Source organism: Microbulbifer sp. JSM ZJ756, from assembly GCF_044383805.1.
Taxonomy (GTDB): Bacteria; Pseudomonadota; Gammaproteobacteria; order Pseudomonadales; family Cellvibrionaceae; genus Microbulbifer; species Microbulbifer zhoushanensis.
This window is the reverse complement of the sequence record NZ_JBISER010000002.1, coordinates 1-115343: the sequence shown is the minus strand read 5'-3', so window position 1 is coordinate 115343 and position 115343 is coordinate 1. Positions and strand designations below refer to the sequence as shown.

The following is a 115343-nucleotide window of genomic DNA, read 5'->3' as shown; positions in this document are numbered from 1 at the left end:
GTCGGGCGCATATCGGCCAGCTGGGTCAGGTCAATTTTCGGTGGCGAAATCGTATCCAGGGACGGCAGCCCCCGCGGCGGCGCCACGCCATCGACCAGGGGAACCTCGTAGGCCTCCGAGGCCAGGTAAGACTGTACTTCCCGGGTCAGCAGGTAGCGGATGAAATTGATCGGCAGGTCCCCTTCGCTCAACGCCATGATCCCGGAGGCATTGACCAGGCAGCCGGCATCATTGCGGGTAAACGCCAGGTCGACATTGGCATCGGGCTTGCCGGATTTCAGTCGCAGGGTGTAATAGTGGTTGGCGAACCCCAGGTCCACCTCGCCCCGCTCGACCGCCATGACCACGCCCAGTTCTCCGGCGTAGCCCTTTGCGCGCTTGCTGACACTACGCAACCAGTCGGCGGTAGCCCTTTCCCCTTCCAGCAGGCGCATGGCGGTCACGAACGACTGGAAAGAGGCATAGGCGGGCGCCCAGCCAATGGAAAGGTCGCTGTCTGCCAGCGCCATGATACTGTCGGGAATCTGCCCGGGGCTGAGTCGCCCGGTGTTATACGGGAGGGTACGAATACGACCGGTGACCGGCGCCCACTGCGGATACTGGAACCCGGCTTTCAGTTGCCCGGTCAGGTCCGCTGGCAGTGTCCGCGCCAGGCCAGCCTCCGTCACCAGGCCGATCGCACCGGAATCCACCGCCCAGAAAATATCGGCCCGGCGCACCCCGGCTTTGGCCTCCGCCACGATCGAGTTGGCCAGGGCCGCGGTGGAGCCCCGTCGCACCTTCAGGTCCAGCCCGGGGTTACGCTTGCGGATGGCATCGAGGACGTTCTCGTAGAGCCCCCCCTCACCGCGGCCCAGGTAGAGGGTAATATCCCCTTCCAGCGGCGGCAGCTGGTCCACGGAGACTCCACCATTCGCCTCGGCACTGGCCGCCAGGGGCAAGGTACCGAGCGCGCCGGCCGCGGCCAGGCTCTGTAAAAAGGTTCTGCGCTGCACTTGGTGTCCTTACTGCCTCAGAAGACATCCTTGCGATTGTTTTCGGCTTTTACCAGCAGGGCCTTGGCCCTGTCCAGCTTGGCCTGCATGGCTTCAACTACCTTGCGCACGTCATCGACAGAGGCCTGCGCTTCCAGTGCCTTGGGCAGGGTCACGTTGAAGTCTTTTTCCAGGTCCTCGACCAGGTCGGCGTCCTGTTCGATCAGGGCTCCCTCAACGCCCTCGAAACGCTGCAGGTAGGTATCGTGGACGATCGTGGTTGCGGCCTCCGGGAGCTGCTCGGCGTACTTGGCCACCACACGGTCCAGGCGATGCTTGATGTCTTCCAACGTTTCCGGCGCGGTGGTTGGCTCAGCTGCGGTGGTCTGTACTTTTGCCAGCAAGCCTTTCTGCTGGTACTGGGCCGCCAGCTTCACAGCACCCAGCGCCTGCCACAAAGCCCGGTCCAGCTTCGCCTGCTCCTCGCGCACTTTGGCTATCGATGCGCCGTTATCAATCGCCTGTTTGACGCCGAAAATTCCCTGCCAGATTTTGGCATAAACAGGCACATAGTGGGTTTCAATAGCCGCGTGGAAATCCACTTCCTCCCAGTACTCGATCATCGAGTCCGAGTGCGCGGCCTCCTTCCCCTGCTTCTCATAGGTATCGACGACGCCCCCGAACTTGCCCACCAGCCAGCTCACTTCTTCGGTGTACTGGTCCAGGTGTTCTTTCAGGTTGTTGACGTGCGCCCCGATCTCACCGTTGGCGGATGCCTGGCTGGTGGCCAGCATGGTCAAAAAGGCCAGTGCCAGGCCCAGTCCACGATACTTCCGCACTCCAGATAAAGGCTGCATAGAAACTCCCAATTTCCAGTTTTCCACTCTGTGACTCTCAGGAAATGATACTCATTATCAAAGAAGAGATAAAGCACCATTACACAACGCGCGCCGGCCATGTGGCAGCTTGCCCAGCGACTCCAGAGGCTCAGGTGGCACCACTTCCGGTATGCCGCCCACATTGCGGTAAGGTTTCATTCCGCCGCCTGTCGCTCCCGTCAGATGCAGGCTGGCCAGGAGGGGGATCCCGGGACTCAGTGCCCACCCGGACCGATCCGGTTTGCACCCGCCCCCCCTGCGATGCTCTCATTGGGTCTCCGATAAGAACGGCGGTCAGATCTTGAGGGGCCTGCCCGCAGCCCGGAGGCGACAGCCTTCCGCCGGGACGGGCACGGCGCCGCCCAGAACCTGCCCCGTGAACCAACACTCTGCAACAGGAGCTTTTTTCATGCGCCTATTCCAGCAATCTCTCATCGCGGCAACCGCCTTGTTCATCGCCGGCAGCGCATTCGCCGATTGCGATAAACCCCAGTTGCCGGAAATCCCCGATGGCAGCACAGCCAGCCAGGAATCCATGCTGCAGGGCCAGAAGGCGGTCAAGCAGTACCTGCAGGAGGGCGATGCGTACCTGAAATGCCTGGAGCAGGAAAACAAGGCGGCGCTGGCCACAGCGAAAGAATCCGGGGTCGAACCGGACAGCGAGGCAGCCCGGCAGCTACAAGCCGAGAGCGAAGCGCGGGTTCAGGAGCACAATGCCACCGTGGACGCCATGCACAATGTCGGCAACCAGTTCAACCAGGCAGTGAAAAGCTTTAAAGCAGCCAACCAGTAGGATCCGCGGCTCTACAGAAGAAGGGAGGGGAGCAGGAACGAGACCGAGCGGCCTGCCCGCCCTCACCTGACGGCAAGCTGGGCCAGAGTGGCAGCGGTCACCCGCGACCAGAGGATAATGAGGCCGGCGAAAGATCGCCGGCCCTGTCCAGGCTGACCGGGTTATTCCCACTCGATGGTCGCGGGCGGCTTGCTGGACACGTCGTACACCACCCGCGAGATATGTTCGATCTCGTTGATGATGCGGTTGGACACCTTCTCGATCAGCTCGTAAGGCAGGTGCGCCCAGCGCGCAGTCATGAAATCGATGGTCTCGACGGCGCGCAGTGCCACCACATATTCGTAGCGGCGACCATCGCCCACCACTCCCACCGACTTGACCGGCAGGAACACGACAAAGGCCTGGCTGGTCTTGTGGTACCAGTCCGCGTTGCGCAGCTCCTCGATAAAGATGGCGTCAGCTTCACGCAGGATCTCCGCGTATTCCTTTTTGACTTCACCGAGGATACGCACTCCCAAGCCCGGTCCCGGGAAGGGGTGGCGATAGACCATATCGTACGGCAGGCCCAGCTCCAGGCCGATCTTGCGCACTTCATCCTTGAACAGCTCGCGCAGGGGCTCCACCAGCTCCATTTTCATTTCTTCCGGCAGGCCGCCCACATTGTGGTGTGACTTGATCACGTGTGCCTTGCCGGTCTTGGCGGCGGCGGATTCAATCACGTCCGGGTAGATGGTGCCCTGGGCCAGGAAATTCACGTCCTTCAGCCTGGCCGCCTCCTGGTCGAACACTTCGATAAAGGTGTTGCCGATTATCTTGCGCTTCACCTCGGGATCGTCCTCGCCCGCCAGGCGCGACAGGAACATATCCTCGGCGTCGGCGCGGATCACTTTGACGCCCATATTGTCGGCGAACATTTCCATTACCTGGTCGCCCTCCTGCTTGCGCAGCAGGCCGTTGTCCACGAACACACAGGTAAGCTGGTCACCGATCGCCTTGTGCAGCAGTGCCGCCACCACCGAGCTGTCGACACCACCGGAGAGGCCCAGCAGCACCTTGCCCTTGCCTACCTGGGCACGCACCTTCTCAATCGAGTCCTCGATGATATTGGCCGGAGTCCAGAGCTTTTCGCAGCCACACAGCTCCATCACGAAGTGCTCATAGATCCGCATGCCCTGCAGGGTATGGGTCACTTCCGGGTGGAACTGGACACCAAAGAAGTTCTTCTCCGGGTGGTACATGCCGGCAATCGGGCAGGAACCGGTGGAAGCCATCAGCTCGAACCCCTCGGGCATCTCCACCACCTTGTCGCCATGGCTCATCCACACGTCCAGCAGTGCGTGGCCGTCGCCGTCGAGGTGATCCTTGATGCCGTCGAGCAGGGCGGAGCTGCCCTCCACTTTCACCTGCGCATAACCGAATTCGCGGATATCGCTGCCCTGCACGGCACCGCCCAGCTGGTGGGCCATGGTCTGCATGCCGTAACAGATACCCAGTACCGGCACGCCCAGCTCGAACACCACTTGCGGCGCGCGGGGCGAGCCGGCCTCCGGCACGGATTCCGGGCCGCCGGCGAGGATGATGCCCTGCGGGTTGTAGTCGCGGATCTCTTCCTCGGTCATATCGAAGGCGCGGATTTCCGAGAAGACGCCCAGCTCACGCACACGGCGGGCGATCAGCTGGGTGTACTGGGAACCGAAGTCGAGAATCAGGATTCGGCTGGCGTGGATATCTTGGGACATGGCTTACTCGATTGTTGCGGGGCGGTGGCCCAGAAACTGCGAACGGACCACTTGTTCCCAAGGGTCCGCTCGCCATCAAACATGATAGTTGGTCAATTCAAAGCGCTATTAACGACCACCGACGGGATAGTTGGGCGCTTCTTTGGTGATCTGCACGTCGTGTACATGGGACTCGCCCATGCCCGCCGCGGTCACCCGCACGAATTCGGGACGGGTGCGCATGGTCTCTATATCCACACTGCCGGTATAGCCCATGGCAGAGCGCAGTCCGCCCATCATCTGGTGCACGATTACGGACAGCGGCCCCTTGTAGGGAACCCGGCCCTCGATACCCTCCGGCACCAGTTTCTCGGCGCCCTTGCTGGCATCCTGGAAGTAGCGGTCAGAGGAACCCTGGGTGCGGGACATGGCACCCATGGAGCCCATGCCGCGGTAGGACTTGTAGGTGCGCCCCTGGAAGAGTTCAACCTCGCCGGGCGCCTCCTCGGTACCGGCCAGCATGGAGCCCATCATCACCGAGTGGGCACCGGCAACGATGGCCTTGGAGATATCACCGGAGAAGCGGATACCGCCGTCAGCGATCAGTGGCACCTCGGTGCCCTCGAGCGCCTTGGCCACCTCGGCAATCGCGGTAATCTGCGGCACGCCGATACCGGTGACAATGCGGGTAGTACAGATGGAACCGGGGCCGATGCCCACCTTGACCGCATCGGCACCGGCCTCCGCCAGTGCCCTGGCGGCCTCGGCCGAGGCGATATTGCCGCCGATGACATCCACCTGCGGGTGCATCTCCTTGATGCGGCGCACGCGATCGATCACGTTGCGGGAATGCCCGTGGGCGGTATCCACCACCAGCACGTCCACCCCGGCCTCCACCAGCGCGGCGACACGGTCGTCGGTATCCGGGCTGGTACCCACTGAGGCACCGACACGCAGGCGGCCATCGGCATCCTTACAGGAGTTGGGATACTGCTCGGCCTTGTTGAAATCCTTGACGGTAATCAGGCCGCGCAGCTCGAAATCGTTGTTGACCACCAGCACCTTCTCGATGCGGTGCTTGTGCAGCAGCTCCTGCACCTTGCCCGGGGCAGCGCCTTCGGGAACGGTCACCAGGCGCTCGCTGGGGGTCATGATGCTGGCGACAGTGGCATCCAGGTCAGTCTGGAAACGCACGTCCCGACTGGTGACAATGCCCACCAGGTTGCCCTTCTCCATCACCGGCACGCCGGAGATGTTGTGGTGGGTGGTCAGCGCGATCAGCTCGCGCACGGTGGCACTGGACTCGATAGTGATCGGGTCCTTGACCACGCCGGCCTCGAACTTCTTGACCGCGCGCACTGCCAGCGCCTGGTCCTCGATGGACATACTTTTATGGATGATACCAATGCCCCCTTCCTGGGCCAGGGCAATCGCCAGGCGCGATTCCGTGACCGTATCCATCGCCGCGGAGACCAGCGGGATGTTCAGGGAGATATTGCGGGACAGTTTGGTCTTAAGAGAAACGTCCTTGGCAGTGACCTCGGAATAGCCGGGCACAAGTAGGACGTCGTCAAAAGTGAGAGCTTCGCGCGCGATGCGCAGACCAGAATCAGACATGGACACTCAAACCTCGAGATAGCGGGATTGGGTATCGGCGCGATTATAGCGGCAAGATCGCTCACGTCAAAAGACAATTTGCTTTTTTTGGCAAATACCTTTACCTGCCACCAGCTTACTGCAATATTGGCCCGCCCCGAGGACTTTGGCGAGATTTTCATGCTCACAGGCAACCCCCCCACCCCATCCGGCAACCGCCCCAACCGCAGTGTCCTGACAGTCAGCGACCTCAACCGGGAGGTAAAACACCTGCTGGAGAGCAGCATACCGCTGCTGTGGGTCAGTGGTGAGATCTCCAATTTCGCCGCCCCGAGCTCCGGGCACTGGTACTTCACCCTCAAGGATGCCCGCGCCCAGGTGCGCTGCGCCATGTTCCGCGGTCGCAACCGGGCGGTGCGCTTCCGGCCGGAAAACGGGCGCGAGGTCCTGCTGCGGGTGCGGGTCGGCCTCTACGAGGGCCGCGGCGAGTACCAGCTGGTCGTTGAGCATATGGAGGAGGCCGGACTGGGTGCCCTGATGCGCCAGCTGGAGGAACTGAAGGCACGCCTGCAGGCCGAGGGCCTGTTTGCCCCGGAGCGCAAGAAACCCCTGCCCCTCCTGCCCGGGCGTATCGGCATTGTCACTTCCCCTACCGGTGCCGCCGTGCGCGACATGATCCACGTGCTCGGCCGGCGCCACCCGGCGGCGGAGATCGGCTTGTGGCCGGTCCAGGTGCAGGGCCGCGAGGCCGCCGGCCAGATTGCCGATGCTATTGCCCGGGCCGGTCACTCGGGCAGGCACGACCTGCTGATCGTGGGACGCGGCGGCGGCTCCATCGAGGACCTGTGGCCATTCAATGAGGAGATCGTTGCCCGCGCCATCGCCGCCTGCCCGATCCCGGTCATCTCCGCCGTCGGCCACGAGACCGACACCACCGTCTCCGACCTGGTTGCCGACCTGCGCGCCCCAACCCCTTCTGCGGCGGCGGAGATCGCCAGTGCCAATGCAGTGGAGATGTGGCAGGGATTGGTCGCGCTCCGCCAGCGCCTGCTGCGAGCCACGCAGATACAGCTGCGCCACCTGCAACAGCGCGTGGAGGCCACCCGCAATCGCATCCGCCACCCGCGCGAACAACTGCAGAATCGCGCCCAGCGACTGGATCACCTGGAACTGCGCCTGCAGGGCGCAGTGCGCCAGCACCTGCACAACCGGCACCGTGAGTTGCAGCTGGCCTCACGGGCGTTCGCACACTATCACCCTGAGCGTGCGCTGGAGCATCGCCGCCAGCTCACCGACACGGCGGCGGAGCGACTGCGCAAGGCCATGCAGGCCCTGCTGCAAAAGCGCGGGGAGCGACTGGCGCACAGCGGCCAGCTGCTGCACAACGTCAGCCCGCTGGCCGTGCTGCAACGCGGCTACGCCATTGTGCGCGACGAGCAGGGCCAGGTGCAGAAGAGCACCCGCACCCTGTCGCCGGGCCAGCGTGTACACACGCGCCTGGCGGAGGGCGAGTTCACCGCCACTGTCGACGAAATCCTCTGACTCTCCGGCTTCCCCAATTTCCCCCCATGCGCCCGAGCCCGGGCGCCCGCCGGTCGCGGTGAAGGAGACCAGGCCGACCCTACCATTTCCGCCAGTGCAAGCTGCCGGAGCAGAACCATGCCAATGGATACCCCCCAGCCGTGGCTCGATTGGCACATTGGGCCCCGTGGCCCAGTGCCTGTTGATGGTGCCGTTTCCGGGCGCCTGCAACGGGCTGCAGCAGACAACGCAACGGCCCCGCGATCGCAGGGAGCGAGTGGAAAATGTCTCGTGCTGGCTACGACCCTAAACTTGGGCCAGTGAAGTCTATCGGAGTCCGCGATGGTGACTGAGAAGGCTAAATCACAGTGCTCGTTGCGTTACTGGGCCATTCTCCTGGCCGCCCTGTTCGCATGCCTGGCCCTCACCGCTTGCGAGGAGCGCCAGGAGTCCCCCGCCAGGAGCGACCGGGCGGCCCCCATCAGCGAGAGACCCGGGCTGGCACCGGCCGACAGCGGGGCCGCACCGAAACAAAAAAAGGAAACCCGGGAAGCCGAGCGAGTCAACCAGCCGGAGTACATTGAAACCGGCGACCTGCAGGCGCTGAGGAAGCGCGGCATTATCCGTTTTGTCAGCCTCACCGGGGACAACCAGAGCTACCTGCCCCGCAAGGCCATTGTCACCCAGACCCACCGCCAGCTCGCCAACCAGCTGGCCGAGCGAATGAAACTGCAGGCCCGCTGGCTTATTGCGGAGACCCCCCAGCAGGCCATGGAGATGGTCAGTGATGGCCGGGCCGACCTGGCCGTCGATAATTTCACTGACAACGAGGCCAGAAGGGAAATCGTCAGTTTTACCCAACCTCTGGCGCAGGCCTCTGACGTCCTGGTAAGCGGTGTCAACGGGCCGGATATCAGCGACATCAAAAACCTGCGCGGGGCGGAACTGATAGTCCTCGCGGGCAGCACCTACGCCGACCGGGCTTACCAGCTGGCGGAGGAACATCCGGATGCCAATCTCCATGTGCGGGAGGTTTACCTGAACGACGAGCGGGATACGCTGTTTGATATGGTCAGCAAGGTCGACAACGCGGTGACCATCCTGCACAGGACCATTGCCGAGGATACACTGCAGTACCGCGATGACCTGAAGATCGGCGCATCCGTCGGCGAGCCAGAGGATATCGCCTGGGCCATGCGCAAGGACGCCAAGCGCCTGAAAACCCGGGTCAACAATTACCTGACTCGTACGCTGGTCACCGAGATCCCGGAGCGTACCTCCCACTGGTTTGCCATCAAGCAGTCGCGGGTTTTGCGTTTCGCCACCTACAACGGCCCCATCAGTTACTACCTGTGGAAAGGGGTACTGCGGGGATTCGACTATGAAATGGCGAAGGCCTTTGCCGACAAGCACGACCTGCAGCTGAAGATTGTTGTGGTCCCCGATGAAGAGGACCTGGTGGAATGGGTGGCCGATGGCCGGGCTGATATCGCCGGCGCCTCCACAACCATCACCCGGGAGCGTATCGCCAAGGGCGTGGAGTTCAGCGTGCCTTTCCTGGAGACCCCACAGAATGTCATCAGCAATAACAGTCGCCCGCCGATCAAGACACTCGGCGACCTCGCCGGGCGGACCCTGACACTGCGTGCCTACTCGGCCTTTATTGGGACCGCCAGGACCCTGCAGGAAAACGGCATCGATGTGGAGGTCGAGGTAGCTCCACCGGAAATGTCGTTTGCCACCATCCTGAACAAGGTCGCGGAAGGCGAGTTCGATGCAACCATCGAGGACACCTATATTGCCGACATCCAGGCAGCCCTGCGCCCGAACCTGGTAATTGGCCTGCAGGTCAGTGACCCCCTGCCCCAGGGCTGGATGGTCAAGCAGGGCAACAAGGACCTGCTGAAACAGGTTAACCGCTTTATGAAAAAATTTAGTGGCAGCGACGAATACAAAAGAATGTTTGCGGCCTACTTCAAGCCCAATAAAAACCTGGTGCAGAAGATCAGTGCCCGGGTAGTCCCCGGGGAGGACCTGTCACCCTATGACAAGCTGGTAAAAAAATCCGCCCTCGATCACGACTTCGACTGGCGCCTGGTCACCGCGCAGATGTGGCAGGAGAGCAACTTCAACCCCAAGGCCGTTTCCCCGGTCGGGGCCCAGGGCCTGCTGCAGGTGATGCCGCGCACCGGCGAAGATATGGGTTACCCGCCGCCGCTGTTTGAACCGGACCGCAACCTGCAGGCCGGCGTCAAATATATGGAATGGATCCGCAACCGATTCAAGGATCCCCTGCCCACGGATGAGAAGCTGTGGTTTTCCCTCGCCTCCTACAATGCGGGCCTCGGCCATGTGCTGGACGCCCAGAAGCTGGCCGAGGAACTGGGGCTGGATCCGGAAAAGTGGTTTGACAACGTGGAAGTGGCAATGCTCAAGCTGGAGGAGCCACGCTATTTTGAGAAAGCCCGCTACGGTTATGCGCGTGGCTCCGAGCCGGTTGCCTATGTGCGCAAAATCAGCAGGCTTTACAAGGCCTACACGGGCGTGGCTACCGGCGATGTCGCCAGCCGGGGCAGTTCCGGCGGGGCAACCGCGCCGTCATTTACAGCTCCAGCACAATTTTGCCGATATGCTTGCTCGACTCCATCAGGTTGTGTGCCCGGGCCGCATCCTCCAATGCGAAAGTTGCCTCAACCACTGGGCGCACCTTGCCCGCATGGATCAGCGGCCATACCGTTTTTTCCAGGGCACGGGCAATGGCAGCCTTCGTTTCCGCTGAACGGGGCCGCAGGGTGGAGCCGGTGAGGACCAGGCGCTTTGCCGCCACCGGCCACAGGTTGAGCTTCACTTCGGCGCCCTGCAGGAAGGCGATATTGACAATACGGCCGTCGGGCGCTGCCAGGCGAATATTGCGGTTTACATAGTCCCCGCCCACCATATCGAGGATCACATCAGCGCCGTAGCCATCGGTGAGTTCGCGGACGACCTCTACAAAATCTTCCTCGCGGTAATTGATACACCGCTCGGCACCGAGTTTTTCACAGACGTTGCATTTTTCCGCCGAGCCGGCGGTGGCAAAGACGCGCGCGCCCAGGTTGCTGGCAAGCTGGATGGCGGTGGTACCTATGCCCGATGAACCCCCATGCACCAGCAGTACCTCGCCGGCCTGCAGGCCGCCGCGGTCAAACACATTGCTCCAGACGGTAAAAAAAGTCTCGGGCAACGCTGCCGCCTCGGTCATCGACAACGACTCTGGCACCGGCAGGCACTGCCCCGCCGGGGCCACTGCGTATTCAGCATACCCGCCACCGTTGGTGAGTGCACAGACCCGGTCACCCGGCTGCCAGCGCGACACACCACTGCCCACAGCCACCACTTCACCCGCCACCTCCAGGCCCAGGACCGGCGAGGCGCCGGGCGGGGGTGGGTAGAGCCCCTGGCGTTGCGCCACATCGGGCCGGTTGACGCCCGCTGCCACCACCCGGATCAACACCTCGCCCGCGCCGGCTTCCGGCCGCTCCCCTTGCGCCAGCTGCATCACTTCGGGATCACCGGTTTCGGGCAGATCGATATAGCGCATCAGGACCTCTGTCTTCCTTATGTTTCTGGTGGCGATGACGGTAACAACAATACACCGACAAAAAAGCCCGGCAAGGTGCCGGGCTTTCAGTTTATGCCATCCGGGGCGGATGGGTGAAGTTACAGGTCGTAGGTCAACTCCACGCCCATCACACGGCCCTTGTTCAGCGGGGTAAAGCTGGCACCCGGTCCGCCCAGGTTGATGGGCAGCTGGGTATTGTTACCCTCGGTGACCTCGTCGAGCATATTCTTGCCGAAGAATGCCAGGCGGTAGTTACCGCTATCCGGGGTGTAGCCGAAGCTGAAGTCCAGCATATCCGCAGCCGACAGCATGCCCAGGTTATTGTCGGTGTAGGGCGCTTCATCGCGGTGGTTGAAGTTGACTCGCGAGGTCAGCGTGCCGGCAGCCCCCAGGTCCAGGTCGTGGACCAGGCCAATACCGTAGGTCCAGGGTGCCAGGCGCGGAATATCCAGCCCCAGGTCCACATTGTTCACCTGGCCGTCACCACTGATATCGCCGCGGACACTGTCGTAATCACCATCCACGTAACCGACATTGAAGGTAAACAGCAGCGTATCAGTCGCCGCCGCCATCGCCTCCAGTTCGGCACCGCGAATGGTGGCATCAGCAGTATTGCGGATAATCTGCACCACACCCACGACCGGGTTGCTCAGGTTTTCTTCCCGTTGCATCTCATCGATGGTGTTGTGGAACAGGGCCATATTGGTGCGCAGGCGACCATCGAACCACTCGGCCTTGCCGCCGATTTCGAAGCTGGTCTGCTCTTCCTGGTCCGTGGGCCCCGGAAGTTCCCCTGGCCCGGTGTTACGCATGTTGTAACCACCGCTGCGGAATCCCTTGGTCCAGAAGCTGTAAATCTGCGCATCGTCCGACAGGTTCCACTGCAGGCCCACTTTCGGGGTAAAGGCATCCCAGCTTTCCGAATCCTCGAAATCGTAGGCGACACAACCGTCGAGGCTACAGAGATCCACGGGAATGGTTGCGATCTTCGCGTCCTTGTCCTCGGTCGAGTAGCGTCCACCAAGGGTCAGGACCCAGGACTCGTTCAGGTCAACATCCGCCTGGGCAAAGATACCCAGGGCTTCGTGGTCCTGGATACCGCCGCCGGTCCAGTCGAAGCCGCCGGACCCCGGAGGTCCGGAAAGGGGCAGCAGTCGGTTTTCGTAGTACTCCAGGTCCTGGTTGAACCAGTACAGGCCGGTGGTCAGGGAGGTTGCACCGAAACGGCCGGCATAGCGCAGTTCGTTACTCAGCTGGCTCTGGTCGACACGGGTGTTGGCGTGGAAGGCGGTAATCGGCAGGGAGTCGATATCGCCGGTGCCGTTGGCATCGTATTCGCGCCAGGCAAGGATATTGGTGATGGTGCCGTTACCGAACGCCACATCCTGGTTGAACTCGGTGATCACATGGCTCCACTCATCCTCCTGGAAGCCCTCCTCGTTCTGCGCCACTTCAAAGGAGTCATCACTGTTGTCCCAGCCGGATACATCCACGCCGAACAGCGGGTAGAGCGGGAAATTGGTTGCCAGTGCACCCCGGTTTTGCGCCACTACGCCGTCGGAATCCATCTTGCCGTGCTCCATACGCACCAGCAACTCGGCAGTTTCCGAAATATCGACACTGAAGCTCGGGCGGATAAACCAGCTGTCCGAGGCACCGGCACTGTCATTGCCGGTGTAGACATTTTCGAACCAGCCCTGGTCATTGTTGTAGTAGGCGGTAAAGCGGCCGTTGACCGTCTCGGAAATTGCACCATTCACAGTGGCTGCGGCAATGGTGTCCAGGTTGTCGGTGGTGGACAACTTGAACTTGCTGGAAAATTCTTCGGTGGGACGAGCTGTGCGGATCACCACCGCACCACCGGTCACGTTGCGGCCAAACAACAGGCCCTGGGGACCGCGCAGCACCTCGATGCCCTCGAGGTCAAACATATCGGTCACGACGCCCGCGTTCACCCCCATGTACATCCCGTCGACAAAGACACCGACCGTGGGATCGATGGAGGGAATCGAGCTGTTGACACCCAGCCCGCGCACCGTGAAGTTGGCAGTATTCTTGACCGTGCCCACATCATCCAGCTGGACGTTGGGCATTTTAAAAGACAGGCTCTGCAGGTCCTTGGTCTGCAAGGCCTCCAGCTGGTCGCCGGAATAGGCTGTCGCAGCCACCGGCACTTCCTGCAGGCGCTCGGCCTCGGCACGCTTGCGGGCAGTGACCTGGACCTCTTCCATGATGGTGCCTACTGCACCCTCCGCAGCGTGCGCGGACATACCGCTGGCAAACCACAGGGTGGCTACCGAGCATGCGCTAACGAGTGCGGATACATTCCTCGAATTGAACTGACGTCCCATTTTCTCTCTCCATTGCAATACTTATTTTTATCGCCACAACGGATGCACTGCGACCGTACTGCATGCCTCCTTTATTGTTATTGTTCGGAGAACTCGACCAGTGACCGCATATTGTTTTAACCGCACGCCAGGACAACAACGTACGATGACAAAAGCTTACAACCAGTCATTCGGATGAGAAAGCAATTTTGTCCAGAAATCACGGCGATTTAACGCAATAAGTCCTGTCTGCATGGAATGGGAGCTTGCCCGGCTGCAACGGGCCAATCGGGCATCAGGATGGTGAATAACGCCTATTTGCGAGAGCTATGATGAGCGGGGTTTCTGGGCGCTCTTGGTGCACAAGTGGAGCCGTTACGGGCCCTGACCGGACCAACCGGTCAACCCTCTTAACGAGCCAGTTCACCTTTGACTGGTAGGTGGTAATCGGCCGGTTATCCGCCGGCTTCCTCCCGGCTTTTGCGCCAGTTGATTACATAACTGCGGCTGAGGCGGTCGTGCAGGAGATTGCCGTTCAGGAAGCAGTTCACCAGCCAGGCGAGCCAGTACAGGGGCACAGTCAGGGAGAAGCTCAGGACCCGCCAGAGCCCGTGGCCATAGCCCATACGCCGGAACTGCCGGTTGGTGACGCGATAGCCCAGCAGAAACTTGCCGGGTGTAGCCTGCCAGCGGGAACTTTCGGCCAGCCAGGCCAGCACCAGGTAACCCGCGACCGAAACCAGCAACGCCACGCTGCTGGCCTCCCCTTCGCTGGCACCATTCTTGATCAGGACGGCAGAAGTAATAATGCCTAGCGCAACATAGACCAGGAAAACATCCAGCAATACAGCAAAAGCCCGCGCGAGCAGGCTGCCAAAATAATATTCGGGGAAGCGTTCCTCCTCCGGGGTCGCCCGCTCCAGCACCAGCTTGCGCCCGCCCCGCAATCCCCGCTGGGGATCACCGGCCACGGTCTCTTCCCCATCGAGCCGGGGCAGTACCGCGTTCAACAATTCGGCATCAAACTGTTCCTGCAGGCCGGCGGGATCCTCGGACCAGGCGAACAGGGAATCGCAATACCGGAGTACCCCGCTGGCGATTTCGGGTTTGTCCGTATACCACTGCTGCGAGCCGGCAACGGCCACCGAGTACCGGGCAACACGCTGGAAAACCCCCAGGCCCAGGTTCCAGTTATATTCCTCTTCCAGGATAAACGGGCTGTCGGCCAGGAACTGCCAGCTGGCCCTGGCGTTGATGCGCGCGGGATCGGCCAGTACCGCGTCAACCTGCGCGAGCACCCGGTGAAATTCATCGATACGGGCATTGCGCCGCTGTTCCGCTTCCTGTTCGTCAACGGATGGCGACAATCCTGCCGCAGGAACCGGCTCTTCCTGAGCTGATGCCGCTTCAGGCTGCTGATGCGATGCCTGCTGTTCTGTCCCAGCGTGATTCCCTGGCTCGGCAGCGGCCGGCACCGGAGCGGAATTTATTCCGGAACCAGTCGACTCGGCCAGCGGCTCCAGTGGAGCGGAAACTTCAGGCTGCGTTTCCGCAGCCACTTCGCCAGGGCCGCTGCCGTCAGAGGCATCAGTCTGGCTTTGTTCGGCGGCAAGTCTCAGTGCCTGCTTGTAGGCTGCGTGCAGCCGCTGGAACTCGTCGGGTTTTTCGTCCGGGCGGGTTTGCTTGAGCTTTTTGGCATAGGCGCGCTTGATCGTGCGGGTTTCCCCGGTAGGCGCAATTTCCAGTAGCTGCCAGGGATTCATCAGATCCAGTCCTCGCCGTCCAGGCGATCAAGCACCTCCCGCAACTGCAACTGGGCCTTACGGATTTCCGCCGGGTTCTGGGAGTCCAGCACCCGGTCAAATTCCCCCAGTACCCGCGCCAGGTGCTCGCGCTTTTCACCCAGGCTGGACTCATAGAGGCGCTCGCCGCGGGCAATCAGGGCACGGTTCTCCTCGTCCTCCCGGGGATGGAACTTCAGCCCGGCCAGCTTTTGCCGGGAACGCTGGATTTCGTCTTCGGACAGGGCGCCGGGGGCAAACTCGATCAGTTTATTGTGTGTCTTGCCGGTGGAGGTGACGGTGATATCCACCTCCAGCAACCCGTTCATATCGTAGCTGTAGCGGATATCCACGGACTCCTCGCCCTTGCTGGCCCTGGGTACCGGAATCTGCATTTCACCCAGGTAGACATTTTTGTTCACCAGGCGGTTTTCCCCCTGGTAAACCTTCACATTTACCTGGGCCTGGTTGTCATGGGCCGTCCACACGCGTCGCACCACGCTGGTGGGCACCACCGTGTTGCGGTCGATAATCGGCATGAAATAATCGCCCTGGTCCGGGCTGTCCTCGTTAAGCACCCCCGTGCCCAGCGTATACGGGCATACATCGGTAAGCACGATATCCTCGAGGGCCGCGCTGCGGGACTTGAGCCCGGCCTGGATTGCCGCCCCCATCGCCACGACCGTGTCGGGATCCAGGTGGCAGGAGGGCAGTCGCCCGAACATCCTGCCCACCAGGGAGCGGAACTGGGCCATGCGGGTGGAGCCACCCACCAGCACCACCTCGTCGATTTTCTGGGGCGGCAGGTTGGCATCGCGCATGGCGCGCTCGATCGGGCGCTTGGAGCGCAACAGCAACGGCGCGCTCAGTTTCTCGAACCACTCAGCGGTAACAACCCATTCCAGCTTGCCCTTGCCGAGTTCCAGCTCCAGCACCTGCTCCGGCTTCTGGCTGATACGGCGCTTGGCCGTTTCCATCTGCATATACAGGCTCTGCAGCTGCCGGGCCGTCAGGGCCTGTCGGTCGATCCCCTGCTCCGTGAGCACGTTCTCGATCATCGCCTCGACAAAATCCTCACCACCGAGGAAATTGTCACCGGCACTGGCATGCACTTCCATGATGCCGTCGAAGAACTCCAGGATGGAAACATCGAAGGTACCGCCACCCATGTCGAGGATCAGGAAATTCCCCTCCCGCCGATCGTGCAGGCCGTAGGCAATGGCCGCCGCCGTGGGCTCATTGATCAGTCGTTCCACCTTGAGCCCGGCGAGCTCGCCGGCCTGCTTGGTGGCGTGGCGCTGGTTGTCATTAAAGTAGGCCGGCACACTGATGACCGCCTCGGTGACAGGCTCGCCCAGGTAAGCCTCGGCATCCTCTTTCAGGGCCCGCAACACCACGGCGGAAAGTTCGGTGGCACTGAACAGTTGCCGGTCCAGCTTGACCTTGTGATCCGTGCCCATCAACCGCTTGAAGGCGGCAACGGTTCGGTCGCTATGGTTGATCAGGCGCTCCCTCGCTGTCCTGCCCACCACCAGCTCACCGGAATCATCAAAACCCACCACCGAGGGCGTCAACAGATCACCCAGGCGGTTGGGAATCAGTGTCACGCCATCGTCCGTAAGGATGCCGCAGGCGCTGTTGGTGGTGCCCAGGTCAATACCGATTACCGCCATAGATAAATCTTCCGTTTTTATTCTTTCGCTTGTTCAGTCCATCGTCCGCGCCAACCTGGTTCACGGGCGGGCACAGGGGCTAAAGCGTATATTATCGCGTCACTGGTCGCCACCGGGACGGCAACAACCGGAGAGGAGGGGGCCGGAGAGAGACAGCGCGAGAGGCGGGCGGGACGTATCAGCTATTCCTGTAGCCGTAATACCACCTGGCGGTGGTATCCCCAATATTGCGCACTGAATGGCTGGCACCGGCGGGGATATGGATTTCCTCGCCGATCGCGGGCTGCCAGGTGCGCCCGCCGGTTTCCACTTCCAGTTGACCTTCCGCCAGCACCAGTAATTCGTCGACATCGTGGACAAAATCCTCCCAGCGCTGCCCGGGAGGATCCGTCCACAAGTCAAAGGAGTATCCGCGCCGCGCCCAATCATCGCGCAGCGCGCCTACATCAGGCGGCTCGCCGTTCACGGTGACAACCGCTCCACCTGCCAGCTGCCATCATCCTGCAGGCGATAGACAAAGCGATCGTGCAGGCGACTGGCCCGGCCCTGCCAGAATTCCACGGTATCCGGCACCACCCGGTAACCGCCCCAGTAGTCCGGCAACGGCACCTCTTCCGGGTAACGCTCCCTGGCCTCCAGGAACGCGTTCTCCAGCTTGTCGCGGGACTCTACCGGTTCACTCTGGTGGGAGGCCCAGGCTGCCAGTTGGCTGTCCCGCGGGCGGGTATTGAAATAGGCCTCGGCCTCGGGCCGGCCCAGTTGCTCGGCGCGACCGTAAACAATCACCTGGCGATCCAGGGCGTGCCAGGGAAACAGCAGGCACACCTGGGGATTGGCGGCGATATCCTTTGCCTTGTGGCTCTGCAGGTTGGTAAAGAAGGTAAAGCCGTGCTCCCCGTAACCCTTCAGCAATACGATGCGCTGCGATGGCCGGCCGCTGGCATCCACCGTCGCCAGGCTCATGGAGCTGGGATCCTTGAGACCCGCCGGGCTCAGCTCCTGCAACCATTTATCGAACTGCTCTATCGGTGTTTCCCGCAGATCCCCACGGCTCAGGCCGCCACTGACATACTCCCGACGCCACTGATCAATTTCCATCCAGTTTTCTTCCTTTCCCGGTGTGCTTCAAGTAGGGAACCCCCGAACAAGCCCCGGCGTTGCAGCACTTGCAACGGACCTCGCCATTCATTGCGCACTGCTCCGCAGATCTGCACGCTCCAGGGCCTGCAAAGTGGCTGTGAACTTGCCCAGCGGTTCCCCTGCTAGTCTATAACGTCTGCGCCACCTTTTCCCGGCTGCTCCCGATTGCGCGATTTTCCTTCTCGCGCCGGGGCGCAAAGCCCAATTATCCGGTGATTTTCTCCCGCTTTGTGCAGAGTCTGCGGGCGCTTGCGCCCCCCGGTGGGGGCCGCTAGTCTGCTTGCCACTTCATATACCAATCACCAATAAGGAATCGAGCAGATATGTCCTCCGCGCCAACCTGTGCCCAGGTGCTCATGCGCCTGCTGCGTCAATACCAGGTAGAAAAAGTCTTCGGTATCCCCGGTGTCCACACCATCGAATTGTACCGGGGGCTGCCGGGCAGTGACCTGCAACACGTGACCCCGCGCCACGAGCAGGGCGCCGCCTTTATGGCGGACGGCTACGCCCGTGCCACCGGCAGGCCCGGCGTCTGCTTCCTGATCACCGGGCCCGGCCTCACCAATGCCGCCACGGCGATGGCGCAAGCCTATTCCGATTCCATCCCCATGCTGGTGATTTCCGCGGTCAACCGCCGCGAGGACCTGGGCATGGGCCGCGGGCGGCTGCACGAGCTGCCGCGCCAGAGCGATGTGAGCCGGGGCTACTGCATCTGGCAGCACTCGCTTACCGACGCCGGCCAACTCCCCGAGGTCATTGCCCGCGCGTTCCAGGTGATGTCTTCCAGCCGGCCCGGACCGGTGCATATCGAAATTCCCATCGACCTGTTCCCGGCGCCCATGGCCGGCAGCCTGGAGGATTACCGCGCCTGCCCGTCGGCCACTGCACCGGCACCGGGTCCAGATGCCCTGGCGAGTGCCGCAGATCTCCTGGCCGGGGCCGAGCGCCCGGTAATCCTGCTGGGCGGTGGCGCCCAGGCGTGCACCGACAGCGCCACGCGGCTGGCGGAACAGCTGGCGGCGCCGGTTTTCCTGTCGCTCGCCGCCAAGGGCATCGTCGACGAACGCCATCCTCTCTGTGGCGGCGCCAACCTGAGCTTCAACTGTGTACGCGAGCGGGTGGAGAATGCCGATGTCGTCCTCGCCGTGGGCACCGAACTGGCGGAGACCGACCGCAACCTGGTCCGGGAAGACTATGACTTCCGGGGCAAACTGATTCGCGTGGATATCGACCCGGCCCAGCTGGTATGCAACGCCACCCCGGACCTGGCCATCTGCGCCGATGCCGATGCCACCCTGGGCCTGCTTTCTGACCACCTGCCGGAGGGCCAGCAGGACCGCCGCGCGGCTGCGGAACAGGAAGTCGCCCAACTGCTGGCGGCCTGTCGCGATGAGTGGTGGCCCGGTTCCGAGGAGCGCTTTACCTGGGTAGAGGCCCTGCGTGCAGCGCTGCCGGAAGACGGTGTGCTGGTGACCGACTCCACCCAGCTGGCCTACAACACCAACCATGCCCTGCCGCTCTACAGCGCCCGCAGCCATATCACCTGCACTACCGGTTACGGCACCCTGGGTTTCGCCCTGCCCGCGGCCATCGGCGCCCGCCTGGGCGGCGACCGGGACGTGGTTGCACTGATCGGCGACGGCGGCCTGATGTTTACCCTGGGCGAACTCGCGGTAGCCGTCGAGCAGCGGTTGCCCCTGCCGATCCTGGTCTGGAACAATTCCGGCTATGGCGAGATCCGCGACTTCATGGACGCGGCAAAAGTACCGCAGGAAGGCGTCAACCTGGTTACCCCGGACTTCGTCGCCCTGGCAAAATCCTTCGGTGCTGAAGGTTGCCGGATCGAGCAGCCCCGGCAGCTGGGAGAGGCAATAACGCAGGCACTCAAGCGCAATACACCCACACTGATCGAAATCACCGCGCCCTGAGTGCGGCTATTCAAGCAAAACCGCAGTGAGTGCGGACAAGCGATTGCAGAGACATTCAATCATGATCGATTTCAGCAAAATGCATATGGACAAACTGTATCTCAACGGCCAGTGGCAGGCCTCCCGCGGTGGCGACCTGCACCCGGTGATCAACCCGGCCACCGAGGAGGAAATCTGCAAGGTGGTACAGGGTACCACCGAGGACGTCGATATCGCCGTGGCCGCAGCGCGCGAGGCATTCAAGACCTGGCGCAATACCAGCGCCGCCGAGCGCCGCGATTACCTCAACGCGATCGCCGATGCCATGGAAGCACGCAAGGACGACCTGGTGCAGGCGGTATCGCTGGCGCTCGGGTGCCCGCCCCATATCAGTGAATGGCTGCACGTCGAGGGCCCGATTTACTCCATGCGCTATTACGCCGAGCGCACCGCGCTAATGGAAAAGACCGAGAAGGCGGCCCACTCCCTGGTGCTGCGCGAGCCGATCGGCGTATGCGGTTTTATTACCCCGTGGAACTACCCACTGCACCAGTTTGTGGGCAAGGTGGCCCCGGCCCTGGCCGCCGGATGCACCATGATCACCAAGCCCTCGGAGATGACCCCGCTGCAGGACTACGTGATGGCGGAAATCATCGACTCCGTGGGCCTGCCCGCCGGCGTCTTCAACCTGCTGCCGGGTGCCGGCCCGGTGGTTGGCGCTGCGCTATCGGCCCACCCGGATGTCGACATGGTGTCGTTCACCGGTTCCACCCGTGCCGGCATCGAGGTGGCGAAGGCAGCAGCCCCCACCGTCAAACGCGTGACCCAGGAACTGGGCGGCAAGAGCCCACTGATCATCACCCCGGATGCGGACCTGGAAACCGCGGTGCGCTGGGGCTGTGAGGATGTGTTTATCAACACCGGCCAGACCTGCACCGCCCTGACCCGCATGCTGGTGCCCGCCGACCGCTACGAGGAGGCGGTGGAGATCGCGAAACAGGTAGCTGAGGAAACCTCCCTGGGCACCGGTCCGGAGAACTTTATGGGCCCGCTGTCCTCCTCCCGCCAGCGGGAGATCGTGCGTGGCTATATCGAGAAAGGCGTGGCCGAGGGTGCGCGGCTGGTGGCTGGCGGTGCCGAGCAGCCGGAAGGATTCGAACGGGGCTTTTACGTCAAGCCCACGGTATTCGCCGATGTAACCAATGACATGGCCATCGCCCGGGAGGAAATCTTCGGTCCGGTAACCTGCCTGATCCCCTACCGGGATATAGACGAAGCCATCGCCATTGCCAACGATTCCGAGTACGGCCTGTCCAGCGGTGTCTGGGCCAGGGACGCGGAAAGCGCGCTGCCGGTAGTGCGCCGCATCGAGGCCGGCCTGTGCTTCGTCAACGGGGGCGAGTTCAACTACGACGCGCCCTTCGGCGGCTACAAGCGTTCCGGTAACGGGCGCGAATTCGGCGACGCCGGGCTGGATGAGTTTATCGAACTGAAATCCGTGCAGTTACCCGCATAAAGCTCTGCCCGGCCCCTGCCCGGGGGCCGGGCTGTTGACTGGTTATTCCCGCCCCGCTATCTTTGCTCCCGACATCAAGAGAGTGGCTGACGCCAACGCCAACCTGCCGACCGGGGCAAGGTGGTTTTCTCACCGCACTGAAACTGTCACCCGTGACAGTGAGCATGCGAGAGAGATGGGGCTCTGAAGAGCAATCCAACCGGAGACGCGAACCCGATTTCGCCGCTTCCACGTCAGCCCTCCAGTATTTTTATGGAGGGACCATGTCCGAGTTACCGCACAACAGCACTGAAGTCATCGAGATCGAGATTGCCAACCAGCGCAACCGCACCGCTGTACGCGCCCTGCGACGGGCCGACCGCCAGCTGCTGTGGCAACTACTGTTCGACACCGCGGAAGAGGCACTACAATTCGCCACCCATTGCCGCGCCAGCAGCGCCCCTGTCACGGCCCACAAGGCCTGCGAACTGGCCGGTTAACAGCTAGACTAAGCGCCAAAAGCGCCAGTTTGAGGAGCTAACAAGAACACCATGTCCAAGCCAGAGCAATTCTTCCAGCACCTGCGTGACGAGCTCAAGCAGATCGAGGCGGACGGCCTGTACAAGCGCGAGCGCATCATCACCTCGCAGCAGGCGGCGCAGATCCAGGTGAACAACGAGGCCGAGGTACTCAACTTCTGCGCCAACAACTACCTGGGCCTGGCCAACCACCCGGACCTGATCGAGGCCGCCAAAGAGGGCCTGGACCAGTATGGCTTCGGCGTGGCATCGGTGCGCTTTATCTGTGGCACCCAGGACATCCACAAGGCGCTCGAATCGCGCCTGTCCGAATTCCTGCGCACCGAGGACACCATCCTCTATACCTCCTGCTTCGACGCCAACGGCGGCCTGTTCGAGACACTACTGGGGCCCGAGGATGCAATCATCTCGGACGCCCTGAACCATGCCTCCATCATCGACGGCGTGCGCCTGTGCAAGGCCATGCGCTACCGCTATGCCAACAACGACATGGCGGACCTGGAATCAAAGCTGAAAGAGGCCGATGCGGCCGGCGCACGCACCAAGCTGATCGCCACCGACGGTGTCTTCTCCATGGACGGCGTAATCGCCGACCTGAAGGCCTTGTGCGACCTGGCAGACAAATACAACGCGCTGGTAATGGTGGATGACTCCCACGCGGTGGGCTTCCTCGGCGAGCACGGGCGCGGCACCCACGAGTACTGCGACGTGATCGACCGGGTGGATATCATCACCGGCACCCTGGGCAAGGCCCTCGGCGGCGCCTCCGGCGGCTTTACCTCCGGGCGCAAGGAAGTCATCGACATCCTGCGCCAGCGCTCGCGCCCCTACCTGTTCTCCAACTCGGTAGCGCCGTCCATCGTGACCGCGTCCCTGAAAGTACTGGACATGCTGATGGAGGGCGGCGAGCTGCGGGAAAAACTGCGTGAAAACTCCGCCTACTTCCGCGAGCGCATGACCGCAGCCGGCTTTACCCTGGCTGGCGCCGACCACCCGATCATCCCGGTGATGATCGGCGATGCCGCCCTGGCCCAGCAGATGGCGGACAAGATGCTGGAACGCGGTATCTATGTGATCGGCTTCTTCTACCCGGTCGTGCCCAAGGGCCAGGCCCGGATCCGCACCCAGATGTCCGCCGCCCACACGCGCGAGCAGCTCGACCGCTGCATCGATGCCTTCGTGGAAGTGGGCCGCGAACTCAATATCATTTAAAACTGTTTACGATCGCGGCCATGGGCCGCTCCTGCGGTGCACTGACCTGCTGCACCCGATGCTGGAGCGGCCCATGGCCGCCGTCCATGCATATTCTGGCACTGAACAATGAAAGCACTTTCCAAACTGAAATCTGAACCGGGCATCTGGCTCACCGAAGAGGAAGTCCCGGAGCCGGGCCACAATGACCTGCTGATCCGGATCCGCAAGACCGCGATCTGCGGCACCGACATGCATATTTACAACTGGGATGAATGGTCCCAGAAGACCATCCCCGTGCCCATGGTGGTGGGACACGAGTACGTGGGTGAAGTAGTCGGCATGGGCCAGGAGGTCGCCGGCTTCGAGATCGGCGACCGGGTCTCCGGCGAGGGGCATATCACCTGCGGTCACTGCCGCAACTGCCGCGCCGGCCGTCGCCACCTGTGCCGCAATACCTATGGCGTGGGCGTGGACCGCCAGGGCGCATTCGCCGAATACCTGGTGATCCCGGCCCTGAACGCCTTCAAGATCCCCGATAACATTTCCGACGAACTGGCCTCCATCTTCGATCCGTTTGGCAACGCCGTGCACACCGCCCTGTCGTTCGACCTGGTGGGCGAGGACGTGCTGATCACCGGCGCCGGCCCCATTGGTATTATGGCGGCGGCAGTGGCCCGGCACGTGGGTGCGCGCCATGTGGTTATCACCGACATCAACGATTATCGCCTGGAGCTGGCCGGCAAGATGGGTGCGACCCGCACCGTCAACGTCAGCCGGGAAAAACTCACCGATGTCATGAACGAGCTGGGCATGAGCGAGGGCTTTGACGTGGGCCTGGAGATGTCCGGTGTGGCAGTTGCATTCCGCGATATGCTCGAGGCCATGAACCACGGCGGCAAGATCGCCATGCTCGGCATCCCCCCCGGTGAAATGGCGATCGACTGGAGCCAGGTAATCTTCAAGGGATTGATCCTGAAGGGTATCTACGGACGCGAGATGTTCGAGACCTGGTACAAGATGGCCAGCCTGATCCAGTCCGGCCTGGACCTGAGCCCGATCATCACCCACCAGTTCCCCGTGGACGAGTTCCAGCAGGGCTTCGATACCATGGGTTCTGGCGAGTCCGGCAAGGTTATCCTGGACTGGCAGTAAGCTTTGCCGCAGCCGGGCCGCTACCCCGCGGCCCGGCTCTCTCCCGTGGCCGCCCTCTTCCCACTGTCTCGTACTGCCCCTCGCACCGCGCCCGCTTATCCGCCCACCACTTTCCCGGTGTAACCTTCACCGCCAACATTGCCCCCGGCATGATCCGACCGAGCAGTTCTGTCGAATCGGTTCTAGACTCTGGTGACAGGACCCTGGCACTGAATTTCACGCCAATGCATTTTGCGGCATTGCCGGGACTACCGGAACCGCAATCCCGGGAATACGGGAGCACACACAGGAGAGAACCATGAAACTGAGCTGTCGTTGTCTGTTGGGCGCCGCTGCGCTGTCGCTTGCGGCTTTCGCGCACGCCGACGTGGTTATTGAAATGCACGCCGTAACCAAGGATGGCGTGGGCAAGCCGGTGGGCAAGGTGGTCGCCACCCAGTCCAAATATGGCGTGGTCTTCACGCCAATGCTCGAGAACCTCCCGGCCCGGGGCACGCTGCACGGATTCCATGTGCACCAGAACCCCAGCTGCGAACCGGCCGAGAAAGACGGCAAGATGGTGCCCGCCCTGTCCGCAGGCGGCCACTTCGACCCGAAGCAAACCAACCGCCACAGCTTCCCCTGGGGCACCGGCCACCTGGGTGACCTGCCGGCACTGTTTGTGGGCGCCGACGGCAAGGCCACCAGCCCGGTACTGGCGCCACGCCTGAAGCTTTCAGACCTCAAGGGCCGCGCACTGATGATCCACGCCGGCGGTGACAATTACTCCGACGAGCCCAAAGCCCTGGGCGGCGGCGGTGCCCGCGTCGCCTGTGGTGTTTTCCAGTAACCGGAGCGCCGGGCCGCTTCACGGGGCCCGGCGCACAGGCCCCTAGCGAATCAGGGCCACCTGGCGTTCATAGGTGTACTCCTGCAGGCCGAAATGCCCGTAGGGATAGGTGTAACTTGCCCGCTCCCCGGCAATCCGGCTGGAGTGGACGCCGCCCACGGTACATACACCGGTTGCACAGACAATCTGGTCGGACCAGCTCTTGATGGAATACACACGGCTGGCGATGGCCCTGCCATAAAGCCAGTCCAGGAAAGGACTGGATACCGACAGTCCATAAGTGCCGCAGGTGCTGTTGTACACATTGAAGGGATAGGTACCGCAACTCCACAGGCCCCGGTAGGCGCCCGCCACCCCCACGAAAGCATCGACACCGGCCTGGACGCCCAGCTCGATTACCTGCTGTGCTGCCAGGGTCACTCCCATGGAATGGCCAATGATGTCGACCCTGCCGGTGCAGGAGCTGTCCAGCGCGGACTCGATGGCATTGCGCACCGGGGTCTCCTCGGAACCACTGTGATTGTTACAGGCCGCACAGGACTTGGAACCCCAGTCCGGGCGGAAAATCTGCGTGGCGGCGTATCCCTGCTGTCGCAATTCCTGGTAGGTATTATCCCAGTCCTGTGGCGAACCCGTATTGCCGTGCACAAGCACCACATTGTCCACGCAGGCTGCTGCAACCCTGCCCGTAAAGAGCAGCAGTGGAATGCAGGCCAGCAATAATTTTACCTTGGTCATTATCGTTTTCTCTCTCGCTGGGGCAGCCCGATAAGACCTCTATCGGTACAGCCGTGGTTTGAAGCAGTACCCGACAATGTTCCCCACTGGTGTACAAGAGGAACCGGGCCCTCGCTGCTACAATTCTGGGCGTCGGCAGCTGCAACGGAACCCGACCAAGGTCGTACTTTGTCGCGATACACCTCTGCAATTTCAGGAATTCCCGCATGACTCGCGTTCTTGTTTCCCTGGGAATCGCCCTGCTGCTACTCATCGCGGCGGGATACATCTATTTTTCCGGCAAGGAAGTGGAATTGCGGATCAGCGAGGCGCAGATTCTGGAGACACTGGAAAGCAACCTGCCGCTTACCCGCACTTACCTGGTGATTTTTGACCTGACGCTGGATAACCCTCGAATCGCCCTGAATGCCGAAACCGGCAGGGTCAACGCAGGGCTCGATATCACGCTCGACATCAAGTCCCGGGAGGGAAGTAAAGGCTATCGCGGGGCCGCGGATGTGTCCGGGGTGCCGTCATTCGTAGCGGAAAACGGGGAGTTCTACCTTCAGCAGATAGTCGTGGAAAACCTGGAAATCGAGGGCATGGACGACAAGCAACTGGCACGGGCCCGCAACGCCGTACAGGTGGCACTGACCGAGTACTACCGCAACCATCCCATCTACCGCCTGAAAGACAACAGTGCTCGCCAGCGGCTGGCGCGCATGGCCCTGAAGGACGTCAATATCGAGGGCAATGAGCTGGTGGTTACCCTCGGGCTCTAGGTGGCACCACCTCTGCCGCCGACATCTTGCGGATCAGGAAACTGCTGGTGGTGCCCTGTAGCAGCAGTGAAAACAGCACCACCCCGAAAACCATCGACTGCACCGTGTACCAGTAGGGCAGGTTGGTGGGCAGGGACAACACCAGCGCCAGGGCAATGACGCCGCGTAGCCCACCCCAGCTCAGCAGCACTCGCCAGGGCTTGGGAATCGGGGGCCCCACAAAGCCGCTCAAAGGTGCCACCAGGAAGATCGCCAGAGCCCGCGCACCCACCGCCGCGGCGATTGCGATCAGCATCGACAGCCAGTGGCTGGCAAACATGCCCGGGGTGATTACCAGCCCCATAATCACGAAGATGAGTGCGCTGAACAGCAGCGCCAGCCACTCCCAGGTGGGACCCGCATCGGACAGGTAGGTCTCTTCCTGTTCACGCAGGCATGTGCGCGCAACGATGGCGCAGACCATCACCGCCAGGATCCCTGACACGTGGACCACATGCTCCGCCAGGTAAAAGGTACCGAAGGCGGAAAGTACCAGGGTGACAAGTGCCGCGCCGGCAGAGCGCAGGAACAGCACCACAATCGCGGTTACCAGCCCGCACAGCAATCCCAGCGCCAGGCCACCAAAAAAAATCACCGCAAAATACAACGCGACCGTACCCGCACCGGCAAGTGGCTCGCCGGTTGCCGTCGCGCCCTCCATGACACTGTGGGAGGCCACCCCGAGGACCAGCGAGAACAGCACGATGGCGGCGGCGTCGTTGAACAGGCTCTCGCCTTCCACCAGCGTCAACAATTCCTCGTCCGCACCGGACTGGCGCAGGCGGTTGATTACAGCGACCGGGTCGGTCGCGGCCAGGATGGCGCCGGTCAGGAAAGCCGCGATCCAGGGAAAACCGGGGTGGTCGATCCCGTAGTAGAGGAGCAGGCCGACCAGCACGGCTGTGATCACTGCGCCCAGGGTGGCGAGCAGCAGGATTGGGCCAATCCAGCGTTTCAGCAGCGATGGCTCGATACGCCAGGCCGCCTCGAAAATCAGCACCGGCAGTATGACGAAGAACACCAGCTGGTGCAGGTTGTCCGCGCGGATACCGGTATCGAAATCAATCACCGGCAACAGCATCCCGGCCAACACCCCGGCCACCAGGCAACCGAGTGTGTTATCCGTGCGCAGCACCCGCGCCAGCCCCAGGCCCACCACCGCGGCCACCGCCATATACAGTCCCTGCCCCACCAGGGTGGTTACGCCGTCCACTATTCCACCCCCCGGTCGCTGGCAATTACCGACTTGGGCTTGACCGCCGGCACCAGCTCGCTGAGGGGTACCGCCACGCCACGTTCGTTGATCACCTCCACATGGTGGCGGCGCAACTGGCGCGGCTCCGCCACACCGCAGGAGTGGGCGATATAGCCCACTTCATAGGCCATATTGCGCGCGTAGTTATAGACCCGCTCCGCCTTGTCCACCGGATCCAGTCCCTGCTGCAGGTCCGGGTTGTGGGTGGTTACCCCTGTCGGGCAGGTGTTCTTGTTGCACTGCATCGCCTGGATACAGCCCAGTGAGAACATAAAGCCGCGCCCGCAGTTGACGAAATCCGCCCCCATCGCCAGGGCCCAGGCCACCATGGACGGAGTCAGTAACTTGCCGGCACAGATCACCTTGATGCGATCGCGCAACCCGTACTGGTCCAGCAGGTCCACCACCAGTGGCAGGCTGCGGTTCAGCGGCAGCCCCATATAATCCATCAGGCTCTGCGGCGCCGCGCCGCTGCCGCCATCGGCGCTGTCGACGGTAATAAAATCCGGCGCGCTTTCCGGGCCGCGCCGCTGGATCGCCTCGCACATCTGGTGCAGCCAGTCACTGGTACCGATCACGCACTTGAACCCGGTGGGCTTGCCGCTCACCTCGCGAATATGCACCAGCATATCCAGCAGGCCGTCCACGTCCCCGAACTCCGGGTGCGCATTGGGACTGATGGAGTCCTGCCCCTCGGGAATACCACGGATGTGCGCGATCTCCGCGGTGACCTTGATCCCCGGGAGGATACCGCCCTTGCCAGGCTTGGCACCCTGGGACAGCTTCAGCTCGAACATGCGCACCTGCTCGTGGGCAGCCACAGCTGCCAGTTTCTCGTCTGACAGGCAGCCCTCGGCATCGCGCACGCCGTATTTTGCCGTGCCGATCTGGAAGACCACGTCACAACCGCCTTCCAGGTGTTCCGGCGCCAGGCCACCCTCGCCGGTGTTGAGCCAGATTCCCGCCCTGGCCGCACCGTGGGACAGCGCCCTCACCGCAGGTACCGACAGGGCACCAAAGCTCATGCCGGAGATATTGAAGAAGGAACTGGTGGTGTAAGGCTGGGCGGCGTAGCCCTCCCCCACTGTCACCGGCGTCGGGGGCACGGCGTCTTTTTCCAGAGTGGGAAAGGGATGGTTCAGGAACAGGACATCACCGGGCTGGTTCAGCGGCCGGGTCGAACCAAACGCCAGGGTGGAGTCCACGTTCTTGGCCGCGCGGTAGACCCAGCTGCGCTGGGCGCGATTGAAGGGCAGCTCCTCCCGGTCCAGGGCAAAGAAATACTGGCGAAAGAATTCGCCCAGGTGCTCAAACTTGTACCGCAGGTGCCCGATTACCGGGTAATTGCGCCGGATGGCATGCTTGGTCTGGCTGACATCGGACAGGTAGACGTAGATGACATAGAGCAGCAGGACCACCAGTGCGAACGCGAACAACAGCGCAAAAACCTGTAAAACCTGCACCACAAAGGCGCGGATAGCATCGACTACGTCTAGATCCATGGCCCACTTCCGGTTGTGACTGTCTTGCGCTTCATTGTATGCCTTGCGGGTCACACTTGCATGTACCTGCCCGCCCGCCATAAACTGTACATTTATACAGTAAACAAAACCCTGAATCCCAGATGGCAAACGAAGATCCTTCCAACCCCTTGCAGGTCCGCACCGGCCGCGGCGTAGCCAGCAACCTGGCTGGCCGCTTTGTGCCGCAGGCCAGCACCCGCGAGAGCGACGGCTGGGAGATAGAACCGGAACCGCTGGAGCGACTGCTGACAGAGGCCATCGAGGAAAAGGCCAGGTCGATCATTGCCACCAATAACTCACCGGACCTGCCCTTCAGCCAGTCGATCAACCCCTACCGGGGCTGTGAGCATGGCTGTGTCTACTGCTATGCGCGTCCGGCCCATGCCTACGTGGACCTGTCACCAGGGCTGGATTTCGAGAGCCGGCTGTTCTTCAAGGCCAATGCTGCCGGGTTACTGGAACAGGCCCTGCGCAAACCCAGTTACCGGTGCTCACCCATCGCGCTGGGCTCCAACACCGATCCCTACCAGCCGCTGGAAAAACAGAAGCGCATCACCCGGCAGCTGCTTGAAGTGATGCAGCGCTTCCAGCAGCCGGTCACCATCGTCACCAAGGGCCAGCTGGTCCTGCGCGACCTGCCGCTGCTGGCGGAAATGGCGCAGGACAACCTGTGCCATGTGGCCATCAGCGTAACTACCCTGGACAGGGAACTGAAGCGAAAGCTGGAGCCGCGCACCGCCGGCCCGACAGCACGCCTGCGCACACTGGAGGCACTGTCGGCCGCCGGGATCCCCACCGCGGTCATGGCCGCGCCGATGATTCCGGCACTGAACGACAGCGAACTGGAGGCAATCCTGCAGGCAGCGGTCGATGCGGGAGCCTCACAGGCTGCTTATATCCTGCTGCGGCTGCCCCACGAAGTGGCGCCACTGTTTCGCCAGTGGCTGCAGGTACATTACCCGCAGCGTGCTGCACACGTGATGAGCATCGTGCAGCAGAGCCGCGGCGGCCGGGATTACCAGAGTGACTTTTCCCAGCGCCAGACCGGTACCGGAGTCTTCGCACAGCTGTTGCAACAGCGCTTTCGCGTGGCAATCAAGAGGCTGGGGCTAAACCGGCGCAGACTGACACTGGACTGCAACCGCTTTCAGCCGCCGGCCGCACCCGGGGACCAGGGGGACCTGTTCAGTCTCTAGGCGGGCAGAGGATCTCAGAGAATGGGTACAGGGGGGAGGCAACCCGACGGGCACCGCGACCGCCATGAATGAAAAAGGCGATGCAATGCATCGCCTTTTTCCTATCGGGCCGGGGAGTCAAACTCCCCCGTTAAGGTTAAAGGGGGACCGCGCTAGCGCGTCTCGCCGCTGTCAGCCAGTTGACCGGCTGTCATCTCGGCACCGGCACTGAATCCCGGTGAGGTCTCCCCCGCATATTCCGGAAATCCGGCGCGAGCGGAAACTACCTTCTCGCCGGGCACCGTGGTGTCAGTCACCAGCAGTCCCTTGACCACCTGCCAGGCCACCGCCAACGCGCCGACGATAAATACCACGTCGCCGATAGTGCGCACCCAGCGCAGCGTCTGCAGCAGGCCGCCCTGCATAAAGCCCTCGCTACGCGCATACCAGAGTCCCTCGGAGGCGCTGGCAACAAACTGGATGATGCCGACCGGCAGCAGGCTGGTGAACAGCATCAGCACCAGGCCCCCGTTCAGCCACCAGAAGGCGGTTTTCATCAGCTTCTCGTCAAATAGCAGGGATGGACGGATATAGCGCAGCACCAGCAGGGTGAAGCCGAGCGCGAGGAAACCATAGACCCCGAACAGTGCCGCGTGGGCATGGGTGGCGGTGGTATTCAGGCCCTGCACATAGTAGAGCGCGATCGGCGGGTTGATGGAGAAGCCCAGCACGCCGGCACCCAGCATGTTCCAGAAGGCCACGGCGACGAAGAACATCAGCGGCCACTTCAGCTGCTGCATCCAGGGCGCGCGGCTCTTGAGGCTGTAATGCTCCCAGGCTTCGTAACCCAGCACGATCAGCGGTACCACCTCGAGCGCACTGAAAGTCGCCCCTACCGCCATCACCGGGGTGGTGGTGCCGGAAAAGTACAGGTGGTGGAAGGTGCCCGGTATGCCACCCAGCATGAACAGCGAGGCGGAGCCCAATGCAGCAACAGTGGCCATGCGCTTGGACACCAGTCCCATGCTGCAGAAGATGAACGCCAGCGCCGCAGTGGCAAAGACCTCGAAGAAACCCTCTACCCACAGGTGCACGATCCACCAGCGCCAGTACTCCATGATGGAGATATGGGTCTTCTCGCCGTAGAAGAAGCCGGCACCGTAGAAGAGGCCGATGGCGATTACCGACGCCGTCAGCAGGGCAAGCAGGTGCTTGTCACCCGGCTGGCGCAGCGCCGGCACGATGGCGCGGAGCATTAGCACCAGCCAGAAGGCCACACCGGTGAACTTGCCGATCTGCCACAGGCGGCCAAGGTCCACGTACTCGTAGCCCTGGTGTCCCAGCCAGAAACTCCACTCAGGCGGCATCACCTGGGCGATGGCCAGGTAGTTGCCGATAAACGAGCCCGCGACCACCGCCACCAGGGCCCAGAACAGGATATCCACACCAAGCTTCTGGTATTTCGGGTCGCGCCCGCCATTGATGATTGGCGCCAGGAACAGGCCCGCGGCGAGAAAGCCCGTGGCGATCCAGAACAGCGCCGACTGGATGTGCCAGGTGCGCACCAGGCTATAGGGGAACCACTTCGATGTATCTATCCCGTAAAAGCCCTGCCCCTCTACCGTGTAGTGGGCAGTAAAGCCGCCCAGGAAAACCTGGAAAGTGAACAGGGCCACCACGATAAACAGGTATTTGCCCAGTGCCCGTTGCGAAGGCGTGAGGGCGAAGCTGGTGAGGGGATCGGTGGCGGGCGCTACGGGGTTCTCCTCGTCCTTGCTGCGGGCAAAAGACCAGGCCCACACCAGGCCGCCGATGCCGGCGATCAGCAGCACCACGCTGACAATGGACCAGACGACATTTTCCGCGGTCGGCACATTGTCGATCAGCGGCTCGTGGGGCCAGTTGTTGGTATAGGTTGCCTCACCCGGGGTCCGCTCGGTCGCCGCGGCCCACGCTGTCCAGAAGAAGAACTCTGTCAGTCGCTCGCGACGCTCCGCACTCGGCAGCGTGGCTTCCTTCATGGCGTAACTGCTGCGCGTCTGCTGCAGCTCCGGCGCATCGCCGAACAGGCGGTGATAGTACCCCGCAGTGGCGCGGATGGCCTCAACCCGCCTTTCGGAGAGCACCAGCTTACCGGTCTGCGGGTCGAAGCTGTTGCTGCGGTAGGCCCGCTTCAGTTCGTACTGCAGGGCATTCTGCTGCGCGCCGTCCAGCTCATCGTAAGGCTTGCCGTAATTGTCCTGCGCCGCCAGGTCGAGCCAGTTCACCAGCTCCCGGTGCAGCCAGTCGGCAGTCCAGTCCGGCGCCTGGTAGGCACCGTGGCCCCACACCGAGCCCAGCTGCATCCCCCCCACCGACTGCCACGCAGTCTGGCCGTCAAGGATACTCTCCCGCGTCATCAATACCGTGCCCTCTTCGGACACCACCTGGTCCGGGATTGGCGGCGCAGCGCGGTAGACCTCCTTACCGAAATAGCCCAGGATCCCGAAGGTCACTGCGAGGATCGCAATCAGCGTCCACCACAGCTTGTAATACTGCTTCATGATTTCCCCCTAAGCCCCTTATGCGCGCGGGCTTGTGCTCTGTGTACTCTGTAAATTGCGTGCAAAAAGAATGTCGTTTTCGAGCCGGATATGCTCCTGCAGGTCGGCCTTGAAGGCCTCCAACCCCCGGTAGAGGGCGCGCCAGGTATTGCATGCGCCCGCCGGCGTGGTGATGCCATCAGTCAGGCGATCGATCTCCCCGATTGAGGCGGCATGCTCGTCGTGCTCGTGCAACATCACCTGGATTGGGCCGGCGGCCATACCGCCCTGCCCCCGGGCCAGCATGGGAAACAGGATCTGCTCCTCCTTGGCCATGTGCTGTTCAAGCTCGCGGGACATCTGCTGCAGGTGCGCAGCCAGCCCTCGCGGGCACTGCGGCTTGTCGCCATGGACTGCCTCCACCCGGTCGGCGAGCCGCTGCAGCTCGGCCAGCTGCTCGCGATGCACCTGGTGAAAGCGCTCGAGCAGGTGGCTGATCAGTTCTGCATCGCTGGCCTGTCCCCAGTCCCGGGATTCTTCCTGCCGGCTCGCAAGGCGGGACAGCTCGGCGAGGATCGCGTCCCCATCCAGCCCCTCCGCCCTGATTGCCTGGCCCAGCGGCCTGTCCCCTCCGCAGCAGAAACTCAGCCCCCGTCGGTTAAACACGGCACTGGCACCGGGGATGTCCCGGGCCAGCTGCTCGAGGGGCACGTCAAGAAAGTTCATCAGAGTCTCCCATTACCCATTAACTCTTTCTGGTAGGTGCGGGGTTACCCCGCAAAGAAGCATTTTAAATACATCTTTAAGGCGGATTGTAGCCACCACTCATTAAGATGTAAACTGTATGCATCTTATGAATTGAGTGATCGCATGACGTCCATGTTGATGAGTTACCGGGAACGGGGGGTGCGCAAGAGGTTCTACCTGCTCTGTGCCTGGCTCTGCCTGGCACTTGCAGTAGCCGGGGCCTTCCTGCCGCTGTTGCCAACGACACCGTTTCTGCTGTGCTGCGTGTGGCTCAGCGTCAAGGCGGATTCCGGCCTGGCCCACTGGCTCGTGAATCACCACCGCTTCGGGCCACCCATCCGTCGCTGGCAGAGCGAGCGGACCCTGGCGCGTTCCACCAAGTGGCTGGCCACAACCATGATCACGGCAAACTGGCTGCTGCTGTGGGTCCTGGGCGCCAGCCTGCCCCTGCTGGCAGCGCTCACCGCCGGTTTCTGCGCGGCACTGGTAATGATCTGGCGCATTCCCACCGCCCGGCCGGGCACCGGAACCCGGGAGAGTGAAGCATGAATATCACCCGCTACACCGACTATTCGCTGCGTATCCTGATTTACCTGGCAGTGCACAGGGAGGGCCTGTGTACCATCTCGGAAATCGCCGACAGCTACGGGATCTCCAAGAATCACCTGATGAAAATTGTTCAGGAGTTGAACGCCAGGGGATACATACAGGCGGTACGGGGCAAGAATGGTGGCCTGCGTCTCAAGCAGGAGCCGGTGGAGATCAATATCGGCAAGCTGGTGCGCGAAACCGAGGACGAAAGCCGGATGGTGGAATGTTTCGGCAGCAACAACCAGTGCGTAATCACACCAGCTTGCCAGCTCAAGGTAATTCTCGGCCGGGCACTCGAGAGCTTTTTCGCTACGCTCGAGGAATACACCCTGGAGGACCTGGTGGGTGGCGGGCAGGGGCCGGTGCTCGCGGAGCTGTTGGATATCAAGGACGCCGCGAGGAATCGGTAGCGCCACCAGCATGACGGAAAAACGCCGCGGGAGCTACGGAAACTCTTCCTGCAAGTTCACGCCACAGGCCGCTCAGCGGGCATACGTGCTACGTTGAATTCGCGAGCGTAAATGGAGAGAAGACAGGGTGCGGCGCCGGGTAGCAGAGTAAAGAGAAGGGAAAGGGAAAAAAGCGGCCCCGATCACTGCAGGCATGGGGTGGGAACCTGCAGGGAATTAACCGGGGCCCAAGGGGTTACAGGGAAATCCAGGGTAAAAATCTAAATAACCACTGCGCGAAAACTGGTTGTAAACTGCCGTGGCTTACCGCCACTGGCTCATCTCGATACGAAAGCCTTCCGGCTCAGATACTGCCGGCCCGGTGAAGGCCAGCGCCGTAAGGAAGGCGATGAAGGTCGTAAACAAAGCTCGCTTGCACGTCGTAAAGAAAACTCGCTTGCACATAGTCGTGTCCTCACCGTCGGGTCGGCCAGCTGTATTACTGTCCGGCCACTCGGAAACCTGAATCAGCGCCCCGGCACTACACCCCGGGGCTGGTCATCCGTCGGGCAACGCTTGCTGCCCGAGTAAGTGGCTGAGATCCGGTGTAGGCTGGCATCCACCACGAAGGCCCGCAGCCCGGCTGCCGGTAACCGCATCCATTCACCGGCGGTCTTTTTCAATCTACTCATGGCAACACTCCCGAAAGCTCTCCTGGTTGTTACACCGGCCCTCTTGACCCGGCCGCGACAGCCAGCCATCCTTGCCTGAACCTTGCGGCCGCCGGGGAGATCGGGGAACCTCTGGATACTTCCATGGCCTCTCTGCAGGTCCTGAAGCGTGCAGATGCAAGACGCAACTCGCAGTGAATGGCCCTAGTCATTTGCCAGGGCTGCAACGCCGCAGATGCTCGCTTCAGGGCCTGCCCTACGGGGCGTTCAGGCGAGCCCGCACTCTGCGTTGCAGCCGCTTGACGGGCAACCAGCCCGCCATCGCGACTGCGCCTTGATTGCGACCCCGCCTGAATGCCAGAGAGGCCATGGAAGTATCCAGAGGTTCCCTAACCCCGCCGCTGTCAGCGGGTCAGTCCATACAGGCTATTCTGCCGATTCCGGCCCGCAGTCGATATCAGATAAGTGGTCGATCATTGCCTGAAACTCCATGGGTATGGTGTTTGTCGCAAGCAAAAGCTTCTTAGCCAGTAGCGGGCGGTTATAAGGTGCTGCCGCCGGGCCGGTGCACCTCTCCCATTCCGCTGGCCGATGATGGAAAATAGCCGCAAGCTAACCCGTGGAAATGTATTTTGAGTGACTGGTCCCTCTACCTGATCCGCACTGCCGCCGGCACCCTGTACACAGGGATCACCACCGATGTGGAGCGACGCTTTGCCGAGCACGACGCCGGTGGAGCCAGGGCGGCCAAGGCCCTGCGGGGGCGCGGGCCGCTGTCACTGGCCTTCCAGTGTGGCGCCGCGGACAAGTCAGCGGCGCTGCGGCTGGAGGCGCGGATCAAGAAGTGGCCGCGACGCTGGAAGGAGGAGTTGATCCGCGGCGACCGTTCCCTGCCGGAGATTGAATCCGGCGCGGAGATGACAGAGGAGGACGGTACTGGTGGTTGAGCACCCGGGTTTGACTACCGGAGGATAACTTTTTCGGGGATGGACTTTCGGGATAGCGCGTCAGCTGTCTTTGTCCTGCCCCGAATCCCGCCCGGACTTGTTACCGGCACCATCACCACTGGCGCCGCGCGCATAGGCACGGGCGATATGGCGCAGGCTGGTCATCTGGTGGGAGAAGTTGCGGCAGGCGCCGCAGATCATCAGGTGCAACCGCAGGGCCAGGCGCTCGCCCCCGTCAAGCTGCCTCTCCTGTGCTTCCGAAAGTAGCCTGGTGACTTCTCGACAGCTCTTCACGCTTCTCCTCCCCGGTCCTGCCCACGGGCAAACCAGTTATTCTCCAGGCACTCGCGCAGCCGCAGGCGGGCCCGGTGCAGGGTGACATTCAGGTTACTCACGGTGATCTCCACCGCCGCGCAGATTTCATGGCTCTCCAGCTCGATAAACTCCCGCATCATGAAGACCCGCGCCTGGCGTCCCGGCAGGTGATCCAGGCAGGCCTCGAAGATACGCCAGAACTCGCGGTCATCCACGGCGGCTTCCGGGTCCGCCCACTTCGCCGGTCGCTCCTCGGCGCGCCAGTGACCCCGCTTGTTGAACAGCTCGTCCAGGTCACTCTCCTCGGCATCCGCACGCAGCAGGCTGTCCGCCTCTACATAGCGGCTACGCTGGCGCAGCACATCGGCAATTTTGTTCTTCAGGATCGCGAACACCCAGGTTTTCAGTGCCGCGCGGCCACCGAAGGAACGGGCATTCTTAAGCGCCCCGACCAGGGCTTCCTGCACCGCGTCCTCCGCCAGGTGCGGGTCTCCCAGCTGCAGGGTGGCAAACCGCTGCATCTGGTGGCGCAGCTCCTCCAGGTATCCCGGATCGGTCAGGGGTCCGGTATCTTCCCCCGCTTGTCCCGGAGCGGGACCTCGCGCCGTCTGCTCGCTCAATTGCTCTCTCCCGAATCTGTGGCCCGGTACGCTGATGCGCTGGCGCCCTGCAACCCCGGAGTTACCACTCTGTCGCAGGTGCCGGTGGATTTGTTACAACCCGGTGAAACCTTGCGGCCGCAAACGCCGCCACCGGCACTGGTCGCAGTTGCCGGCGTCACCAGGGTATCTCTGTACCATCGTAATTGATGAAGTGACCGCTTTGCTCCGGGCCGGCGCCCAGCATTACCTTTCTCAACCCGGCAACGCTTTCCTCCGCTGAAATCAGGGCATTGGGGCCACCCATATCCGTCTGCACCCAGCCCGGGTGCAGGGCGAGCACAGTGATCCCGCGCTCGCGCAGGTCAACGGAGAGACTCTTGACCACCTGGTTGACTGCGGTTTTGGAGGTCCGATAGATATACCCGCCCCCGGAGCTGTTGTCGGCGATACTGCCCACTTTGCTGGACAGCACCGCAATCACCTTGCGCTCGCCCCGGGCGACATTGTCGCAGAAGGTCTCTGCCAGCATGTAGGGGGCGATGGTGTTGGCCTCCAGTACCTTGCGCCACTCGTCTCGATCGACACGGCCGAACAGGCTCCCCTTGGGCCCGTAGTAGCCGGCATTGCTGACCAGGATATCGATCGGCTGGTCTCCCAGTGTCTCCGCCAGCTGCGCCATCTGCCGGTAATCGGTGACATCCAGGCAGTGGACCTCCAGCTGCGGGTACTGCTGCTCCAGGGCGCGCAGTTCATCGGCACAGGCCTTATCGCGGCAGGTGGCGAAGACCCGCCAGCCATCCTCGGAGAACTGGCGGGTCATCTCCAGGCCAATACCGCGATTGCAGCCAGTGATTAGTACGGTGCCGGGCATAACGACTCCTTCGTGTTATTCTTGCCCGCCAATCATAACAAGCTTGCGGAAATGTATTACTCACTGGGCGATCTACTCTGGGTATTCCTGCTGGTGCTGGTGGGCTGGTACTTCTGGGCCGGGATGGCGGCCAAGGAGCTGGCGCGCCGGGCTGCGGCCTCCCATTGCCGGCAGCTGGGCGTGCAGTTGCTGGACGACACCGTGATGCTGGTACGCACACGGCTGCGGCGCAACCGGCGCGGCCACCTGGCGCTGCAACGGCAGTATGAATTCGAATTCACCTCCACCGGCGAGCGCCGCTACAGCGGCATCGCCGTGCTGCACGGCAATCGGGTGGAGCAACTGCAACTGTCACCCCACCACCTCGCCTGAGCAGTAACTGGAACGGAATCATGCAACGCGGAATCTATCGCCACTATAAAGGCAATCTCTACGAACTGATGGAAGTGGGCACTCACAGCGAGACCGGCGAGCGGCTCGCAGTATACCGGGCCCTGTACGGTGATTACGGGGTCTGGGTGCGGCCATTGGCCATGTTTGCCGAGACTGTCGACCGGAACGGCGAGTCCCAGCCCCGCTTCGCCCTGGTCAGGGCATTTGACTAGTCGGTTACCGCGCCAGTAATGTTGCGTTCCTCTCGTGGAGTATTGTGACGGCAATCTTGCTGTCAGGTTGCAACGGACCAGCACGCGCCAATGCGCGCAATTCCCGCCCCCGAAGTACCCCGGCACGGATTCCGGGTCAGTAACTGATACGACAACACAACCAGCAAGTGAATAAGGTCACTCGGTGAACGACAAAAAAATAATGATCTATGGTGCCAACGGCTATACGGGGGAACTGATCGCCCGCGCCGCCGTGGCCAAGGGATATCGGCCGATCCTGGCCGGCCGCAACGCGAAGAAACTGCAACCGTTGTCGGAAGAGCTGGGCCTGCCGGCAATTGCTGTCAGCCTGGAGGACAGCGATACCCTGGAGCGCATGCTGCAGGATATCGATGTGGTTATCCACTGCGCCGGGCCCTTTTCCACTACGGCCGAACCCATGATGCGCGCCTGTATTGCCACCGGCACCCACTACCAGGATATTACCGGCGAAATGCAGGTTTACCAGCAGGCCAATGACCTGCACGGCGAGGCCCGGTCCGCCGGTGTGGTTCTCTGCCCCGGCACCGGTTTCGATGTTATCCCCACCGACTGCCTGGCGGCAGCATTGCACCATGCCATCCCCACCGCCACCCACCTCACCCTGGGATTCGACTCGGATTCCGGCCTGAGCCCGGGCACCGCCAAAACCTCCATCGAGAGCCTGGGTGTGGGCAGCGCCGTGCGGCGCCAGGGCAAGGTAGAGATCATCGATCACGCCGAGCTGACACGCAAAATTGATTTTGGCCGCGGCGAGAAATTCGCCGTCGCCATCCCCTGGGGCGACGTGGTAACGGCTTACTACACCACCCAGATACCCAATATCGAAGTCTATATTCCCATGAGCCCGCGCCGGGCCAAGAAGCTCAAGCGCCTGAACAAGCTGCGCTGGCTGCTGCGCATGGAGTGGGTGCAGGACTGGCTCAAGGGCAAGGTGGACAAGTCGGTGCAGGGCCCCGATGAAGAGAAGCGCGCGGAACAGCAGACGTGGGTCTGGGGCGAGGTACGCAACGACCGCCGCGGCGAACGGAAGATCGGCCGGGTGGTTACTGCCAACGGCTACGATGTCACCGTGCACGGTTCCCTGGCGGTGATGGAGCACCTGCTTTCCTATGACGGCCCGGGCGGCTATTACACCCCGTCAAAACTCTGCGGATCAGAACTGGTGGAGAAGCTGCCGGGATCCGGCACCATCAAGATCGGTATCGACTGATTCCACCGGCGGCAACACCTGCCCCGCTGTCGCGCCCGGCTGCGGGGCCCCTCTCCCTGCAGAGGGGCCCGCTCACGTCCTGCCACGGCATATTTCACAGTCCTGACATCAATCGGTCAATTCCGCGCAATACAGCCTTCGTAACTTGGCTGCATGCGAAGCTTACCTGTCACCCTGAAAACAATCGACGTGTCCCTGGTGCTGCATATGGCAGACCGGGCGACAAGGCCGGCCTCACGCAGGAACTACCTGTGGTTATCCCGCTCGGCAGACGGCTGGCTCTACCTGGTCTCGCCGCTGGTGGTCGCCCTTTTCAACACTACCGCCGCCGCGTTGCAGTTTTTCTACGTCTGCGGCACGGCCTACGCACTCGAGCGGTCGCTGTACTGGACCATCAAGAACACCACGCGCCGGTTGCGACCGCCGCAGGCGATTCCCGGCATGCGCTCGGTGATCGTCGCCCACGACCGTTTCAGCCTGCCCTCCGGGCACACCTCCGGAGCCTTCCTGTTTATCACGGTGCTGTCCCAGGCGGTGAACCCGCTATGGTTACTGGGCTATTTCTGGGCTGCCGGGGTCGGGACTTCCCGCGTGGGTCTGGGCGTGCACTTTCCAACTGATGTCTGCGCCGGTGCCGCCCTCGGCACCAGTGTCGGCCTGTTAGTCTGCGGAGCTGTTCTGTGAAAATCCTCTACGGTGTCCAGGGCACCGGTAACGGCCATATTTCCCGCGCCCGCGCCATGGCCAGGGCCTTCGAAAATCATCCCGAGCTGGAAACACAGTGGCTCTTTTCCGGCCGCCCCCCGGAGAAACTCTTCCGCATGGAAGCATTCGGGGAATTCTGGTGGCGCGAGGGACTGACCTTTGTCAACCGCAAGGGCCGCATCGACCAGCTGGCTACGGTGCGCCAGTTGCACCCGCGCCGGCTGTGGAAGGATATCGCCAGCCTGCCCGTGCAGGATTTTGACCTGGTGATCAGCGACTTCGAGCCGGTTACCGCCTGGGCGGCAAAGCGCCACGGCGTACCCAGCCTGGGCATGGGGCACCAGTATGCGTTCAATTTCCCCATTCCCGCGCCCCGCTTCGGCTGGATGGCCCGCGGCATCATGCGTGCCTTTGCACCGGTGCAGCAAAGCCTGGGGATGCACTGGCACCATTTCGGTCACCCGATCCTGCCGCCCATCGCCCGCCCCCACGGCAAGGAAGAAAGCGGTGAGCATATCCTTGTCTACCTGCCGTTTGAGCACCACGAGCCCCTGGTGAAGCAGCTGGGCAGCCTGCCCTACCCGATCATTGCCTACGGTCTGCCCACCGATATGAAAGTGGCGGACAATATCCAGTTAAAAGCACCGGCGATCGAGGAATTCCAGCAGGATGTGGCCAGCGCCCGCGCCGTAATCTGCAACAGCGGGTTTGAGCTGATCGCCGAGACGCTGACCCTGGGCAAGCCGATCCTCACCCGCCCGCTGGCGGGCCAGTTCGAGCAGGAGGCCAACGCCATGGCGCTGGAGCAACTGCAGCTGGCCACCGTGGTTGAGCGGGTCGACGCGGCAACGATCCGCGCCTGGCTGGACAGCAACCCGGCCGGGGCACAGATCCAGTGGCCGGACGTGGCCGCCAGCATTGCACGCTGGCTGGCGGAGGGCCGGCGCGAATCCCGGGAGGCGCTGGTGGGGGAGCTGTGGCGACAGGTTCTGCCCGGCAACGAAACCGAGCGCCTGCCGGTCGGTGACCTGGCAGAATAAGTCTTTACAGTCCCTGCCTGCCCCGCCCCTGGTAAATAAAGGCCGCCGGGATTAGCGCAAAGGTCATTGCAGCGTTTCCCCGGCAACGGTCTACTGACTGGCAAGATCCACAGTCACGGACCAACGGGGTAGTCATGACCGCGCAATTGCTCAACGAACGCGATATCGATTTCCTGCTGTACGAGTTTCTCGACACACTGAAACTGCTCCAGCGCCCCCGCTACAGCGAGCACTCCGAAGACACCTTCCGAGCCACCCTGCAGACCGCGCGCACCGTGGCGGAAAAGTTTTTCGCCAACCACAATGCCCGTGGCGATGCCCACGAACCCACTTTCGACGGCGAGCGGGTGCACCTGGTGGAGGAAACCCAGCAGGCCTGGGATGCCTTTGCCGAAGCGGGTTTCCTGGCCGCCCACCACGATTTCGGGGATGGCGGCATGCAGTTGCCGGAAGTGGTGTTGCGAACCTGCCTGGCCACCATCAGCGCCGCCAATGTGGCCTCGGCCGCCTACCCTTTCCTTACCATTGGCGCCGCGAACCTGGTGCATGCCTTCGCCAGCGACGCGCTGAAAGCGCAGTTCCTGCCGCCGATGCTGGACGGCCGCTGTGCCGGCACCATGGCACTGACGGAACCGGACCAGGGCTCGGCCCTGGCGGATATCCGCACCACCGCCGAGGAGGCCGGTGACGGCACCTACCGTATCCGCGGACAGAAAATGTATATCTCCGGCGGCGACCAGTCCCTGACAGACAATATCGTGCATATGGTGCTGGCCAGGATCAAAGGGGCCCCGGCCGGGGTAAAGGGCATCTCATTGTTTATTGTGCCCAAGGTGCTTCCCGGTCAAGACGGCCGCCCCGCACAGCCCAACGATGTGAAACTGGCGGGCCTGCTGCACAAGATGGGCTACCGCAATACCACCTCCACCGTGCTCAGTTTCGGTGAGGAAGATGGAGCCGTGGGCTACCTGGTGGGCGAGCCACACAAGGGGCTGACCTACATGTTCCAGATGATGAACGAGGCCCGCATCGGTGTGGGTGTCGGCGCGGCAGTGCTGGGTTACCAGGGCTATAACCATTCCCTGCAGTACGCCCGCGAGCGCCCCCAGGGCCGACTGCCCTCCGTACGCGACCCGCAATCGAAACAGGTGCCGATCATCCGCCACGCGGATGTGCGGCGCATGCTGCTGGCCCAGAAGTCCTATGTGGAGGGCGGGCTGGCATTGTGCCTGTACGCCTCCTCCCTGTTCGAGGACCAGCGCACCGCAGAAACCAGCCGGGAGCGCGAGCGGGCGGCGAAACTGCTGGACCTGCTGACCCCGGTGGTAAAAAGCTGGCCGTCCCGCTATGGCCTGAAAGCCAACGAGCTGGCCATTCAGGTACTCGGCGGCGCCGGCTACACGCGGGAATACCCGCTGGAACAACTCTACCGGGACAACCGCCTCAACCCGATCCACGAGGGCACCGAGGGCATCCACGGCCTCGACCTGCTGGGACGCAAGCTGCCCATGGACCAGCTGGAGGGCTATCGCCTGTTGCAGGAGGAGATCCGCCAGACCGTGATGCAGGCGCGCGACCGCGAGGCGCTGGCACCGATGGCCGAAGCACTGGAACAGCACCTGCAGCGCCTGGACGCCACCACACTGGCACTGATGGGCCAGCTGCAGGCCGATGTCGATCGCGGCCTGGCCAACGCCACTGTCTATCTGGATGCCTTCGGGCGTGTGGTGGCGGCCTGGACCTGGCTGCGCCAGGCACTGGCTGCCGACCGGGCGCTGGACACCACCAACCGCGAGGAAGAGCGCAACTTCTACCGCGGTAAGCTGCAGGCGGCGCGCTACTACATGGAGTGGGAGCTGCCGGAAATCGTGCCGCAGCTGGCGCTGCTGGACGCTGGTAACGGGGTGCCGTTCGAGATGCGGGAAGAGTGGTTCTGAATTCGGCGGGAATGGTGCAATTCCCGTTGCTCATTGCACCCTGCGCCTGCTTCACGGTTTATGCCGGAAGCCGGGGTGCAATAAGCGCAGCGCATTACGCCATGAACCGGACCTGGCACCCAGCATAGTGGTTCAGAGATCCACGCGGATTTCCGCCCCGCCCAGGGCCGATTCCCCCACCGAGATCTCGCCCTTGTAGCTCTCGACGATATCGACCACCACCGCGAGGCCGATGCCCTGCCCCTGTTGCTGCTGGTCGGCGCGCACGCCCCGCTCGGTAACCCGTTCCCAGTAATCGGCGCTGATCCCGGGGCCGTTGTCACCCACCGTCAGCTGCAGGCTGCGGTTGTCATCGCCGTTGGCCACCCGCACGGCGATCTTGCCGTCGCCGTATTTGTAGGCGTTGTCCAGCAGGTTGCCCAGCAGTTCCATCAGGTCGCCCTCGTCACCGTAGAAGAGTGCACCGTCCGCGCAATCCACTTCCACCTCGGCCGGCTTGTCCCGGTATACCTTCTCCAGCGCGTCGAGGATCTTGCCCAGCAGCGGCCTGATCTCCACCCCGCGCAGGATCGACTTGGGTGAGCTGGCGACGGCCCGCTGCAGCTGGTAACTGATGATGCTGTCCATGCGCTGCACCTGCTCGATCAGGTTGGAGTAGGCCTCGCGCGGGTCGCGGGAAAAATTCAGGCCCTTCAGCACCGCCAGCGGCGTCTTCAGGCTGTGGGCAAGGTCGGCCAGGGTATGTCGGGTCTTCTCACGCTGGCGCCGCTCGTTCTCGATCAGCAGGTTCAGGTTGTCGGTCAGCGGTTTCAGTTCCCGCGGGAAGTTGCCCTGCAACCGGTCACTGCCACCGCGCTGCATCTCCCGCAACGATTCCGCCACCGCCCTCAGTGGCGCGAGTCCCCAGCGCATGACCAGCCACTGGGTCACCACCAGCAACAGCGCGCCCAAGCCCAGCCAGCGCCAGATGGTGGAGCGGAACTGTTCCACCTGCGCCTGCATGGGAGCGGCATCCTCGAGCACGATAAAGGTGTAGCGCTGCTCGTTGTCCAGGCCCCAGGCAATGCCCTGGCGGAAAGTGCTGTACAGGCCGCTCTTGCCCAGGCTCATCTGCGCAAAGACCTCGCGCCCCTGTGGCAGCGGGTGCGAGGGCAGCTGGTCCATCGCCAGCGCCGATTCGGAGCGCCAGATGATGCGCCCGCGCTGGTCCGCCACCACCCCCACCAGGCCCGAGTCCGGCTGGTTAAAGCGCTGTTCCGGCAGCGCCGGCGGCAGCCGCAGGCTGTCGCCCTCCGGCTCCGCCACCGCCAGCAGGGTATAGACGTGCAACTGCAGCTCGCGCTTCTTGGCCTCGGCCAGGGAGGTGCGGTAAGCGTGCTGGAGTACCGTGGAAATCAATACGAGAAAGGCCACCAGCACGAGCGTGGTGACCAGCGAGAGCCGTCCCTTGAGGGAATTGAGCCAGGAGGAGAGCACGGATTGTCTAACCGGTTACAGCGTTTATTCGGGAGCCACGAAGCGATAACCGCGACCGCGCAGCGTCTGGATGGGGCCGGCAGCCCCGGCGGCATCGAGCTTCTTGCGCAGGCGGCCGATAAACACCTCGATCACGTTGCTGTCGCGGTCGCAGTCCTGCTCGTAAATATGCTCGGTCAGGGTCGTCTTGGAAACCACCTCATCCGGGTGCAGCATCAGGTATTCCAGAACCTTGTACTCAAACGAGGTGAGGTCCAGCTCCGCATCGTCCACCCGCACCCGCTGCGACGAGGTATCCATCACAATGGGCCCGGCCTTGATGCTGGGGGAGGAAAAACCGGCGGAGCGCCGCACCAGCGCATTCAGCCGCGCCAGCAATTCCTCGGTATGGAAAGGCTTGACCAGGTAATCATCGCCACCGGCTTCCAGCCCCTTGACCCGCTCCTGCCAGTGGCCACGGGCGGTCAGGATCAGGATGGGAAAATGCTTGTCCTCGCGGCGCAGGGTCTCGATCACCTGGATACCGTCGACGCCCGGCAGGCCCAGGTCCATCACCGCCACGTCGTAGGGAAATTCGCGGCCGTAGTACAGGGCCTCATTGCCGTCCGGGGCCTCATCCACTGTATAGCCCGCATCGCGCAGGGAATTCGCCAGCTGCTTGCGCAGCAGCTCCTCATCTTCCACCAACAGTGCGCGCATGGCTTCCCCCTCTGCTCAAATTCATTTTACCGGCGGCTCAGCGCATGATGCGGCCGCTCTGCTTATCCACGTAGACCACGTAAACCTGGCTTTTATCCGAGAGTCCCTTTACCCGGTAGGCCGGGCGACCCTTGCGGCTGGTCTCCGATACCGCCAGTATCTTGCCGCCGTAGCGGCGCTTGACCAGCGCTGCCGCCTGCTCGCGGGATATCTCGCGCTTCTGGACCTTGAGGATCCTGACCTGCAGGTGGTCCGCCTGTGCGGCCTGCGGCGCAACCACCGGCGGCACGGACGCCTGCAGGGGCGCGGCGCACAGGGCGATAAAGAGTGCCAATACAACACGCGCCTGACGGCAAAGGGCACAGATGGATTTCACGGTGCAGCTCCTGGTAGCACGTTCGCGGTACTTGCATTCAGTACCGAATTCTCTGGCAGTACTGGTTACTTCTTCGCTGGGCGTCACGGTCTCCCCGCGCACAGGCATCACCAGGCGGGGGCCACGTCGACGCGAACCCTGATTCTATCGCCAGGATGGCGATCCGTGCGAGTCATATATTCCCGCCCATTATAACGATAGCGGACATCGTACCCGACCAGCTCGCGGCGGGTGACATATTCGTCTACAGTCTGGCAGCGCTGCTCGGTCACGTAGCGAGCATTGTTGCGGCTGCTGATGCCGTGGCCGATAGTGGCACCAATGGCGGCACCGGCGAGTGTCCGCGCATTGCGGCCGCGCCGGTGGTGCCCGGCCTTGTTGCCCACGGCCGCGCCAATCAGGCCGCCGATCAGGGTGCCGGCCGCGGAGCCGCGGCCCGGATAGGCAACCTGCTCTTCCCAGCACTGGGTGCGGGGTTCCAGTACCTGGATATCGTTGTAAACGGGAATAGCATCGGTTACGCGGGCAAAGTCGTATTCACCGCGGTCGCCGTAATAGCCACTGCCGCCGGCACTGACAGTGGCACTGAAGCCCACCAGCGCACCTACCACTACCGCAAACAGGAATTTCTTGTTCAGAAGCATGATCGGTCTCCCATTGATCATCGATGGGAGCACTTTAAGCGGGGATCACTGAATCGAACCTGAATCCGGCGGAACCCGGCCCGGGGAAAGTGGTCAGGCGTCCAGCCAGCGCCGGATCTCAAGGGCCAGGGGGCGCGGTTGCTCCAGCGGCAGCATATGGCCTGCGCCGGGCACCTCCCGCAGCGCCACATCGGGCCGCCGCTGCTGCAGGTCATCGAGCCACCCGCGCGTGACCAGTGCGTCATGCTCACCGAAACAGAAAGTCACGGGGATTGGTACATCGGCCAGCTCGCGCGCCAGGTCCGCCCGCTCACTGGTGGCACCCAGCTGTGCCACCAGGGCTTTCTCGCCCAGGCTGGCGTCCATGGCGCGCATGATAGCCGCAATGTCGTCCCGGCCCCGGTTCTCCGGCGCCAGCATGGCGGCTATTTTGCGGTCGCTGATACCACCGTAGCCATTGCGCGACACCCAGTTCAGCAGCTGCCGGCGCTGCTTCAGCTCGGTGTCCGGCAGGGCGCAGGGGGTGTTGGAACAGATAAACAGCCGCGCCACCCGCTCCGGGTGGGCGCAGGCCAGTGCCGCCGCCAGGTAGCCCCCCAGTGAGAAGCCCAGCAGGTTTACCGGCTTGTCCGGTAGCGCCGCGGCCAGCGCCCGAACCAGTGTCGCGACACTGTCACCGCCGGGGATGGCCTGGTGCCGGGGCTGCAGGGGGGCAAGTTGCGGCCACAGCGATCCCCACAGGCGTTCGTCGCACATGGTGCCCGGAATCATTACCAGTGGAGGCTGTGACGTCATGGCATCTTCCCCTAACCCGCTCCCTGCCCTGCTTTCCTGCGGCCACTCTCGGCCATTACCGCGTTGCAGTTTCCCGCACTACCCTGCCGGCTCAGTCCGGCAGGGCCTCTTCTGCCGCAGGCAGGCTGGCGCCCAGCCAGCGCTGGGACAGGGTACCCGCGGTCATGGCACCGTTCACGTTCAGCGCCGTGCGCGCCATGTCGATCAGCGGCTCCACCGAGATCAGCAGCGCGGCAATGGTTACCGGCAACCCCATGGTGGGCAACACCACCAGCGCGGCAAAGGTCGCGCCGCCACCGACACCGGCGATACCGAACGAGCTGATTACCACCACCGCCACCAGGCTGGCCAGCCACAGAGGATCCAGCACATCGATGCCCATGGGCACCGCCACCATCACCGCCAGCATGGCGGGGTAGATACCCGCGCAACCATTCTGGCCGATGGTCGCCCCGAAGGAGGCAGAGAAGTTGGCAATCGCCGGCGAATTCCCCAGTTCATCAATCTGGGTTTCCACATTCAGCGGAATGGTCGCCGCACTGGAGCGGGAGCTGAAGGCGAACACCAGCACCGGCCACACTTTGGCAAAATAGTGCAGCGGACTAATGCCATTGGCCAGCAGCAGCAGGCCATGCACCAGGAACATCAGGCCGATGGCCACGAACGAGGCCACCACAAAACTGAGCAGGTTGACGATATCCGCCCAGCTGGAGCTGGCAATCAGTTCCGCCACCAGGGCCATGATGCCGTAGGGTGTGAATGCCATCACCAGGCGCACCAGTTTCATTACCCAGACCTGGGCCACCGCCACGGCAGATTCAATCTTTGCCCCTTGCTCAGGGTTTTCCCGGCGCACTCCCAGGGCCGCCAGCCCCAGCAACACCGCGAAAACCACCACCGCGATCACCGACGTATCGCGGGTACCGGCCAGGTCCGCAAAAATATTCTCGGGAATAAAGGATACCAGGATTTCCGGGACACCCAGTTCACTGACGCGGCCCATGCGCTCGCCCAGCACCTCGGCCCGGGCCGCCTCACGGGAGCCCTCCACCAGCCCTTCGGCGGACAGGCCGAACAACTGCGCCATGGCAACGCCAACCAGCGCCGCCACCGCGGTGGTCCCCAGCAACACCGCCAGCACCGACACACTGATCTTGCCCAGCGACTGGGTATTGCTCACCCGCACCACCGCCGCCAGGATCGAAACCAGCACCAGGGGCATCACCAGGACGTACAGCAGGTTCACATAACCATCGCCCAGCACCGCGATCCAGGGCAGGACCTCGGCCGGCACCGCGCCCCAGTCCCGCGCCAGCTGCAGCAAGCCGCCAAACAGCAGGCCCAGAACCAGGCCGGCGAACACGGCCGGCGCCAGGCTGTCGTGGCGGCGGTGCCAGAGATGCAGCGGCCACAACAGGACGAAAAACAGCGCGAGGAACAGAAAAGAAGTCAGGTGCATTGCCACCCCGGTAACATCAGCCAATGGAAATCGCGCGGGATGCTAACAACCCGGACGCACCAACATATAGTTACTTTCGTTATAGCCTTAGAAGCAGATCACCTTGGATTGCGCAGGGCGAGGCTTCAGTGCGAGTGCTGTATTACCGGAACCGGGATCAATGCGCGTTATCGTCCGCGGCCAGGTTGTCAACGGCCCGGCCCAGGTCCGCCTCTGTCTGCGGGCCCACCAGGGTAGTCACCCAGCGGCCATCGCTGCCGATCACCAGGGTGCTGGGCAATACCGACGGGCGCTGCTGGCCCCACGTAGCTGCCGGGTCCGTCGCCAGCACCGGGAACTCGATGCCGAGCTTGCCGGCCTGTTCGCGGGCTTGTTCCGCCGGCGGTGCATCGTAATTGACCCCCAGCACCAGGACATTGTCATGGGCGCGGTCGAAACGGTTGAGTTCGGGGATTTCCTCGCGGCAGGGAGCGCACCACTCGGCCCAGTAATTCACCAGCAGCACCTTGCCGCCGGTATCGACAGATTCACCATCGATAGTGGCCAGAGCCTGTTCCCGGTCGTCGCGGTCACACCCGCTTATTGCGGCGGCCAAAAAAAGACAGGCTGCCCATGGCTTCACTGCTGCCGGCTTCCTCTTTACCCGTTTTACCGGCTTTGCCGGCCGCGGACTTACTGCTTTCAGTCGCACTCTTGTCACTCCCGCGCTTGCTCCTGGTTTTTCTGTTTCTCGTAGTGGTGCCGCCGCTTTTGCCACGCGACCCGCCCGCCCCGCCGGACTTGTCGGCGTCGCTGTCGCCGCTGGTACCACGAAACAGCTCGGCGACACTCATCGCCAGCTGTTCACCGGTAAATTCCCGCACGGCGCTGAAACGCTTTTCCACTTCGCCGAACCACGGCTGGTCCTGCAAGGCCGCATGGCTGGCCGAAGTCAGCGGGGCCGGGTTCATCCAGCCGGCCAGCTGCATCAGGGAAATGGAATCCAGGTCGCGCTGCAGGACAAAGTCATTGCGATCGTTCTGGGTAAATACCTTGTGGCGTTGCAGTACCTCGCGAATCCGTCGCCACTGCGCCGGCTTGATACCCGCACGGGAAATATCCTGGTCCCGCAGGGGCAGACCGTGCTGGTACTTGCGGAAGGCTTCCCACAGCAACACCAGGGTCGCCATCACGTCAGAATATTTCCTGCCCTGTGCCGCCGCATCGTATGCCGAGAGCATCCGCACGAGCACACACCCGGCCAGCACGATCATCCACAGCAGGAAAATCCACATCAGGAACAATGGCACGAAAGCGAAGGCCCCGTAGATGGCCTGTACCGAGCTGCGGGCTACCATGATTCCGAACAGGACTTTGGCCAGTTCAAAGGCGAAGGCAGTGATGACGCCCCCCGCGATGCCGTGGCGCAGCGGCACACGGCAGTTAGGCACGGCAGTGAACAACAGGGTGAATGCGATCGTGGTAAAAAGGAAAGGCAGCAGGCGCAGTACCATGGGCACCAGTCCCAGGGTGCCCTCTTCCGGCAGGAACAATTTTTGCGAAATCAGGTAGGTGGACATAACCAGCCCGGCACCCAGCAGGATGGGACCCAGGCTGAGGATGGCCCAGTAAAGCAGGAAGCTGGATACGCCGCTACGGCCGCGCGGGATATCCCAGATGGCGTTGAAGGTGGCCTCGATATTGCGCAGCATCAGGCCAGCAGTAACCATCAGGATTGCCACACCGGGCCCTGTAAGCCGCTGCGCCTGGGCCGAGAAGCTGCTGATGTATTCCTGGACTTCACGGCCGCTGGCCGGCACCAGGTGCTCGAAGATCTGCTGCTGCAACCGGTTTTCCAGCCCGGCAAAATCCGGGAACAGGGACAGCATGGCGTAGCTCACGGTCACCAGCGGTACAATGGCGAACAGGGTCATGTAAGTGAGCGCCGCCGCATTCTGGCGGCAGTTCTTCTCGTTGAACAGCGTCCACAGGGAAACCAGGAAGCGACGCCAGCGGTGTACCTGTTCGGTCATGGGGATTTCCATTTCTCGCGTTCTGCGGCGAATACCTCCGCGCCGCCAGTGACAGGGATTGTTTGTCAGGGGCTTTTATCAAGCCATAGAATACGCCAAACCATAACAGGATACCCAAGCCATGTGGACGATTTACCATAACCCACGTTGTTCAAAATCTCGCCAGACCCTGCAGTTATTACAGGAAAAGGGCGTCGAACCGGAGGTAGTGCTCTACCTGGAGACCCCGCCGGACGCGGACACCCTGAATGCGCTGCTGCAGAAGCTGGGCATTGGCGCGCGCCAGTTACTGCGTACCGGAGAGGACGCCTATAAGGAACTTGGCCTGAAGGACAAAGAGCTGCCCGATGAAAAACTGGTTAAGGCGATGGTGGAGCATCCCAAGCTGATCCAGCGCCCGATCGTGGTGAAAGGCGACCGCGCTGTGCTGGGCCGTCCGCCGGAAAACGTACTGGAGCTGCTCTGATGGCGCCGGGTTCCGACGACTACATACTGGTACTCTACTACAGCCGCAGTGGCTCTACCGCGCGCATGGCGGCAGAGATCGCCCGCGGCGTGGAATCCGCCGGTGTCCCGGCACGGCTGCGCACAGTTCCGCCGGTTTCACCGGACACCGAGGCCAGCGCGCCCCCAGTACCCGATGAGGGCGCGCCCTACTGCCGCCCGGTGGAACTGCGCGACTGCGCCGGGCTGCTGATGGGCAGCCCCACCCGCTTTGGCAACATGGCTGCACCGCTGCGCTATTTCCTCGACCAGACCGGGGATATGTGGCTGGACGGCAGCCTGGCGGGCAAGCCCGCCGGTGTGTTCACCTCCACCGGCAGTATCCACGGCGGCCAGGAGACCACCCTGCTGTCAATGATGCTGCCACTGCTGCACCACGGTATGCTGATAGCCGGTATTCCCTACTCCGAGGCGCGGCTGATGCGTACCACCAGTGGCGGCACGCCCTACGGCGCCTCGCACTGGGCTGGTGGCAGCGAAGGCGCGCAACTGACTGAAGACGAAATTGCACTCTGTCGCGCCCAGGGCGCGCGGGTCGCGGAACTGGTGAACAAGCTGGGAGAGCGCGGCCAATGAGCGAATCCGTCGCCCGCAAACTGAAAATGGGGCAGCGCCTGAACTGGGCCTGCTATATCGGCCTGCTGGTCCTGTTCGCAGTCTGGAACCTGTTCCTGGAAGGGGGCTCACTCGCGCTCTGGATCCTGCAGACGGCCCCCCTGCTACTGGTGCTGCCGGGTATGCTCAAGCAGCGGTACCGCAGCTACCTGTGGCTGTGCTTGATCCTGCTGGTCTACATCTGCGCCAGCATTGTCGACGTAATGATGGCCGGGCGCGGCTGGCAGGATGGCGCCCTGCTGGTACTTAGCCTTACCCTGTTCTTCTCTGCCATGATGACCAGTCGCTGGCAGCGAATGGTGTAATTGGCGCACACCGCCCGGTGCCCGTGTGCGGCCCGCTCTCAAGACAAGGAGACAAGAGGTTTGACCGAATCAACCCACCACAAAGGATTCATCCGCCGGTTCTTCGGTGGCATTGGCGGTGCCATCACCTGGCTGCGCCGGGTGTTCACCAACCTGCTGTTCCTGCTGGTCCTGCTGTTCATCGGCATGGTGATTTTCGGCAAGGAAGAGCAGCTCACCATTCCCCAGGGCGCGGCCCTGCGTGTGGCCCCCACCGGTTTCCTGGTGGATGAGATGTCGCCACCGCGCAGCTTCCCGGGCCTGCTCGGCGGACCGCCCGGACCGGTGGAGACCCGGGTGAAGGACGTGGTGGATGCCATTGATTTCGCCGCCAGGGACAAGCGCATCTCCTCGGTGGTACTGGAGCTGGACTACTTGATGGGCGCCAACCTCAGCAAGCTCGAGGAGATCGGCGCGGCCCTGCAGCGCTTCAAGGCCGCCGACAAGCCCGTCTACGCCATCGGTGACAACTACACCCAGGCGCAGTACTTCCTCGCCAGCCATGCCGACAAGATCTACCTGAACCCCATGGGCTCGGTGCTGCTGACCGGGTTCGGCAGCTACCGCAACTACTTCAAGAGCGCGCTGGACAAGCTCAAGGTGAACTTCCATGTCTTCCGCGTGGGCGACTACAAGGACTTTATCGAGCCCTACACCCGGGACGACATGTCGCCGGCCTCGCGGGACAACAACCAGCGCTGGCTGAACGAGCTGTGGACCGAGTACACCGAGCAGGTAACCGGCCTGCGCAACCTGCCGCCAGAGACCCTTGACGGTTTTATCAATGAACTGCCCCAGCGCCTGTCTGCCAATGACGGCAGCTGGGCCGAGGCCGCGCTGGAACAGCAGCTGGTGGATGAGCTGGCCGGTCGCCGGGTGGCCATCGACGCCCTCCGGAAAGCCATCGGCGAAGGCGAGGATGAGATCGGCTACAAGGGTATCGATGCCAACAAGTACCTGCGCAACCAGAAACTCACCCATATCCCCACACCGACCGCGAACAAGGTGGGCCTGATCGCTGCCACCGGCTCCATTGTCGATGGCGAGGCCCCCGCCGGGCAGATCGGCAGCGCCTCCCTGGGCAAACTGATCCGCCAGGCCCGCGAAAAGGAAGTGAAGGCACTGGTATTGCGGGTCGACAGTGGTGGCGGCTCCGCCTTTGCCTCCGAGGCCATCCGCCAGGAGCTCCTCGCCACCCGCGAAGCCGGTATCCCGGTGGTGCTTTCCATGGGCAGCGTGGCCGCTTCCGGCGGCTACTGGATTGCCACCGGCGCCGACCGCATCTGGGCCGCACCGTCCACTATCACCGGCTCGATCGGCGTATTCGGTGCCTTCCCCACTTTCGAGGAATCCCTCGAGTCACTGGGCATATACAACGACGGTGTGGGCACTACCGAGCTGTCGGGCGCCATGCGACTCGACCGCCCCCTGTCGGAATCCGCCGCCAACATCCTCCAGCAGGGGGTGGAAAACACCTATACCCGCTTCCTGCGCATCGTCGCCGAGGCCCGCGGCTCAACCCCCGAGGAGGTCCACAAGATCGCCCAGGGCCAGGTGTGGACCGGTCGCGCTGCCCAGCAGCTGGGCCTGGTGGATGAGCTGGGCTACCTGGACGACGCCATCGCCTCAGCCGCGCAGTTGGCAGAGCTCGAGGACTATGAGGTACTGGAGATCAAGCGCCAGCTGACACCGGGCCAGCGGCTGATGCAGGCACTCTCGGAGAATATCGACGCCAGCGTGGCGGCGAGCCTCCAGGCCAACCTGCCCCTGGGCGCCTGGCTGAGCAGCCTGCAACCAGCCCTGGAGCCCCTCACCGAGCTGCGCAACTTCCGCGACCCGCGGGCCCTGTATGCCCGCTGCCTGGCCTGTAGCTCTCCCTGATCCCCATCTTCTGCCGGGGTATGCAGCCCCGGCGGACGCACTGCTCTCCCTGACCGGTCATCCAAAAGGGTGACCCCGGTCGCATCCCCTGCCCCCCACCCTCCAATACGATGGAACCAATTGGTAAAATTGGCGACTTACGACCGGCGCCTGAAAACACACCAATACGCCGGCGCCCCGGGTGCCCCAGCACCAGGCACACCGACGACAAACCATTAGATCAAAATTCAAGCAACGAGGGGCCCATGAAAAAGCTCGCGATAATGACTTCCCTGATCCTGTGCGGCAGCCTTTCCGCTGCCGTATTCGCCGAGCCACCGGAGGGCCGCGGTTGGAAGAAGCACCACAAGCACAAGCACAAACACGAGCACTATGTCCGCAAGGAAGAGTACTGGGACGGCAACTGCAAGGTGGAGCGCAAATGGGAGCGCGACGGCGACTACAAGGAAGAGCGCAAGTGCCGCGGCGACCGTTACTACGACGACCACCACCATGACCGCGTCGCAGTGGCCGTATTGCCGCCTTGGTTCGACCAGCGCGCGCCGGAACCGGAGTACCGCCCGGAATGGCGCCCCGCACCGCAGGCCACCGCGACCCGCTGCAACAGCGATAAAGTGGGCAGCGTACTGGGCGGCATAGTCGGCGGCGTGATCGGTAACCAGATCGGTGACGGCCGCGGCAGGACAGCCGCCACCATCGGCGGCGCCATTGCCGGCGTACTGATCGGCGGCAAGATCGGCGAGCGCATGGACCAGCGCAACCAGGCCTGCGTGGCCCAGGCACTGGAATTCGCTCCCGAGGGCGAACGCATCACCTGGGACAGCCAGCAGGGCAATGAACGCTACGCGGTCACCCCGGGCCCGGTCCACCAGCGCGGCGACAGCTACTGCCGCCCCTTCACCGCCGAGGTGATGGGCTCCGGCGAGCCGGTGGTAACCCAGGGCTCCGCCTGCCGCCGCCCGGACGGCACCTGGGTGCAGTCCCTGTAAACCTCCCCGCTGGGTGGGGCCGGCCACAACCGCCGGCCCCTCCTCAGGAAGGGCCCGGCTGCGGTTCCCCGCACCCTGACCTCCCGCCAAACCACCCGCTCCCCGACACCAACGCGTCCCCGTGCCCGCAGGCCCTACCCGCATAATGCGAACCTGCTCCCACGGCACTCCTGCACCCGCCACCCGGTCATAGCCATCGCCGGCCATTTATGGCTAGATACAATTTATTCGTGGCGAGGACTGCCCCTGAACACGGCCGTAAGCCCGAGTGAAGGGCCCGGGAATAATGACAGGGCCCTCCCTGTATCAAAGAAAAACTTTTTACACTGAAAGGGATTTTTATGTTCAAGGTATTGGTACTTTTGACCCTGACTTTCATGGTGTCAGCAGTTTCCCACGCAGGCACGCCCACCGATGAGGAGAGTATCAGGAGAGCCGTACTGGACTATATCGAGTCACAGCACAAGGTTCAGCCGGGCCTGGCAAAGAGAGGGCTCGACAGGGACCTGGCCAAGAGAACCTACTGGCTGGACGACAAGGGCAAGGAGTTCATCCTAGAGACGGATTACGAGGACATGCTGGAGCTGGCGGCGGCCTACAACAAGGACGGTGACCGGTTTCCCGAGGAACCGAAAGTCGAAATCGAGATTTTTGATATTGACCAGAGGACGGCCTCAGTAAAGCTCACAGTAGATGAGTGGATCGATTACATGCACCTGTACAAGACCAGAGCCGGCGACTGGAAAATCATCAACGTACTGTGGCAGTTTCACGATACCAGCCGGCAGAAGTCCTAGCCCGACACACTGGCTCTAGCGGTTCGCTATATGCGTAGAACCAATAACTCTATTTTCGGGTTGCGGGGGTCCGCTCTCGGTGCGGGAAGCTGGGGGCAAACTTCACTGACACCGGTTGGGCACCCCGAACAACCAGGTTCCAGGCACATGTCCCTCCAGGAAGAGATCATCAGCAAAGAAAAATCTTTACTGAATACTTCCGTACGACGATCTCGCACGAAATTAAGGGAATTGATTTCTGGCGACTTCAGGGAGATCGGCGCCAGCGGTGCCTGCTTTGGGCTCGCAGAGCTTCTCGAGCAACTGCCGCAGGATGCCGATTGGTCTGCACAAACGCAGGACAGGGAGTTTCGTATTCTTGGGGATGGCGTCACACAAACAGTGCACAGGGCTTTTATCAAGAAGGCAGGAAGTGATACCGGGACTTTCTCATACAGAACATCCATATGGAGACTGGAGAACGGATCCTGGAAGATGGTTTACCACCAGGGCACAAAGGTGGCCCCGTTCGAACTCCAGCCCTGACTGGACATTGCATTTGAATAGCTTTTAACCTGTACGAGGCACCTGAATAATCTGCCCCGGTACACGGCGTTTTCAACTTCTCCTGCGGTACCAGAGCGCTCTGGATAGAGGGGTTCGCAAAAGGAGATACCCAATGACCGAACTGATCCTCACCACTTTCGACTGGGTCCCCGATATGCCCAGGGGATACGTGCGTGACATTCGCGTGCGCTGGGCACTGGAAGAAGCCGGCTTGCCATACCGTGTTGAGAGTGTGCCGTTTCGTGCAAGGGATACCGGGCATTTCTCGAACCAGCCTTTCGGGCAGGTGCCCTGGCTGACCATCGGCGAGACCTCAATTTTCGAGAGTGGCGCGATCCTGTTCCATCTGGGAGAGCACAGTGACACGCTAATGCCAACTGAGCCAGGCGCCCGCAGCGAGGTGATTAAATGGCTATTCGCTGCGCTCAACTCGGTTGAGGCGGCCAGCCTGCCATGGTCAATATTCATTTTTTCCGGTGACAACACTGAAACGCCGGGACGGAAACACCTGGATGGGTTCCTCGATGCGCGGCTCCAGCATATGGAACAGGTACTGGCAGGGTGCGAATGGCTGGCCGGCACCTTCTCGGTCGCCGATATAGCCATGGCGGATGTACTGCGTCTTGTGGCCAGGTTCGACGGGCTGGCCCGATACCCTACCTGCCGTGACTATGTCGCGCGCGCTGTCGACCGGCCCGCGTTTATGAAAGCATATTCGGACCAGATGGCGCATTTCGCTGCGGCGGATAAGGATAATCTGTGATTTTCCTTGCCACAGCCTGCACATAGGCGCGACGGCCGGTCACTCGCGGCCAAACACCCGACGCAACTCCTCCTTGGCCTGTTCCAGCACCGCCCGCCTCTCTTCCGGCAGTTTGCTCCCCGCCCGGTTGATATAGAAGGTCAGCATCGACATGGCAGAACGGTAGGGATCGGACTTGCGTCGCTCACTGGTCTCTGCCGAGCGTTTCAGGGAGCGGGCAATCTCGGCCGGGTCATCGAGGGTGAATACACCCTCTTGGAGGTCCAGCGCATCGCTGGTGCGGGTTACCCTGTCCGACCATTTCTCCTTGTCATCGTTTTTTCCCCTGCGCTTACCCGCCATATCACCCTCCACCTGGTCCGGCTGTCGCCATGCACTGAGTTGGTGCAAATAGCGGCATCCAGGCCAAAATGCGCCAATATAAGGCATACCGCTTGATCGTGTGCGGCCGACTTTCACCAAACTGCAGCACCTGATCAGTAAAGATCAGCGACTCTCCAGACACAAAAGGAATCAGGTGCCACAGCGCACCGCGATGGCGCCTGCCGGGCATTTTGTTGGCTCATAATCCCAGACTGGCACTATTTTTGGATTCTATTTACGTACAGGCTGTAACAGAGTGATCCGGATCGACGTGGCAATGGCGCAAGAAAAAACGCACGACAAGCACTGGCTGGTGGTCAGTGACCTGGACGGCACCCTGCTGGACCACTTCACCTATTCCCATGAACCGGTCGACGGGCTGCTGCGCGAGCTGGACCAACGCGAAGTCCCGGTCATCCTCAACAGCAGCAAGACCCGCGACGAGATGATCGAGATCCGGCAGGAGCTGGGCAACCACCACCCGTTTATTGTCGAAAATGGCTCGGCCATCTTTATCCCCGTCGGTTACTTCCCGGAACCCCCGCCCGGGGCCCGCGAAGAGGCCGGCTTCTGGGTGCTGGAACCAGGCAAGCCCCGCCGGGACCTGCTGGATTACCTGGACCGCGATACACGAACGCACGGCTCACCCTACCTGGGCTTTGCCAATGCCACACTGCAGGAGATCGTGGACGCCACCGGCCTGACGCCGCAGCAGGCTGCGGCGGCACAGACACGTCACTACTCCGAGCCGCTGCTATGGCGCGGCACGGATCGGGAAAAACGGGCTTTCTGTGCCCGTGCCCGCGAAGCCGGGCTCGCCACCCTGGAGGGTGGCCGCTTCCTGCACCTGCTGGGTGACACCGACAAGGGGCGCGCAACCCTGCAACTGCTCGAATGTTATCGCCGGGCACAACCGGGTGACTATGGGCTGGTGGCGGCCGGGGACAGCCCCAACGACCTGGATATGCTCGCGGTGGCGAATATTGCCGTGATTGTGCGCGGCCCCCACCGCCAGCCACCGGAGCTGGAGGAGACAGCATCCCGGCTGGTACTCACCAGCGAGCAGGAAGGCCCGGCGGGCTGGCACGAGTGCATCGCACCACTGCTCGCTCCAACTGATGAACGGAATAAATAGCACCACCACAGCTTTGACCCAGCGCGAGAAAACGAGAATACCCAGGCCACCAGCATGGCCATCTACCAGCCCCTACAGGAGGCGCCCGTGACCGACTTTTTCCAGAACGGCTCCATTACCACCCTGCACAACCTCTCCAACCGAACGCAGGACGAGATGGAACGGGAACTGATGGAATTCTCCCGCCAGCGTCCCATGTCCCTGCTGCTGCCTTCCCTCTACTCGGAACTGGAAGGCGAGGCCCTGCCGGCCATCCTCGAGCAGCTGAAGCAGGTACCCTACCTGTCCGAGATCGTGATTGGCCTGGACCGTGCCGACGAAGCCCAGTATCGCGACGCACTGCGCCAGTTCAGTGTGCTGCCCCAGCACGTGCGGGTACTGTGGAATGACGGCCCGCGCCTGCGCGAGCTGGACGCCAAGCTGGAGGCCCGCGGCCTGGCGCCCCGGGAGGCGGGCAAGGGGCGCAATGTCTGGTACTGCCTGGGCTATATCCTCGCCTCCAACCGCGGCGAGGCCATCGCCCTGCACGACTGCGATATCGTCACCTATGACAGGCTGCTGCTGGCGCGGCTCTTCTACCCCATCGCCAATCCCAACTTCAACTACGAGTTCTGCAAGGGCTATTACTCGCGCGTGGCGTCGGGAAAGATCAACGGCCGGGTCTGCCGCCTGCTGGTAACGCCGCTGATCCGTACCCTGAAAAAGATCTATGGCCACACCGAGTACCTCGATTATATGGACAGCTTCCGCTATGCCCTGGCCGGCGAGTTCTCATTCCGCCGGGACGTGATCAACGACCTGCGGATTCCCAGTGACTGGGGGCTGGAAATCGGTGTGCTGTCAGAGATGCACCGCAACTATTCCACCAACCGCCTGTGCCAGGTGGATATCGCCCACCGCTACGACCACAAGCACCAGAAGGTTTCCTTTGACGACCAGGAGGCGGGCCTGTCGAAGATGTCCATCGATATATCCAAGTCACTGTTCCGCAAGCTGGCCACCCAGGGCACGGTGTTCTCCACCGAGACTTTTCGCAGTATCAAGGCTACCTACTTCCGCATTGCGCTGGATTTTGTCGAGACCTATCGCAACGATGCCATCATCAACGGGCTCGATTTCGATATCCACCGCGAGGAACAGACTGTGGAGCTGTTTGCGCGCAACCTGATGAAGGCCGGGCAGACCTTCCTGGAAAACCCGATGGAGACCCCCTTTATCCCCAGCTGGAGCCGCATCACCAGCGCCGCACCGGAGTTCCTGCAGGAACTGAAGTCCGCGGTGGAGATGGACTACGAGGAATACGGAACATAACAGGCCGGGAAGCACCGATGAACGCACTGACTGAAGACATGCCCATCCGCGAAGTATTGCAGAAACGACTCTGCGAACACCTGGCGGTCATCTATCCCGACCAGGACGGGGCCACACTGGCGCAGCGACTGATGAAGGTCATGCGCCTGGACGAGGAATGCCAGACACCGATTGCCCACAAGAACCTGTGGGACCAGACGGATATTGTCGTGATTACTTACGGCAATACGATCCAGCGCAAGGGGCAGCACCCATTAAAGACGCTGCACCACTTTCTCAAGACCCACTTCACCATGCTGATCAACAGCGTGCATATCCTGCCGTTCTTCCCCTACTCCAGTGACGACGGCTTCGCGGTGATCGACTACAAGCAGGTGGAACCGGGCCTGGGGGACTGGAACGATATCCTGCGCATCAGTACCGACTTTCACCTGATGGCCGACCTGGTCATCAACCACTGCTCGGCGGAGCACCAGTGGTTCAAGAATTTCCAGGAAGACATCTCCCCCGGCCGCGAATACTTTTTCTGTGTACACCCGAACGAGAACCTGTCCGGTGTCGTGCGCCCACGCACCACACCGCTGTTGCGGGCAGTGAGTAACGGGGATGAAATGCGCTGTGTCTGGTGTACTTTCGGGCACGACCAGATCGACCTGAATTTTCGCAACCCGGAAGTATTGCTGGAAATGGTTGATGTCATCCGGCTCTACCTGGATATGGGTGTGCGCATTTTCCGGCTGGATGCCGTGGCTTTCCTGTGGAAGAAAATCGGCACCAGCTGTATCAACCTGGAGGAGACCCATGAGATCGTGCGGCTCCTGCGAACCCTGATCGAACACGCGGACCCGAATGCGGTCATCATCACCGAAACCAATATTCCCAACCGCGAGAACCTGTCCTATTTCGGCAATGCCAACGAGGCGCACTGCATCTACAACTTCTCCCTGCCGCCATTGCTGGTCAATACCCTGGTATCAGGCAACAACCATCACCTGAAGAACTGGCTGATGAGTATGCCGCCGGCACAGAACGGCACCACCTACCTGAACTTCATCGCCTCACACGACGGCATTGGCCTGCGACCGGTAGAGGGGCTGCTGAGCGAGGAAGAGCAGGAGGTTCTGATCCAGACCATGGAGAACTTCGGCGGCAAGATTTCCTGGCGTGCACTGGATGACGGTAACCGCAAGCCCTACGAGATCAACATCTCGCTGTTCGACGCCATGCGCGGCACCACCGCCGGTGAGGATGGCCTGCAGCTGGAGCGTTTCGTCTGTGCCCACGCCATCATGCTGGCCCTGGAGGGAATCCCGGCCTTTTACCTGCACAGCCTGGTGGGCAGCACCAACGACTACCAGCGCGTCGAGGAGCATGGCCACAACCGCGCCATCAACCGGCGGCAGTGGCGGGAAGAAGACCTGAACCGGGAACTTGCGGATCCGGAATCCAAGCACCACCAGGTCTTCAACCACCTGCGCCGGCTGATCAAAATCCGACGCGACCAGCCGGCGTTCCACCCCAATGCCACCCAGTTCACCCTGCACCTGGGGGAGCAGCTCTTCGCCTTCTGGCGCCAGAGCATGGACCGCCGCCAGAGCATTTTCTGTATCAACAATATTTCCGACACCGAGCAGACCATTAACCTGTCGAGCATCAACCTGATCGGCACCGATGTCTGGAAAGACCTGATCAGTGACCAGGTGTTTGACGATATGCTGGATACGGTGACCCTGGCGCCCTACCAGACGCTATGGATTACCAACCGCTGGTAACAAGGGGGACGCAACCCCCGGGGCCCTAGCTGCCGCTAGCGCACGGTATCGGCAGATACCCGCAGGCGGCGCAGGGAACCGTTCAGGGCAGCCAGGGCGAAGGCGACAAAACTGAGGATGCCCGCCCACAGCAGCGTGGTCAGTGGCGCCGCATACTCGCTCAGGGTTCCCGCGCCCAGGGCGCCCAGGGCGGCGCTGCCGAACAGGGCCAGCTGGTAGATGGAAATAATCCGGCTGCGCACCTCGGCCGGTGCCAGCAGCTGTACAATGGCCCGCCCCAGGGCGGCCGAGGCGGCCGCCACCGCGCCCCAGCAGAGACATAACAACAGCAGGCCGATGGCCGTGGGGCCAATGCTGATCCCCACGAGCAACACCGCGCTGTAGAGCAGGCACATCAGGATGCCCCGCCCCGGCGCATCACCCTGTCCCCGCCGCAACATCACGATGGTCGCCAGCACCGTGCCGGCCACAAACGCCAGCTGCAGGGTGGCGTAATAGCTGGCACCGCGACCGTAGTCAGCCGCCAGCAGGGGCAGTACCACCAGGAACACACCGATATGGACAAAGCCATTGAAGGCCACCAGTGCGATCAGTTCGCGCAGGGCCGGGCTGCGCCACGCCTCCTCAACGCCCTCGCGGATCAGTGCCAGTGGCAGCACCCGCTCGAAGGGCCGCGCCGAGGTGCGAAAACGCAGGGAATACAGCAGCGCAGCGGCCACCAGCAGCACCCCGATCTGCAGGGACAGCAGGGGGACGACGCCCCACTGGTCAAAACGGCTGGCGAACAGCATTCCCACCGCCTGGCCGCCATACTGGGCCAGCATCATCCAGGTTACCGTGGCCTGCACCCGGTCGTGGGAAACCGGCGCGGTGTCATTGTGGGCGCTGCGCTGCACCAGGTTATCCCGCGCCGGTTGCAGGAAAGCCGTGCACACCCCCAGGCCCACACCGTAGAGCAACAGCACCGCCAGGTCTGGCAGTCGCAGGCTGAAATACCACAGCAGGGCGCCGTGGCAGGCCGCCAGCCCCAGGCAGGCGATGGCCGCCACCGAGGCCGCATCGCGGCGATCCGCCAGTACTCCGCCCAGCAGCAGGAACAGCAGGTTGGGCAGCAGCACCGAGGCCTGTACCCAGCCCAGGTGCAGTGCCGGAAGCTCCACCACCGCCACCGCGATCCAGGGCAACAGGATTACCTGCAGCCCGGTGGCCAGTGACGTACATCCGTACCCTGCCAGGAACGCGTGTAACCTGGCCGGCAAGCTGATCAACGACATTATTTGAATCCGAACATGGTTTACCTCACCCCTGCCCCGGGGCCGGTCCACGACGCAATCGCGGCCAGAAACCGCGTAACAGGCGGCGCAACTGTACCAGCGCGGCCGGGTCGTCAGCATAGGCGGCCCGCTGGTAGGCCGTGGTGATACTCCGCGCCATAGGGCCCAGGTGCGGTAACTCCCGCCCTACCCGGGCGGCGAAGTCCGCCGGTGCCTCCCCCGGGCGGCGCTCCACACCGTAGCGGGCCAGCCGGCGACAGAATCGCCGGTAGAGCCGGGCCGCCGGCGGTGCCCTGCGACCTCGCCCACTGAACCACAACCAGGCCCAGATACCCAGCAGCGCCCCCACCGCGGGCAGCGCCACCAGCAGTGCCAGGCGCGCACTGGTAACCTGGCCCAGCAGCTCGCGCAGCAGGTCCTGCTGGCGCTGGCTGTCAAAGCCCACCACCGTGCGGTACCAGCGGTAATTGATCATATCCCACTGCAACTGCAACCGCTTCAGGACCGGGAAGCGGTGTAAGGGCACCAGCGCATCGCGCATAAACTCATCCGCCGCGGCTGTCTGCAGGCCATTGCGTACCCGCTCCGGCGCCACTGCAGCAGTGGGATCCACCCGCTGCCAGCCGCGCTCACCGGTCCAGATCTCGGCCCAGGCATGGGCGTCGTACTGGCGCACCAGCAGGTACTCTTCCCCCTCGACCCACTCACCGCCCTGGTAGCCGGCCACTACACGCGCCGGAATGCCCGCGGCGCGCATCATGAACACATAGCTGCCGGCAAAGTGCTCACAGAAGCCCCGCTGGGTATCGTAGAGGAATCCATCGACGGTATCCGCACCCAGTGAAGGTGGCGCGAGGGTATAGGTAAATTGCTGATTGAAGAACGACAGCACCGCGTCGGAGGTTTCGCTGGGTGACAGTCCCTGCGCCCGCAGGCGAGCGGCCCACTCCCGGGCACGGGGATTTCCGCCGTCCGGCAGCTGCAGGTTGCGGCGCCGGTCAAAATCACCCATTGGCGTCACTTCATTGATGCTGTCACGTGGCCAGGAACGCACCTCGTAGGCAAGGCGACTGAACACCGGCTCCGACCGCACCAGGCGATCGTCGCGGGTCTCCCCCACCCCGTCGGTAGCGGAGTGCGGGCGCGCCATGGCGAACAACCACTGGCTGCGGGTGGGTTCCTGGATCACCTGGTAGCGGTAACGGGGACCGACCTCGGGTAATGCCACCTCATTATCGCGCCAGAACACCTGGCCGCCCTCGCGGGGGTCCACACCAAAGCCCTGGCTCCAGCGACGTCCATCGAAATCGGCATACACCAGGCCGCGCCAGTAGCGCTGTTCCGGTGGCGGCACCGGCCCGTCAAAGGTAATCCGCAGCGCCGGCTTGTCGGATTTGGACAGGTTGGCGAAGTCCCCCGGCGACATACTGTCCGAAACCCCGGTGGTGGCGGAGGCATCCTCCTGCGGCACCGCCCACAGCGGCCCCAGGCGCGGCATGACCAGGAACAACAGCAGCATCAGGGGTACTGACTGCGCCAGCAGGCGCGCAGACAACCCGAGCGCACGCCGCGGCCCCGCACTGCCCGCCCCCGCCTGCGCCACCAGCGCGGCGGTGACCACCAGGACCGCCAGCACCCCGTATATGGCGTGAGGAATTCCCTGGTCGAAAATAAACAGGGTCGCGGCGACAAAATACGCCAGCAACAGGCTGAGGAACGCATCCCGCCGGGTTACCAGTTCCAGGTTCTTGAGGGTAAACGATACGGCCAGCAGCGCCACCATGGGCTCCAGCGCAAACCAATGCCCGTAGGACAACACCAGGCCGCCGACCACCAAGGCAACTGCCACCAGCTTGATCATTCTGCCCGGCAGCTCTCGGCGCCCGCGGGAAACCTCGGCCCGCCACCAGGCCGCCAGTAGCCAGCCAGCGACAATCCACAGTGGCAGGCGCGCGAAGTGCGGCAACAGGACGGCGAACTGTGCCGCAAATATCCATAACAGGCTTTCGCGCGGTAGTCGTCCGGAATAAGCCATCAGACCCCCTGCACCGGAAAGCGCGCCAATGCCGCCAGCAGCTGCCGACGGTGGACATCGCCGCCACCGGGCTCTATCACACGGCCGGGCAGTCGCAGGCCATAAGCCAGCTGCTGGCGGTCTGCCTCCAGCACCCAGTGACACAGGTTACTCAGCCGGGTCTCCACATCCCGGCCCCCGAGCAGGTCCCAGTCCAGCCACAGGCGGCTGTCCACACCGGTCTCATGATCCTTGCTGTGCAGGTCGCGGCCTGCAGCAAACTGCTTCCAGGCCACCTGGCGCAACGAGTGGCCGGGCTGGTAGGGACGCAACCCGGAAAAATCATCGCCACCGCGGCGCTTCTGCTCCGCCTCCCCTTCTGCCAGTGACTCACCCAGCGGCAGGGGGCCGGCCGGTTTCGGCTGGGGGTAGACCAGGAACTCGACATCCAGGTCGACCCAGCTCCAGCAACGGAACAGTCCCAGCGGGAAACGGCTCTCGATTAGCAGGCGGGGTGCGCGCACCAGGCCGCGACGCACCACCGGCAGGGTGATCTCCACCTCGGTTTCCTGCCCCGCTTCCAGTTGCAGGGTTACCGGCTCGGACTCCCGCCAGCCGATGGAAATATGCTCTCCCGGGCGCTGTTTGCCCCGTGCCGCCGCCAGTCGTGCGGTGGCAAAGTCCCCGGCATACGCGGTGCCGGTATCCAGCAGGCGAATCTCCAGGCCGGCCAGGTTGGCAAAGGTATGCAGCGGCAGCACTGCGAACAGGCTGGCGAGCAGGAATGCGAGGGCGAACACCAGGTTGTTCTCGTAGTTGGTGGCCAGCAGCCACAACAGGACGATTACCAGCAGGAACGCCAGCCCGGCGCGGGTGGGCAGGATAAACAGCCGTCGGTGGTCCAGCACTACCTGCGAGGCTGGCGGCGCACGCCGGTCCAGCCAGTCGGACATCAGCAGGCGCCAGCGCCTGCGCCAGGAACCGGTCGTATCGCCCTGCGCGTTGGGGGGAATTGCCATGCCGGTCAGGCCGCGATGACGTCGACCTGGCGAATCAGGCGCTCCACCAGTTGCGCGCCGTCACCACTTTCACTTTGCAGGCGGTGTCCCGCCACTGCCGGCAGCACTGCCTGGATATCCTCAGGCACCACATGCCCACGGGCGTGAATCAGCGCCCAGGCCCGCGCCGCATGCAATAGCGCCAGCGCCCCGCGCGGCGACAGTCCCACCGGGCACTCCTGGCTCTGGCGCGTGTGCAGTACCAGCCGCTCGAGATAATCGAGCAGGCTGGCCGAGGCTTTAACCTGCCCCACCAGTGCCTGCAGCTTCGCCAGCCCGGCCCGGTCCAGCCGCGGCCGCAGCTGCCGCAGCTGCTCGCGGGGATCCACGCCCTGGAACAGGGCCCGTTCCGCCTCGCGGGTCGGGTAGCCCAGGCTGATACGCATCAGGAAACGATCCAGCTGGGACTCCGGCAGGCTAAAGGTACCGGACTGGTGCATGGGGTTCTGGGTGGCGATGACGAAGAACGGCTGTGGCAATGGGCGGGTCTCGCCATCGACACTCACCTGGCGCTCCTCCATGGCCTCCAGCAGGGCGCTCTGGGTCTTGGGCGAGGCGCGGTTGATTTCGTCGGCCAGCAACAGCTGGCTGAATACCGGCCCCTCGTGGAAACGGAAACTGCCGCTGTCGCGCTCAAAGATCGAAACCCCGACAATATCCGCCGGCAGCATGTCGCTGGTGAACTGCACCCGCTTGTAGGACAGGCCCAGTGCCTGCGCCAGGGCATGGGCCAGGGTGGTTTTGCCCATGCCGGGCAGGTCCTCGATCAACAGGTGCCCGCGAGAGAGCAGGCAGGCCAGGGCCAGTTTTACCTGGTGGTCCTTGCCCAGTAACACCTTGCCGATATCGGCGACGACTGCGGAAATGATTTTTTGCACGGCTAATCCATTACAGCTCGGTTTTTCTACATGTGGCGGGCATCCCCGCCGATCCCGCCAGCCGCTTTACAGCGCGGGGCACAGGACTTTCGATGGCAACAACCTGTAATGATAGGTTGATGCCTGCGCGACTCTGCGCGACAACGCACAAATGGCGCCGCCGCCCTCTTGCGGCAGTGCCAGTTACGCCAACGTCGCCAGGCCGCGGGCCAGGTCGCGCTGCAAGTCGTCGACATTCTCCAGGCCCACCGAGACCCGGATCAGGTTCTCGGTAATCCCGGCGCGGGCCTTGTCCTCTTCACTGAGACGGCCATGGGTGGTGGTGGCCGGGTGCACGATGGTGCTCTTGGCATCACCGAGGTTGGCGGTAACAGAAAAGATCCGGCAGGCGTCGATCACCTTCCAGGCCTCTTCCCGACCACCGCGCACGCGGAAGCTCAGCACACCGCCGAAGGCGCGCTGCTGGCTGGCTGCCAGCAGGTGACCCGGGTGCTTGGGCAGGCCGGTGTAATTTACCTTCTCAACCGCATCCTGCTCGTCCAGCCACCAGGCCAGCGCCAGCGCGTTGTTGGAATGCGCCTGCATGCGCAGACCCAGCGTTTCCAGGCCCTTCAGGAATACCCAGGCATTGAATGGACTCATGCTGGGGCCGGCGGTGCGCAGGAAGATCACCAGTTCGTCCATGACTTCCTTGCTGCCCACGGCGACGCCGCCGACGCAGCGGCCCTGCCCATCCAGGTACTTGGTGGCGGAATGCACCACGATGTCCGCACCCAGCTCCAGCGGGCGCTGCAGTGCCGGGGTACAGAAACAGTTATCCACCACCAGCTGGGCGCCGGCGCTGTGGGCCAGCTCCGCCAGCTCGCGGATGTCCGCCACCTCGCACAGGGGGTTGGACGGCGTCTCCATAAACAACAGCTTCGTATCGCCGTCCAGCGCCTCGCGCCAGGCCTGCATATCGGTGAGATCGACAAATGCCACGCGCACGCCGAATTTTTGCATGTAGCGGGTAAACAATGCCGTGGTGGTGCCGAATACGCTGCGCGAGCAGATCACCTTGTCACCGCTTTTCAGCAGTGCCATACACAGGCTCAGGATCGCCGCCATGCCACTGGAAGTGGCCACCGCGGCTTCGCCGCCCTCTAGCGCGGCGATACGTTCCTCGAACATACGCACGGTGGGATTGGTATAGCGCGAATAGACGTTGCCGGGGGATTCACCGGAAAAACGCGCGGCGGCCTCGGCCGCAGAGGGAAAAACATAACTGGAGGTGAGGAACATGGCCTCGGAGTGCTCGCCCTCCGGTGAGCGCACCTGCCCGGCGCGAACCGCCAGGGTCTCCAGGGAGTAATCGTCGTCTTCGAACATAAACCGTCCCGGGTACCGATGAGTCGTGAACAGTCAATGATGAACGATGGCGGCAGAATAATAAACTGCGAATCCCCGGTAAGGGCGGCTTGGGCACGAGGAAGGCGGAAGAGACTGGCCCGGACTGCGCCGGGCCAGGGGAGGAGGAGATACGAAGCTGGCAATTGCCCCGGTGTTTTCGCGGCCAGCGGCCGCTCCTACCAGGTTCCGGCTGCAAGCAGCCGGTTCAGAGTGCGCTCTGGTTGCCCTTCTCGTTCTTCGCCTCGTCGTTGCGGGAAGCGTGCAGCTGCTCCAGGTAATCATCGTCAACATCGCCGGTGATGTAGTCGCCGTTGAACACCGAGCAATCGAACTCGTCGATCTTGTCGTTGCCCTCGGCCGAACACTCCACCAGGTCCTCCAGGTCCTGGTAGATCAGCCAGTCAGCACCGATCTCCTCGCAGATTTCCTCAGTGGTGCGACCGTGGGCCACCAGCTCCTGGGCGGAGGGCATATCGATGCCGTAGACATTCGGGTACTTCACTGCCGGCGCGGCGGAGGCGAAGTAAACCTTCGCGGCGCCCGCCTCACGGGCCATCTGGATAATCTGCTTGCAGGTGGTGCCGCGCACGATGGAGTCGTCCACCAACAACACATTCTTGCCGCGAAATTCCAGCTCGATGGCATTGAGCTTCTGGCGTACGGATTTTTTACGCTGCTTCTGGCCCGGCATGATGAACGTGCGACCGATATAGCGGTTCTTCACCATCCCCTCGCGGAATTTCACCCCCAGGTTATGGGCGACAGTCTGCCCGGCGGTACGGGCGGAGTCCGGAATCGGGATCACCACGTCGATATCGTGGTCGGGGCGCTCGCGCAGGATCTTCTCAGCCAGGTGTTCACCCTGGCGCAGGCGCGCCTTGTGTACGGACACACCATCCATGATGGAATCGGGACGGGCAAAGTACACGTGCTCGAAGATACAGGGATTGAGCGAGGTGTTGTCGGCACAGATCTCCGAGTGCACGGTGCCGTCCAGCTCGATGTAAATGGCCTCTCCCGGTGCCACATCCCGCACCAGGGTGTAGCCGCCCACGTCGAGCGCCACGGATTCGGAGGCCACCATGTACTCGGTGCCCTTGTCGGTCTCGCGCTTGCCGTACACCAGCGGGCGGATACCGTGCGGGTCGCGGAATGCGACGATGCCGTAGCCGACGATCATCGCCACACAGGCGTAGCCGCCACGGACGCGCTTGTTGACCGCGCGCATGGCCGTGAAGATGTCCTCCGCCTTGGGCTGCAGCTTGTGCTGCTTGTGCAGCTCGTGGGCGAACACGTTGAGCAGCACTTCGGAATCGGAATCGGTATTGATGTGGCGCAGGTCCTGCAGGTAGATCTCTTCCACCACGTCGCGGACGTTGGTCAGGTTGCCATTGTGGGCCATGGCAATGCCGTAGGGGGAGTTGACGTAGAACGGCTGGGCCAGGGCCGGCCCGGAGCTGCCGGCGGTGGGGTACCGCACATGGCCGATGCCGAAGTTGCCGGTGAGGCGCTGCATATGCCGCGCGCGGAACACATCCCGCACCAGCCCATTGGCCTTCTGCTGGTTCAGGCGGTCCTTGTCACAGGTCATGATGCCGGCTGCGTCCTGGCCGCGATGCTGCAACAGGGTGAGTGCATCGTACAACTGCAGGTTGACGTCACTCTTACCGACGATACCGACAATACCACACATAGTCTTAGCCCTACTGGTCGTCTTGGGGCAGCTGCGCCGCCCGGTTAAAACAATTCTACAAAAAAGTCCTGGATCGCCTCGGCGGCCCGCCGTGCGTGATCCTCAAACTCGAGGAAATGGGGAATCAGCGTCGACTCCTGCCACCAGGTGTCCCCCTCCACCGGAATCAGCGCCGGTGCCAGTATCAGCAGTGCCAGCACGATGATGGTGCCCCGCAGCAGGCCGAAAACCATTCCCAGGGTGCGGTCGGTCCCCGACAGGCCGGTGGCCTCGACAAAAGCCGACAGCGTCATATTCAGGCCGGCACCGGCCAGCAGCGTGAACAGGAACAGGATGGCAAAGGCTGCTATCGCCCGCAGGGAAGGGGTATCTACCATAGAGAGTAGTGGGGCGAGCTCATCGCGGAACATCATGGCGATCACAAAGGCGGCAACCCAGGTGAGCAGGGAGAGGATTTCGCGTACGAATCCCCGGCTGAGACCAATCAGCGTGGAAATGGCCACGATAGCCAGGATGGTCCAGTCAGCCCAATTCATTCAACCTACCTGCCTCGGCAGCTGCCGCGAGAAGCGCGCATTCTAACTTACCGGACCCGGCGCGTGAAGCTGTTCGCAAAAGCATGGATCATTAGGAGCTGCAGCCCAATGTATATGGCATTTGGCAATGGGATTTCACAATGCTGACCGCGTGGTCCCGCATCATGCCTTGAAGCGCAGCACCAGCGTCTGCACGTCCAGCAGCTGGTCCAGCTCCCGCTTGACCACACCGGCATCGGCCTTGCTGGTTTTGGGACCCACGAACACGCGGGTATAGCGCCCCCTGTCCGTGCTCACTTCGCGGGTAAAAGCCTTGTAACCCTCGTCCATCAGGCGGTTGCGGAGGGATTCGGCCCGGTCACCGCGACTGTAGGAAGCTACCTGCACCACCCAGGCCACTGGCAGGCCGCGGGCATCCAGCACCGGTGCATCGGCCACCTTCCCCGGCTGTGCCTGCTGGTCCGCTTCGGCGGCGGGCTCCGCCGGCGCCGGCTCGGGCTCAGCGGGTTCACTGGCCAGGGCGGGCTGGAATGCGTCATCGGGATGCGGTGCCGGGGCGGCATCGGCCACTGGCTCGGGCTCGGCGATCCGGATCGGCTGGATATCCGGGGCCGGCGGGATCTGGCTGGTGACATCGATATAGCGCGCCCCCTCGCGATCGAAGAGGGACGGCAGGAATATCACCGCGAGCGCAGCCAATACCAGCGCGCCCACGATACGCTGCTTGAAGCCATCGTCCAGGCGCCCCCGCTTACCCGGGGCGCGATCACGACTCGCCATCGATGTCATCTCGTACGTGTTGTAAAACTTCTGCAACGGTAAAGAAAGAACCGAAAACAAGCAACCTGTCATCGCTCCCGGTATCGGCGACCAGGCGGTCCATTGCCGCCGCCACGGCGGGGCAGTCGGCACTGACCCGCGCGGACGGCACCCCGGCCGCTTCCAGCCCCGCCAGCAGCGCCTCGCAGCCGGCGGCCCGGTCATTGCCCGGCAGCAGGGACGGGCACCAGGCGTCCACCACCTGCGCCAGCGGCGCAAACAGGCCCAACAGGTCCTTGTCGGCCATTGCCGCCACCAGCGCCCGGGTCTGGCCCGCCACCGGGTGCTCCGCCAGCCATCGGGCCAGGTAGGCCGCGGCTGCCGGGTTGTGGCCCACGTCCAGCAACAGTTCCCGGCCCCGCCACCGCAGGCGCTGGCAGCGGCCGGGCAGCTGCAGGCCGGCCAGGATTCCGGTCACTTCCTCATCCGCCACCGACGGCATGGCGTCCAGCACCAGTAGCGCCGCCAGCGCGGCAGCAATACTGGGGCGCGGCAGCGCAATATCCGCAGGTATGCGAATCTCCCGCTCACCGAAGCGGAAGCAGTCATTGTCGAGGTGGTATTCGGAGCCCAGGAAGTAACCTTCAGCGCCCATGCTGGCCCCCGCGGAAACCACCGACAGCGGCGGCTCCGGGTCGGCACAGACAAAGGGGCTGCCGGGGCGCAGGATACCGGCCTTCTCGCGGCCAATTACCTCCCGGTCGCTGCCCAGCCAGGCCTCGTGGTCCACTGCCACGCTGGTGATGACGGCCAGGTCTGCATCCACCAGGTTCACCGCATCCAGGCGGCCACCCAGCCCTACTTCGAGCAGGGCGACGTCGACCCCGGCGCGCTGGAACAGCCACAGGGCCGCCAGTGTGGTGAATTCGAAATAGGTCAGGCTGGTGTCGCCGCGGGCGGCCTCCACCTGCTCAAAAGCCTCGACCAGCTCCGCGTCGGTCGCCTCGCGGCCGTCGATGCGCACCCGCTCATTGAATCGCAGCAGGTGCGGTGAGCTGTAGGCCCCGGTGCGCTGGTTGCCGGCCAGCAACAGCGCCTCGAGGGTCGCCACGCAGGAACCCTTGCCGTTGGTACCGGCTACAGAGATCACCCGCGGCGCCGGCTTCTCCACACCCAGTTCCCGGGCCACAGCGGCGACCCGGGTGAGGCCCAGTTCAATTTCGGTCGGGTGCAGCCGTTCCAGCCGCTCGAGCCAGGATTGCAGTTCACTCATGGGAAACCCCGTAACGATATTGCCGGGCCCAGTATGCCGCGAGAGCGGCGACGGTAACAGGGAAAGGGCCAGGGAGGGAGAACGCGGGTGCGACCGGCCGCACCCGCGGGATCAGGATCAGGCGCCGGACAGCTTGCCCAGCAGGCGCGCGAGGGTGGTCCGCATGTCGTTGCGGGGAATGATCATGTCGATCGCGCCGTGATCGAGCAGGAACTCGGCACGCTGGAAGCCCTTGGGCAGCTTCTGGCGGATGGTCTGCTCAATGATATTGGGCCCGGCAAAACCCGCCCGCGCGCCAGGCTCGGCGGCATTGATATCGCCCAGCAGGGCCAGGGAGGCGGACACACCACCATATACCGGATCTGTCATCACCGAGATATAGGGCACGCCGGCCATTTTCATTTTTTCCAGCACGGCGGAGGTCTTGGCCATCTGCATCAGCGAGATCAGGGCCTCCTGCATCCGGGCACCGCCGGTAGCCGAGAAACACACCAGCGGGATGCGCTCTTCCAACGCCAGCTGGGCAGCACGGGTGAAGCGCTCACCCACCACGTAGCCCATGGAGCCACCGTGGAAGGCGAACTCAAAGGCCACCGCCACCACAGGCTTGCCCTCCAGGGTACCGCGCATGGCGATCAGGGCATCCTTTTCGCCGGTATTCTTCTGCGCCTGGGTCAGGCGGTCCTTGTATTTCTTTACATCCTTGAACTTGAGGCGATCCACGGGCACCACGTCGGTAGCCAGCTCCTCGCGCCCCTCCTCATCCAGGAAGATGTCCAGCCGGCGCCTTGCGCCGATACGCATATGGTGGTCGCACTTCGGACATACATCCAGGTTGCGCTCGAGCTCCGGCCGGTAGAGCATGGCGTCGCACTTGACGCACTTTTTCCACACTCCCTCCGGGACCTTGCTGGCGCCGGGACGGCGCTCGGTGCGAATGACCGCAGGAACGATTTTTTCTAACCAGCTCATTTTGTTTCCAAATCCCGATGCTTCTGAGGGCCAAAGTCATGTCCTTGGCCGGTGGCTTTGAGGACGAGAATTAAAACACTAACACCATTTCCGGGTGCAGCCAGTTCAGCCGCCCACAGGGGCTTTCTGGCCAGCCGGTCACAACTGCCGGGTGATGTGCAAACCTCTGTCACAGTTCGCCTCGCCCACCCGGGGGTCAGGCGTCCAGCGCCCGGCGAATCCCTCCCACCAGCTGTGCCACGGCATCCCGGGCTGCCGTACCGTCGGCTGCCTCGCCGATGGCCGACACGAGCACACTGCCCACCACGGCACCGTCGCCGGCCTCGCTGACCGCACGGGCAGAGGCGCCGTCGCGGATACCGAAACCCACACACAGCGGCAGGTCGGTGAAGCCGCGGATATGCTCGAGGTTCTCACGCACCGCTTCCGGGTCCAGGTTGCCCGCCCCGGTGACGCCCTTCAGCGATACATAGTAAATAAACCCGCTGGCCAGGCCGGTGATCGCACGAATACGCTCCTCGCTGGTGGTGGGGGTCAGCAGGAAGATATTGCGCAGGTTGCGCGCGCTCAGCATTTCGCTCAGGGGGCCCGCCTCTTCCGCCGGCAGGTCCACCGTCAGGGCGCCGTCGACACCGGCATCCAGCGCCGCGTCGGCAAACGGCTCCGCGCCCATTTTCTCGATCGGGTTGGCATAACCCATCAGGATCACGGGTGTGTCGCTGTCTTCCCGGCGGAATTCCCGCACCATCTCCAGGCACTTGCGCAGGGAGGTCTTGTACTCAAGGGCGCGCTCGTGCCCGCGCTGGATTACCGGGCCCTCGGCCATGGGATCCGAGAAAGGCACCCCCAGCTCGATCAGGTCGGCGCCCGAGGCCACCAGCTGGTGCATCAGCGGCACGGTGTTTTCCGGGCCGCCGTCACCCGCCACCAGGTAGGTCACCAGGGCCTTGCGGCCCTCTTCCCGCAGGCGGGCAAAACGGCGGTCGATTCGGTTGTCTTGTGTCACTCGCTCAATTCCTGTTGATCCGCGCCGTCGCGGCGCCACTTCTGCAATTCTTTTCGCGGCCCGCGCCGCACAGGTCCCTAGACCTCGATGCCGTCGATAGCGGCCACGGTGAAAATATCCTTGTCGCCGCGCCCGGACAGGTTCACGACAATGTTCTGCTCCGGCGACATACCGGCGGCCAGCTTGAGGGCATAGGCCACCGCGTGGCTGGACTCCAGCGCCGGCAGGATCCCCTCCTTGCGGGTCAGCATGCGGAAGGCATTGAGCGCCTCCTGGTCATCCGCCACCACATAGTCCACGCGGCCGATATCTTTCAGCCAGGCGTGCTCGGGCCCTACCCCCGGGTAATCGAGGCCGGCGGAAACCGAGTGCGTCTCGATAATCTGGCCGTCGTCATCCTCCATCAGGTAGGTGCGGTTGCCGTGCAGGATCCCCGGCACACCATCGTTCAGCGGGGCCGCATGGCGACCACTGGCCAGGCCTTCGCCACCGGCCTCGACACCATACATTTTCACGTCACTGTCGTTCAGGAACGGGTGGAACAGGCCGATGGCGTTGGAGCCACCGCCCACACAGGCCACCAGCGCGTCCGGCAGCTGGCCGAACTCCTCCAGGCTCTGGGCGCGCGCCTCGCGGCCGATCACCGAATTGAAATCACGCACCAGCTGCGGGTACGGGTGCGGGCCGGCCACGGTGCCGATGATGTAGAAGGTGTCATCGACGTTGGTGACCCAGTCCCGCATGGCCTCGTTCATCGCATCCTTCAGGGTCTTGGAGCCCGATTCCACCGGGATCACCTCGGCACCCAGCAGCTTCATGCGGTAGACATTGGGGGACTGGCGTTTCACATCCTCCGCACCCATATACACCGCACACTCCAGACCCAGCCGCGCCGCTACCGTGGCGGTGGCCACGCCGTGCTGGCCGGCGCCGGTCTCGGCGATCACGCGGCGCTTGCCGCTGTGCTTGGCCAGCAGCGCCTGGCCCACGGTGTTGTTCACCTTGTGGGCGCCGGTGTGGTTCAGGTCCTCGCGCTTGAGCCAGATTCGCGCGCCGCCCGCCTCGGCGGTCAGGCGCTCGGCCAGGTACAGCGGCGAAGGCCGGCCAACATAGTGCGCCAGGTCGTAGTCGAAGGCCGCCCGGAATTCCGGGTCATCCTTCAGGCTGTTGTACATCTCCCGCAGTTCATCCAGGGCACCGATCAGTGTCTCGGACACGAAACGGCCACCAAAGGGACCGAAATGCCCCTGCGCATCCGGAAAGGCTGAATAATCCACCGACTTCTTATCGCTCACTCTCACTGCTCCTGTTACCGCTGGTCCCGCAAATGGCTTTGCCGGAAGGACCGCTCAATCGTTTAACGCCTGCCGCGCCGCGGTGATAAAGGTGTAAACCCTGTCGGCATCCTTGATGCCCGGCGCCGACTCGACGCCGCCGCTCACGTCCACGCCCTGGGGGCGCGCAGTGCGGATGGCCGTGGCCACATTATCCGGTGTCAGTCCACCGGCGAGGACAATCTGCTGGCCACTGTCCTGTGGCACCCGCTGCCAGTCGAAGGACTCGCCCGTGCCACCGGGCACCCCGGGACGGTAGGCGTCCAGCAGGAATCCCCGCGCACCAGGATGCTCGGCCATGGCGGCCACAACATCCAGGTCGTCTTTCATACGCAGGGCCTTGATATACGGACGACCGAATTGCTCACAGTAGTCTGCGGTCTCATCGCCGTGGAACTGCAGCAGGTTGAGGGGCACCCTGGCCAGCACCTGGTTCACTTCATCGGCACTGGCGTTGACGAACAGGCCCACCAGGGTAAGGAACGGCGGTACCACCGCCGCAATGGAGACCGCCTGCGGCGCGGTAACATGGCGCGGGCTGCGCTCGTAAAAGACCAGCCCCAGGGCATCCGCACCCGCCCGGGCAACCATCTCCGCATCGTCCGCGCGGGTAATCCCGCACACTTTCACTTGCATCGCGTTACGCAACCGACCGGTGGTTCAAAAAATAGGGAGGAAGCGATGTTAGCAGATCGGCACCGGCCGCGAAACGCGGCCCCGGCGGCCACTAGCCGGAAACCAGGCCGCCCAGGGGCAGCGGCACCAGCATTGGACCGGGTTCGCTGGCCGGCAGGCCGAACTCCGCCGGGTACTGCACGTCCACCAGGTAGAGTCCAAACGGCGGCGCGGTAACGCCGCCGGCGGTGCGGTCCCGCGCCGCCAGCACTTCGCCCACCCATTCCGGCGGCCGCTCGCCCCGCCCCACCGCCATCAGCACGCCGGTGATATTGCGCACCATATGGTGCAGGAAGGCGTTGGCGCTGATTTCAATGACGATCAGCTGCCCCACCCTGGCCAGGTCCAGCCGGGTGACTTCCCGTACCGGGCTCTTGGCCTGGCACTGGCTGGCGCGGAAACTGTTGAAATCGTGCCGCCCCAGCAGGTACCGGGCGCCGGTGCGCATGGCTTCGAGGTCCAGCGGGTGCTGGGTCCAGGTGACCTCGGCCGCGGCCTGGGCCGAGCGTGTCGGCGCACTGTGGATCAGGTAGCGATAGCTGCGCGCGCGCGCGGAGAAACGCGCATGGAACTGCGGCGGCACTTCCTGCGCCCAGCGTACCCGCACCGCATCCGGCAACTTGGTGTTCACGCCCTGGACCCAGGCGCGCGCGGGCCGGATCGCCGCGGTATCGAAGTGAATCACCTGGTTGGTGGCGTGAACGCCGGCATCGGTGCGCCCGGCGCAGACCAACGTCACCGGTTCGGCCGCGATCGCCGACAGGGCTTTTTCCAGGTAGGCCTGCACGGTGGCAGCGGCGGATTTCTGCTTCTGGAATCCGTGCAGGTGGGCGCCGCAGTATTCCACGCCCACGGCGATACGCCGCAGGCCCGCGGGCAGCTGCTCGCCGGGGGGCACTTCGCCATTGGGCTTGTACTGGTACTCGGAAGGCATTGGCTCTGGCCTGCAATCGGTAAAAAAATGCCATAAAAAAACCCCGCAGCCAGTGCGGGGTTTTGCCTCGCTGGCAGCGGCTTAAGAGAGGCGCTCCAGCATCTCGCGGGCCCGCGACTTGTACTCGTCACCGCCCTCCTCGGCCACCTCTGCGAGGATATCCCTGGCACCATCCTTGTCGCCCATGTCGACATACGCCTGGGCCAGCTCCAGCTTGGTGCTCAGCTCGTCACTGCCTTCCAGCAGGTTGAGTTCCGAGTCCAGGTCGCCTTCCAGGTCGAAATTCAGGTCGCCGAATCCGGCACTGCCGCTTTCAGCACCCGCCGCGGACGCAGCTGCACCACTGCCGGCGGTCTCGACTTCCGGCTCCAATGCGAGTGTAGAGGCTTCCCCAGTGCTTGCAGCTTCACTGCCCGCACTCGCCGCGTTGTCGGCGCCGGCGGAGAGCTCGCCATCGAACTCGTCCAGGTCGATGGAGTCCAGGTCCAGGCCGGAACCCATGTCGTCACCGAAACCCTCCAGGTCGTCCAGGGACAGGTCGTCGGCAGCAGCGGATTCGGTGGACAGGTCAGCACCTGTGTCCGCACTTGCAGTGTCGGTGGAGGGGCTCTCGAACTCCAGGGTTCCGAAATCGTCACCCGCAGTATCGCCTGCCGCAGGTGCGCCAGAGGAGGTGGAGCCAAACTCCAGGTCACCTGAACCGGCTTCCTCGCTCTCCTCCATCGGGGACAGGTCGAGGTCGAAATCCAGGCCACCGTCTTCCTGGCCCGCGTCCTGCCCGGCGATTTCGGCGCTGCCAAATTCATCGCTGCCGGCAGTGGTATCGGCACTGCTGAAATCATCGTCCAGGTCGAGCGACAGGGAATCCAGGGATTCCTGTTCAGCCGCTGCATCCTGCCCGGCATCGCCGGAACCCAGGTCCGCCGACATCAGGTCGTCGAAATCAAAGCTATCGTCGCTCTCACCTGCATCACTGCCAGCCTTGTCACTGCTGAAGTCGTCGCCCAGGTCCAGGTCGAGGGAGAAGTCCTCGTCGCCGCCGGCATCGGGCCCGCTGGCGAAATCACTGTCATCGCCCAGATCCATGGTCAGGTCGTCCAGCAGGTCGCTGCCGCCAGACTCCTGGCCGCCGGAGCTTTCGGCGCTGCCAAAATCACTGTTGAAGTCGCCGTCGAATGAGGAGCTCATATCGTCGAGCTGCATCGCTTCCAGGGACTCACTGGTAAAGCCATCCTCGGGCCCCTCGAAGGGGCCGGCGCCGTCGATGCTCTCACGCAGGCGCGCGGCACGGTCGGCGGCGGGGCCATCGCTGACGCTCAACAGCTGGCGGTAGTGATCGTCAAATTTGCCGATATCCTGCTGGTGCGCGTAGACCTCCAGCAGCATCAGGCGGGCATCGACATTGTTCGGGTCCTGCTGCAGGCCCGCCACCAGCTTGCCCTCGGCATCGCCGTACTGGCCCAGTGACAGGTGGATCTCGGCCTCGGACACGGGATCACCGGTATCGACATCGTCGAACTGGTCCATGTCGAAGTTATCCTGGGTCTCGAAGGACTCCACCGCGGCCAGGCTTTCATCTTTCTCGTCGATTTCCGGTGCGTCGGCGAGGGAGCGCTCGGCCGCCATCTCCGCCTCCACCTGGCGCATGGCCTCCTCTTCTTCCTTGCGGCGACGCCAGCTGACGAAACCGACGATACCCAGCAGGAGAACGCCGGCACCGATACCGATCAGCTGGATGTTTTCCATCAGGCGCTCAACCAGGGTCGGCTCCGGCTTGGTCTGCACGCTGACCACGCGATTGCGGGCATCCTCCGGTTGCGCGGCCTCCTCCGGCTCGGCTTCGGTTTCCCCGGCCTCGCTGGCGGCAACGTCACCTGTGGTTTCCCCGGCTGCCAGCTCCTCACCGGTAGCCTCTACACCATCAGGCTCCGTCGCCGCAGTAGCGTCCCCAGCGGACTCCCCGGCGGCGGCCTGCACCGCAGCCATCTCCTCGTTGGAGACCTCCACCAGGCGTTCCATGGTGTCGATCTGCTCGTCGAGCTCGGAGATGCGCTCTTTCAGTTCTTCATTTTCGAGCTGGGACTTGTCCAGCTCTTCCTCGCTGACCGCGAGTTCACCCTGCAGTGCCGCACTGTCTTCGGCGCCGCTGCCGGAACCGGACTGCACAGACTCGTTGTCACCCGGCGCGGCCAGGCTCACGCGACCCTCGACGGTGTCGCTGCTACCGGCATCATCGCTCGCCGCACGCGCGTCCAGCGGTGCGCCGGTGGCCTCTTCGGCAGCACCGATACGCTGGCGCCAGGCATCGTTCTGCGATGCCACCTGCGACACTGCGTCACCGCGGGAGACCGCGCGCACTTCAGCCACTTCCGGCAACCGCAGGACCGCGCCTTTTTTCAGCAGGTTGATATTGCCATCGATAAACGCTTCTGGATTGAGGCGCTGGATTGCCAGCATGGTCTGCTGCACCGAGACATCGCCATGGGTGCGGGAATCACGGGCGATTTCCCACAGGGTCTGGTTGGCGGCCACCGGGCCGTAAACCTGGCTGCCGCCGGTCTCAGCACCGCTCGACTGCCGCTCGAGCTCCATCGGCTCCTCGGCCGCAGGCTGCTGGGGCTGGGACTGGGGCTCAGGCTCGGGACGGGGCTCCGCTGGGGCCTCGCGGGTCGGCCGCGGGGCCTGCTCCTCAACCCGGGGACGCTGCTGTGGTGCGGGCGCGGGTTGCGGGGCTGCGGGCTGGCGACGCACCTGCTGGCGCTCGCGCTCGGCGGCGCGCACGGGTTGTTGTGCGGCGCTGCTGGAGAAAGCCGGCAGGTCCATCAGCAGTGTGTACTCCCGCAGCAGCCTGCCGCTGGGCCAGCGGGTTTCCACCAGGAAGTTCAGGAAGGGTTCGCGAATCGGGCGGTTACTGGAAACCCGGATTACCGGTTGGCCACCGGAGTGATCGACTTCGAACTTGAGATCGGTAAGCAGGTAAGTGCGGTCGACGCCGGCCCGCTCGAAATCATCGGGGTTGGCCAGGCGTACCTTGATCTCGCCATCGGCGAGACCGCGAGTCTGCAGTAGTGCAATCTGCGCTTCGAGAGGCTCATTGAGCGTCGAATTCAGTTTGATTTCACCCAGGCCGAGCGCCAGAGCCGCGTTGCCACTCAGTGCGCTGACCATACCCACAGCAAGCGCCAGCTTTCGCACACGCATATCCGATTCCCTTTATTGTTAGAATCACCGGCCCGCCAGCGGGTAAATTCCGCTCGACGCCGGTTTACTGTACAGTAAATATCCAATGAAGCGGCTGCCGCTTCGACTGCCTCTCACCGCTGGCGATTAAATCGCCACCCCCAAGCAAAGCAATGTTGAGAATACACCTTCACTATAACGGCTAAGTATTAAATATCAGTGGTTTTTTAGCAACAACTGGACAATCTGTACACAATTGATTGCCAGGTCTTTGCGCAAATTGTCGGATGCTGCACAAAAATTAATCTGCCGCCGGCTGAGCAGGCTCTGCCGCAGCCGTCCCACCAGGGTGATATCACCGCCGACGGAATCCTGTGCCGAGGGCCGCTCCTCCAGTTTCAGGCCGGTGCCGTTGCGCAGCAGCGCACGCAGCTGGTCCAGGTCCGCCTCTTCCTTCAGCACCACCCGCAGGTTGGCCAGCTGCCCGTGGAAAACCGATGCGGTATTGATACAGGCATCCACCGCAATATCCTCACCCAGCAGGCGCCGCAGGTCGTGTACCAGCGCCAGCTCCCGCAGGCTGTGGCCACTTTCCAGCAGGGCATCGCTGGAACTCAGCTGGTTGAACGCCAGCCGCTGGCCGACTTCCGGATCAATCTCCACATCCTGCGCGTTGAACATGCGAGCGGTCTGCGCCGCCATGGAATCGACCGCCGCCTTGCCCAGCGCGGACACCGGCTGGTTGAGCTGTACTTCCACCGCCTGTACACGATCCCGCAGTGGCAGCAGTGCCTCGGCCACCATGGCCGCGCCGGCGGCCGGCAGCGCCAGTACATGGCGTTCCGCGCCGGCAATGGCATTGGCATTGAGCAGCGGGTGCACCACCGCCACACTCTCGTCGCCGCGGGTATTGTCGGAGGCATCCAGCACCCAGGCCCCGGCGTCTTCTGCCGCAGCCAGCGCCGCCTGCCCGGCGGCACCGCCCTTGAGCAGCAGCACCACCTGCTGCGGGCCGAAGGCAAACTGCTCCAGCGACTGTACGGTGATGTTGCGGTTGGCGAAAACCTGCGGATCCACCTCGCTGTCCTCCTCGTCGAGCAGGCGCAGCTGCTCGGGCAGCACCGTCTTGCGTTCCTCGAGGATTTCCAGCAGTGGAGAGAAGGCGGCGTTATCCACCCCGACGATTACCAGTTCGCGGTCGGTTTCTGCGGCTTGCTCGGACATTGGATTTACTTCCAGAAATGGATTGCACTGAGAGAGGCCGCGATTATACCGATTGGCTTTTCTGTGACCAGTGAAGCAGGTCCGGCGATGCAATCCCTGGCGGCCCGCGGATACAGGATGACTCAGATAGGAAAGCGGAACCGGCCCCGGTCTCCCCCTGCCAGGCCAACGAACTCCACCGCTCCCCCGGCCTCGGTCAATGCGGCACCGGTGTAGGGGTCACGCAGCCCCGGTACCCGGACAGCATTGCCATCACGCAGGTAGGTCGCCCGGAGTACCGCACGCCGCGCACCCTCCAGGTCCGCGACGCGAACCCGGTAATCGGTGTAGTTGGGGTAGCCCCAGTCATGCTCGAGCAGCCAGCCCGTCAGGTTATAGGCCCGGAGGCCATCGTCCCCTGCCAATTCCAGCGGCCCTGCCGCCACCCGCCCCGGTAACTGGGACAGGGGGACATCCAGGTAATCGATCCAGGCCACCACCTTCCGCGCATGGCGATTCATCGAGTCCTGCACCTGGAACAGTGGGCGGGCAAGTAACTTCAGGGGATCCGCCAGGTCCCGCTCACTGAGCATCAATGTGATCAAGTTTGATCCATACCGCCACTCGCCAGCCATCACCCGCGACATGGAAAGTTCACTGTCGCCGAACGGGTCACGCCAGCTTTCGGGAACCCCCTCACCGCCAGCCCCACCGGCCCGGGCCAGGCGTGCCAGCACCACGTTCCCGGACTCAAAATGCCGGCGGATCGCAGCGGCGGCGATCATCTTGGTAATCAGCAGGTCCGATTCGCCCAACAGCAAACGCCAGAAACGAAGGTCCTGCTGCAGCATGGCCCGTACCCGCGCGGCATCGCCCCGGCCGGCAGCCAAGCGGGCCTCCGACATCAGCATTTTCTGTCCGTCCATGATCGACAGGAACGGCACGAACGGGATCGATGCATTCTCGGGCACCACCCCCCGCCATGCAGGTAATGCCACCAGCAACCGGTAGCGCTCCAGGAGCCAGCGCTCCGAGTCTATCCAGCTGGCGAGCTCGCTATCCGGCGATGTCATCGCCGCCATATGGCTCTGGGCAATCTCGGCGTGGGCCGCAGCGCGATCACGGGACCGGGAATAATACTCCCCGGGTGGGTGGTCCGGACCCGCGGCACCTCTTTCGCCCGCGGCGGCAATCCAGTTGAGCCGCTTGCGCCCCCATTCTACCGGTGAGTAACCGCGGGCTATCTCGAAACCACTGGCAAACACAAACGCATTGTCTGCATCGGCGATCTCCGGCCGCTCATCCAACAGCGCACGCAGTCGCTCAGCCTCTGGCCCCGGCGGCACATCGCGTAAATTGACGACGATCAATGCGCCATAAATCGCACAGATGACTGCGAGGGAGTAAGCGACAAGCCTGGCAACGCGTTTCATTGGGGATTCTCCTGGTAGCAAGCGCCATTGCCAGCGCGCTCCCCCTAAAACTACGAAGGGCCGCAGCGGCAGTCAAATGCCACGGCGACCCTTCGGGATCACTGGCCACCCGGGCGGGTGGCGCAGTGGTTGTTTACAGCTTACCCAACAGGATCAGCAGCACGCGGCGCAGCGGCTCGGCGGCGCCCCACAGCAGCTGGTCACCCACGGTAAAGGCGTTCAGGTACTCGGGACCCATACTCAGCTTGCGCAGGCGGCCCACCGGGATATCCAGCTTGCCGGTCACCGCGGTCGGGGTCAGCTGCTCCAGGGTAGCCTCGCGCTCATTGGGTACCACATTGACCCAGTCATTGGCGCCGCCGATCAGCTGCTCGATGTCGCCCATGGGAACATCTTTCTTCAGCTTCACGGTGAAGGCCTGGCTGTGGCAGCGCATGGAACCGATACGCACGCAGGTACCGTCCACCGGCACGGGGCTGTCGGTACCGAGGATCTTGTTGGCCTCGACCTGGGCTTTCCACTCCTCGCGGCTCTGGCCGCTCTCCATCTGCGTATCGATCCACGGCAGCAGGCTGCCCGCCAGCGGCGCGCCGAACTCGGCGGTGGGGAATGCGCTGGAACGCATGCTCTCGGCCACCTTGCGGTCAATTTCCAGGATGGCGCTGGCCGGGTCCGCCAGCTCGCTGGCAACGCCGTCGCGGATGGCCCCCATCTGGGAGATCAGCTCGCGCATGTGCTTCGCGCCGGAGCCACTGGCAGCCTGGTAGGTCTGGGCGGAAACCCACTCCACCAGGCCTTCCCTGAACAGGCCGCCGAGGCCCATCAGCATCAGGCTGACAGTGCAGTTGCCGCCGATATAATTCTTTACACCTGCGTCGATACCGCGGTCGATAACGCCGCGGTTCACCGGGTCCAGTACGATCAGGGCGTCGTCGTCCATGCGCAGGCTGGAGGCGGCGTCGATCCAGTAACCGTCCCAGCCCTTGTCACGCAGCTGCGGGTAGACCTTCTTGGTGTAGTCACCGCCCTGGCAGCTGACGATCGCATCCAGCTCCGCCAGCGCGTCGATATCAAAGGCGTCACCCAGAGGGGCCACTTCGCGACCGATGTTTGGCGCCTTGCCGCCGGCATTGGAGGTGGAGAAAAATACCGGCTCGGCGATATGGGTGAAATCGTTCTCTTCCAGCATACGGCCCATAAGGACGGAGCCGACCATACCGCGCCAGCCAATAAAACCTACTTTTTTCATTTCAATAATCCTGTAATTCCTGTGTGTCCGGTTCGCCTGCGACCAGGCTCCTGTAAAGATGGATTGACCTTGTTATTGAAATTAGAAAGCGGCCACCACTGCTGCGCCCATTTCCGCGGTGGATACCTTCCTGCTTCCCTCAGTGTAGATATCAGCGGTGCGCAGTCCGTCGTCGAGTACCTTGCTCACGGCCTGTTCGATCGCGTCTGCGGCCTCGCCCATTCCGAGCGAGTAACGCAGCATCATTGCCGCTGACAGGATAGTCGCCAGCGGGTTGGCAATGCCCTGGCCGGCAATATCCGGTGCCGAGCCGTGGCAGGGTTCGTAGAGACCGAAGCCGGTCTCGTTCAGGGACGCCGACGGCAGCATGCCGATGGAGCCGGTAAGCATGGCCGCCGCATCCGAGAGGATGTCACCGAACATATTGCCGGTCACCATCACGTCGAACTGCTTGGGCGCACGCACCAGCTGCATGGCCGCATTGTCGACATACATATGGGTCAGTTCCACGTCCGGGTACTCCGGCGCCAGCCGGTCCATCACCTCGCGCCAAAGCACGGTCACTTCCAGCACATTGGCCTTGTCCACTGAACAGAGCTTGCCGCCGCGCTTCTGAGCCGCCTCGAAGGCGGTGCGGCCGATGCGCTCGATTTCCGACTCGCTGTAGACGTAGGTGTTATAGCCCTGCTGCTCGCCGTTCGCGAGCAGGCGAATACCCCGCGGCTCACCGAAATAGATACCCCCGGTCAGTTCGCGCACGATCAGGATATCCAGCCCGGACACCACTTCCGGCTTCAGCGACGAGGCCTCGGCCAGCTGCGGGTACAGGATGGCCGGGCGCAGGTTGGCGTACAGGCCCAGGCGGCTGCGGATCTTCAGCAGGCCTTTTTCCGGGCGGATCTCGCGGTCCAGGGTATCCCACTTGGGTCCACCCACTGCACCCAGCAGCACAGCGTCGCACGCGCCGGCCTCGTCCAGGGTGGCGTCGGTGAGCGGCTCACCGGATTCATCGATGGCGGCACCGCCGATCTTGCCCTGCTTGAAGTTCAGGCCCAGGCCGAATTTCTTGTCTGCGGCTTCCAGCACCGCCACCGCCTGTTCGGTGATTTCCGGGCCGATACCGTCGCCCGGGAGGATCATGATGTTCTTGCTCACGAATCTGCCTTTTCTTGTGTGGGATACCATCGGCGGCATCCCTTTTCCCTCGCCATTCCGACCGCGGCCGGCCCGGCGGTTTAAGATTTTACTTCACTGCGTCAAACAGCCACGGCGCCTGCTCGCGGCGCTTCTCCTCGTAGGCGCGGATTGCATCCGCATCTTCCAGCGTCAGGCCGATATCGTCGAGGCCGTTCAGCAGGCAGTGCTTGCGAAACTCATCCACCTCGAACGGGATGGCGCTGCCGTCGGGCTTTACCACCTGCTGCTTTTCCAGGTCGATGGTCAGCGCGTAGCCTTCCTGCGCGTACATTTCCTCGAACAGCTGCTCCACCACCGCTTCATCCAGCACGATCGGCAACAGGCCGTTCTTGAAGCAGTTGTTGAAAAAGATATCGGCAAAGCTCGGCGCAATCACCGCGCGGAAACCGTAATCATCCAGTGCCCAGGGGGCGTGTTCGCGGCTGGAACCACAGCCGAAATTCTTGCGCGCCAGCAGCACCGAGGCGCCCTGGTAGCGCTCGAAGTTGAGCGGGAATTCCGGGTTCAGCGGCCGCTTCGAGCAGTCCTGTCCCGGCGCGCCCTCGTCCAGGTAACGCAGTTCGTCAAACAGGTTGGGGCCGAAGCCGGTGCGCTTGATCGACTTGAGAAACTGCTTGGGAATGATCAGGTCAGTGTCCACGTTGGCGCGGTCCATGGGGGCGACCAGGCCCTGGTGTTGGGTAAAGGCTTTCATCAGGCAGTCTCCCCTGCAGCTACAAACTCACGCACATCGACAAAGTGGCCGGCAATCGCCGCCGCCGCGGCCATGGCCGGGCTCACCAGGTGAGTGCGGCCACCGTAACCCTGGCGCCCCTCGAAATTGCGGTTGGAGGTGGAGGCGCAGTGCTCACCCGCGCCCAGCTTGTCGGCATTCATCGCCAGGCACATGGAACAGGAGGGCTCGCGCCATTCAAAACCTGCTGCGGTAAACACTTCGTGCAGCCCCTCTTTCTCTGCCTGCGCCTTGACCGCCTGGGATCCCGGGACAATCAGTACCTGCTTGACGCTGTCGGCTTTGCGACGGCCCTTCGCCACCGCCGCCGCCGCCCGCAGGTCCTCGATACGGGAGTTGGTGCAGGAGCCGATAAACACGCGGTCGAGCTGGATATCGCCAATCGCCTGGCCGGCACTGAGGCCCATGTATTCCAGCGCACGCTCGATACCCGCGCGGCGAGTCTGGTCCGCCTCGACAGCCGGGTCCGGGACCCGCGCATTCACCGAAGCCACCATTTCCGGCGAGGTACCCCAGCTTACCTGCGGCTCGATCTCTTCCGCCGCCAGCTCCACCACGGCATCGAAAACGGCATCGTCATCGGAATGCAGGCGGCTCCAGTTTTCCACCGCCCGATCCCACTGCTCGCCTTTCGGTGCGTAGGGCTTGTCCTTTACATAGTCCAGGGTGACCTGGTCCACCGCCACCATGCCGGCGCGGGCACCGGCCTCGATGGCCATGTTGCAGATGGTCATGCGGCCTTCCATCGACAGGCCCCGGATCGCCGAGCCACCGAACTCGATGGCATAGCCGGTGCCGCCGGCAGTGCCGATCTTGCCGATAATGGCCAGCACCACGTCTTTCGCAGTGACACCCGGGCCCAGCTCGCCGTCCACGCGCACCAGCATGTTCTTCATTTTCTTCTGGATCAGGCACTGGGTGGCCATCACATGCTCCACCTCGGAGGTGCCGATGCCATGGGCCAGCGCGCCCAGGGCACCGTGGGTGGAGGTATGGGAGTCACCGCAGACCACGGTCATGCCCGGCAGGGTGGCACCGGTCTCGGGCCCGATCACATGGACGATGCCCTGCCCCGGCTCGTTGATGCCGAACTGGACCACCTCGAAGTCGTTGCAGTTCTCGTCCAGGGTCTGCACCTGGATGCGCGACACTTCATCGCGAATACCGGCAACACCCCCGGCGCGCTCACCCGCGTGGGAGGGCACATTGTGGTCCGGTGTCGCCACCAGGGAGTCCTTGCGCCAGAGACCGCGACCGGCGAGCCGCAGGCCTTCAAATGCCTGCGGGGACGTCACCTCGTGGATCAGGTGGCGGTCGATATAGATCAGTGCGGTGCCGTCTTCGCGGCTCTTGACCAGGTGGTCCTGCCAGAGTTTGTCGTAAAGCGTCTGCCCGGCCATGGCCGTCTCTCCTCTTCTTGTGATTGGCGCAGTCTAGGCGGGGCGTTACATAACATCAATTTATATTTATTATAAGAACAAGTCGCATATGGAATGATTCTGGGGAACGCCATTGCGGCCCGGGATATCGATATTCACAACGAGTGGAGCAAGCAATTTGGAAATCCAGTGGCTGAAAGCCTTCCTGAGCATCGCCGAGCAGGGCTCGGTGTCCGAGGCCGCCGCAGAGCTGCACCTGACCCAACCCGCCGTTTCCAAGCGCCTGGCGGCCCTGGAGCAGCAACTGGGCACCCCGCTGTTCGACCGCATCGGGCGGCGACTGCAGCTGACCGATGCCGGCCGCGCGCTGTTGCCGCGGGCACGGCATATCCTCAACGAGGTCAGTGACGCCGAACGCGAACTCCGGGCCCTGGGCGGCGAGGTGGCCGGCAGCCTGCGTATCGCCACCAGCCACCACGTGGGGCTGCACCACCTGCCACCGGTTCTGAAGGCATTCAGTACCCGCTACCCGGACGTGGCGCTGGATATCGACTTTGTCGATTCCGAGCAGGCCTACGAGGCACTGATGGCGGGCGAGTACGAGCTGGCGGTGGTCACCCTGGCACTGAAGGAATACCCGAACCTGGAAGCCCGTGTCATCTGGCCCGACCCCTGCGTGGTGGTGGCGGCGCCCGAGCATCCACTGGCGCAACTGCCCTCCCTGGACCTGGCCGACCTGGCCCGCTACCCGGCCATCCTGCCGGACCTGAACACCTACACTGGCCGCCTGATCAAGCGCGAGTTCGACGCCCAGGGCCTGAAACTGACCGCCAAGCTGGCCACCAATTTCCTCGAGACCATCAAGATGATGGCCGGTGTCGGCCTGGGCTGGAGCGTGCTGCCGCAGACCCTGGTGGACGACAGCCTGGCGGTGTTACCCGTCGACAAACTGAATATCCTCCGCAACCTGGGCGTTATCAGCCATCGCGCACGCACCCTTAGCAATGCCGCCAGCGCGCTACAGCAACTGTTGCTGCAGGCCGCCGCGACGAACAAGCAGGAATAACCGGCGCAAAAATTGAGCAAGGTCACAGATTGGCCCAGAAATGTGCCCTTGACACGTTTGCAAGGGGAAAAAAATAGTAAACTGCGCGCCAATTCCAATAAGGAGGCAGCAATGAAAAAAACCAGCCTGGCCATCTGCATGGCCCTAGCCAGTGGCGCCGCCAGCGCCGACACCATCCTCGGCTTTGACGCCACTGCCGGCGTGTGGATGCCGTCCTACAGCGGCGACGTTGGCCAGGACAACTTCGATATCGAGGAATTCAGCCCGGCCGAGGACAATGTCACCTTCCTGCAGGCGGCGCTGGAGCACCCGATTCCCCTGGTGCCCAACATCATGCTGTCCCACAGCGGCATCGAGACCGATGGCGTAACCCGGTTGAGCGACTTCGTCGAGTTTGGCGATGAAACCTTCATCGCCGGTACCGAGGTTTCCTCCAATCTCGACCTGACCCATACCGACGCCACCCTTTACTATGAAATCCTCGACAACTGGGTGAACCTGGACATCGGCTTCACTGCTCGCCAGTACAGCGGCGAGCTGCAGCTGGACAGCGCCTTCCAGTCCGAGAACATCGAGCTGTCCGGCGTACTGCCGATGGCCTACGGCATGGCCCGCTTCGACCTGCCGTTCAGCGGCTGGTCCGTGATTGCCCAGGGCAATGCCACTGGCTACAACGGTGACTCCCACACGGACATCACTGCCAAGGTGCGCTGGGATTTCGCGCCGGCCCTGGACTTTGCCGTCGAAGGCGGTTACCGCAGCATGACCCTGGACCTGCAGGAGCTGGACGAACTGGAGAGCAACCTGGATATCAGCGGGCCCTATATCGGCCTGAACCTGCACCTGTAACCGGGCAGCGGGCAAACGAAAAAAGGCGGCCAGTTGGCCGCCTTTTTTGTGCTCGATGGTCTGTGCTCTCGGGCCCGGTTACGCCTGGCTGCCCACCGTTACCACGCCGGGGTTCACATCCCCGTTCTGGGCCCGCTGGCGCAGTACGTGGTCGATCAGCACCAGTGCCGTCATGGCCTCGGCGATCGGTGTCGCGCGGATACCCACGCAGGGATCGTGGCGGCCCTTGGTCACCACCTCGATCGGGTTGCCGTGCGTATCGATACTCTTGCCCGGAATCCGCAGGCTGGAGGTAGGCTTGAGGGCGATATGGGCCACCAGGTCCTGGCCGCTGGTTATGCCACCCAGCACGCCGCCGGCGTTGTTGGACAGGAAACCCTCCGGGGTGATCTCGTCGCGGTGTTCGGTGCCCTTCTGCTCCACGCTGTCGAAGCCGGCCCCGATCTCCACCCCCTTGACCGCATTGATGCTCATCAGGGCATGGGCCAGGTCCGCGTCCAGGCGATCAAAGATCGGCTCCCCCAGCCCGGCGGGCACGCCGCTGGCGTGCACCGAGATGCGCGCACCGATGGAATTGCCCTCCTTGATCAGCGCCTGCATGTACTCCTCCATTTCCGGCACCTTGTCGGCGTCCGGGCAGAAGAAGGGATTCTGTCCCACCTGTTCCCAGTCCAGCTTCTCCACCCGGATCGGGCCCAGCTGGGACAGGTAGCCCCGCACCTCGATACCGTACTGCTGGCGCAGCCATTTCTTGGCGATGGCACCGGCGGCCACCCGCATGGCGGTTTCCCGGGCAGAGGAACGCCCGCCACCACGATAGTCGCGGATGCCGTATTTCTGCCAGTAGGTGTAATCCGCGTGGGCGGGACGCACCTGTTCGGAGATATTGGAGTAGTCCTTGGAACGCTGGTCGGTATTCTCGATCAGCAGGCCGATGGGCGTGCCGGTGGTCTTGCCCTCGAACACGCCGGACAGGATCTTCACCGCATCCGCCTCGCGGCGCTGGGTGGTATAGCGGGAAGTGCCCGGCTTGCGGCGGTCCAGCTCCAGCTGGATCTCCTCGGCACTGATCTCCAGCCCCGGCGGGCAGCCGTCGACGATACAGCCCAGCGCCGGGCCGTGGCTCTCGCCAAAGGAGGTGACACAAAACAGCTTGCCAAAGGTATTGCCGGACATAGATTCGCTTCCGTGACTTCCGCTCAGTCTTCAGTGATTTGTTCGGTGCCCGGGCATTCCACGTGCATTTATCGGGCAAAGGCGGGGCATTATAGAGGATTGCGCCGACTTGTGCCGGCGCGCAATCCCCTGCGGCTCAGCTGGCCTCGAACTGAGGGCGGTAGGCCAGCAGGTCCTCGCGGCTGATGACGAACACGCCATGGCCGCCATCGGCGAACTCCGGCCACATAAACGGCACCCCGGGGAAGGTCCGCTCCAGCGCCTCCCAGCTGTTGCCCACCTCGCACACCAGCAACCCGTCCGGCTGCAGGTGGTCGGCCGCCTCCAGCAACAGGCGACGGGTGAAATCCAGCCCGTCGTCGCCGGAGCCCAGGGCAATCTCCGGTTCAGCGCGGTATTCCGCCGGCATCTCCGCCAGGTCGCGAGCATCCACATACGGCGGGTTGCACACGATCAGCTCATAACTGCAGCCCTCCAGCCCGTCGAACAGGTCAGACTGCACGGCGCGCACGCGCTCGTTCAGCTGGTGGCGGTTGATATTGACCTGCGCCACTTCCACCGCGCCGGAAGAGATATCGCTGAGGTCGACCCGCGCCTCCGGGAAGGCATCGGCGCAGGCAATACCAATACAGCCACTGCCGCAGCACAGGTCGAGGATCGCCAGCGGCTCGACCTGCAGCCAGGGCTCGAAGCCACTGCGGATCAGCTCGCCGATGGGCGAGCGCGGCACCAGTACGCGGCTGTCCACATAGAAGGTCATACCGCAGAAATGCGCTTCATGGGTCAGGTAGGGGGCCGGCAGGCGCTCCTGCACGCGCCGCTCGAGAATCGCCATCACCTCACGGCGCTCCTCCATGGCCAACCGCGCCTGCAGCACCTCGGGCTTGCTGTCCATGGGCAGGTGCAGCGTATGCATCACCAGCAGCAGGGCCTCGTCCCAGGCATTGTCGGTGCCGTGGCCGAACCAGAGACCGGCTTCCCCGAATCGGCTGGCGCCCCAACGCACAAAGTCCAGCAGGGTCTGCAGCTCGTGCAGGGAGGCCTCACGCTTCTCGATCATTCACTCTATCCTTTTTACTGACTGGGCCGGGGCGGAATTACGCCCCGGCAATGATCCACTGGCCCTGGCGCAGAGTAAAACATCCCTGGCCGCCCGGCGGTTCTTTACTCAAACATGACAAAAGCTTAGGGTAGCGCACCCGCCCCTCGGGCTGAGATATTGGAACTGGACCAGATGAACGAACACTACGCGCGAATTATTGAGGCAATCGGCGAAGATCCGCAACGCCCGGGCCTGAAGGACACCCCCAAGCGCGCCGCCAAGGCGATGCAATACCTGACCCAGGGCTACCAGCAATCGCTGGACGATATCGTCAACGAGGCCATCTTCCCCTCCGACTGCAGTGAGATGGTACTGGTCAAGGATATCGAGCTCTACTCCCTGTGCGAGCACCACCTGCTGCCGTTTATCGGCAAGGCACACGTGGCCTATATCCCCAACGGCAAGGTGCTGGGCCTGTCCAAGGTGGCGCGCATCGTCGATATGTTCGCCCGGCGCCTGCAGATCCAGGAACAGCTCACCGTGGAGATCGCCGAGACCATCCAGGATGTCACCGGCGCGGCCGGCGTCGGCGTGATCATCGAGGCCAAGCATATGTGCATGATGATGCGCGGCGTGGAGAAACAGAATTCGGTAATGAAGACCTCCGCCATGCTGGGTTCCTTCCGCAGCCAGCAGGCCACCCGGACCGAATTCCTGTCCCTGATTCGCTAAAATGCGTTAACGCGGCGCAGGGAAGCGCGGCGATGGAGCTGTCGCGCTCACCGCTGCGCAGTGAACCTGTAAAGAGTGCCACGGGGGCCGCACAGAGATATCGCGCGGCCCCAGTATTCACGGAGAGAAACCATGCCCCACCTGGTGATCGAGTACGCTGAGAAGCTGGAAGACCATATTTCCATCCCGGCACTGGTCAGCACCGCGCAGGAGGCCATGAACCGCTCCGGCCTGTTCGCCCCCCACACCATCAAGACCCGGGCGCTGCCCTACCGGCACTTTATCGCCGGGGAGAAGGGAGGCAGCTTTATCCACGCGGAAGTGCGCCTGCTGGATGGGCGCAGCGAGCGCGAGCGGGAAGAGCTCAGCTCCGCGGTCTTCAACGCCCTGTGCCAGTTCGCCGACGGTGTGCCGGCGGTCACGGTGGAGGTGCGGGAGATGGACCAGGGCTGCTATTCCAAGCGCCTGCCGTTCTGAGCCGGGACGCCTGCTAGCCATCCAACCCTGTGGTCTCGCGGCCAGGGGCCGCTCCTACGGGTACCTGCCCGAACCAGGCCCGTAGGGGCGCACCTTGTATGCGCCCGGGTGGCCCCCCATCCCCTCGCCCAACCCCGGCCACCTCGAGAACCCGAAACCGGATCGGACAACGCAAAAGCATCCTGACGAGCCCTGGGCGCACACAAAGTGCGCCCCTACACAGTTCGTGGCAATGACGACAGGAAAAAATTTAAGGGCGGCCCCTGAATGCGCCCGGGCGCCACGACACCCACGGTGTAAACATCATCCCCTATCCCCCTTGCCGGCATCCGGGATGACAAAAATGGTGACGCCGGACGAACGGCCGGGACCGTAGGGGCGCACCTTGTGTGCGCCCGGGACGGCAGGAAGGAATCCCCTTGCTTGAGAGGGCGAACACAAGGTTCGCCCCTACGGACTATCTCGCTGCAGCCTCAGCAAACCTACCGAATCGCAAAACCGGACGGACCGCAGGGGCAGAACAGGCGCGGGATCATTCGCCGCGCAGGAAGGGGCCGAACCACTCGGCGATTTCTTCCGCGCCCTCTTCCATATGCAGGTGGTGGCCGCCGTGCATCTCGCGCACGGCAATATTGGGAAACTGCTGTAGCAGTGGCCGCATCCTCTCGGGCATCCCCTCGATACCATCCATTGCCAGCACCAGCCGCACGGGAATCTCCGCTTGCTGGATACTCTCCAGGAAAGCGCGCACCTGGTCGCTGGTGAGCTTGCCGGTGGAAGTGGCCTTGAGGCGCGGGTCACTGCTCCAGGTGAAACCGTCAGCACTGGCGCGCGTGCCACGCTCGACGATGGCGCGGGCAGCTTCCCGGCTCAACTTGAACATACCGTTGCGGCGCGCCTCGGTGGCCTCGGCCAGGCTGGTGAACTGCCGCGGTCGCACGGCGCCATAACGGGCGCGCTGGGCGATGGCACGGGCAAGATTCTCCGGTGCCTCCTCCGCCCTGGCCGGCGGCGGCACCAGCCCATCCACAAGGGCCAGCCGCTCCACGCGGTTGGGGAAAGTGCCGGCGGTGAGCATGGAAGATACCGCCCCGCGCGAATGGCCGAGCAGGGAGAACCGGCGCCAGCCGAGTGCCTCACTGACCCCGATCACGTCTTCCACTTCCTCCCAGATGTTGTAATTGGCATCCCGGGAGCGATGGTAGCTCTGCCCGTGGCCGGCCATATCGATCGCCACCAGGTCGATCCCGCCCAGCAGCGGCGCCAGCCGGTCAAAGCTTGCACAGTTGTCGAGCCAGCCATGCAGGGCCAGCACCGGCACGCCATCGGGATCGCCCCAGCGTCGGGCGGCAATAGTCTTGTGATCGAATTCCAGGGTGATTTCGCGCGGGGATTCAGTCATGGGGCAACATCGTTAGAAACCAGCACCAGATAGTGCCGGGCCCGACCGGGACCGGCAATGACCTCCGGGGCCAGCATGGGTGTCGAGAGTGGACGCGGGGACAGGACGAATGGTGCGGCGTCCCGGCTAGACCTGCGGGTGCTGCAGCCAGGACAGGTCGGCGCAGCCGTTGGCCCAGACCTCGGCTTCCAGGCAGGCCAGGCTGGAGGTGCCCATGGGATGTGCCCCGGGACTGCCGCAGAGGCCGTTGACCAGGGAGCCCACCAGCGGCTGGTGGCTCACCAGCAGCAGCGGGAAGAGTGCCGCGCGGCCCAGGGCTTCCAGCACCTCCCGCGGATCGGTATCGCCCACCAGCAGGGGCTGGGTGTCCACAGGCTGCCGCAGACGGCCGGCGACAATCTGCGCGGTCTGCTGGGTACGCACAAACGGGCTGGCCCAGATGGCGCGCACCTGCGCCAGCTCTTCGGCGCGTCGGTCGCAGATCCAGGCCACCTGTGCCCGGCCGCGATCGGTAAGCTGGCGCTCACTGTCCTCGCCCACCATCGGCTCGGCCTCGCCGTGGCGCAATATCAGTAGCTGCACGCTGAACCTCCCTGTTTCGCCACTGGCGGGGGCTGAGCCCCGCCGGATGGCTACGGACTACTTGTCGCTGTCGTCGTCCTTCCCGGTCTCCTTCTCCGGCTCCTTGCCCTTGTCGGCGCCGGCCTTGTCGCTGCTTTTGGTGGAACTGCCGGATCCACTGGACTTGGTCGAGCTGGACTTCGAAGAGCTGGACTTCGACGAACTGCTTTTGCTGGAGCTGCCCTTGCCGGTGCCGCCGGAGGCGCTCTTTTTGGCCGCCCCCTTGCTGGTGGATGCGGCGGGTTTGTCTTCGCCCTCGTCCTTCCCGGCACCCAGGGAGATGGGATCGTACACGCTCTGCCCCTGGGGCTCTTCATCGTCTTCGGAGACCACTTCGCCGTTTACTTCCTCGGCACTTTCATAGCCGGACAGGTCCTCGATGTCGGACTCGGGCCACTCGGCAAACGGGAAAGGTTTCTCTTCGGTGTTGTACACCAGGAATTGCAGGGTCTGGTACACGAAAGACGCGATCTGGTCCCCCAGGCGGCGCAGGTTGTCATTGGGGCCGCCGGAAAGAATCGAGAACAGGAACTGCAGTATCACCACCGCCAGCATGACGAAGCCGGCGATTTCCAGCAGCACTACGAACAGCACCATGTACAACAGGCGCATCCAGTGGTTGCCGGAGGTGATGTTTTTTTTCAGTTCTTCATTATCCATATTGTCTTTGCCCCTAGGGTTTAGCCGAATAGGCTACATCGAACGTTTGCGCGCCCGACATCAAATCGCGTATTACCTCCGGGATCGGGCGCTCTTCAAATAATATGGCGTGAATAGCGGAAACCAAGGGCATGTAGACGCCCAATTCATCCGCTTTGTGCTTAATCAGCCGAACCGTGTTCACGCCCTCGGCGACCTGACCGATTTCTGCGACAGCCTCCTCCAGGGCCCGGCCCCGTCCCACCAGGTAACCCACCCGGTAGTTGCGGCTCAGGTCCGAGGAACAGGTGAGGATCAGGTCCCCTACCCCGGCCAGCCCGATAAAGGTCATGGGATCGGCTCCCATCGCCTCGGCAAAGCGCATCATTTCCGCCAGCGCGCGGGTGATCAGCAGGCTGATGGTGTTCTGCCCGCGATCCAGCGCCACTGCCATGCCGGTGACGATGGCATAAATATTCTTCAGTGCCCCCGCCAGCTCCACGCCGAACACGTCGTTGCTGGAGTAGACCCGGAACGTCTCGGAATGCAGCACTTTCTGGATGGTGCTGCAAAGTTCCTCGTCCTCACTCGCGATCACGGTGGCGGTGTAGTGATCCGCGACAATCTCTTTCGCAAAATTCGGGCCGCTCAGCACCCCCACACGCATATCCGTGGTTTCCTCGCGCAGGATATCGCTCATCAGGTGGAAGCTGTCATGCTCGATACCCTTGGTAGTGGAAATCAGCATGGTGCCGGTGTCCAGCATGGGGGCAACGCGCTGCACCACCTCACGGAAAGACTTGCTGGGAATCGCCACGAATACAATCTGGCAACCGGCCAGTGCTTCCTCCAGGTCGCTGGTGACTTTCAGCTCCGGGTGCAGGGTGACACCGGGCAGGTAATAACGGTTCTCCCGCAGGTTGCGGCAGCTCTCCGCACGCTCTGGGTCGCGCATCCACTGGCGGGTATCGTGGCCGTTGCCGGCGACAATATTGGCAATCGCGGTACCGAAACTGCCGCCGCCCAGTACGGCAATGGAAAAGGGCTTAGAAGTTTCCGTCTGTGTCATACCTGTCCGATGGAATTGAGTAAGGGAATGGTAGTTGTTGTCGTCGAGCGGATTATAGAGGTCGAGCTGGCCCAGCCCAACGCGGGCGGGAAAAAAAAGTGATTATCGGTCAGTTTCCGCGCAGGCGGTGTGACCTGGCGGGCAAATCGAGCAAAAATCAAACAGGGCGGGGGTACATGGAGCGCGGCGCCAGGCCGGCGCGGGTGCGGGAAAATAAAAACCGCCGGCCCTTTCAGTCGGGACCGGCGGTCGCAAGCGGCGAAGCGGCTGCCTTAAGTGTTCAGCTCCAGCAGCAGCGCGTTCAGGCGGCGCACATAATCGGCCGGGTCCGTCAGCTGGTTGCCCGCTGCCAGGTTGGCCTGGTCCAGCAGGATATTGGTGAGGTCGGCGAAGCGGTCCTCATCCTGTTCCTGGTCCAGCCGCTGCACCAGCGGATGTGAGGGGTTCAGCTCGAAGATCGGCTTGGCTTCCGGCAGGGACTGGCCGGCCTGCTCGAGGATGCGGCGCATCTGCGGCCCCAGGTCCTGCTCGCTCACCACCAGGCACGCCGGTGAATCCACCAGGCGGGTGGTTGCGCGCACGTCCTCAACGCGGTTTTCCAGCACTTCCTTGACCCGCTCCACCAGCGCACCGGCGTCTTTCTCCACCTTCTCACGCTCGGCCTTGTCCTCGTCGGTCTCCGCCTCGCCCAGGTCCAGTGCGCCCTTGGCCACGTCCTGGAACGGCTTGCCATCGAACTCGGTCATATGGCCCACAAACCACTCATCCACCTGGTCGGTGAGCAGCAGCACCTCGATGCCCTTCTTGCGGAATACTTCCAGGTAGGGGCTGGACTTGGCAGTGGCAAAGTTGTCGGCGGCCACGTAGTAGATGTACTTCTGGCCATCCTGCATGCGGCCGGTGTAATCCTCCAGGGACTGGTCCTGCTTCGGCTCGTCGGTGTGAGTGGTGGAGAAACGCAGCAGCTTGGCGATTTTCTCCTTGTTGACGAAGTCTTCCGCCGGACCCTCTTTCAGTACATTGCCGAACAGGTTCCAGAATTTCTGGTATTCATCCGCGTCCTTCTTCGCCAGCTTGGACAGCATGTCCAGCACGCGCTTGGTCAGTGCGCTCTTGATGGCATCGGTGTTGCGGTCCTTCTGCAGGATCTCGCGGGACACGTTCAGCGGCAGGTCGTTGGAATCCAGCACGCCCTTGACGAAACGCAGGTACAGCGGCAGGAACTGCTCGGCGTCATCCATGATAAAGGTGCGCTGCACATAGAGTTTCAGGCCGCGGGAGGCATCGCGCTGGTACAGGTCGAACGGTGCGCGACCGGGGATATACAGCAGGCTGGTGTAATCCAGCGTGCCCTCGACACGGTTGTGGCTCCAGGTCAGGGGGTCGTCGAAGTCATGCGCGATATGCTTGTAAAACTCGCGGTACTCCTCGGCCTTGATATCGCTGCGCGGACGGGTCCACAGGGCCTGGGCGGCGTTGACAGCCTCGAACTCCGGCGCCTTGTCTTCCGGTTTCTCTTCCTCGTCCCCGGCCGCAGGCGCTTCCTCCTTCAGCATCTCCACCGGGATGGCGATGTGGTCGGAGTATTTCTTGATGATGGAGCGCAGGCGCCAGCCATCGGCAAATTCGCTGGCGTCATCTTTCAGGTGCAGCACCACGCGGGTTCCGCGCTGCGGCCACTCCACGTTCTCGACGGTGTACTCGGCCTCGCCGTGGCACTCCCAGTGCACGCCCTGGGCGGTATCGGCGCCGGCGCGACGGGTGAACACCTCCACCTTGTCGGCGACGATAAAGGCGGAGTAGAAACCCACCCCGAACTGGCCGATCAGGTGGGCGTCCTTCTGCTGGTCGCCGGTGAGGTTCTGCAGGAAGCTGGCCGTGCCGGAACGGGCGATGGTACCCAGGTTCTCGATCACCTCGTCGCGGCTCATGCCGATGCCGTTATCGGAAATGGTGAGGGTACCGGCGTCCTTGTCGAACTCGATGCGAATATGCAGGTCGGGATCTTCTTCCAGCAGCTCCGGCTTCGCCAGCGCCTCAAAGCGCAACTTGTCGGCGGCGTCGGAAGCATTGGATACCAGCTCGCGCAGGAAAATCTCCTTGTTGGAGTACAGCGAGTGGATCATCAGGTGCAGCAGCTGCTTGGCTTCCGTCTGGAAACCGTGGCTCTCTTTCTGGGCCTCGACGGTCATGGATAGGTCTCCCCTGTCACTTCATTCTGAACAGGGGGCTATATTGGGCCGCGGCCCGCGGTTTCAAGGGCCGCGGGGCCGGGGAAGAGAGGGGAATAGCAGACCGGGAAGTCGCTACTCGCCGGCCAGGGCGGTGGCCAGGTTGCCGTTACCGGTGATATCCACCACGAAATTGGCGGTCAGGTCGGAGATGACGCGCGACTCGGCGTTCATCAGGATAACAATGCCGATCTTGAGCTTCTCCGAATAGGCCACGGCGGCGCGGAATCCGGCCACCCAGCCACCGTGGTAGATGATGCGGTCGTCGCCGATGGTATACAGGCGCCAGCCCAGGCCGTAACCGGCATGGGACAGGTAGTCACGCCAGATGCGGTGGCGCATGTGACGGCGGGTTTCCACCCGCTCGGTGGTGATGTCGGCGATCACCTCCGGCGACAGCACCTTGGGGTAGTAGCCCATCTGTGCCTTCAGCCACTGGGCCATATCGGAGATGCTGGCGTTCACGCCCGCCGCCGGCCCGGCGTAGTAGTACTCCTTCTCGACTTTTACCGGGCGCCAGCCGCGGCCGGTCTGCACATGGGGCGCGGCGCGGTTGTCCGACGCCATAAAGCGCTCCCAGCCCAGGGAGGCATTGTCCATCTTCAGCGGGGAGAAGAAACGGTTGTCCAGCTGGCGCTCGTAGGACACCCCGGTGGCCTTCTGGATCACATCCTCGATCAGGCTGAAGAGGACATTCTGGTAGCCGTAACACTTGCCCGGGGTGCAGCGCGGGTCGATATTGGCGAACTTGGGCAGGATCTTGCTGAGCGGCTGGTCATCTTCCAGGTAGTTGTCATAGGCATTCGGGGTCAGGCCCGAGGAGTGGCTCAGCAGGTGCTCCACCTGCAACTGCTTGGACAGGGACGGGGTCTTGAAGCGCAGCTCCGGCACATAGCGCACCACCTTGTCGCCCCAGTCGAATTTCTGCTCGTGCTCCAGCACCGCGGCCATGCTGGAGGCGAAGGTCTTGGAGACCGAGGCCAGGCGGAACACGGTGTTGTTATCCACCTTCGCCCGCTTGCCCTTGACCCGCACGCCATGGGTATCCATGGCCACCACCTCGTTGCCGCTGACGATCACGTAGGCGGCACCGGGGATCCCGTTCTTTTTCATCAGGCTATGGAAATAGCGATCGAATTGCCGGGCACTGGCATCGATATCCGCCGCCGTGGCGGGCAGCCAGAGACCGGCCAGCATCAGGAGCAGGCACCAGCGGACCGCACCCGGTCGACGCCAGCAGAGACAGATTGTGGTATGGATCAAGGATTTCATTGCCGTACTTCAGGCCGCCGCGGCAGGTCACAGTGTTTAAGTGTAAGACTAGCAGCGAACAGAAAAATTCTCCGGCTGTGCTGCCTGTCACGAAAACAGCGACATTGTAATCACAAATCGCGTGCGACGCATCGCTGCTGAAGTGTGCCCCAGGCACAAAAAAACCGCCCGGGGGCGGTTTCTGGCCTTCAGCAGCGTCCCCGGGATGCCCCGGGGCGCCAGGACGCATCAGGCTTACAGCTTCTCAGCGTTCTCGCTCAGGTAAGCGGCAACGCCTTCCGGAGAGGCGTTCATGCCCTTGTCGCCTTCCTGCCAGCCCGCCGGGCAGACTTCGCCGTGCTCCTGGTGGAACGCCAGGGCGTCGACCATACGCAGCATTTCGTCCACGTTACGGCCCAGCGGCAGGTCGTTGACTACCTGGTGACGTACCACACCTTCCTCGTCGATCAGGAAGGAGCCGCGGAAGGCTACACCGCCCTCGGACTCTACGTCGTAGGCCTGGCAGATCTCGTGCTTCACGTCGGCAACCAGGGAGTACTTGACCGGGCCGATGCCGCCATCGTTGACGGAGGTGTTGCGCCACGCGTTGTGGGAGAACTGGGAGTCGATGGAAACACCGATCACCTCGACGCCACGCTTCTTGAACTCCTCGAAACGGTGATCGAAAGCGATCAGCTCGGACGGGCATACGAAGGTGAAGTCCAGCGGGTAGAAGAAGATCACAGCCTTCTTGCCCTTGATGGTCTCGGCCAGGTTGAAGTCTTCAACGATCTCGCCGTTACCCAGTACCGCGGCAGCGGTGAAGTCCGGAGCAGGTTTGCCTACCAGAACTGCCATAAGAGCCTCCTCATTCCAGTGTTGGATTGGTAATTAAAATGTCGAAACGGTCAATTTATATACAGGAGTAATAAATTGCCATGGAATTGATAGTGGGCCGCAATGATACACAGCCACCCCGGCCAGTCCCATAGAAAATTTATATGGTGTCGATAGCAATGGATTCAATGCCCGGGGCCTGAATTCATGCCGGTGTGCCGACGGACTCCCCGGCGGGGCCCGACCCATCGGTCAGGGTTTCGCGACAATTGCCCTGTGGGTCATGTTTTAGCCAACTAGAATAAAAACCATGCATTCATGGAACCTTATTGACACTCATTCTCAATTGCAATACGATCCACACATCGTTCTTATTTGGGCATTGTGCGCCACAGGGTAGAAGCAGCCATGTACGTATGTATCTGTAAAGGCATTACCGACCGCCAGATCAAGGAAGCCGTGTATGACGGCTCTACCTCGGTCAAGGCCCTGCGTCGCCAGCTGGGCGTATCCTCGCAGTGCGGCCGCTGTGCCGAGCTCACCCAGGAGATCATCGAAGAAACCATGAGTGGCGGTGTTATCGCCAACGCCAACAGCGGCCTGTTCTATTCCGCCAGCTGATGTAATCCGGCGGCCACCCCCCGTGGTCGCCCGCTCCCTCCCCCGCTCCCAGGCCTTCCCCTCTCGCTCCCCCGGCCCTGATCCTTTACTGCATACGAGCCATCACACCAGGTTGCCGCCGCCGATAATGGCCCCGACAACAGTCGCTGCCGGTGCACTAAGCTAAGGAAACCTGCACGGCCACCAGTGGGACAGCATGCGGCATTCCCTCCAGCACCTGGGTGAACAACTGCGCACCAGTTTCCTGACGGTGCCGGCCAGTATGATTGTGCTGGCGATACTTCTCGCCATCGGCCTGCGGCTACTGGACAGCGCCGTCGATGTCGCCGGCGCTACCGGGATTGACTGGCTCAGCATCAGCGACGCCAACAGCGCCCGCGCCCTGCTCTCCACTATTGCCTCTTCCACCATTACCGTGGCCGGTACCGTCTTTTCCATTACGGTGGTGGCACTGACACTGGCCTCTAACCAATTCGGCCCGCGCGTGGTGCGCAATTTTGTCCGCGACCGCAGCACCCAGGTGGCACTGGGGATCTTTCTCGCCTCCTTTGTCTATGCGCTGGTCACCATCCGCAGCATCGATACGCTGGAAGACAACGTCAGCAACTATGACCTGGCCGTGCACGTGGCCATGCTGCTGGCCCTGGCCAGCATCCTGTTCCTGGTGTACTTCATCCATAACGTGGCGCTCACCATCCAGGTGGACAACATCACCCACCAGATCAACCAGGAGTTCCATCGCGCGATCGACCGCGAATACCCGCAGTCCCCGAAAGATATGGAAGGGCAGAAATTCGACGAGGACCGCCTGGAACTGGGCCAGGGCTGGATCAATATCCCCAGCGGCAGCGGCGGCTATGTGCAACTGGTCAACCGCCCGGCCCTGCAGGCCCTGGCGGAGAAATACGATTGCTGCCTGCAGATCACCTGCCACGCGGGAGCCTACGTCAATCACTGGGGTGTCATCGGGCGCATCTTCGACTCACCCGCCGATATGGATTCGCTGCTCACCGGCATTCACTCGGCGGTGGAAATCGGCTCCCAGCCAACCGCCGAACAGGATATTGTCTTTTCCATCCGGCAGCTGTCGCAGATTGCCGTGCGCGCGCTGTCGCCGGGCGTCAATGATCCGTTCACCGCCTATACCTGTGTCGATCGACTGGTGGAGGGACTGGGCACGGTGCTGCAACGACCGGAACCGGGAAACTGCTTTACCGATGAGCTCGGCCGCCTGCGCCTGGTAACGCGGGAGCTGACCTTCGCCGACCTGCTGGATGCCTCACTCGATGAAATCTGTGAGCACGGCCGCGCCAATGGTGTATTCATGCGGCACCTGTTGAATTCCCTGTTGCGCCTGAGCCGTGCCTGCGGCCGCGGGCAGGACCGCCGCGCCATGCTCGCCTATGTGCGGCAGCTGGAAGAGGACTGCGAAACCTTTATCGAGAGCAGCAACGATTTGCAGGCGATCAAATCCCGCGTGGAGGAAATCGCCGTGCAGCTCACCAACTAGCAGCTGACCAAATAAAAGTCCCGCTGCCTGCCCTGCCAACCTGCGCCCGGCATTTTTCCGCGCACAGTAAATAAAAATGACTATCGACAAGGTTTTCGAAGGGCATCTAAAGAGGAATCATTTTCGTTCCGCTTTTCGGCCAAATTTGTGTTTCACCCTTTATATACAGTGTCTGCGTGAATTTTCGCTTCCCTTGACTTGCCGCTGACAGCACCGCAAACTCCACCGCATATGCGCTACCGACCCTACAATAAAATTACTGATAACTGACTGGCGGCGCGGAAGCACACAACTCACAACAGGATATTCCCGCGGGTGCACACCCGGCATCGCGGGCACAGGAGCAAAAGCTATGAAAGGCGATCCCAAGGTCATCGAACACCTCAACAAAGCACTGGGCAACGAGCTGGTGGCCATCAACCAGTATTTCCTGCATGCCCGCATGTATGACAACTGGGGCCTGAAAGAGCTGGGCAAAAAGGAATACGAAGAATCCATCGATGAAATGAAACATGCCGACTGGCTCATCGAGCGGATCCTGTTCCTGGAGGGCATCCCCAACCTGCAACACCTGGGCAAGCTGCTGATCGGCGAAGACCCACAGGAAATGCTCAAGTGCGACCTGAAGCTGGAATCCAAGGCCATCCCCGACCTGCGCGACGGTATCGCCTACTGTGAATCCGTGCGCGACTACGGCAGCCGCGAGCTGCTGGAGAAAATCCTCGAGTCCGAGGAAGAGCACGTGGACTGGCTGGAAAAGCAGCTGGAGCTGGTCGACATGGTAGGCCTGCAAAACTACCTGCAAACCCAGATGGAAAAAGCCTCCGACGAATAAGGGCTGTTTCCCGGGCGCACACAAGGTGCGCCCCTACGATCTTTTCCCGAATTACCCGGATCCATTGCCGATACCAACGACAGACCGTATCGGGTGACGGGATGCGCCCCCGCGCCGGACCCGGAAACCCGGCCGTAGGGGCGGACCTTGTGTCCGCCCTCCCCCAGCAACCCCAACCCCCTCCATCATTCCCCCGGCTTGACGCCAGGGACCAGGTCTCGTGGACACTGGTATTCGGGCGCACACAAGATGCGCCCCTACGTCAACCTGTTTTACCCGGTTATTACGGCAATACCCTCTCTACCATCATCCCACTGCGCCGGGGCCGGCGTTATGGGTGAACTGCCCCTGGGCGCACACAAGGTGCGCCCCTGCATCATTCCCCGGATCGGTTCGTTCCCCCGTAGGGGCGCACCTTGTGTGCGCCCTGCCCCGCCTGCATGGCACCGGCCCGGTTTGCGGGCATAAAAAAACCGCGGCACTGGCCGCGGTTTTTTCGTCCCGGGGACCGGCAAGGTTTACTCGCCGTCCTCGCTCTCGGCCGAGGCCTCTTCCACCAGGGTCTTCAGCTCGCCGCTCTCGTACATCTCCATGATGATGTCACAGCCGCCGACCAGCTCGCCCTTCACCCACAGCTGCGGGAAGGTGGGCCAGTTGGCGTACTTGGGCAGTTCAGAGCGGATATCCGGGTTGGACAGCACATCCACATAGGCAAAACGCTTGCCACAGGCCATCAGCGCCTGGGAGGCGCGCATGGAAAAGCCGCACTGGGGCGCGTTGGGGCTGCCTTTCATGTAGAGCAGGATGGCGTTGTCGGCGATCTGCTGCTTGATGTTCTCCATTGTGTCCATAGGGATAACTAACCTCGGGTAGTGGTACCGGTCGATAAATTGGGCGTTGCGCCGGCCGGGGGCAGTGGCGCGCTGGCCGGCATTGTACCCTAGTGTGTAGCCGCATACGAAAAACGCCAATTCCCGGCCTCCGCGACTATCCCGCCACTATCCTTGTGGTAGTATTGCCGGCCAACCCGGGGAAACTGCGGATTGAAGGCGACAATGCCGAATTTCCTGCGGCAACCGGCTCGACAGGCCTACAGGCAGATCAACAGGAGGAGACAGCAAAGTGGCCACCCCCGCACTGATGCAGAATTACGGCGAAAGGACCCTGACCCTGGTCAGGGGCGAAGGCAACTACGTGTGGGACGACAGCGGCCGACGCTACCTGGACGCCATCTCCGGTATCGCCGTTTGCGGCCTGGGGCACTGCCACCCGGCGGTCACCGCGGCGCTGCAGGACCAGGCCCACACCCTGCTGCACGTGTCCAACCTCTACAATATTCCCGCCCAGGAACAGCTGGCGGAAAAGCTGGTGGCCCTGTCGGGCATGGACAATGTGTTCTTCTCCAACTCCGGTGCCGAGGCCAACGAGGCCGCCATCAAGCTGGCGCGCAAGCTGGGCAACGCGCGCGGGCTGGCCTGCCCGCGCATCGTGGTAATGGAGCACGCCTTCCACGGCCGCACCCTGGCCACCCTCACCGCCACCGGCAACCCCGCCGCCCAGCAGGGCTTCGCCCCGCTGCCGGAGGGCTTCCTGCGGGTCCCCTTCAACGATGTCGCCGCCATCGAGGCACTGGCGGCGCAGCACGACGATATCGTCGCGGTGCTGGTGGAGCCGGTGCAGGGCGAGGGCGGCATCCGCGTCCCCGACAGCGACTACCTGCTGCGCCTGCGCCACCTGTGCAACGACCGCCACTGGCTGCTGATGCTGGACGAGATCCAGACAGGCAACGGCCGCACCGGCGAGTTGTTCGCCTACCAGCACGCCGGCATACTCCCTGATGTGGTCACCACGGCCAAGGGACTGGGCAATGGCGTACCCATCGGTGCCTGCCTGGCCAGCGGTGTGGCGGCGCAGCTGTTCGGCGCCGGCAGCCACGGCTCCACCTTCGGCGGCAACCCGCTGGCCTGCCGCGCCGCCCTGGCGGTGCTGGAAACCCTGGAGAACGAGGCGCTGGTAGAGCGCGCCGCTTCACTGGGGGCCAGCCTGCTGCAACAGCTGCGGGTGCAGCTGGGTGGCTGTGAGGCCGTGCACGATATCCGCGGGCTGGGCCTGATGGTGGGTATCGAGCTGGACCGCCCCTGCGGCGAACTGGTACAGCAGGCCCGCGCCCACGACCTGTTGATCAATGTCACCGCCGGCAACGTGCTGCGCCTGTTGCCGCCGCTGACACTCACGGACAGCGAGTGCCGCCAGGTGGCCGATACTGTCAGCACACTGGTCCTGCAATTCGCCCGCCAGGCGGCCTGAGGGACGCAACCGGCACAGACATAACAAACCGCCTGTATTAAAGAAGGGAGACAAGACCCATGGCGACCAGACATTTTCTCAGCCTGATGGACCTGAACAGGGAAGAACTCGACACGGTGATCGAGCGCGCCATTGAACTGAAGGCGCTGCGCGCCCAGGGCATCACCACCGAGCCGTTCCGCGACAAGGTACTGGGGATGATCTTCGAGAAGTCCTCCACCCGTACCCGCGTCTCCTTCGAGGCGGGCATGGCGCAGATGGGCGGCAGCGCCCTGTTCCTGTCCCCCCGCGACACCCAGCTGGGCCGCGGCGAGCCGATCGAGGACAGCGCCCGGGTGATCTCGCGCATGGTGGATATGGTGATGATCCGCACCTTCGGCCACAACGTGCTGGAGCGCTTTGCCGCCCACTCGCGGGTGCCGGTGATCAACGCCCTGTCGGACAGCTTCCACCCCTGCCAGCTGCTGGCGGATATCCAGACCTATGTAGAACATCGCGGCAGCCCCAGCGGCCGCGTGGTGGCCTGGGTCGGGGACGGCAATAATATGTGCCACTCCTATATCAACGCCGCGCGCCAGTACGATTTCGAGCTGCGCATCGCCTGCCCCGAGGGCTACGACCCGGATCAGTCCATCGTCGCCAGCGCCGGCGACCGGGTCACTATCGTGCGCAAGCCGGAAGATGCCGTGCGCGGCGCCGACTGGGTGGCAACCGATGTGTGGGCCTCCATGGGCCAGGAGACCGAACAGCACCAGCGCCTCAAGGCATTCGAGGGCTACCTGGTGGACCACGAGCTGATGAGCCACGCCAACAGCGAGGCGATCTTCATGCACTGCCTGCCCGCCCACCGCGGCGAGGAAGTGAGCGCCGAACTGCTGGAAGACGAAAACATTTCCGTGGTGTGGGACGAGGCGGAAAACCGCCTGCACGCCCAGAAGGCGCTGATGGAATTCCTGCAGGAAAACAGCAACTGATTTTCCCGCGTCACATTCCTTTGCGGTAACCCTTCACAGTAGTGAACCCAGGGCGCCCGCGCCGGTTGCACCGGCCGGGCGCTTTTTTTATGTTGGCGCCAGAAATGGTTTGAAAGCGTGAACCGCCCCGTGTAACTTGCCGCGCCCCGGCGGCGGGCAGGCATTCCCGGGTGTTCGTTTTTTGTGCACGGCGGGCCGAAGCTGGCCGGTTATTTTTCCACCGCCTTGGCCAACGCGCCCCGGCGCTCAAAAAACAACCGGCATAGATGATCAACAGTGCGAAACAGCTGGTGATTTTTACGCCACTGGCGCGCCCTTCATCGGCGCATAATGCCACGCAAAAATGGACGCCGTAGTACCACTTTGCTCACTGACTACACAGGTCAAAACAGTTATTGCCCAGGTTAATTTAGGGGCCCAAAACTATTAAAAAAAATTCTTAAAAACACCGGCTTTTCTTCACAGCTGGTCACCTTTTAGACACCACCAGCAACGGCGGGCGCTGGCGGCAGAGTAGCTACTGACCTTCACCGCCTACCCACAATTTATCCACAGATAACCCCCGAGTTATCCGCCTTGAAAATCGGCCTCTACCGCATTATCTTGTTGCGCAGTCGAGGGGCAACCCCAACATATAGGGTTTTACTCCCAACACAGCCCCAAGCTGACAGGGGCCGGTCAAGACTCTGCGCCAACCGGTTTGGCGCCACTCAGTCAGTCAGAAGTTTTCCAGATGAATCCAGAGGTACCCGGGCGGCATTGTTCCGCCACCGGCACCCGGATGTGTCGCGCCCAGAGGTAACAGGTCGGTGACCGGGAGCCACAGGTAATACGACACAGACGGGGGCACGGCCTGTTCGCCCTCCCCGCCCGCACCCACCGGTGACGGACGGGCAACCGGGGCGACGGGGACCCCGCGACAGGCCGCGCAGGTGACGCGGATAACAAGCGGAAATAACTCAGTAAATACTTGCGGAGATCTACATGCACACAGAGACAGGGCGCTCTCAGGCCGTTCCTTCCGAAAACGGCACTTCCAGGGATCAGGCCGGTAGCGACACCACCCTCGCCGCCACCGCGCCGGGACAGGTTCGCGTCATCAAGCGCAACGGCACCGTGGTGCCCTATGACGACAGCAAGATCTCCGTCGCTGTCACCAAGGCGTTTCTCGCCGTAGAGGGCGGCACCGCCGCCGCCTCCAGCCGCATCCACGAGAAAGTGCAGGAGCTGGTGGGCCAGATCAGCGCCACCTTCAAGCGCCGCATGCCCTCCGGTGGCACCATCCACATCGAGGAAATCCAGGACCAGGTGGAACTGGCCCTGATGCGCGCCGGCGAGCACAAGATCGCCCGCGACTACGTCCTCTACCGCGAGGAGCACGCCCGCCTGCGTGCCGAGAAGGGCCAGCAGGCAGAAGCCCCCGCCCAGGCCGCTGAGACCCACCCCAGCATCCGCGTGAAGCAGGAAGACGGCAGCATGCTGCCGCTGGACCTGGACCGCCTGCGCACCATCGTCGCCGAGGCCTGCGAGGGCCTGAAGGACGTGGACGGCGAGGCCATCCTGAGCGAGGCGCTGCGCAACCTGTACGACGGCGTCTCCCAGGAAGACATCAATACCGCGCTGGTGATCACCGCCCGCACCATGGTCGAGCAGGAACCCAACTACACCTACGCCACCGCCTGCCTGCTGCTGGACAAGCTGCGCGCCGAGGCCCTGCGTTTCCTGGGTGTGGCCAACGACGCCACCGCCCACGAGATGGAAGACCTGTACAGCCAGACCCTGGCCGCCTACGTGGAAAAAGGCATCGAGCTGGAGCTGCTGGACCCGGCCCTGGCCACCTTCGATCTGGAGAAACTGGGCTTCGCCATCAAGGGCGAGCGCGATCACCAGTTCACCTACCTGGGCCTGCAGACCCTGTACGACCGCTACTTCCTGCACAGCGACGACATCCGTTTCGAGCTGCCGCAGATCTTCTTCATGCGCGTCGCCATGGGCCTGGCCATCAATGAAGAAAACCCGAACGAGCGCGCGATCGAGTTCTACGACCTGCTGAGCTCCTTCGACTACATGAGCTCCACGCCCACCCTGTTCAACGCCGGCACCCTGCGCCCGCAGCTGTCCTCCTGCTACCTGACCACGGTGCCGGACGACCTGCACGGCATCTACGGCGCCATCCAGGACAACGCCATGCTGTCCAAGTGGGCCGGTGGCCTGGGTAACGACTGGACGCCGGTGCGTTCCCTGGGGTCCTACATCAAGGGCACCAACGGCAAGTCCCAGGGCGTGGTGCCGTTCCTGAAAGTGGCCAACGACACCGCCGTGGCGGTGAACCAGGGCGGCAAGCGCAAGGGCGCCGTGTGTGCCTACCTGGAAACCTGGCACCTGGATATCGAGGAATTCCTGGAGCTGCGCAAGAACACCGGTGACGACCGTCGCCGCACCCACGACATGAACACCGCCAACTGGGTACCGGACCTGTTCATGAAGCGCGTGTTCGAAGACGAGGAGTGGACCCTGTTCTCCCCGGCCACCTGCCCCGACCTGCACGACCTGGTGGGCACCGCCTTCGAGGAGCGCTACAAGCACTACGAGCAGCTGGCCGCCGAGGGCAAGCTGAAGCTGCACAAGAAAGTGCGTGCACTGGACCTGTGGCGCAAGATGCTGGGCATGCTGTTCGAGACCGGCCACCCGTGGATTACCTTCAAGGACAGCTGCAACCTGCGCAGCCCGCAGCAGCACGCCGGTGTGGTACACAGCTCCAACCTGTGCACCGAGATCACCCTGAACACCAAGGCGAACGACGAGATCGCCGTGTGCAACCTGGGCTCCGTGAACCTGGCCCAGCACATTGGTGAAGACGGCCAGCTGGACCGCGCCAAGCTGTCAAAGACCGTCAACACCGCCGTGCGCATGCTCGATAACGTCATCGACATCAACTACTACTCCGTGGACACCGCGCGCCAGTCCAACTTCCGTCACCGCCCGGTGGGCCTGGGCCTGATGGGCTTCCAGGACGCGCTGTACCGCGCCGGCATCTCCTACGCCAGCGACGAGGCGGTGCAGTTCGCGGACATCACCATGGAAGCCATCAGCTACGAGGCCATCTCCGCCTCCAGCGACCTGGCGGCCGAGCGCGGCAAGTACCAGAGCTACGACGGCTCCCTGTGGAGCCAGGGCATCCTGCCGCTGGACTCCATCAAGGTACTGGCGGAGCAACGCGGTGAGAAATACATCGAGCAGGACACCAACAGCACCCTCGACTGGGACAGCCTGCGCAGCAAGGTGAAAACCCAGGGCATGCGCAACTCCAACGTGATGGCGATCGCCCCCACCGCGACCATCGCCAACATCACCGGGGTTTCCCAGTCCATCGAGCCCACGTACCAGAACCTGTACGTGAAATCGAACCTGTCCGGCGAGTTCACCGTGGTGAACCCGTACCTGGTGCACGACCTGAAAGACCGCGGCCTGTGGGACCAGGTAATGGTCAACGACCTGAAATACTACGAGGGCTCGGTACAGAAGATCGAGCGCGTGCCGGCGGACCTGAAAGCCAAGTACGCCACCGCCTTCGAGGTGGAGCCGCGCTGGATCGTGGACGCCGCCAGCCGTCGCCAGAAGTGGATCGACCAGGCCCAGTCCCTGAACCTGTACATCGCCGGCGCCGACGGCCGCAAGCTGGACCTGACCTATCGCATGGCCTGGTACCGTGGCCTGAAGACCACTTACTACCTGCGCGCCCTGGCCGCCACCAGCACGGAAAAATCCACCGTGAACGGTGGCAACCTGAACGCGGTAAGCGCCGGCGCCACCAACGGCGCGGCAGCGGCAGCACCAGCCGCCGCCCCGGCCGCCGAACCGCAGGCAGCCCCGGTACCCCAGGCCTGTTCCCTGGACGACCCGGACTGCGAGGCCTGCCAGTAAGAAGTAGTAGTTTCCCCGCAAGGGGAAACCTGAAAGGCACCTTTAAAGGCACTTTCAGAAATCGTAGCGAGCGGGTGGCTGGTGGTGGCCGCCGGAGCGGAGGCAGCGGAGTGTATAGGTAATACATGAGCATGCCGACCGGGCTGGCGCACCAGCACCGCCGGACGCCGCCAGGCGCACGCGCAGTAGATTTATGAAGGTGCCGTAAAGTCTCTCGGGGGAGAGCGTCTAACCGCACTGCGGCTAAGACCATAAGCTGCGCCCCCGGTCCCCTGCCCTTCTATGGGGGAAGCGCGGGAAGTAACGGACCGGGGAGTGGCAGCACTCGAAACCCGAATGGTGAGAACCCGATTCCACCGCAAACTTGATCTGGCGCAGGAAGCCCTGCACCAGCCCGGGTTAAAAATAACCCGGACACAAATACTGCCCTGGTGCCTGGACCACCCCTGTGGCGTCAGCGCACCGGGGACGGGATTTCGGAAACGCAGACATACATCCCTGTAGCTCCGGCCGCGCCTTCCCTGGCGCGGACGGTTCCGAAACCCCGCCCCCGGCGCACTGACTTAACCCGCAGAACGGTGGCCACACCGGGGCAACAAGAATCGAACACACGCAGCAATTCACGCAGCAGAAAAGACGGAAAGGCCAATATGCTTAGCTGGGACGATCTCGAAACACCGTCACAAGAAAAGAAAAGCACTGAACCGCGACCGGCGCCGGAAACACTGCAACAGCAGGTGTCCGAACCGGCTGTCTCCTATGAGAGCCACGCCGCACCGGCGTCGCCCGCGGCCCAATCCACCGTTACCACCGCGCCGGCCTCCGACGCCGTGGCAGCGGCACGGGCCGCCGTAGCCGACATGGACCCGGCACCGGGCCTGGAAGAGCTGGAGATGGGCGCCGCCCGTATCGAGGTGGACGAGAAGCGCATCATCAACTGCCGCGCCGACCTCAACCAGCTGGTGCCCTTCAAGTACGACTGGGCCTGGCAGAAATACCTGGACGGCTGCGCCAACCACTGGATGCCGCAGGAAGTGAACATGAACAAGGACGTGTCCATGTGGAAAGACCCCGAGGGTCTGACCGAGGACGAGCGCCGCATCGTGGAATACTCCCTGGGCTACTTCTCCACCGCCGACAGCCTGGTGGCGAATAACCTGGTGCTGGCCATCTACCGCCACATCACCAACCCGGAGTGCCGCCAGTACCTGCTGCGCCAGTCCTTCGAGGAAGCCATCCACACCCACGCCTACCAGTACTGCGTGGAGTCCCTGGGCATGGACGAGGGCGAGGTATTCAACATGTACCGCGAGGTTCCTTCAGTAGCCAAGAAAGCCGCCTGGAGCCTCAAGCACACCCAGTCCATCGGCGACCCCAACTTCAGGACCGGCACCGTGGAAACCGACCAGGAGCTGCTGCGCAACCTGATCGCCTTCTACGCCGTGACCGAGGGCATCTTCTTCTACTGCGGTTTTACCCAGATCCTGTCCATGGGCCGCCGCAACAAGATGACCGGCGTTGCCGAGCAGTTCCAGTACATCCTGCGCGACGAGTCCATGCACCTGAACTTCGGCATCGACGTCATCAACCAGATCAAGCTGGAAAACCCGCACCTGTGGACCCCGGAGTTCCAGCAGGAAGTGGCGCAGATGATCCTGGAAGGCATGGAACTGGAAGTGGCCTACGCCCGCGACACCATGCCCCGCGGCGTACTGGGCATGAATGCCAACATGATGGAGGAATACCTCCACTTCATCGCCAACCGCCGCCTGAGCCAGCTGGGCCTGAAGGAACAGTTCCCGGGCGCCCAGAACCCCTTCCCGTGGATGTCCGAGATCATGGACCTGCGGAAAGAGAAGAACTTCTTCGAGACGCGGGTTATCGAATACCAGACCGGCGGTGCGCTTCAGTGGTAGTAGGAACAACCAAGAAGCAATAAACAGGGACAACTACAACAAGTAGTCGCTCACAGGAAGAGAGGTATTGAAAGCGGGCGAAAGCCCGCTTTTTTTGTATCCCACAATAGCGAGCCGAGCCCAAAATTAGTCAGGAACGTCAGGAAAAAGACCCAGATCACGAGACGCGTCGTGTATCTGCCCGAGGAGCCTCTCTAATCTATTGATTTTAAAGCGCATTCTCGGAGAAGAAAGGGTTAGTGGCTCAGCTGGATAGCAAGACGCATCACGTTTTTGCCTGAGCTGCCACCCTCGAAAAGGCTCTAATGTATTGAAAAATATGAGTTATCTGATAACACTCACGCATCACTATTTGTAGATAGACGACGAATGGATATATAGATGCGTCTTTTGAATAAACTGTTAGAGATCAAAGAGGGAATTCGTGCCCAACTGGGAGAAGTTAAATCATGCCTATGGCACTGCGGAGAACATTCCTGCATTGCTGGAAGCGATTTCCGTATTTCCTGATGAATCCTCCTACGATGAGGAGCCTTGGTTTTCTCTATGGAGTTGCCTCTATCACCAGGGCGATATCTACTCGGCGTCGTTTGCTGCTGTGCCTGAAATCGTTAAACGCCTAGCGGGCGATCCGCAGAAGGCATCTATCAGCTTCTTCGCGCTTCCGGCATCAATTGAAGTTGCTCGGTTCAAACAAGGGCTAGCTGTACCGGAAGAACTGGTGGCTGAATACTTTCATTCTCTTGCCGAACTTGGGCGAATTGCCGCTGCCATCATCGGTGCAGAAAAGAGTAACGCAATAAGCCGTGCTGCTTTGGCGGCTTTCGCGATCTCAGTTAAGGAACATGGCTACGCAGAAGTAATATTGGAAGTGTCTGGGGAAGAGGTGCCGGAAGCGCTCGAATGGTTTTTCGATCGGTGATCTCTAACAAGGCAATGTTGCGGGTTCGCTCCGCTCACCGCAAATCGCAGCGTTAGATTTTGTCGGCCTCGGAGTGATTGGCTTTTGGACTTTACCAGAATCTAACACCTGTATAGAAATACAGTAACGAAATATAAATTAACTGGACCAGTGGAATTACTTCTAAAAGGAAGATGACGAGCAAAAATTTTCTATGTTACCGTGAAGCGTTGCTTCCGCTCGCAAGCACGAGTGGTTGCGGACGTAAGCCTCACTTCACGGCAAGGCATTTTGCTGCATCTACTATCCCTTCCAGTAGTAACTTCACTTCCACACAGTTCGATAGGCCTTGCTTAAGCAGTGGCAATTTTACCCAGAGGTGAACCACAATGCTTTACAGTTCTATCTGGCTTAAATCTAACAAGACGCCGAACGAGTTCCTGCAAAAAGCGCAGGACTCGTTGGCTGTTCGTTAATGTGATCAACCTGTACCAATGAAAAAGTACG

At 62.7% G+C, this 115343-nt stretch carries 101 protein-coding genes, 1 pseudogene and 1 riboswitch (1 of these 103 running past the window's edge); of the genes and pseudogenes, 43 read left to right on the top strand and 59 right to left on the bottom strand.

Annotation, left to right across the window (positions count from 1 at the left end):
• Together ACH6CX_RS04460 and ACH6CX_RS04455 are read right to left on the bottom strand one after the other, a co-directional pair.
• A protein-coding gene (locus ACH6CX_RS04460) for a substrate-binding domain-containing protein (protein ID WP_396674958.1) crosses the window boundary here: on the bottom strand, positions 1 to 995 show its 5' portion. Its footprint begins 34 nt before the window's first position; the window shows 995 of its 1029 coding nt (coding positions 1-995); its start codon is at positions 993 to 995; its stop codon lies beyond the left edge, outside the window.
• Positions 996 to 1012: 17 nt separating this feature from the next.
• Complete coding sequence (locus ACH6CX_RS04455; protein WP_237063854.1) at positions 1013 to 1831, bottom strand: hypothetical protein; 819 nt, start codon at positions 1829 to 1831, stop codon at positions 1013 to 1015.
• Between the two features lie 430 nt (positions 1832 to 2261).
• Between ACH6CX_RS04455 and ACH6CX_RS04450 the strand changes: the two genes are divergently transcribed.
• Positions 2262 to 2645, top strand: a complete 384-nt coding sequence (locus ACH6CX_RS04450; protein WP_232941528.1) for a hypothetical protein — start codon at positions 2262 to 2264, stop codon at positions 2643 to 2645.
• 161 nt (positions 2646 to 2806) lie between these two features.
• Here the strand turns inward: ACH6CX_RS04450 and guaA are convergent, their stop codons facing one another.
• Positions 2807 to 4384 (bottom strand): glutamine-hydrolyzing GMP synthase, encoded by a 1578-nt coding sequence (guaA, locus tag ACH6CX_RS04445; RefSeq protein ID WP_232941527.1) that lies wholly within the window; start codon positions 4382 to 4384, stop codon positions 2807 to 2809.
• A gap of 108 nt (positions 4385 to 4492) precedes the next feature.
• Positions 4493 to 5980: an IMP dehydrogenase gene (gene guaB / locus ACH6CX_RS04440; protein WP_232941526.1), complete on the bottom strand. Its 1488-nt coding sequence runs from the start codon at positions 5978 to 5980 to the stop codon at positions 4493 to 4495.
• A gap of 159 nt (positions 5981 to 6139) precedes the next feature.
• Between guaB and xseA the strand changes: the two genes are divergently transcribed.
• Together xseA and ACH6CX_RS04430 are read left to right on the top strand one after the other, a co-directional pair.
• Entirely contained in the window at positions 6140 to 7501 is a 1362-nt protein-coding gene (gene xseA, locus ACH6CX_RS04435; protein ID WP_237063855.1) for an exodeoxyribonuclease VII large subunit, read from the top strand.
• A gap of 321 nt (positions 7502 to 7822) precedes the next feature.
• Positions 7823 to 9850: pseudogene (locus ACH6CX_RS04430) on the top strand (transporter substrate-binding domain-containing protein); the annotation flags it as partial.
• A gap of 232 nt (positions 9851 to 10082) precedes the next feature.
• Here ACH6CX_RS04430 and ACH6CX_RS04425 read toward each other — a convergent pair.
• From ACH6CX_RS04425 to pdxH, 6 genes are all read right to left on the bottom strand, one after another.
• Positions 10083 to 11060 (bottom strand): NAD(P)H-quinone oxidoreductase, encoded by a 978-nt coding sequence (locus ACH6CX_RS04425; protein ID WP_237063856.1) that lies wholly within the window; start codon positions 11058 to 11060, stop codon positions 10083 to 10085.
• A gap of 119 nt (positions 11061 to 11179) precedes the next feature.
• The gene (locus ACH6CX_RS04420) at positions 11180 to 13432 is read right to left on the bottom strand and encodes a TonB-dependent receptor (protein ID WP_232941523.1); all 2253 of its coding nucleotides are present in this window, start codon (positions 13430 to 13432) and stop codon (positions 11180 to 11182) included.
• Positions 13433 to 13866: 434 nt separating this feature from the next.
• Positions 13867 to 15174: an RDD family protein gene (locus tag ACH6CX_RS04415; RefSeq protein WP_396674951.1), complete on the bottom strand. Its 1308-nt coding sequence runs from the start codon at positions 15172 to 15174 to the stop codon at positions 13867 to 13869.
• Positions 15174 to 16865, bottom strand: coding sequence for an Hsp70 family protein (locus ACH6CX_RS04410; protein WP_232941521.1), 1692 nt, complete (start codon positions 16863 to 16865; stop codon positions 15174 to 15176). The genes ACH6CX_RS04415 and ACH6CX_RS04410 overlap by 1 nt, the downstream gene beginning before the upstream one ends.
• Before the next feature lie 178 nt (positions 16866 to 17043).
• The gene (locus tag ACH6CX_RS04405) at positions 17044 to 17262 is read right to left on the bottom strand and encodes a cupin domain-containing protein (protein ID WP_232941520.1); all 219 of its coding nucleotides are present in this window, start codon (positions 17260 to 17262) and stop codon (positions 17044 to 17046) included.
• 65 nt (positions 17263 to 17327) lie between these two features.
• A complete protein-coding gene (gene pdxH, locus ACH6CX_RS04400) occupies positions 17328 to 17963 on the bottom strand; it encodes a pyridoxamine 5'-phosphate oxidase (protein ID WP_232941519.1) in 636 nt (211 codons plus the stop codon).
• A 365-nt stretch (positions 17964 to 18328) separates the two neighbouring features.
• On the opposite strand from pdxH, the gene ACH6CX_RS04395 reads away from it, so the two are divergent.
• From ACH6CX_RS04395 to sodC, 6 genes are all read left to right on the top strand, one after another.
• A complete protein-coding gene (locus tag ACH6CX_RS04395) occupies positions 18329 to 19933 on the top strand; it encodes a 5-guanidino-2-oxopentanoate decarboxylase (protein ID WP_232941518.1) in 1605 nt (534 codons plus the stop codon).
• 61 nt (positions 19934 to 19994) lie between these two features.
• Positions 19995 to 21428 carry an aldehyde dehydrogenase family protein gene (locus tag ACH6CX_RS04390; RefSeq protein WP_237063859.1) on the top strand — a complete coding sequence of 478 codons (1434 nt, stop codon included), beginning with the start codon at positions 19995 to 19997 and terminating at the stop codon, positions 21426 to 21428.
• Between the two features lie 66 nt (positions 21429 to 21494).
• Positions 21495 to 21636, top strand: a riboswitch (SAM-I-IV-variant riboswitch).
• 55 nt (positions 21637 to 21691) lie between these two features.
• Positions 21692 to 21907: a hypothetical protein gene (locus ACH6CX_RS04385; RefSeq protein WP_232941516.1), complete on the top strand. Its 216-nt coding sequence runs from the start codon at positions 21692 to 21694 to the stop codon at positions 21905 to 21907.
• Between the two features lie 51 nt (positions 21908 to 21958).
• Entirely contained in the window at positions 21959 to 23158 is a 1200-nt protein-coding gene (gene kbl / locus ACH6CX_RS04380; protein WP_232941515.1) for a glycine C-acetyltransferase, read from the top strand.
• 108 nt (positions 23159 to 23266) lie between these two features.
• A complete protein-coding gene (tdh, locus tag ACH6CX_RS04375; RefSeq protein ID WP_232941514.1) occupies positions 23267 to 24292 on the top strand; it encodes an L-threonine 3-dehydrogenase in 1026 nt (341 codons plus the stop codon).
• A 298-nt stretch (positions 24293 to 24590) separates the two neighbouring features.
• Positions 24591 to 25121, top strand: coding sequence for a superoxide dismutase [Cu-Zn] SodC (gene sodC, locus ACH6CX_RS04370; protein WP_396674946.1), 531 nt, complete (start codon positions 24591 to 24593; stop codon positions 25119 to 25121).
• A gap of 42 nt (positions 25122 to 25163) precedes the next feature.
• On the opposite strand, the gene ACH6CX_RS04365 is transcribed toward sodC, so the two are convergent.
• Positions 25164 to 25859: an alpha/beta fold hydrolase gene (locus ACH6CX_RS04365; protein WP_232941512.1), complete on the bottom strand. Its 696-nt coding sequence runs from the start codon at positions 25857 to 25859 to the stop codon at positions 25164 to 25166.
• A gap of 206 nt (positions 25860 to 26065) precedes the next feature.
• On the opposite strand from ACH6CX_RS04365, the gene ACH6CX_RS04360 reads away from it, so the two are divergent.
• Positions 26066 to 26620: a DUF1439 domain-containing protein gene (locus ACH6CX_RS04360; protein WP_396674944.1), complete on the top strand. Its 555-nt coding sequence runs from the start codon at positions 26066 to 26068 to the stop codon at positions 26618 to 26620.
• Here ACH6CX_RS04360 and ACH6CX_RS04355 read toward each other — a convergent pair.
• Positions 26604 to 27872, bottom strand: coding sequence for a cation:proton antiporter (locus ACH6CX_RS04355; RefSeq protein ID WP_396674942.1), 1269 nt, complete (start codon positions 27870 to 27872; stop codon positions 26604 to 26606). The two genes, ACH6CX_RS04360 and ACH6CX_RS04355, sit on opposite strands and share 17 nt — an antisense overlap.
• Positions 27872 to 29416 carry an FMN-binding glutamate synthase family protein gene (locus tag ACH6CX_RS04350; RefSeq protein ID WP_232941509.1) on the bottom strand — a complete coding sequence of 515 codons (1545 nt, stop codon included), beginning with the start codon at positions 29414 to 29416 and terminating at the stop codon, positions 27872 to 27874. The genes ACH6CX_RS04355 and ACH6CX_RS04350 overlap by 1 nt, the downstream gene beginning before the upstream one ends.
• A gap of 122 nt (positions 29417 to 29538) precedes the next feature.
• Between ACH6CX_RS04350 and ACH6CX_RS04345 the strand changes: the two genes are divergently transcribed.
• Positions 29539 to 30633 (top strand): PA0069 family radical SAM protein, encoded by a 1095-nt coding sequence (locus ACH6CX_RS04345; protein ID WP_396674940.1) that lies wholly within the window; start codon positions 29539 to 29541, stop codon positions 30631 to 30633.
• A gap of 152 nt (positions 30634 to 30785) precedes the next feature.
• On the opposite strand, the gene ACH6CX_RS04340 is transcribed toward ACH6CX_RS04345, so the two are convergent.
• On the bottom strand, positions 30786 to 33155 hold the full coding sequence (locus ACH6CX_RS04340; RefSeq protein WP_232941507.1) for a nitric-oxide reductase large subunit: 2370 nt from the start codon (positions 33153 to 33155) through the stop codon (positions 30786 to 30788).
• 18 nt (positions 33156 to 33173) lie between these two features.
• The gene (gene ytfE / locus ACH6CX_RS04335) at positions 33174 to 33860 is read right to left on the bottom strand and encodes an iron-sulfur cluster repair protein YtfE (RefSeq protein WP_232941506.1); all 687 of its coding nucleotides are present in this window, start codon (positions 33858 to 33860) and stop codon (positions 33174 to 33176) included.
• A 144-nt stretch (positions 33861 to 34004) separates the two neighbouring features.
• Between ytfE and ACH6CX_RS04330 the strand changes: the two genes are divergently transcribed.
• Together ACH6CX_RS04330 and ACH6CX_RS04325 are read left to right on the top strand one after the other, a co-directional pair.
• A complete protein-coding gene (locus tag ACH6CX_RS04330) occupies positions 34005 to 34430 on the top strand; it encodes a YbaN family protein (RefSeq protein ID WP_396674937.1) in 426 nt (141 codons plus the stop codon).
• The gene (locus ACH6CX_RS04325; RefSeq protein WP_232941504.1) at positions 34427 to 34882 is read left to right on the top strand and encodes an Rrf2 family transcriptional regulator; all 456 of its coding nucleotides are present in this window, start codon (positions 34427 to 34429) and stop codon (positions 34880 to 34882) included. Before ACH6CX_RS04330 ends, ACH6CX_RS04325 begins: the two co-directional genes overlap by 4 nt.
• Positions 34883 to 35388: 506 nt before the next feature.
• Here the strand turns inward: ACH6CX_RS04325 and ACH6CX_RS04320 are convergent.
• Positions 35389 to 35553, bottom strand: a complete 165-nt coding sequence (locus ACH6CX_RS04320; protein WP_237063874.1) for a hypothetical protein — start codon at positions 35551 to 35553, stop codon at positions 35389 to 35391.
• Positions 35554 to 36164: 611 nt separating this feature from the next.
• On the opposite strand from ACH6CX_RS04320, the gene ACH6CX_RS04315 reads away from it, so the two are divergent.
• A complete protein-coding gene (locus ACH6CX_RS04315; protein WP_232941502.1) occupies positions 36165 to 36479 on the top strand; it encodes a GIY-YIG nuclease family protein in 315 nt (104 codons plus the stop codon).
• Positions 36480 to 36539: 60 nt separating this feature from the next.
• Here the strand turns inward: ACH6CX_RS04315 and ACH6CX_RS04310 are convergent, their stop codons facing one another.
• From ACH6CX_RS04310 to ACH6CX_RS04300, 3 genes are all read right to left on the bottom strand, one after another.
• Positions 36540 to 36773 carry a zf-HC2 domain-containing protein gene (locus tag ACH6CX_RS04310; RefSeq protein ID WP_237063875.1) on the bottom strand — a complete coding sequence of 78 codons (234 nt, stop codon included), beginning with the start codon at positions 36771 to 36773 and terminating at the stop codon, positions 36540 to 36542.
• Positions 36770 to 37414 (bottom strand): RNA polymerase factor sigma-70, encoded by a 645-nt coding sequence (locus tag ACH6CX_RS04305; protein ID WP_232941500.1) that lies wholly within the window; start codon positions 37412 to 37414, stop codon positions 36770 to 36772. Before ACH6CX_RS04305 ends, ACH6CX_RS04310 begins: the two co-directional genes overlap by 4 nt.
• A gap of 157 nt (positions 37415 to 37571) precedes the next feature.
• The gene (locus ACH6CX_RS04300) at positions 37572 to 38267 is read right to left on the bottom strand and encodes an SDR family oxidoreductase (RefSeq protein ID WP_232941499.1); all 696 of its coding nucleotides are present in this window, start codon (positions 38265 to 38267) and stop codon (positions 37572 to 37574) included.
• Positions 38268 to 38318: 51 nt separating this feature from the next.
• On the opposite strand from ACH6CX_RS04300, the gene ACH6CX_RS04295 reads away from it, so the two are divergent.
• From ACH6CX_RS04295 to ACH6CX_RS04270, 6 genes are all read left to right on the top strand, one after another.
• Complete coding sequence (locus tag ACH6CX_RS04295) at positions 38319 to 38639, top strand: DUF3301 domain-containing protein (protein WP_232941498.1); 321 nt, start codon at positions 38319 to 38321, stop codon at positions 38637 to 38639.
• Between the two features lie 20 nt (positions 38640 to 38659).
• Positions 38660 to 38872, top strand: coding sequence for a DUF1653 domain-containing protein (locus tag ACH6CX_RS04290; protein ID WP_232941497.1), 213 nt, complete (start codon positions 38660 to 38662; stop codon positions 38870 to 38872).
• 184 nt (positions 38873 to 39056) lie between these two features.
• On the top strand, positions 39057 to 40124 hold the full coding sequence (locus tag ACH6CX_RS04285) for a trans-acting enoyl reductase family protein (RefSeq protein WP_232941496.1): 1068 nt from the start codon (positions 39057 to 39059) through the stop codon (positions 40122 to 40124).
• A gap of 153 nt (positions 40125 to 40277) precedes the next feature.
• A complete protein-coding gene (locus ACH6CX_RS04280) occupies positions 40278 to 40808 on the top strand; it encodes a phosphatase PAP2 family protein (RefSeq protein WP_232941495.1) in 531 nt (176 codons plus the stop codon).
• Positions 40805 to 41869: an MJ1255/VC2487 family glycosyltransferase gene (locus ACH6CX_RS04275; RefSeq protein WP_237063879.1), complete on the top strand. Its 1065-nt coding sequence runs from the start codon at positions 40805 to 40807 to the stop codon at positions 41867 to 41869. Before ACH6CX_RS04280 ends, ACH6CX_RS04275 begins: the two co-directional genes overlap by 4 nt.
• A gap of 134 nt (positions 41870 to 42003) precedes the next feature.
• Positions 42004 to 43806 (top strand): acyl-CoA dehydrogenase, encoded by a 1803-nt coding sequence (locus tag ACH6CX_RS04270; protein ID WP_396674931.1) that lies wholly within the window; start codon positions 42004 to 42006, stop codon positions 43804 to 43806.
• A gap of 132 nt (positions 43807 to 43938) precedes the next feature.
• Here the strand turns inward: ACH6CX_RS04270 and ACH6CX_RS04265 are convergent, their stop codons facing one another.
• From ACH6CX_RS04265 to ACH6CX_RS04230, 8 genes are all read right to left on the bottom strand, one after another.
• The gene (locus ACH6CX_RS04265; protein WP_232941492.1) at positions 43939 to 45282 is read right to left on the bottom strand and encodes an ATP-binding protein; all 1344 of its coding nucleotides are present in this window, start codon (positions 45280 to 45282) and stop codon (positions 43939 to 43941) included.
• 24 nt (positions 45283 to 45306) lie between these two features.
• On the bottom strand, positions 45307 to 45981 hold the full coding sequence (locus ACH6CX_RS04260) for a response regulator transcription factor (protein ID WP_232941491.1): 675 nt from the start codon (positions 45979 to 45981) through the stop codon (positions 45307 to 45309).
• 37 nt (positions 45982 to 46018) lie between these two features.
• A complete protein-coding gene (locus ACH6CX_RS04255; RefSeq protein ID WP_232941490.1) occupies positions 46019 to 46357 on the bottom strand; it encodes a PepSY domain-containing protein in 339 nt (112 codons plus the stop codon).
• 107 nt (positions 46358 to 46464) lie between these two features.
• On the bottom strand, positions 46465 to 47001 hold the full coding sequence (locus ACH6CX_RS04250) for a glycine zipper 2TM domain-containing protein (RefSeq protein ID WP_237063881.1): 537 nt from the start codon (positions 46999 to 47001) through the stop codon (positions 46465 to 46467).
• Between the two features lie 93 nt (positions 47002 to 47094).
• Entirely contained in the window at positions 47095 to 47796 is a 702-nt protein-coding gene (locus ACH6CX_RS04245) for an alpha/beta fold hydrolase (protein WP_237063882.1), read from the bottom strand.
• Positions 47797 to 47887: 91 nt separating this feature from the next.
• On the bottom strand, positions 47888 to 49255 hold the full coding sequence (locus ACH6CX_RS04240; RefSeq protein ID WP_334078479.1) for a cation:dicarboxylate symporter family transporter: 1368 nt from the start codon (positions 49253 to 49255) through the stop codon (positions 47888 to 47890).
• A 157-nt stretch (positions 49256 to 49412) separates the two neighbouring features.
• The gene (locus tag ACH6CX_RS04235) at positions 49413 to 49850 is read right to left on the bottom strand and encodes a TlpA disulfide reductase family protein (RefSeq protein WP_232941486.1); all 438 of its coding nucleotides are present in this window, start codon (positions 49848 to 49850) and stop codon (positions 49413 to 49415) included.
• Positions 49825 to 51267: a YihY family inner membrane protein gene (locus ACH6CX_RS04230; RefSeq protein WP_232941485.1), complete on the bottom strand. Its 1443-nt coding sequence runs from the start codon at positions 51265 to 51267 to the stop codon at positions 49825 to 49827. Before ACH6CX_RS04230 ends, ACH6CX_RS04235 begins: the two co-directional genes overlap by 26 nt.
• A gap of 121 nt (positions 51268 to 51388) precedes the next feature.
• Between ACH6CX_RS04230 and arsC the strand changes: the two genes are divergently transcribed.
• From arsC to ACH6CX_RS04190, 8 genes are all read left to right on the top strand, one after another.
• The gene (arsC, locus tag ACH6CX_RS04225) at positions 51389 to 51733 is read left to right on the top strand and encodes an arsenate reductase (glutaredoxin) (protein WP_232941484.1); all 345 of its coding nucleotides are present in this window, start codon (positions 51389 to 51391) and stop codon (positions 51731 to 51733) included.
• Positions 51733 to 52347 (top strand): NAD(P)H:quinone oxidoreductase, encoded by a 615-nt coding sequence (wrbA, locus tag ACH6CX_RS04220; RefSeq protein ID WP_396674926.1) that lies wholly within the window; start codon positions 51733 to 51735, stop codon positions 52345 to 52347. Before arsC ends, wrbA begins: the two co-directional genes overlap by 1 nt.
• Positions 52344 to 52691: a DUF2069 domain-containing protein gene (locus ACH6CX_RS04215; protein WP_396674924.1), complete on the top strand. Its 348-nt coding sequence runs from the start codon at positions 52344 to 52346 to the stop codon at positions 52689 to 52691. The genes wrbA and ACH6CX_RS04215 overlap by 4 nt, the downstream gene beginning before the upstream one ends.
• Positions 52692 to 52751: 60 nt before the next feature.
• Complete coding sequence (gene sppA / locus ACH6CX_RS04210) at positions 52752 to 54611, top strand: signal peptide peptidase SppA (protein WP_396674922.1); 1860 nt, start codon at positions 52752 to 52754, stop codon at positions 54609 to 54611.
• A gap of 245 nt (positions 54612 to 54856) precedes the next feature.
• Complete coding sequence (locus ACH6CX_RS04205; protein ID WP_232941480.1) at positions 54857 to 55600, top strand: glycine zipper 2TM domain-containing protein; 744 nt, start codon at positions 54857 to 54859, stop codon at positions 55598 to 55600.
• A 341-nt stretch (positions 55601 to 55941) separates the two neighbouring features.
• Positions 55942 to 56397, top strand: a complete 456-nt coding sequence (locus ACH6CX_RS04200; RefSeq protein WP_232941479.1) for a nuclear transport factor 2 family protein — start codon at positions 55942 to 55944, stop codon at positions 56395 to 56397.
• A 147-nt stretch (positions 56398 to 56544) separates the two neighbouring features.
• Positions 56545 to 56922 carry a DUF4440 domain-containing protein gene (locus ACH6CX_RS04195; protein ID WP_232941478.1) on the top strand — a complete coding sequence of 126 codons (378 nt, stop codon included), beginning with the start codon at positions 56545 to 56547 and terminating at the stop codon, positions 56920 to 56922.
• A 133-nt stretch (positions 56923 to 57055) separates the two neighbouring features.
• Positions 57056 to 57706, top strand: coding sequence for a glutathione S-transferase family protein (locus tag ACH6CX_RS04190; RefSeq protein WP_396674919.1), 651 nt, complete (start codon positions 57056 to 57058; stop codon positions 57704 to 57706).
• 39 nt (positions 57707 to 57745) lie between these two features.
• Here the strand turns inward: ACH6CX_RS04190 and ACH6CX_RS04185 are convergent, their stop codons facing one another.
• Positions 57746 to 58096 (bottom strand): DUF3175 domain-containing protein, encoded by a 351-nt coding sequence (locus tag ACH6CX_RS04185; RefSeq protein ID WP_396674917.1) that lies wholly within the window; start codon positions 58094 to 58096, stop codon positions 57746 to 57748.
• A 250-nt stretch (positions 58097 to 58346) separates the two neighbouring features.
• Between ACH6CX_RS04185 and ACH6CX_RS04180 the strand changes: the two genes are divergently transcribed.
• The 3 genes from ACH6CX_RS04180 (at position 58347) to ACH6CX_RS04170 (ending at position 62287) form a co-directional block, all read left to right on the top strand.
• On the top strand, positions 58347 to 59204 hold the full coding sequence (locus ACH6CX_RS04180; RefSeq protein ID WP_396674915.1) for an HAD-IIB family hydrolase: 858 nt from the start codon (positions 58347 to 58349) through the stop codon (positions 59202 to 59204).
• Between the two features lie 87 nt (positions 59205 to 59291).
• Positions 59292 to 60515 (top strand): glycosyl transferase, encoded by a 1224-nt coding sequence (locus ACH6CX_RS04175; protein WP_232941474.1) that lies wholly within the window; start codon positions 59292 to 59294, stop codon positions 60513 to 60515.
• Positions 60516 to 60532: 17 nt separating this feature from the next.
• Positions 60533 to 62287 carry a sugar phosphorylase gene (locus ACH6CX_RS04170; protein ID WP_396674912.1) on the top strand — a complete coding sequence of 585 codons (1755 nt, stop codon included), beginning with the start codon at positions 60533 to 60535 and terminating at the stop codon, positions 62285 to 62287.
• A gap of 35 nt (positions 62288 to 62322) precedes the next feature.
• Here the strand turns inward: ACH6CX_RS04170 and ACH6CX_RS04165 are convergent, their stop codons facing one another.
• The 21 genes from ACH6CX_RS04165 to leuC all read right to left on the bottom strand — a co-directional run bounded on the left by ACH6CX_RS04165 (position 62323) and on the right by leuC (position 88477).
• Positions 62323 to 63561: an MFS transporter gene (locus tag ACH6CX_RS04165; protein WP_232941472.1), complete on the bottom strand. Its 1239-nt coding sequence runs from the start codon at positions 63559 to 63561 to the stop codon at positions 62323 to 62325.
• A gap of 25 nt (positions 63562 to 63586) precedes the next feature.
• On the bottom strand, positions 63587 to 65596 hold the full coding sequence (locus tag ACH6CX_RS04160) for a DUF3488 and DUF4129 domain-containing transglutaminase family protein (protein WP_396674910.1): 2010 nt from the start codon (positions 65594 to 65596) through the stop codon (positions 63587 to 63589).
• Complete coding sequence (locus ACH6CX_RS04155) at positions 65596 to 66594, bottom strand: DUF58 domain-containing protein (protein ID WP_232941470.1); 999 nt, start codon at positions 66592 to 66594, stop codon at positions 65596 to 65598. Before ACH6CX_RS04155 ends, ACH6CX_RS04160 begins: the two co-directional genes overlap by 1 nt.
• 5 nt (positions 66595 to 66599) lie before the next feature.
• On the bottom strand, positions 66600 to 67511 hold the full coding sequence (locus ACH6CX_RS04150; protein WP_232941469.1) for a MoxR family ATPase: 912 nt from the start codon (positions 67509 to 67511) through the stop codon (positions 66600 to 66602).
• Between the two features lie 183 nt (positions 67512 to 67694).
• Positions 67695 to 68879, bottom strand: coding sequence for an O-succinylhomoserine sulfhydrylase (locus ACH6CX_RS04145; protein ID WP_232941468.1), 1185 nt, complete (start codon positions 68877 to 68879; stop codon positions 67695 to 67697).
• A gap of 226 nt (positions 68880 to 69105) precedes the next feature.
• A complete protein-coding gene (gene purF, locus ACH6CX_RS04140) occupies positions 69106 to 70593 on the bottom strand; it encodes an amidophosphoribosyltransferase (RefSeq protein ID WP_232941467.1) in 1488 nt (495 codons plus the stop codon).
• A 44-nt stretch (positions 70594 to 70637) separates the two neighbouring features.
• Positions 70638 to 71129 carry a CvpA family protein gene (locus ACH6CX_RS04135; RefSeq protein ID WP_232941466.1) on the bottom strand — a complete coding sequence of 164 codons (492 nt, stop codon included), beginning with the start codon at positions 71127 to 71129 and terminating at the stop codon, positions 70638 to 70640.
• Between the two features lie 162 nt (positions 71130 to 71291).
• Complete coding sequence (locus tag ACH6CX_RS04130) at positions 71292 to 71909, bottom strand: SPOR domain-containing protein (protein WP_232941465.1); 618 nt, start codon at positions 71907 to 71909, stop codon at positions 71292 to 71294.
• A complete protein-coding gene (gene folC, locus ACH6CX_RS04125; RefSeq protein WP_396674906.1) occupies positions 71896 to 73161 on the bottom strand; it encodes a bifunctional tetrahydrofolate synthase/dihydrofolate synthase in 1266 nt (421 codons plus the stop codon). Before folC ends, ACH6CX_RS04130 begins: the two co-directional genes overlap by 14 nt.
• A gap of 117 nt (positions 73162 to 73278) precedes the next feature.
• Positions 73279 to 74133, bottom strand: coding sequence for an acetyl-CoA carboxylase, carboxyltransferase subunit beta (gene accD, locus ACH6CX_RS04120; RefSeq protein WP_232941463.1), 855 nt, complete (start codon positions 74131 to 74133; stop codon positions 73279 to 73281).
• 196 nt (positions 74134 to 74329) lie between these two features.
• On the bottom strand, positions 74330 to 75139 hold the full coding sequence (gene trpA / locus ACH6CX_RS04115) for a tryptophan synthase subunit alpha (RefSeq protein WP_237063904.1): 810 nt from the start codon (positions 75137 to 75139) through the stop codon (positions 74330 to 74332).
• A 77-nt stretch (positions 75140 to 75216) separates the two neighbouring features.
• A complete protein-coding gene (gene trpB, locus ACH6CX_RS04110) occupies positions 75217 to 76434 on the bottom strand; it encodes a tryptophan synthase subunit beta (protein ID WP_370636692.1) in 1218 nt (405 codons plus the stop codon).
• A 54-nt stretch (positions 76435 to 76488) separates the two neighbouring features.
• Positions 76489 to 77109, bottom strand: coding sequence for a phosphoribosylanthranilate isomerase (locus ACH6CX_RS04105; protein WP_396674903.1), 621 nt, complete (start codon positions 77107 to 77109; stop codon positions 76489 to 76491).
• Between the two features lie 91 nt (positions 77110 to 77200).
• Positions 77201 to 78082, bottom strand: coding sequence for a tRNA pseudouridine(38-40) synthase TruA (gene truA, locus ACH6CX_RS04100; RefSeq protein ID WP_232941459.1), 882 nt, complete (start codon positions 78080 to 78082; stop codon positions 77201 to 77203).
• Between the two features lie 81 nt (positions 78083 to 78163).
• The gene (locus ACH6CX_RS04095) at positions 78164 to 81283 is read right to left on the bottom strand and encodes a FimV/HubP family polar landmark protein (protein WP_396674900.1); all 3120 of its coding nucleotides are present in this window, start codon (positions 81281 to 81283) and stop codon (positions 78164 to 78166) included.
• A 195-nt stretch (positions 81284 to 81478) separates the two neighbouring features.
• Entirely contained in the window at positions 81479 to 82486 is a 1008-nt protein-coding gene (locus ACH6CX_RS04090; RefSeq protein ID WP_232941457.1) for an Asd/ArgC dimerization domain-containing protein, read from the bottom strand.
• 122 nt (positions 82487 to 82608) lie between these two features.
• Complete coding sequence (locus ACH6CX_RS04085; RefSeq protein ID WP_396674898.1) at positions 82609 to 83898, bottom strand: hypothetical protein; 1290 nt, start codon at positions 83896 to 83898, stop codon at positions 82609 to 82611.
• A 133-nt stretch (positions 83899 to 84031) separates the two neighbouring features.
• Positions 84032 to 85147 carry an aspartate-semialdehyde dehydrogenase gene (asd, locus tag ACH6CX_RS04080; protein ID WP_232941455.1) on the bottom strand — a complete coding sequence of 372 codons (1116 nt, stop codon included), beginning with the start codon at positions 85145 to 85147 and terminating at the stop codon, positions 84032 to 84034.
• 81 nt (positions 85148 to 85228) lie between these two features.
• Positions 85229 to 86302, bottom strand: a complete 1074-nt coding sequence (gene leuB, locus ACH6CX_RS04075) for a 3-isopropylmalate dehydrogenase (protein WP_232941454.1) — start codon at positions 86300 to 86302, stop codon at positions 85229 to 85231.
• A gap of 88 nt (positions 86303 to 86390) precedes the next feature.
• Positions 86391 to 87038, bottom strand: a complete 648-nt coding sequence (gene leuD, locus ACH6CX_RS04070) for a 3-isopropylmalate dehydratase small subunit (RefSeq protein ID WP_237063910.1) — start codon at positions 87036 to 87038, stop codon at positions 86391 to 86393.
• Positions 87038 to 88477, bottom strand: coding sequence for a 3-isopropylmalate dehydratase large subunit (leuC, locus tag ACH6CX_RS04065; RefSeq protein WP_396674895.1), 1440 nt, complete (start codon positions 88475 to 88477; stop codon positions 87038 to 87040). The genes leuD and leuC overlap by 1 nt, the downstream gene beginning before the upstream one ends.
• 157 nt (positions 88478 to 88634) lie before the next feature.
• Between leuC and ACH6CX_RS04060 the strand changes: the two genes are divergently transcribed.
• Both ACH6CX_RS04060 and ACH6CX_RS04055 read left to right on the top strand, forming a co-directional pair.
• Complete coding sequence (locus ACH6CX_RS04060) at positions 88635 to 89522, top strand: LysR family transcriptional regulator (protein WP_232941451.1); 888 nt, start codon at positions 88635 to 88637, stop codon at positions 89520 to 89522.
• Between the two features lie 111 nt (positions 89523 to 89633).
• Positions 89634 to 90371 carry a TIGR04219 family outer membrane beta-barrel protein gene (locus ACH6CX_RS04055; RefSeq protein ID WP_232941450.1) on the top strand — a complete coding sequence of 246 codons (738 nt, stop codon included), beginning with the start codon at positions 89634 to 89636 and terminating at the stop codon, positions 90369 to 90371.
• A gap of 78 nt (positions 90372 to 90449) precedes the next feature.
• On the opposite strand, the gene aroC is transcribed toward ACH6CX_RS04055, so the two are convergent.
• Positions 90450 to 91547, bottom strand: coding sequence for a chorismate synthase (gene aroC / locus ACH6CX_RS04050; RefSeq protein WP_232941449.1), 1098 nt, complete (start codon positions 91545 to 91547; stop codon positions 90450 to 90452).
• Between the two features lie 136 nt (positions 91548 to 91683).
• The gene (prmB, locus tag ACH6CX_RS04045) at positions 91684 to 92607 is read right to left on the bottom strand and encodes a 50S ribosomal protein L3 N(5)-glutamine methyltransferase (RefSeq protein ID WP_396674892.1); all 924 of its coding nucleotides are present in this window, start codon (positions 92605 to 92607) and stop codon (positions 91684 to 91686) included.
• A gap of 174 nt (positions 92608 to 92781) precedes the next feature.
• Here prmB and folE point away from each other — a divergent pair, with 174 nt between their 5' ends.
• Positions 92782 to 93321, top strand: coding sequence for a GTP cyclohydrolase I FolE (gene folE, locus ACH6CX_RS04040; protein WP_232941447.1), 540 nt, complete (start codon positions 92782 to 92784; stop codon positions 93319 to 93321).
• A gap of 132 nt (positions 93322 to 93453) precedes the next feature.
• Positions 93454 to 93798, top strand: coding sequence for a 5-carboxymethyl-2-hydroxymuconate Delta-isomerase (locus tag ACH6CX_RS04035; protein WP_232941446.1), 345 nt, complete (start codon positions 93454 to 93456; stop codon positions 93796 to 93798).
• Positions 93799 to 94330: 532 nt separating this feature from the next.
• On the opposite strand, the gene ACH6CX_RS04030 is transcribed toward ACH6CX_RS04035, so the two are convergent.
• The 7 genes from ACH6CX_RS04030 to ACH6CX_RS04000 form a co-directional block, all read right to left on the bottom strand.
• A complete protein-coding gene (locus ACH6CX_RS04030) occupies positions 94331 to 95200 on the bottom strand; it encodes an alpha/beta fold hydrolase (protein WP_232941445.1) in 870 nt (289 codons plus the stop codon).
• A 126-nt stretch (positions 95201 to 95326) separates the two neighbouring features.
• The gene (gene sixA, locus ACH6CX_RS04025; protein WP_232941444.1) at positions 95327 to 95782 is read right to left on the bottom strand and encodes a phosphohistidine phosphatase SixA; all 456 of its coding nucleotides are present in this window, start codon (positions 95780 to 95782) and stop codon (positions 95327 to 95329) included.
• 57 nt (positions 95783 to 95839) lie between these two features.
• Positions 95840 to 96481 (bottom strand): DUF4389 domain-containing protein, encoded by a 642-nt coding sequence (locus ACH6CX_RS04020; protein ID WP_232941443.1) that lies wholly within the window; start codon positions 96479 to 96481, stop codon positions 95840 to 95842.
• 13 nt (positions 96482 to 96494) lie between these two features.
• A complete protein-coding gene (locus ACH6CX_RS04015; protein ID WP_232941442.1) occupies positions 96495 to 97529 on the bottom strand; it encodes an NAD(P)H-dependent glycerol-3-phosphate dehydrogenase in 1035 nt (344 codons plus the stop codon).
• Between the two features lie 272 nt (positions 97530 to 97801).
• The gene (htpG, locus tag ACH6CX_RS04010; protein ID WP_232941441.1) at positions 97802 to 99721 is read right to left on the bottom strand and encodes a molecular chaperone HtpG; all 1920 of its coding nucleotides are present in this window, start codon (positions 99719 to 99721) and stop codon (positions 97802 to 97804) included.
• 114 nt (positions 99722 to 99835) lie between these two features.
• A complete protein-coding gene (locus tag ACH6CX_RS04005; RefSeq protein WP_232941440.1) occupies positions 99836 to 101032 on the bottom strand; it encodes a serine hydrolase in 1197 nt (398 codons plus the stop codon).
• Positions 101033 to 101266: 234 nt separating this feature from the next.
• Entirely contained in the window at positions 101267 to 101869 is a 603-nt protein-coding gene (locus ACH6CX_RS04000) for a peroxiredoxin (protein ID WP_232941439.1), read from the bottom strand.
• A 387-nt stretch (positions 101870 to 102256) separates the two neighbouring features.
• On the opposite strand from ACH6CX_RS04000, the gene ACH6CX_RS03995 reads away from it, so the two are divergent.
• The 3 genes from ACH6CX_RS03995 to bfr all read left to right on the top strand — a co-directional run bounded on the left by ACH6CX_RS03995 (position 102257) and on the right by bfr (position 104814).
• A complete protein-coding gene (locus tag ACH6CX_RS03995) occupies positions 102257 to 102469 on the top strand; it encodes a bacterioferritin-associated ferredoxin (RefSeq protein WP_232941438.1) in 213 nt (70 codons plus the stop codon).
• A 196-nt stretch (positions 102470 to 102665) separates the two neighbouring features.
• Positions 102666 to 103979 (top strand): DUF2254 domain-containing protein, encoded by a 1314-nt coding sequence (locus tag ACH6CX_RS03990; protein WP_396674887.1) that lies wholly within the window; start codon positions 102666 to 102668, stop codon positions 103977 to 103979.
• Between the two features lie 352 nt (positions 103980 to 104331).
• Positions 104332 to 104814: a bacterioferritin gene (gene bfr, locus ACH6CX_RS03985; protein WP_232941436.1), complete on the top strand. Its 483-nt coding sequence runs from the start codon at positions 104332 to 104334 to the stop codon at positions 104812 to 104814.
• Positions 104815 to 105332: 518 nt separating this feature from the next.
• On the opposite strand, the gene grxD is transcribed toward bfr, so the two are convergent.
• A complete protein-coding gene (gene grxD, locus ACH6CX_RS03980; protein WP_232941435.1) occupies positions 105333 to 105665 on the bottom strand; it encodes a Grx4 family monothiol glutaredoxin in 333 nt (110 codons plus the stop codon).
• Between the two features lie 271 nt (positions 105666 to 105936).
• On the opposite strand from grxD, the gene ACH6CX_RS03975 reads away from it, so the two are divergent.
• The 5 genes from ACH6CX_RS03975 to ACH6CX_RS03955 all read left to right on the top strand — a co-directional run bounded on the left by ACH6CX_RS03975 (position 105937) and on the right by ACH6CX_RS03955 (position 114857).
• Entirely contained in the window at positions 105937 to 107121 is a 1185-nt protein-coding gene (locus ACH6CX_RS03975) for an aspartate aminotransferase family protein (RefSeq protein ID WP_396674884.1), read from the top strand.
• A gap of 59 nt (positions 107122 to 107180) precedes the next feature.
• Positions 107181 to 108095 (top strand): ornithine carbamoyltransferase, encoded by a 915-nt coding sequence (gene argF / locus ACH6CX_RS03970; protein ID WP_232941433.1) that lies wholly within the window; start codon positions 107181 to 107183, stop codon positions 108093 to 108095.
• 984 nt (positions 108096 to 109079) lie between these two features.
• Entirely contained in the window at positions 109080 to 112019 is a 2940-nt protein-coding gene (locus tag ACH6CX_RS03965) for a ribonucleoside-diphosphate reductase subunit alpha (RefSeq protein WP_232941432.1), read from the top strand.
• 650 nt (positions 112020 to 112669) lie between these two features.
• Entirely contained in the window at positions 112670 to 113935 is a 1266-nt protein-coding gene (locus ACH6CX_RS03960) for a ribonucleotide-diphosphate reductase subunit beta (protein ID WP_237063920.1), read from the top strand.
• A 424-nt stretch (positions 113936 to 114359) separates the two neighbouring features.
• Complete coding sequence (locus ACH6CX_RS03955) at positions 114360 to 114857, top strand: hypothetical protein (protein ID WP_396674881.1); 498 nt, start codon at positions 114360 to 114362, stop codon at positions 114855 to 114857.
• Positions 114858 to 115343: the final 486 nt, after the last annotated feature.

Excerpts from the sequence above, each read along its gene's own strand:
- ACH6CX_RS04455 (WP_237063854.1), bottom strand. The coding sequence starts at position 1,831 with ATGCAGCCTTTATCTGGAGTGCGGAAGTATCGTGGACTGGGCCTGGCA.
- ACH6CX_RS04450 (WP_232941528.1), top strand. The coding sequence starts at position 2,262 with ATGCGCCTATTCCAGCAATCTCTCATCGCGGCAACCGCCTTGTTCATC.
- guaA (WP_232941527.1), bottom strand. The coding sequence starts at position 4,384 with ATGTCCCAAGATATCCACGCCAGCCGAATCCTGATTCTCGACTTCGGT.
- guaB (WP_232941526.1), bottom strand. The coding sequence starts at position 5,980 with ATGTCTGATTCTGGTCTGCGCATCGCGCGCGAAGCTCTCACTTTTGAC.
- xseA (WP_237063855.1), top strand. The coding sequence starts at position 6,140 with ATGCTCACAGGCAACCCCCCCACCCCATCCGGCAACCGCCCCAACCGC.
- ACH6CX_RS04425 (WP_237063856.1), bottom strand. The coding sequence starts at position 11,060 with ATGCGCTATATCGATCTGCCCGAAACCGGTGATCCCGAAGTGATGCAG.
- ACH6CX_RS04420 (WP_232941523.1), bottom strand. The coding sequence starts at position 13,432 with ATGGGACGTCAGTTCAATTCGAGGAATGTATCCGCACTCGTTAGCGCA.
- ACH6CX_RS04415 (WP_396674951.1), bottom strand. The coding sequence starts at position 15,174 with ATGAATCCCTGGCAGCTACTGGAAATTGCGCCTACCGGGGAAACCCGC.
- ACH6CX_RS04410 (WP_232941521.1), bottom strand. The coding sequence starts at position 16,865 with ATGGCGGTAATCGGTATTGACCTGGGCACCACCAACAGCGCCTGCGGC.
- pdxH (WP_232941519.1), bottom strand. The coding sequence starts at position 17,963 with ATGGAAATTGATCAGTGGCGTCGGGAGTATGTCAGTGGCGGCCTGAGC.
- ACH6CX_RS04395 (WP_232941518.1), top strand. The coding sequence starts at position 18,329 with ATGTCCTCCGCGCCAACCTGTGCCCAGGTGCTCATGCGCCTGCTGCGT.
- ACH6CX_RS04390 (WP_237063859.1), top strand. The coding sequence starts at position 19,995 with ATGATCGATTTCAGCAAAATGCATATGGACAAACTGTATCTCAACGGC.
- ACH6CX_RS04385 (WP_232941516.1), top strand. The coding sequence starts at position 21,692 with ATGTCCGAGTTACCGCACAACAGCACTGAAGTCATCGAGATCGAGATT.
- kbl (WP_232941515.1), top strand. The coding sequence starts at position 21,959 with ATGTCCAAGCCAGAGCAATTCTTCCAGCACCTGCGTGACGAGCTCAAG.
- tdh (WP_232941514.1), top strand. The coding sequence starts at position 23,267 with ATGAAAGCACTTTCCAAACTGAAATCTGAACCGGGCATCTGGCTCACC.
- sodC (WP_396674946.1), top strand. The coding sequence starts at position 24,591 with ATGAAACTGAGCTGTCGTTGTCTGTTGGGCGCCGCTGCGCTGTCGCTT.
- ACH6CX_RS04365 (WP_232941512.1), bottom strand. The coding sequence starts at position 25,859 with ATGACCAAGGTAAAATTATTGCTGGCCTGCATTCCACTGCTGCTCTTT.
- ACH6CX_RS04360 (WP_396674944.1), top strand. The coding sequence starts at position 26,066 with ATGACTCGCGTTCTTGTTTCCCTGGGAATCGCCCTGCTGCTACTCATC.
- ACH6CX_RS04350 (WP_232941509.1), bottom strand. The coding sequence starts at position 29,416 with ATGGATCTAGACGTAGTCGATGCTATCCGCGCCTTTGTGGTGCAGGTT.
- ACH6CX_RS04345 (WP_396674940.1), top strand. The coding sequence starts at position 29,539 with ATGGCAAACGAAGATCCTTCCAACCCCTTGCAGGTCCGCACCGGCCGC.
- ACH6CX_RS04340 (WP_232941507.1), bottom strand. The coding sequence starts at position 33,155 with ATGAAGCAGTATTACAAGCTGTGGTGGACGCTGATTGCGATCCTCGCA.
- ytfE (WP_232941506.1), bottom strand. The coding sequence starts at position 33,860 with ATGAACTTTCTTGACGTGCCCCTCGAGCAGCTGGCCCGGGACATCCCC.
- ACH6CX_RS04330 (WP_396674937.1), top strand. The coding sequence starts at position 34,005 with ATGACGTCCATGTTGATGAGTTACCGGGAACGGGGGGTGCGCAAGAGG.
- ACH6CX_RS04325 (WP_232941504.1), top strand. The coding sequence starts at position 34,427 with ATGAATATCACCCGCTACACCGACTATTCGCTGCGTATCCTGATTTAC.
- ACH6CX_RS04320 (WP_237063874.1), bottom strand. The coding sequence starts at position 35,553 with ATGAGTAGATTGAAAAAGACCGCCGGTGAATGGATGCGGTTACCGGCA.
- ACH6CX_RS04300 (WP_232941499.1), bottom strand. The coding sequence starts at position 38,267 with ATGCCCGGCACCGTACTAATCACTGGCTGCAATCGCGGTATTGGCCTG.
- ACH6CX_RS04295 (WP_232941498.1), top strand. The coding sequence starts at position 38,319 with ATGTATTACTCACTGGGCGATCTACTCTGGGTATTCCTGCTGGTGCTG.
- ACH6CX_RS04290 (WP_232941497.1), top strand. The coding sequence starts at position 38,660 with ATGCAACGCGGAATCTATCGCCACTATAAAGGCAATCTCTACGAACTG.
- ACH6CX_RS04280 (WP_232941495.1), top strand. The coding sequence starts at position 40,278 with ATGCGAAGCTTACCTGTCACCCTGAAAACAATCGACGTGTCCCTGGTG.
- ACH6CX_RS04270 (WP_396674931.1), top strand. The coding sequence starts at position 42,004 with ATGACCGCGCAATTGCTCAACGAACGCGATATCGATTTCCTGCTGTAC.
- ACH6CX_RS04260 (WP_232941491.1), bottom strand. The coding sequence starts at position 45,981 with ATGCGCGCACTGTTGGTGGAAGATGAGGAGCTGCTGCGCAAGCAGCTG.
- ACH6CX_RS04250 (WP_237063881.1), bottom strand. The coding sequence starts at position 47,001 with ATGCTTCTGAACAAGAAATTCCTGTTTGCGGTAGTGGTAGGTGCGCTG.
- ACH6CX_RS04245 (WP_237063882.1), bottom strand. The coding sequence starts at position 47,796 with ATGACGTCACAGCCTCCACTGGTAATGATTCCGGGCACCATGTGCGAC.
- ACH6CX_RS04240 (WP_334078479.1), bottom strand. The coding sequence starts at position 49,255 with ATGCACCTGACTTCTTTTCTGTTCCTCGCGCTGTTTTTCGTCCTGTTG.
- ACH6CX_RS04230 (WP_232941485.1), bottom strand. The coding sequence starts at position 51,267 with ATGACCGAACAGGTACACCGCTGGCGTCGCTTCCTGGTTTCCCTGTGG.
- arsC (WP_232941484.1), top strand. The coding sequence starts at position 51,389 with ATGTGGACGATTTACCATAACCCACGTTGTTCAAAATCTCGCCAGACC.
- wrbA (WP_396674926.1), top strand. The coding sequence starts at position 51,733 with ATGGCGCCGGGTTCCGACGACTACATACTGGTACTCTACTACAGCCGC.
- ACH6CX_RS04215 (WP_396674924.1), top strand. The coding sequence starts at position 52,344 with ATGAGCGAATCCGTCGCCCGCAAACTGAAAATGGGGCAGCGCCTGAAC.
- ACH6CX_RS04205 (WP_232941480.1), top strand. The coding sequence starts at position 54,857 with ATGAAAAAGCTCGCGATAATGACTTCCCTGATCCTGTGCGGCAGCCTT.
- ACH6CX_RS04200 (WP_232941479.1), top strand. The coding sequence starts at position 55,942 with ATGTTCAAGGTATTGGTACTTTTGACCCTGACTTTCATGGTGTCAGCA.
- ACH6CX_RS04195 (WP_232941478.1), top strand. The coding sequence starts at position 56,545 with ATGTCCCTCCAGGAAGAGATCATCAGCAAAGAAAAATCTTTACTGAAT.
- ACH6CX_RS04190 (WP_396674919.1), top strand. The coding sequence starts at position 57,056 with ATGACCGAACTGATCCTCACCACTTTCGACTGGGTCCCCGATATGCCC.
- ACH6CX_RS04180 (WP_396674915.1), top strand. The coding sequence starts at position 58,347 with ATGGCGCAAGAAAAAACGCACGACAAGCACTGGCTGGTGGTCAGTGAC.
- ACH6CX_RS04170 (WP_396674912.1), top strand. The coding sequence starts at position 60,533 with ATGAACGCACTGACTGAAGACATGCCCATCCGCGAAGTATTGCAGAAA.
- ACH6CX_RS04165 (WP_232941472.1), bottom strand. The coding sequence starts at position 63,561 with ATGTCGTTGATCAGCTTGCCGGCCAGGTTACACGCGTTCCTGGCAGGG.
- ACH6CX_RS04160 (WP_396674910.1), bottom strand. The coding sequence starts at position 65,596 with ATGGCTTATTCCGGACGACTACCGCGCGAAAGCCTGTTATGGATATTT.
- ACH6CX_RS04155 (WP_232941470.1), bottom strand. The coding sequence starts at position 66,594 with ATGGCAATTCCCCCCAACGCGCAGGGCGATACGACCGGTTCCTGGCGC.
- ACH6CX_RS04145 (WP_232941468.1), bottom strand. The coding sequence starts at position 68,879 with ATGTTCGAAGACGACGATTACTCCCTGGAGACCCTGGCGGTTCGCGCC.
- purF (WP_232941467.1), bottom strand. The coding sequence starts at position 70,593 with ATGTGTGGTATTGTCGGTATCGTCGGTAAGAGTGACGTCAACCTGCAG.
- ACH6CX_RS04135 (WP_232941466.1), bottom strand. The coding sequence starts at position 71,129 with ATGAATTGGGCTGACTGGACCATCCTGGCTATCGTGGCCATTTCCACG.
- ACH6CX_RS04130 (WP_232941465.1), bottom strand. The coding sequence starts at position 71,909 with ATGGCGAGTCGTGATCGCGCCCCGGGTAAGCGGGGGCGCCTGGACGAT.
- folC (WP_396674906.1), bottom strand. The coding sequence starts at position 73,161 with ATGAGTGAACTGCAATCCTGGCTCGAGCGGCTGGAACGGCTGCACCCG.
- accD (WP_232941463.1), bottom strand. The coding sequence starts at position 74,133 with ATGAGCTGGTTAGAAAAAATCGTTCCTGCGGTCATTCGCACCGAGCGC.
- ACH6CX_RS04105 (WP_396674903.1), bottom strand. The coding sequence starts at position 77,109 with ATGCAAGTGAAAGTGTGCGGGATTACCCGCGCGGACGATGCGGAGATG.
- truA (WP_232941459.1), bottom strand. The coding sequence starts at position 78,082 with ATGCCTTCCGAGTACCAGTACAAGCCCAATGGCGAAGTGCCCCCCGGC.
- ACH6CX_RS04095 (WP_396674900.1), bottom strand. The coding sequence starts at position 81,283 with ATGCGTGTGCGAAAGCTGGCGCTTGCTGTGGGTATGGTCAGCGCACTG.
- ACH6CX_RS04090 (WP_232941457.1), bottom strand. The coding sequence starts at position 82,486 with ATGTCCGAGCAAGCCGCAGAAACCGACCGCGAACTGGTAATCGTCGGG.
- ACH6CX_RS04085 (WP_396674898.1), bottom strand. The coding sequence starts at position 83,898 with ATGAAACGCGTTGCCAGGCTTGTCGCTTACTCCCTCGCAGTCATCTGT.
- asd (WP_232941455.1), bottom strand. The coding sequence starts at position 85,147 with ATGAAAAAAGTAGGTTTTATTGGCTGGCGCGGTATGGTCGGCTCCGTC.
- leuD (WP_237063910.1), bottom strand. The coding sequence starts at position 87,038 with ATGAAAGCCTTTACCCAACACCAGGGCCTGGTCGCCCCCATGGACCGC.
- leuC (WP_396674895.1), bottom strand. The coding sequence starts at position 88,477 with ATGGCCGGGCAGACGCTTTACGACAAACTCTGGCAGGACCACCTGGTC.
- ACH6CX_RS04055 (WP_232941450.1), top strand. The coding sequence starts at position 89,634 with ATGAAAAAAACCAGCCTGGCCATCTGCATGGCCCTAGCCAGTGGCGCC.
- aroC (WP_232941449.1), bottom strand. The coding sequence starts at position 91,547 with ATGTCCGGCAATACCTTTGGCAAGCTGTTTTGTGTCACCTCCTTTGGC.
- prmB (WP_396674892.1), bottom strand. The coding sequence starts at position 92,607 with ATGATCGAGAAGCGTGAGGCCTCCCTGCACGAGCTGCAGACCCTGCTG.
- folE (WP_232941447.1), top strand. The coding sequence starts at position 92,782 with ATGAACGAACACTACGCGCGAATTATTGAGGCAATCGGCGAAGATCCG.
- ACH6CX_RS04035 (WP_232941446.1), top strand. The coding sequence starts at position 93,454 with ATGCCCCACCTGGTGATCGAGTACGCTGAGAAGCTGGAAGACCATATT.
- ACH6CX_RS04030 (WP_232941445.1), bottom strand. The coding sequence starts at position 95,200 with ATGACTGAATCCCCGCGCGAAATCACCCTGGAATTCGATCACAAGACT.
- ACH6CX_RS04020 (WP_232941443.1), bottom strand. The coding sequence starts at position 96,481 with ATGGATAATGAAGAACTGAAAAAAAACATCACCTCCGGCAACCACTGG.
- ACH6CX_RS04015 (WP_232941442.1), bottom strand. The coding sequence starts at position 97,529 with ATGACACAGACGGAAACTTCTAAGCCCTTTTCCATTGCCGTACTGGGC.
- htpG (WP_232941441.1), bottom strand. The coding sequence starts at position 99,721 with ATGACCGTCGAGGCCCAGAAAGAGAGCCACGGTTTCCAGACGGAAGCC.
- ACH6CX_RS04005 (WP_232941440.1), bottom strand. The coding sequence starts at position 101,032 with ATGAAATCCTTGATCCATACCACAATCTGTCTCTGCTGGCGTCGACCG.
- ACH6CX_RS04000 (WP_232941439.1), bottom strand. The coding sequence starts at position 101,869 with ATGGCAGTTCTGGTAGGCAAACCTGCTCCGGACTTCACCGCTGCCGCG.
- ACH6CX_RS03995 (WP_232941438.1), top strand. The coding sequence starts at position 102,257 with ATGTACGTATGTATCTGTAAAGGCATTACCGACCGCCAGATCAAGGAA.
- ACH6CX_RS03990 (WP_396674887.1), top strand. The coding sequence starts at position 102,666 with ATGCGGCATTCCCTCCAGCACCTGGGTGAACAACTGCGCACCAGTTTC.
- bfr (WP_232941436.1), top strand. The coding sequence starts at position 104,332 with ATGAAAGGCGATCCCAAGGTCATCGAACACCTCAACAAAGCACTGGGC.
- grxD (WP_232941435.1), bottom strand. The coding sequence starts at position 105,665 with ATGGACACAATGGAGAACATCAAGCAGCAGATCGCCGACAACGCCATC.
- argF (WP_232941433.1), top strand. The coding sequence starts at position 107,181 with ATGGCGACCAGACATTTTCTCAGCCTGATGGACCTGAACAGGGAAGAA.
- ACH6CX_RS03965 (WP_232941432.1), top strand. The coding sequence starts at position 109,080 with ATGCACACAGAGACAGGGCGCTCTCAGGCCGTTCCTTCCGAAAACGGC.
- ACH6CX_RS03960 (WP_237063920.1), top strand. The coding sequence starts at position 112,670 with ATGCTTAGCTGGGACGATCTCGAAACACCGTCACAAGAAAAGAAAAGC.